The organism is Novosphingobium oxfordense, from assembly GCF_044029435.1.
GTDB lineage: Bacteria > Pseudomonadota > Alphaproteobacteria > Sphingomonadales > Sphingomonadaceae > Novosphingobium.
This window is the reverse complement of sequence record NZ_CP147005.1, coordinates 3,333,280-3,446,579: the sequence shown is the minus strand read 5'-3', so window position 1 is coordinate 3,446,579 and position 113,300 is coordinate 3,333,280. Positions and strand designations below refer to the sequence as shown.

The following is a 113,300-nucleotide window of genomic DNA, read 5'->3' as shown; positions in this document are numbered from 1 at the left end:
CTATTGGCTTGACAGTTCCTGGCACCTGATGCTCGAAGTTGATACGATGCCCGCGCTAGATCCTAGTCCGCAACGTATTCGCTTGTTCAAGAGCGAGAAGCTTGAACAACTTACGTTCATTTCTCCGCGCACATTCGCGGTGGCCTGGGCCATGCTGCTTCCTGCCATCGCCTGGGCGGGTTGGGGAGCGGTTGATCCACTGGCAGGGTGCGCCCGGGTCCTTGTCGGCCTAGCTGTGTGGACGCTTTTCGAATACGTCATGCACCGATACATGTTTCACTTGGAAACCGACGTGCCGATCCTGAAATGGTTCGTCTTCCTCATGCATGGCAACCATCACGACACTCCGAACGATCCCCTTCGCAGCCTCATGCCCCTTTCGGCCAGCGTGCCGATCGCGGCCACCGTCTGGGGCATCTTCGCCCTGCTGGTCGGCCGCGCGGGGACCTGGATTTTTCTGGGGTTCATGATCGGATACGTCATTTACGACGTGGTTCACTATGCCTGCCATCACTGGCCGATGCGGGGCAAGCTGCGCTCCGCTCTGAAGCGCCATCACATGCGCCATCATTATCTCGATGAGGGCGGCAACTATTCGATTTCAGCCATTTTCTGGGATAGTGTTTTCGGCAGCAAGATACGCTCGCTCAAGCGTTAATCCCAAAGCGGCGCCGGCCATCGCCGTCCTTCCCGTGACGGCTCGGAGGCCTTCGCCACCAGCAGGTTGGCAAGTCGCACATGGCTGCCGAAATCGAACCCCGACCGATCCTCCACCGCCGCGCCAACGCACTCCGATGTGCGGCGGAACCGAGCAATCATCACCTGGCGTATCGTGGGAGGCTATTTGGCCTTCTACCTGTTGATTATGGGATGGCCAGCTCCTTTCCTCTTCAGCACCGACATCATACCCGATGTCAAGAAAATGGGGCGGGCACATACCATAATCAACAACGCAGACTGCACGCCGTTGATCATGCAACTTCGGGCGAATGGGCACTCCGCAATTGGTTTGGAGAGCGCAAGCCCCCTCGCCCGTTCGTCAATGCATGTTCAGAATTCCTTTTCCTGGATAGTCCCCCCGACGGAAATGCGGCACCAAACTCAATGCCGGAACAGCAGGACATCAAACCGAAGGCGCCGCCACCAGGAACCACGGCAGGTGCAAAACCCGTGAGCGCAACCACCAGTCGAAGTGCCGAAGGGGCCGGGACGAAGCCCATTTCGAAGCCTCTATCTAGCGACACTCGGCTCTTGGCGATTCTTCGGAGCGCGGTCGAGGCGAGCGCTCGCGACGATGGATGGGCCTCTATGTCGGCAGCTGGCAGCGCAGCCAAACGGCAGCCCCCATCGACCGGGCAACTATGGCGTGAAGAACTTTCCTGCCCTGTTTGACGCCATGGGGCTCTTTGAGATTGTCAAAGCAAAGGGCGGCCGAAGCTATGTCGCCGACAAACGGAACAGGGAAAGGTCCAACCGTCCAAACACACTCTGATCGCCGCCTAAAGTCGATGGCACACCGACCGCGCATGCATCCCCCGGCACGGCAGGCGTTGCGGCGATGACGCCAGCAATCTGGAAGCACGCGTCCTACTTCCCGCCGCCGATTTGCAGAATTCGGAGTGCCGATATGCTCGCGATCGAGAAATTGGAGCGGGTAGCGGGAATCGAACCCGCATAGCCAGCTTGGAAGGCTGGAGCTTTACCACTAAGCTATACCCGCCCGCTCGACATCTGCCGATGGGGCTTGCGCCGCCAGAGGCAGGCGCTTGCCATGAGAAGTGGCGGCTCGTCAACGGTTCTCTTGTTAAAATTCGTGTGGATGCCTCAGTGGCCCTCGAAAGAGAGCAGGCCATCGGCCGCAACACCTGCGGTTCTGAGGCGTTCGGCGCCGCCCAGTTCGAACAGGTCGATCGCGAAGAGGGCGTGGTCCACGCGGGCACCGGCACGGCGCAGGAGCTCCACGGCCGCCAGAGCGGTGCCGCCGGTCGCCAGCAGGTCATCCACCAGCACCACGTGCTGCCCCTCGTGAACGGCGCCAGGATCGACCTCCAGCGTGTCTGTGCCGTATTCCAGCGCGTAATCGATGGCGATGACGGGCACCGGCAGTTTGCCCGGCTTGCGCACCGCCACGAAGCCCAGGCCGAGGTGGGAGGCGATGGCGGCGCCGAAGATGAAGCCGCGGGCCTCGATGCCGGCGATCGCTTCCGCGCCGGTTGCCGCGGCGCGTTCGGCCATCAGGGCGACGGCGGCGGTGAAGCCGGGCCCGTCGCCGATCAGCGTGGTCACGTCGCGGAACAGGATGCCGGGCTTGGGAAAGTCCGGCACGGTGCGGACGATCGCCTTGATCTCATCGAGTGTCATGGCCGAGGGACCTAGCCGCTACAGGTGACAAACGAAAGGCCCCGCCCTCCCTCGGGATGGCGGGGCCTTCGATTCACCGGTAAACCGACCTCAGTGCTTCTTGCCGGCCCAGATGTTCCGATAGGACATATAGCCCAGCACCGTGGCGAAGAGCAGGAAGCCCAGCACGGCCCAGCCGGTCTGCTTGCGCTTTTCCAGCTTCGGTTCAGCGGTCCAGATCAGGAAGGCCGCGACGTCGGTGGCCATCTGTTCCTTGGTCGCCTTGGTGCCGTCCGAATAAGTCACCTGGCCATCCGCGGTGAGCGGCGGCGGCATCGCGATGTTGAGGTTCGCGAAGTAGGGGTTGTAGTGCAGGCCGTCCGGCACCTTGGCATCGGGGAACTTGCGCAGCAGCTCTGCGGGCTGGTCACGATAACCAGTGATCAGCGAGCGGACGTACTGCGGCCCTTCATGACGCGCCTTGGTGATCAGCGAGAGATCCGGCGGCGTGCCCTGGCCGGCATAGACCACCGGCGGGAAATAGTCGGTGGCGACACCGGCGCGGGTTTCCACTTCGCCAGTCGCGGGATTGAAGACCGGAACCTGGAAGCCCTTGGCGATCGCCTTCACTTCTGGCTGGCTGTAGCCCAGCGCGGCCAGATCGCGGAAGGCGACGTGGCGGATCGCGTGGCAGACCGAGCAGACTTCCTTGTAGACCTGGAAACCGCGCTGGAGCTGCTGGCGATCGAACTTGCCGAACGGACCATCGCTGGCGAAGCTGTATTCTTCCGGCCCGATGTGGAATTCATGCTCGGCCGTGGCCGCGGGCGGCTCGGTGAGCTGGGTATAGGCGCCCTTGCCGAAGGACCACGCCAGGGCGACCGTGAAGAACAGCCCGACGAGGATCGAGAGAATGCGTGCCATGTCTTTCGTCTTTCGTTCCAGCTGTTGATCAGGCTTCCAGCGCGGCGGCGGGAGCGAGCTTGGCTTCTTCATCCGCGCCGAGGACAGCCTCGGTGATGGAGAAGGGCAGCGGGTCCGGCTTCTCGATGGCCGAGACGATCGGAATGATGATCAGGAAGTGCGCGAAGTAGTAGAGCGCCGCAAGCTGGCTGAGCATCACGTAGGGTTCCTGAGCCGGGGCGCCGCCGCAGTAGAACAGCACCGCCATTGCCGGGATCAGGCCGAAGAAGAAGAACTTGCGATAGAGCGGGCGATAGGCACCCGAACGCACCGGCGACTTGTCCAGCCAGGGCAGGAAGAACCATACGAGGATCGCGCCGAACATCGCCATCACGCCCATCAGCTTGGCCGGGATGAACAGGAAGTCCTGCGTGAAGGCGCGCAGGATCGCGTAGAACGGCCAGAAGTACCATTCAGGCACGATGTGCGCGGGCGTGCTCATCGGGTTCGCCGGGATGTAGTTGTCCGGGTGACCGAGGTAGTTCGGGAAGAAGAACACCATCGCGCAGAACAGGATGGCGAACACGCCGATCGCCCAGCCGTCCTTGGCGACGTAGTAGGGATAGAACGGAACGGTGTCGCTCTCGCTCTTCACTTCGACACCGGTCGGGTTCGACGAGCCGGGGATGTGCAGCGCCCAGATGTGCAGGATCACCACGCCCAGGATCACGAAGGGCAGCAGGAAGTGGAGCGAGAAGAAGCGGTTGAGCGCGGCATTGTCCGGCGCGAAGCCGCCGAGCAGCCACTGCTGGAGCGGTTCACCCACGAAAGGAATGGCCGAAAACAGGCCGGTGATGACCTTGGCGCCCCAGAAGCTCATCTGGCCCCACGGCAGCACGTAGCCCATGAAGGCGGTGGCCATCATCAGCAGGAAGATCACGACGCCGAGCAGCCACACCATTTCGCGCGGGGCCTTGTACGAGCCGTAGAAGAAACCGCGGAAGATGTGGATGTAGATGACGACGAAGAAGGCCGAGGCGCCGTTGGCATGCGCATAGCGCATCAGCCAGCCCCAGTTCACGTCGCGCACGGTCTGTTCGACGGTGTCGAAGGCGACTTGCGTGTTGGCTGCGTAGTGCATGGCCATGACCACGCCGGTCACGATCTGGAGGATGAGGCAGAGCCCCGCGAGGAAGCCGAAGTTCCAGAAATAGTTCAGGTTGCGCGGCACCTCGTACCCGCCGCCGACGGCGTTGTAGACGAGGCGCGGGATGGGAAGTTTTTCATCCATCCACTGCATGAACGGGTGGCTCGGCTTGTAATCCTTGGCCCAGGGAAAGCTCATTTTCGTTATCCTCTCGCTTCGCCTCAGCCGATCTTTACGACCGTGTCACTGGAGAATTCGTATGCCGGAACCTCAAGGTTCTTGGGCGCGGGGCCCTTACGGATACGGGCGGCGGTATCGTATGTTGAGCCGTGGCAGGGGCAGAAATATCCGCCGAACTCGCCGCGCGGCTCCCCTTCGCCGGCCCCCAGGGGAACGCAGCCCAGATGGGTGCATACGCCCATGGTGATCAGCCAGTTTTCCTTGCCGGCCTTGGTCCGCTCTTCCAGGGTCTGCGGATCGCGCAGCGTGGAGACGTCGACCTTGTTGGCTTCCGCGATCTCATGCGGCGTCAGATTGCGCACGAAGACGGGCTGTTTGCGGAAGATCGCCTTGATCGCCTGGCCGGACTGGATCGAGGAAATGTCGATCTCGGTCGAGGACGCGGCAAGCACGTCTGCCGAAGCGGACATCTGGCTGACGAGTGGGACGACCACCCCGACGCCTGCAATTCCCGCAGCGCTTACTGCGGCGATATTGATGAAATCGCGCCGGCGCACGCCGTCTGCCTCAGCCATGTTTGCCCTTGCCCTACAATTATTGACTTGTTTTTATCGACAACCCGCCCCGGCGCAATCCGGAGGCGAGCCCAGATCCTGACCACTTATATTTTAGCCTGGTATACCCCGTTAAGGGTCGCCCGATCCGAACACATCACTGTGTCTGCCCCGGACCGAATACCGACCTATCGGGCTGATATACACGAAAATCCGGCATGCCAACCGCCTTTTTGGCAGGACGATGGCGCGGGGCATGCCAGCAAATTCAAGCGATAAGGCCACGGGACGCAAGACCGTGCCGCGGCCGGGCGTTGGGGAACGCAGGGGCGATCCGCCCGGCGATCGCCGGGGAAATCGATCCCCCCGGCGATCAGCGATTGGCAATGAGCGAAAACTGGCGTCCGTAGCTGGCCTCTGCACGATGAGTGGCGCGGCGGAACGAGTAGAATCGCTCAGGCTGCGCGTACGTATCGAGGCCCAGGCGCTCCACGCCCCCAATTCCGGCCGCTTCAAGCCGGGCGGCGACATAGGCTTCAAGGTCGAACTGCCAGTGCCTGGGGCGCCCTTCGGCGAAGAATTGGCCGTTATCCGCCGATTGCGCCAGGAAGCGCGTGTGCAAACCCTCGTCCACTTCGTAGGAGACGGCGGCAATACAGGGGCCGACAGCGGCGACGATGCGCGAAGGCTCGGCCCCCAGGGATATCATGGCGGCGATGGTGCGATCGGTCACACCGGCGACCGCGCCCTTCCACCCGGCATGGGCGGCGCCGACGACGCCAGCCGCGCGATCGGCCAGCAAGACCGGCGCGCAGTCCGCCGTCAGCACGCCCAGCACCACGCCAGGACGGTCTGTGACGAGCGCGTCCGCATGCGGGCGCTCGGCATCGCTCCATACGTGCTCGCCCACCGTCACGCAGTCGGCCGAGTGGACCTGATACATGCTGGCCAGCTGGCCGCCAGGCAGCACCGCCTCGACCGCGCGGCGGCGATTCTCGGCAATGGCGGCGGGATCGTCGCCCGACCCGAGCCCGACATTGAGGCCGGAGACTTCCCCCGTGCTCACCCCGCCGCGACGGCCCAGGAAACCGTGGGGCAGGTCATCGAGCAGCCTGGCGCGATTGACCTCGACCGTGCGGGAATCGACCACCTCAGCCAAGGCTCTTGCCCACCTGTTCGCGCACGTCGCGCGAGAGGTCGGGCTGGGCCATGGTCTGCTCCAGCTCGGCGCGCATCATCGCCGCGCGCACCGGCTCGATCCGGCGCCAGCGGCCGAGATGCGGCACGAAACGCGCGGTCGTCTGCGGGTTGATGGGGTCCAGGCGGCGAATCAGGTCGCCGATCAGGCGATAGCCCTCGCCACTGGCGTCGTGGAATCCCTTGGCGTTGAGCGCCAGCGACATGAACAGCGCGCGCACGCGGTTGGGGTTGTGCAAGGTGAAATCGGGATGATCGGCCAGCGCGCGGACATGGTCGAGCACTTGCGGGTGGAAGCAGCTGGCCTGGAGCTGGAACCACTTGTCGATCACCAGCGCATTGCCCTGATAGCGCTTGTGGAAGTCGGCCAAAGCCTCGACCCGCTCGGGGCCGTCGAGATTGCACAGCACGGTGAGCGCGGATTGACGGTCGGTCATGTTGTCGGCCGCACGGTATTGCGCGATGGCCCGGGCCGCGCCTTCGACGGCATCGCCCGAGGCGATCAGGCCCAATGCCTGAGCCTTGGCCTTGCGCGCGCCGCGTGCGGAGGCATCGCGGCCGTAAGGCACGGCGGAAGCGCGGTCGTGCAAGGTCTTGAGTTCGCTTGCCAGTTCGCCGCCCAGCCAGTGCTTGAGCGCCTCGCGCTCCTCGTGGATGGCGTATGGGTCGGCGACCAGAACCTGTTCGGACAAATAGGCGACGGTCGGCAGCATCATCAGTTCGCCGCGCATCAGGTCGTCGAGTGCTTCATCCGCGATCACGGCCGCAAAAGCCTTGCCGATGGCGGCGCGGCCGGCAGCACGGTCGGCGTCGGAAAGCCCGCCGCCCACCGCCGCGACGAGGTGCTGGACGACCAGGCTCTGCATCGCCTCGTACCGGGCAAAGGGATCGTCGTCGCGCGCGGCCAGGAATACCAGATCCTCGGGATCGCGCTCGAACTCGGTGGCGACGGGGGCCGAGAAGCCGCGATTGATCGACAGCACCGGCGGCCGGGCGAAACCGGGGAAGGTGAAACTGTCCTTGGCCTTGGCGAGCACGATCAGCCGCTCGCCTGCATGCGAGCCGGTGTCACGGTCGTAGAGCGCCACGCGCAGCGGGATCGGCATCGGCTGCTTGTCGGGCTGGCCGGGGGTGGCGGGGACGGTCTGCGCCAAGGTCAGCGTCGCGACATCGCCTTCGTGGGTGAGCGAGACCGAGACTTGCGGAGTGCCCGCCTGCGAATACCAGAGGCGGAATTGCTGGAGGTCCAGCCCGGCGCCGTCCTCGATCGCCTTGACGAAGTCCTCGCACGTCGCCGCCTCTCCATCGTGGCGGTCAAAGTACAGGTCGGTGCCGTTACGGAACCGTTCGGTGCCGGCCATGGTCCGCATCATGCGGATCACCTCGGCGCCCTTGTTGTAGACGGTGGCCGTGTAGAAGTTGCTGATTTCCTGATAGGAATCCGGACGGATCGGGTGGGCGAGCGGGCCCGAATCCTCGGGGAACTGGCCGCCGCGCAAGGTGCGCACATCCTCGATCCGCTTGACCGGCTCGCTGCCCATGTCGGCGCTGAACAGCTGGTCGCGCAGGACGGTGAAGCCTTCCTTCAGCGAGAGCTGGAACCAGTCGCGGCAGGTCACGCGGTTGCCCGACCAGTTGTGGAAGTATTCGTGGCCGATCACGCTCTCGATGCCGTCGTAATCGGCGTCGGTCGCGGTTTCGGGCTCGGCCAGGACGTAGCGGGTGTTGAAGACGTTGAGGCCCTTGTTCTCCATCGCGCCCATGTTGAAGTCCGACACGGCGACGACATTGAACAGGTCGAGATCGTACTCGCGCCCGAAGGCATCCTCGTCCCACTTCATCGAGGCGATCAACGAATCCATCGCATGCTGGGTGCGCTGCTCGTCCCCCGCGCGAACCCAGATGTTGAGATCGACCTTGCGGCCCGAACGCGTGGTGAACTGCGCGTGGTTGGCGACCAGATCGCCAGCGACCAGCGCGAAGAGGTAGCTCGGCTTCGGCCAGGGATCGTGCCATTCGGCCCAGTGGCTGCCGTCCGCATTCTCGCCGGTGGCCGTGCAGTTGCCGTTGGAGAGCAGGATCGGGAACTGCGCCTTGTCGCCCGCCATGCGCACCGAATAAGTGGAGAGCACGTCGGGGCGATCCGGGAAGAAGGTGATGCGGCGGAAACCTTCCGCCTCGCACTGGGTGCAGAGCATGCCGTTAGAGGCGTAGAGGCCCATGAGCTGGCTGTTGCCCGCCGGATTGACGGCGGTTTCGACCTCGACCTGATGCGCGCCACCCGAAAGCTCCACCAGCAGGTCCGGGCCATCGAGCCGCCAGTCGTTCACCGCCTCGCCATCAACGCGCACGGCCAGCGGGGCGATCTGGTCGCCATTGAGGCGCAGCGTCGTGCCGCCCTCACCCGCCGGATTGCGCTCCACCGAAAGCTTCGCGGTGACATGCGTGGCGTCGATGCCCAGCCGGAAGTCGAGCGCGATTGCCGGAACCAGCCATTCGGGCGGCTGGTAATCCTCGCGATGGATCACCGGGGGCGTGGCGAGCGCGGGAGCGGCTTCGGGCGAGGCGGCGTTGCTGGCAATGTCCATGCCTTTCGAGTTAGGCCCGCCGCCTTGCGATTGCCAGCCGTGCCGCTACGAATTCGCGGCGATTTTTTGATAGGAAGCGAAAGCGATGGCGCCCCGCCTGTTCATCTTCGGCCTCGGCTATACCGCCAAGGCCATCGCCGCACGGCTGACGCGCAAGGGCTGGGAAGTGATCTCGACCGGGCGCGACGGCACGCTTTCCTTCGAGGATGAGGGCAATGTGCGGCTGGCGCTGGCTGATTCCGACCATGTGCTGTCCTCGGTCCCGCCCGGCAGCGAGGGGCGCGGGGAGCCGCTCGATCCGGTACTGGACCGCTATGGCGACGCACTGAAGGGCAAGGCGCTGTCCTACCTGTCCTCCACCGGCGTCTACGGCGATGCCGGCGGGGCATGGGTGGACGAGAGTGCCCCAGTAGGGATCGGCCGCCGCACAGCGCGGGCGGAGGCGGATCAGGAATGGCTCTTGCTGGGCGCGCGGGTCTATCGGCTTCCCGGCATCTATGGCCCGGGCCGCTCCATGCTCGACCGCGTGCGTGAAGGCCGCGCCCATCGCATCGATCTGCCGGGTCAGGTGTTCAGCCGCGTGCATGTGGAGGACATCGCCTCGGGCGTGATTGCGGGCCTCACGGCTCCCGCCGGCGCTTACAACCTGTCCGACGATCTGCCCTGCGCGCAAAACGCAGTGGTGGAGGAAGCCTGCCGCCTTGCCGGCCTGCCCTTCCCGCCCCTGCAGAGCCTGGAAGACGCGGCGCTCTCACCGACGGCCCGTGCCTTCTATGCGGAGAACCGCCGCGTCGCCAATGGCAAGGCGCGGCGGGTGCTCGGCTGGAAACCGCGCTTTGCGACTTACCGCGAAGGGCTGCGCGACATCAACGCCACCACCAGGCCCACCGTCGCCAGCGCCGCACCCGCGATCGCCAGCGGCGACCAGCGGTAGCCTTCGAACAGCGTGGAGATGAACATGGCGATCACGATCACCGCGACGCCGTTGTAAGCCGCCTTGCCCGCGCCAAGCTGGCGGATCAGCGTGTAATAGAGCGGGAACGTCACCACCGAACCAAGGATCGCCAGATAGGCGGTGCCCAGCCAGTAGCTCGTCTCGTGCGGGATCACCGGCGGGCCCGCAACGGCCAGCGCCAGAATCACGTCGCAGATCGTACCGTAAAGCATGGCCCATGATAGCAGGCTCACCATCGGCAGCGCCTTGCCCGTATCGTTGGCCTGAATCACGTTCGACACCGAGGCGCACATCATCGCGATCAGCGCGAAGACGGTGCCCAGCACCACCTTGCCGCCCAGCGGCGCCTCATGCGCCTCATGAAGCAGCAGCAGCGCCAGACCGCCGATGGCGATCAGGCTGCCGGTCGCGAAGCGCAAGGTTATCGGCTGCTTCAAGAGCACTCGCGCCAGGATCGCATTGGGAACCAGCAGCAAGCCGATCATGACCGCGACGATGCCCGAAGTCAGGTGCATCTCCGCCCGATAGACGAAGTTGTAATTGCCGCAGAACTGGGTGACGCCCACCGCGAAGGCCAGCAGTTGCCCGGCCTTGCCCAGCCTGAGGCTCTTGCCCATGACGATCGCCACAAGGAACATCGCCGGCGTCGCCAGCGCGAACCGCCATGCGACCGACCAACTGGCCGGCACCGCGCCGATCTGGCCGGTGATGACGAACCAGGTCGATCCCCAGATCAGCGCGACCAGCAGGAACGGCAGCGCCACTGCCGGCTTCAGGAAGCTCGGCGCCGTGTCGGTTGAGCCGCTCACAACGCGGCAACCGCGCGGGCGAGAGCCGTCACGTGTTCGCCGCGCGAATCCCATGCGGTAACCAGTCGGGCGGCATCGTCGCCCCAGTCGTAAAACTCGAAGCCCTGCGCACGCAGCGCGGCGCGCTCGGCAGCGGTGGAGGTGAGGAATATCTCGTTCGCTTCGACCGGGTGGAGCAGACGATCCCCCGCCGAGGCTGCGATCTCGGCGGCGGCGGCATTGGAAGCCCGCGCGTTGTCGAGCCAGAGGTCGCCCTCCAGCATCGCCAGAATCTGCGCGGCGAGATAACGCCCCTTCGATTGCAGGTGCCCCGCCCGCTTGCGGCGGAAGCGGACCTTGTCGGCCATGGCTGGATCGAAGAACACGATGGCCTCCGCGCTCATCGCCCCGTTTTTGACCATGCCGAAGCTCAGCGCATCGACGCCTAGCGCCGCATCGGCCGCACTGCCGCCCAGAAACGCCACAGCATTGGCGAAGCGCGCGCCGTCCATATGCAGGCCGAGGCCCTTGCCCTTCACGAAGGCGGACAGCGCGGTCAGTTCATCGGGCCGATAGACGCAGCCATATTCGCTGGCCTGCGTGACCGAGACGGCATGGGGCTGCACCTGATGGACGCCGTCGCGGATCGGATCGATCACGCGGGCAATCGCGTCGGGCGTGATCTTGGCGCTTTCGCCGTCGGCCAGCAGTAGCTTGGCGCCGTGGAGATAGAAACCGGGCGCGCCGCCCTCGTCCATCTCGATATGCGCTTCGCGATGGCAGATCACCGCGCCGTGCGGCTCGACCATGGCCGAAAGTGCAAGGCAATTCGCCGCCGTGCCCGTCGCGACCCACAGCGCGGCACAATCACGCCCGAACAGCGCGGAAAACCGCGCATCCAGCGCTTTGCTGAGACCATCGCCATCATAAGGCGAATCGGGTTCGTCGGCAGCCTTCATGGCATCCCAGACCCTCGGGTGGACCCGTGCGGCGTTGTCGGAAAGGAACTTCATGACCATATGCCCTAGAGCGGACGCCATCCCCGTCAAGCAGACCTTTTCAGGAGAGCCCACATATGCTCGGCGTGACTATCACTGCCCATGAAAACGGAAATTCGGGCGAGTACATCGCCCATGTCGCCGATAGCGACGCCACCGGCCGCCTCACCTGGACCGAGCGGGACGGCGTTCGCTATGCCGAGCATACCCTGGTGCCGCCGGTAATCGGCGGGCGCGGCGTGGCCGGGCGGCTGGTCGAGGCGATGGTGGCGGATGCGCGGGAGAACCATTTCAGGATCGGCCCGCTGTGCAGCTATGTGGACGCGGCCTTCCGGCGGCATCCGGAATGGGCGGACGTGAAGGCCTAAGGCATACCCGCCACCTCCCCCCATTCAATCCTGTCGCCCCCGCGAAGGCAGGGGCCCCGCTTTCCTTGGGTGCCACCGCAAGAAGGAAGCGGGATCCCGGCCTTCGCGGGGATGGCGAGGCTGGGATGAATGCGTGGGTCCGTGCTTTACTGAGGCTTCCCAAAGCCCCCACCACCCGGCGTGTCGATCACGAAGATATCGCCCGGCGCCAACTGCGCCGTAGCGGTCGCGCCCAGTTCCTCGATCAAACCATCGGCCCGCTCGATCCGATTACGCCCCGGCTCGCCATCCGCGCCGCCGCCAAGGCCGAAGGGCGAAGTCCTGCGCCGCTGCGAGAGAATGCCCGCCTGCATCGGTTCCAGGAACCGCACGCGCCGCGTCGCGCCATCGCCGCCCCTGTGCGCGCCTGAGCCGCCCGACCCCCGCCGGATCGAGAACTCTTCCAGCAGCACCGGATAGTTGGTTTCCAGCACTTCGGGATCGGTGAGCCGGCTGTTGGTCATATGCGTCTGCACCACCGGCGTGCCGTCGAAATCCGGCCCCGCACCGGAACCGCCCGAGATCGTCTCGTAATACTGATAGCGGGCATTGCCGAAGGTGAAGTTGTTCATCGTCCCCTGCGAAGCCGCCATCGCGCCCAGTGCGCCGAACAACGCATCGGTGATCGCCTGACTGGTCTCGACATTGCCCGCAACCACCGCCGCCGGCGCCTTGGGATAGAGCATCGAGCCTTCGGGCACGCGCAAGGTGATGGGCCGCAGGCAGCCCTCGTTCATCGGCACCGCATCATCTATCAGCGTGCGCACCACATAGAGCACCGCCGCGCGCACGACCGGCAACGGAGCATTGAAGTTGTCGGGCAGCTGGGCGCTGGTGCCGGCGAAGTCGATGGTCGCGCCGCGCGTCTCGCGGTCGATGGTCACCTTGACCGCGATTTCCGCGCCATTGTCCATCGGCACGCGGAACGCGCCGTCCTGAAGCCGATCGATCAGCGCGCGGACGGCCTGCTCGGCATGGGCCTGCGCGTGGGCCATGTAGGCGTCCACCACCTCGCGCCCCTGCTCGCGCGCCACACGACGCAGTTCGGAGGCGCCGCGTTGGCAGGCGGCAAGCTGCGCGCGTAGGTCGGCAAGGTTCTGCTCGATCGCGCGCGAGGGATACGGGCCGGAAGCGAGCAATTCGCGCAAGGGACCTTCCTGCAGCGCACCGCGATCGACCAGCAGCACATTGTCGATCAACACGCCTTCCTCGTCGAGCGAGCGCGAGCCCGGCGGCATCGATCCGGGGCTGATTCCGCCAATATCGGCATGGTGCCCGCGCGCGGCGACGAACCAGGCCGGCACCGTCTCGCCCTCGATGAAGACCGGCATGACCACGGTAATATCGGGCAGATGCGTGCCGCCATCGTACGGCGCATTGAGGACATAGGCGTCGCCAGACAGGATACCCCGACCATCCTTATCGTCCCCACGCCGCTGGAGGATCGTGCGCACGCTCTCGCCCATCGAGCCCAAGTGGACGGGCATATGCGGGGCATTGGCGACAAGGTTGCCCGCGCGGTCGAACAAGGCGCAAGAGAAGTCCAGTCGCTCGCGGATGTTCACCGAACTGGCCGAGTGCTGAAGCGCGGCGCCCATCTCCTCGGCAATCGCCATGAACAGCGCGCCCATGATTTCGAGGCGCACGGGATCGCATTCGGTCGAGAGATCGGCCGAGACCTGCTGCGCCGCCTCGCGCGTCAGGATCAGGTTGCCAACGTGATCGACCCGCACCTGCCAGCCGGGCTCTACCACGGTGGTGGACACATCATCCACCACCAGCAGCGGACCATCGGCCGTGAAGCCCTCGGCCAGCCCCTCGCGCAAATAGAGTGGCACGCGGTGGCGGGCCCCCTGCGTCCATAGGTCGACGTATTCTGCAGCCGGAACGGACTCGGCGGGCAGCACCAGCGTTGCGCCGCCCCCGGAATGGCCGGCATAGACCGCCTCCACCCGCAGCGTTTCACCGATCAATTGTTCGCCCGCGCCGAAGCCGAAGCGCTGATGCCAGCCTTCACGAAATGCATCGCGCATCGCGTCGAGCGAGCCCACCGGCACTTCGATGGCATTGTCGCTGCCCTTGGGCCGCACCGCCAGCGCGGCCTCGATCGCGATCTCTTGGGGCGCGATGCCCTGCGCGGCGAGAGCCTTGCGCGCTTCATCGCCCAACATGGCAACGGCAGCATCGAGTGACGTCATGGCGTCACCATCCAGCGGCAGGGCCAGCGTGCGCTGGCGCAGCATCCGCCGGTCCGCGAGGCCCATGCCATAAGCCGACAGCACCGAGGCGAGCGGGTGGCACAGCACGCTTGTCACCCCCAGCGCATCGGCCACCTTGCAGGCATGCTGTCCGCCAGCGCCGCCGAACGTCACCAGCGCCGCGCGGGTCATGTCGTGACCGCGCCGCAGCGAGACGGTCTTGATCGCATTGGCCATGTTGGCGACCGCGATTTCCAGGAAGCCCTCCGCCGCCTGCTCGCGCGTCAGTTCGCGGCCGGAGGCGGCGCGGACTTCGGCCAAGACTTCGTTCATCCGCACCTCAGCCGCTGCCAGATCGAGTGGTGCGTTGCCTTCGGGGCCGAAGACATGCGGAAAGTGTTCGGGGCGCAGCTTGCCGAGCAGCAGGTTGCAGTCGGTCACCGCCAGCGGGCCGCCGCGACGGTAGCAGGCCGGGCCGGGCACCGCGCCCGCGCTCTCCGGACCGACCAGGAAGCGTGCGCCATCGAAGCGGCAGATCGAGCCGCCGCCCGCCGCCACCGTCTCGATCCGCATCATCGGCACGCGTACGCGGGCACCGGCCACGCGCGTCTCGCTGTCGCGCTCGTAGGCGCCGGCATAGTGCGACACGTCGGTAGAAGTGCCGCCCATGTCGAAGCCGAGCACGTGATCGAAGCCGGCCTCCTTGGCGATGGCCGCCATGCCGACGATACCGCCGGCTGGGCCGGACAGGATCGCGTCCTTGCCGGCAAAGGCGTCGCCCGTGGTGAGCCCGCCGCTCGACTGCATATAGAGCGCCGAAACCTTGGGCCCGAGCCCCGCTTCCAGCCCTTCAACATAGCGCGCCAGCACCGGCGAGAGATTGGCGTCCACCACCGTGGTATCGCCGCGCGCGATCAGCTTGATCAGCGGCGCGACCTCGTGGCTCACCGAGACCTGGGTAAAGCCGATCTCCCGCGCCAGCTCGGCCAGTGCCGCCTCATGCGCCGGATGGCGATACCCGTGCATCAGCACGACGGCAACGGCACGCAGGCCGGCGTCGAAGTGGCGTTGCAGGCCCGCTCGCGCGGCGTCGAGATCGAGCGTGCTGTGGACGGTACCGTCCGCGCCGACGCGCTCGTCGATCTCCAGCACGGCGGCGTTGAGCGGTTCGGGCAGGACGATGTGGCGGGCGAAGATGTCGGGCCGCTCCTGCGTGCCGATCTTCAGCGCATCACCGAAGCCGCGCGTGATCGCCAGCAGCACCGGCTCTCCCTTGCCTTCAAGCAGGGCGTTGGTGGCAACCGTGGTACCAAGGCGGAGTTCGGCTTCCGGCAATTCGCCCGTGGCAGTGCCGGTCAGCCGCCGCATGGCCTCCACGGCGGCATCGTCATAGCGGCCGGGGTCTTCGGAAAGGAGCTTCAGCCGCTCGAACCGACCATCGGGCGCACGCGCCACCACGTCGGTAAAGGTGCCACCGCGATCGACCCAGAATTGCCATTTGCTCATGGCGCCCTTCATGGCCGGGTGAGCAGGCTGATGGAAGGTAGAATGGGATAAAATATCCGGCGCACGCAGGCGCAATCCGGCTCGCGCATCCGACCGTGGAACCAAAACTTCGTTGCCCCGGCGAAGGCGGGGCCCCGCTTCCTTTTGCCGAGCACGCAAGGAAAGCGGGATCCCCGCCTTCGCGGGGATGACGAAGAGTTTGGAGGTCAGGTTGGGCGCCGGATGAATCCCATCCGGCGCCCCATTCCGGATCGCCTACCAGTCGTAGGCCTTGGGCAGATACGTGCGATCAAGGCTCTTGTAGCGCTGCTTCAAACGGCTCTGGTGGTTGTCGAGCGGCTGCTTGACGCCATCGATGAACACCTCGGTCGGGGCCGAGGACAGCTCCAGCGGATCGCCGTCCCAGATCACCACGTCGCCCACGGCGCCCGGCGCCAGCACGCCGGCTTTTCCGCCCATACCGCTGATCTCGGCGGGAACCGAGGTGATCGCCGCAAAGGCTTCTCCCCAGGTCAGGCCCGCTGCGCCCGGCAGCTTGGCGAGGGCGACGAGATTGCCCGCCTCCTGCGGAGCATAGCGCGGCTGGTTGGAGGTGTTGAACATGCCGATGGCGACCTTCACGCCGGCCTTCTTCATGCGCCCGACGTTGGACTGCGTGGCCGCCAGCGCCTCGAACGCGGAAGGCAGGTCGCGGAGCGGCATCGTGATCACCGGCACCTTGGCAGCGGCGATATCGGCAGCGACCAGCCAACCCTCGGTCGCGCCGACCAGCACCAGATCGAGCTTGGGAAACTCGGTCTTGAGCGCCAGCACGCTGCGAATGTCGGACGCACGCTCGACACCGACGTAGAGCGGCTGGCGGCCGTCGATCACCTGTGCCAGTGCCACGGCATCGGCCCGGGTGAGCAGCGCGTCTGGGCTGCGCGCGGCGGTGGGCGAAGCGGCCACATCGCGCGCTTCACGCAAGGCGTTGCGCAAGGCGACGTGGGCAGCGACACGGCTGCCGCCGGCCAGCTTCGCACCCGCCTCGCCCAGTTCGACGAACTGGAAGGCGCGCGCCTTGGTCACCGCGTTGGGATCGGCGCCAAGATCGATCACCGCACCCTGCCCGGCGAAAATCGAATGCCCGTTGTAGGGCGAGACGCTGGCGCGGGTGACGCCGCCTTCGCGGCTGATGGCGATGTGCTCGCTGTTCGGGTTGATCGCCGGGCTGACGTCCAGCGCCGCGTTGAACGGCGAATCCTCGGCTTCGGTGTCGTTGCTGTTGGCCACGCCCTCGACGTCGAGCAGGCCAAGATCGGTCACGGCGGCGAACAGGCCCGGCGTCACCCATTTGCCGGTGCCGTCGATGCTCTGGACGCCGGCGGGCACGGCAACGCCGGCCCCCGCTGCGACCACCTTGCCGGCGCGCACGACCACGGTGCCGTGCTCGATAGGCGCGCTGCCGTCGCCCGTGGCGACAGTGGCGTTGGTGATCGCAAAGTCCTGGGCGACAGCAGCCGGGGCGAAAGCGGTTGCCGCGAGCGCCGCGGCGATGATGGCGCGGCGGCTCATTTCACGTCTCCTTCACCGGCCTGCCCAAGTTCGAAATCGCTCACCGGGCGGCGCTTTGCGTCCAGCGCGTCGAACATCAGGGCGCCGTCGATCCACACCTTCTCAGGCCGCGAATAGACCGAGAGCGGATTGCCGTTCCACAGCACCACATCGGCCATCTTGCCGGTTTCCAGGCTGCCGGTCTTCTCACCGATGCCCATGGCCTTGGCGGCATTGTAAGTGAACCAGCTCACCACCTTGGCATCGGGAATGTCGATGCCGATGCGGCGGCCGTCGGCCTGCGCCTTGGCCGCTTCTTGGTTCAGGCGCTGGATGCCGTTCTCATCGTCAGAGTGGATCACCACGCAGGTGCCCGCATTGGCGAGCAGCGCGGCGTTCTCTGGAATGGCGTCGTAGGCTTCCATCTTGAAGCCGTACCAATCGGCCCAGACGGCGGCGCAGATGTCGTTTTCGCGCAGCACGTCGGCTATCTTGTAGGCTTCGACCGCGTGGTGGAAAGCGGCGACCTTGTAGCCCATTTCCTTGGCCATATCGATCACCTGCGCCATCTCGTCCGCGCGGTAACAGTGGTTCTGGACCAGGATCTCGCCCTTCAGCACGCCTTCGAGGGTGTCCTTGCCCAGATCGCGTTCCGAATGGTCGCCATCCATATACTGGCGCGCATCGATCCAGGCCTGGCGGTCCACCGAGAAGTTGCCCATGCGGGTGGAGGGCTTCTGGCCCTTGCCGCCGTAGACGCGCTTGGGATTTTCGCCGCAGGCCATTTTCAGCGCATAGGGCGCGCCGGGGAACTTCATGCCCTGCACGGTGATCGAGGGCACGTTCTTCAGCGTGACCGTGCGCCCGCCCATCAGGTTGCCGGAGCCGGGCAGGATTTCCAGCGTCGTCACGCCGCCGTTGGCCAGCGCGCGGGTGAAGCCGGGGTCCTGCGGCCAGACCGAGTGTTCGGCCCAGACGTCGGGCGTGGTCGGGCTGGTCATTTCGTTGCCGTCCGACAGCGCATCGACCGAGGGGGAGGGATATACGCCCAGGTGCGAGTGGATGTCGATCACGCCGGGGGTGACGAACTTTCCAGTGCCGTCGACCCGCGTGTAGCCGTCCGGGATCGCCATGCCGGCAGCGCCGATGGCGACGAGCTTGCCGTCCTTGAACAGCACCACGCCATTGTCGATCCGGCCGCCGCGCCCGTCATAGACGGTGGCGCCGACAAGCGCGGTCGGCGTGCCCGGATAGGCCTTGTACGTGGAAGGGTATGGATCGGCGACGATCGGCGCAGGCTTCTTGTCCTGCTTCTTGGCGTCCGCGCTGTTGGCGCTGAACGCCAGCGCGGTGCCCAGCACGAGCAGCGACGTCCAGCGCCGCAATCCCGGCGTTTTGGTCATGTGGATTCCCCTGTCTTGAAGCGTATTCGTGAAACCGGCCCGGAAACCTGGGTTTCCGGGCCGGCAAATGACGTGTCAGTTCGGCTTGAGCGTTGGGTGGATGCCGGCTTCCTGTGCCTCCAGCCCGAACTCGGAACTGCCCTCCAGCTCGATGTCCTTCAGCGTGTCCATGTGCATCCAGCGCTTCACGAACCGCGCGAGGAGGATGACCACGACGCCGATCCCCACGACCCACCAGCCGATGGTGCCGTAGATCGCGACGGTGCCCTCACGGGTCATTGCGCCGTGTTCGCCGCCGGTCGCCTGGCCGATCATGCCGGCCACGAAGTTGCCGCCGGCAGTGGCGAAGAACCACGCGCCCATGATGAAGCTGGCAAGGTGGCGGGGGGCCAGGCGGTTCATCGCGCTGAGGCCCACCGGCGAGAGGCAAAGCTCACCCAGCGTGTGGAACCAGTAGATCAGGAAGATGAAGAACACGCCGACCTTGGCGCCCTGCCCGGCGACGGCATCGCCCCAGACCAGCGACACGAAGCCGAGGCCGACGAGCACGAGGCCATAGCCGAACTTGGCCGGTGCGGAAGGCTCCACCTGCTTGCGGCCCAGCGAACGCCACAGCCACGCCAGGAGCGGTGCGAAAGTGACGATGAAGATCGGGTTCACCGCCTGGAACAGCGAGGTGGGCACGCCGCCACGCTCCACGAAGCGGTCGGTGAACAGCGACAGCGAGCCGCCCGCCTGTTCGAACAGACCCCAGAAGATCGGCTGGAACGCCAGCAGGAAGATGATCGCGAAAATGCGCTCACGCGGTTCCTTGGGCATGCGGAACGCTTCGACCAGCAGGTAACCGATCAGGCCGACGGCAGAGATCAGCAGCAGCGTGCCGACCACGGCCTGGAACTGGATCAGCGCCCAGAGCACCGCGACCGAGGCGGTGCCCATGGCGTAGAGCGACCATTCGCGCTTCTTCGCCAGCGGCACCGGCGGTTCGCCGCGGCCGTTGAGCGCAGGCTTGCCGACCATGAAGATGATCAGGCCCAGCACCATGCCGATGCCCGCCAGACCGAAGCCGTAGCCCCAGCCGATCGTCTCGCCCAGGTAGCCGACCAGGATCGTGCCCAGCGCCGCGCCCGAGTTGATGCCCATGTAGAACAGCGAATAGGCGCCGTCGCGGCGCTCATCCGTCAGCTTGTAGAGCTGGCCGACGATCACCGAGATGTTCGCCTTCAGGAAGCCGGAGCCGACGATGATGAAGGCCAGGGCCAGCCAGAACACGTTGATCGTGGGATCGCTCTGCCCGCCGGTGCCCTCAAACGCCATCAGCACGTGGCCGAAGGCAAGGAGCACGCCGCCGAACAGCACGGCCTTGCGCTGCCCAAGGTAACGGTCGGCCAGATAGCCGCCAAGGACCGGGGTGATGTAGACGAGGCTGGTGTAGGCGCCGTAGATCAGGTTCGCCTTGCCGTCATCAAACAGCCAATGTTTGGTGAGATAGAGGATGAGCAGGGCGCGCATCCCGTAGTACGAGAAGCGTTCCCACATTTCCGTGTAGAAAAGCACGAAAAGACCGCGCGGGTGGCCGACCACTTCCTGGCTCTTGCGCGAGGCGATGACGCCGCCGATCGCCAAAATGGCGAACAGCAGGATCGCGCCGATCGCGCCGACCCAGTCCCCCTCGTTCCAGGTTCCGATATCCTTCATGCGTCCTCTTGTGCTTCGTTCACGCCGACCCGTGGCGCCAAAGGAGGGGACGTTAACGGGCAATTTCGCGCTGTAAATGGGCGAGAGCCACGCTGAACCGCAGTTGCCGGGCCGCACAGCCCCTGCCGCAGGGGCAAATTCCCCTCATCCGGTAGGAGCATTGCGCGAAAGCCCCGGCAATGGCATTTTCTGGGTTAGAGCGATCCAAGTCACGCGAAATATTGTGATTCGCGCTTGGGCTGAGGATTTTTTCGGCCATCTCTGTTTTCGGCCAGATCTACGGAAAGGTGCGAGATGATCAGATCCGAACTGCTGCAAGAGCTCTCGAAGGAAAATCCGGAACTGCGCGCCGAAGACGTGGAACGGGCAGTGGACACGTTCTTCGACGAAATCGCCCAGCGCTTGGCCGATGGTGGCCGGGTTGAACTGCGCGGCTTCGGCGCGTTCTCCACCCGCCATCGCGACAGCCGCAAGGGCCGCAATCCCCGCACCGGCGAAAGCGTGGAAGTGCCTGAGAAGCGCGTTCCTTATTTCAAGCCCGGCAAGGAAATGCGCGTTCGCCTGAACGTACATTGAGCCTGGATTGAACGTTCAGGGCCCAGCTTTTACCGATCTGCGCCTGCGCTAATCACCGGCCGTATGCGGTTGCCCTGTTGCCCGACCCGCTGCGATCTGCCAAATCGCGCACGGCTTTTAAGGCGTGCTTCCGGCATGTCGTGCGGGCGTGGCGGAATGGTAGACGCCGGGGACTTAAAATCCCCTGATCTGTGATCGTGCGGGTTCGAGTCCCGCCGCCCGCACCAGCCTTCTTCCCCTTTACCCTTCGGTAACCCGCGAATCGGTATTTTCGGGGGCGAACCCGTTTGGCTCTTTGCAGTGCCGATTCTCCGCCCGTCGCAGACCGGCGGCGATCGGTTGTCGCCCGCAAATGCGGGAACGACGGGACCGCTTTCGGTGCAAACCCAAAGCGATCCGCAAGGGTGCACCAGAAATGACCAATCCCGATCGCCTGCCTCCATCAGCGACCGCCGACGATGGCACAATCCGGGGGGACGGATTTTCCGAACTGCGCCAGCAGCCACGCTTCGCCCTGTTGCTGCGTCAGGCCAAGCTAATCGGAAATGGCCGCGAATACTTGTGCATCGTGCGCGACGTTTCGGCCACCGGCGTCAAGCTCCGACTATTTCACCCCCTGCCCGAAGGCGACGACTTCGCGCTGGAAATGACCACGGGCCAGCGCTTTCCCGCGATCCGCGTGTGGGAGCAGGAAGGCGAGGCGGGCTTTCAGTTCGATCCTCCGATCGATCTGGTGCGCTTCATCGCCGAAGCCGGTCCCTTCCCCAAGCGCCCCGTCCGCCTGAGCGTGGATCATCCGGCAATGATCCATTTCGGCGGCCAGGACCATCCCGCGATGATCCGCGACCTTTCGCGCCAGGGCGCGGGGATCGAGACCGAGCAGATGCTGGCGATCGGGCAGAAGCTTCGGCTTTCCGCCAGCCAGTTGCCTTCCTTCGACGCCACGGTCTGCTGGCGCCGGCACCCTGCCTATGGCCTGGTCTTCGACCAGTTGCTGAGTCTGGAGCAGCTGGCCCTTCGGACCTCGCGCATGGAAGTCGCAAAAATGGATGTCGCGCAGGCCGACGAGGGCGACGCGCCGCGCTGACGCGTGGTTAGCCGGCGCGGAAGGTCATCGCCGCGCCATTCATGCAGTATCGCATGCCCGTCGGCGGTGGACCGTCATCGAAAACATGGCCGAGATGGCCGCCGCACCGCGCACAATGGACCTCCGTCCGCGAAACCCCGATCACATAGTCGGTGGAGGTTTCGACTGCGCCGGCCAGCGGCCGGGTGAAGCTGGGCCAACCGGTATGACTGTCGAACTTGGCGGTGGAGGAGAACAGCGGATTGCCATCCGCCGCGCAAAGGAACGTACCCTTGCGATGCTCGTCATTGAGCGGCGAGGAATAGGATCGCTCAGTCCCTGCCTCGCGCAGGATATGGAACTGGGCCGGCGTCAGCAGCTTGCGCCACTCAGCCGCACTGTGATTGACGGGGTAGGTCTTGGCCTGGGCCACCTGGCTGTCGCAGGCGGCCAGCACCGGCAGAGCGGCGCCGGCGCCCAGCCAACCCAGAATTTCGCGGCGAGAGGTCAGGAACGGCATCGAAGGCTTTCTCCCCTTCACATGCCTGTCAGTTCGCTCCAGCCGCATCGACGGTTACACCGCGCGACCAGCGCTTGGCCGAGCGCCGCTTCAGGCCCCGGGCCGGGCCGGACTTCATCACCCGCGAACGGAACAGCCGCGCGCCGATCCGCACCAGCAGCATGACCCAGGCCACCTGCCAGCCGATGGCGATCAGGTGCGGCGTCAGCGCCGGATCCTGGGCCGCGCGCGCCAGCATCGCGAAGGGCGAGCTGAACGGGAAGACCATCGCAGCGGTCTCCACCATGCTGCCCGGCTGCGTCATCGCGAAGCTGGCGAAGAAGAACACCATCAGCTGCAGCATCGTCACCGGCATCGACAGGGTCTGCACTTCTCGCACCGTCGTCGCCATCGATCCGATCGACAGGAATACGGAGCCGAGCAGGAGGTAGGCCATCGCGAAATAGACCACCCCCAGCGCGACCAGCAGCGGCCAGCCCACCGCAGGCTCGGCCAGATGCGGCAACGCCGATCCGCCAAGATAGATCACCGCCAATGCCGCCGCCGCCCAGGTGGCGATGCCCACCAGAGAGACGCCCAGCATCGCGAACAGCTTGCCCAGGAAGACCGCATCCATCGGAATCGCGGCAGCCAGCACTTCGATGATCTTGTTGCCCTTTTCCTCGACAAGGTTGGAAAGCACCATGCCTGCCAGCATCATCGTCAGCAGGAACAGCATCATCTGCGCGCTCTGCGCCGTGGTCAGGCGCCCCCGGCGCTCGCTCGCCGAACTGTTCGTCACCGGCTTCAGCGCGATCTGGGGATAGGCGATGGCCTGTCCGGACCGGGCCTGCGCCGCCAACATGGAAACCGGCCCGCGCCAATTGCCGATCAGCCCGTCCGGCCCTGTCAGCACCGGTTCGGCAAGCGTGCCGGTCAGCACGGCCGCGACATTGCCCTTCCTGGCCACCAGCGCGGCGCGGGCGTCGAATGCCTGGTCGGGCGCAAGCGCCTGGAGGACGATCAGATCCGGCATCGCGTCGCCCAGCGCCGGCGCAAGGCGCGCCCGTGCGGCGGTCAGGGCACCAATATCGGCCGCGCTCATTGCCACGCCCAGTACCGGTTGTTCCGCGCTGGCCTGAACCCGCGCGCCGACGCTGCCGGCCAAAGTGGCGACGACCACCGGGAACAGCGGGCCCAACAGGAAGAAGAAGAAGCTGCGGCTGAACAGGATCGCGGTGAAATCGCGGCGGGCGACTACCCAGGCGGCGGCCAGCACCGAAAGGCGGCCGGTTCGGACATGTTCGCTCATCGGCCCTGCTCCTGTTCGGGGCTCTCTTCCAGTGCCTTGGCCGCCGCTTCTCCGGCGATCGCCACGAAGGCATCGTGCAGCCCAGCCCGCTCGATCGAGAGCGAAAGGATGCCGGCATCACCCTCGATCAGCGCGCGCAGCAGCGGCTCCACACCGGTTTCGGGTAGCGAGAAGTTCCAAAACGCGCCCTCCCGCCGCACATCGGCGGGCAGCGCGGCGCGCCAGGGGCCATCGGACGCGCGGGTTTCCAGCCGGACTTGCGGGCGAATGCGGTCGCGCGCGACGTCGACAGGGCCTGCAAACGGCACTTTTCCGCCGGCGATGATCGCTACATCATCGCACAGACGCTCGGCATGGGCGATGACGTGGGTGGAGAAGATCACCGTCGTCCCCTCCTCCGCCAGCCCGCGCATCATGCGTTCCAGCTTGCCCTGATTCAGCGCATCGAGCCCGGAAAATGGCTCGTCGAAGATCACCAGCCGCGGGCGGTGGACCAGGGTGCCCAGGATCTGCACCTGCTGCGCCATACCCTTGGAAAGCTGGCGAATCTGCCGGTCCGCCGCGTAGCCGAGGCCGTGGCGTTCGAGCAGTTCGTGCGCCCGCTTGCGCCCTTCCCTCAGCGGCAATCCGCGCAGCGATCCCAGAAAAGCAATCGCCTCGGTCGCCTTCATCGCCGGATAGAGGCCGCGCTCTTCGGGCAGGTAGCCGATGGCGTGAGCGACGTCGTGCGGACGGTCCGCGCCCAGAATTCGGCGGGTTCCGGCGTCCGGATCGATGATTCCCAGCAACATCCGCAGCGTCGTGGTCTTGCCGGCGCCATTGGGACCTAGAATGCCGTAGACGGCACCTACCGGCACCTGAAGATCCACACCGTCCACCGCGGTGAACCCGTCGAAACGCTTGACCAGCCCGCGCGCCTCTATCGCAAGAGGACGCACATCGGCATGCGCCGAATCGGCTCCCTCATTGCTGGCCACGGGCCAATCTCCTAGTGCGATGTTCATTGAGCCCACCTACCGTCATGACGTGAACCGGAGCATCCGCAAGCTTGGTTAACAACCCTCTAAGTGATCTGACCGAGTCTCTGGAAGCGCAAGCCCGCGCCTTGGGCTTTTGCGCCTTTGGAATCGCGTCCGCCGAAGAGGATGCCGATCGTGCCGCCCGTCTCGATTCGTGGCTGGCGGAGGGGATGCACGGGTCGATGGAGTGGATGGCCGACCGCGCGCACCATCGCCGCTCCCCCCAGGGTCTCTGGCCCGAGGCGCGGCGGGTGATCGCGCTGGGCATGAGCTATGCCCCCGCCGCCGATCCGCTGCGGCTGGCCGATGTGCCCGAAGTGGGCCGCATCTCGGTCTATTCGCAAGGCGCGGACTATCACGACGTGGTGAAGAAGGCGCTGAAACACCTGGCCCGCTGGCTGGTGGAGGAAGCGCGCAAGCGCGGCTTGGGAGACATCGGCGTCAAGGTCTTCACCGATACCGCCCCGGTCATGGAAAAGCCGCTGGCGGCCGCTGCCGGGCTTGGCTGGCAGGGCAAGCACACCAATGTAGTCAGCCGCGAGCATGGATCGTGGCTGTTCCTGGGCGAAATCTACACCACGCTGGACCTGCCGCTCTCCACGCCGGGGCGCGACCGCTGCGGATCGTGCCGCGCCTGCCAGGACGCCTGCCCCACCGCCGCCTTTCCCGAGCCCTACCGTCTCGATGCGCGGCGCTGCGTCAGCTATCTGACGATCGAGCACAAAGGCGCGATTCCCGAGGAATTCCGCACCGCACTGGGCAACCGCATCTATGGCTGCGACGATTGCCTGGCGGTCTGCCCGTGGAACAAGTTCGCCGACATGGCGCACACCATCAAGGCATTCCTGCCGCGCGCGGAACTGACCGTGCCCGAACTGGCCGATCTGCTGACGCTGGACGATGCGGGCTTTCGCAAGCTGTTTTCCGGCTCCCCGATCAAGCGGATCGGGCGCGACCGGTTCGTGCGCAACTGCCTCTATGCCGCCGGCAACAGCGGCGCATTAGCACTACTCGATACAGTGGAAACCTTGCGCGGCGATCCCGATCCGGCGGTAGCGGATGCGGCCGATTGGGCCGTCGGTCAGTTGCGCAAAGGCTAGGTTAGCCGAACAGCCAGTGGCCCAGCAGACGGCCGAAGGGGAACGTGAAAAACCCGGCCACCAGCAGCGCACCGATGATCAGTCCGCGCGCGGTGCGGCGGTGGCGGGCGACATTGTGGCTCCGCGCGGCCAGCACCAGCACCGGCACCATCACGATCACGAACGCCGAAAGCAGGTGGATCACGCTGAACTGGCCGTTGTGGCCACGGATGAACAGGCTGTCGATCGCGGTCGCCATCATCGATCCGGCCCAGACATAGCCCATCACCCGGTGCCGATAATCGCCGCGCCGCCGCCACAGCAGCATCGGCGTCAGCGCCAGCGTCACCAGCATGGTCGCCAGATGAAACCACACGACCGCCGGAATCCGCGCCCATTCAGCCATGCCGCGCGTGATGGCGACCAGAATCACCGCCATCATCACCAGCGCCAGGAAACCCAGCGCGCGTTCGAGACGGTCCGGCCCCTTCAGATCCTGCGCGGCTACACCCTTAACCTTGTCGTGCATCTCGCCCCCTGTCGCACCCTTCAAAGCCCTTGGAACCCTGCGCCCTCCGGCCAATCCGGCCCGGCAAGCGCCATGACCTTGAACAGACTGCCCATCTGCTCATCGGAGACTAGCCGGTCCAGGGCGGTCCTGATAGCATCGCCATGCTGCGGCGCGGAAGCGGCAAGTCGCTCTGCGCGCGCCTCGATGCCCAGCGTCCGCAGGAACGCGCCCTGCGTGGTGGTGCCAAGCCACTTCGCGCCGCTCGCCCGCGCAACTTCGGCAGCGGTGGCGAAATCGACGAGGCAGGTCAGGTCCGCCTCGCCCGGCATGGCGAAAGGATCGACCTTGGTGTGTTCGCGCAGCGCCTGAAGCGTGGATCCGGCCTGCCTTTCGGCAAAGCCGTAGTCGATCAGCAGCGCCGCGCCGCCCTGCGCGGACAGGCGATGGCCGATTTCCTGCACGACTGCCGCCGCGCCGGGGCAGGTTTCCAGGATCGTGCCTTCGGCCGCGTCCTTCCATTCTTCGGGAACGGCGGCATCCATCGGCTTGTCCCCGGCAACCGGGCGAAAGCGATCCTCCGCCCAATCGACCATGCGCTCGCGCCAGCCTTCGCCCGCCTTGACCAGCTGGCGCACGGGCAGCGCGTCGAGAAATTCGTTGCCGACGATCAGCAGCGGCGCATCTTCGGGCAGCGTCGCCAGATCGTCGTGGAACTGCACTTGCGGCACCGCTTCGCGCTGCAAGGCGCGCAGGGCGGTGGAGCCTTCGACGAAGTGGACCTCCGGCGCCAGCCCGAAGCGCGCCATCGTGCGCAGCGCATCGCGCGCCAAAGTGCCGCGACCGGGCCCGAGTTCGACGTAATGGACTTTGGGGCTGCCCGCGCGGCTCCACAGGTCCGCCAGCCACAGGCCGATCAGTTCGCCGAACATCTGGCTGATTTCAGGCGCGGTGATGAAGTCCCCCGCGCTGCCGAGCGGGTCCTTGCCCGCGTAATAGCGCGCGTTGGACTCGCCCATGTAGTGCAGCAGCGAAATCGGGCCGTAAGTCTGGATCAGCCGCCGGAAGATCTCCTCCAGCGGCTCGGAACGGGGTTCGGTCACGCCGGGATCGGGCGGCCGGTGGCGAGCGCCGGGCGCACCAGCGAACGCGCAATCAGCGCCAGGCCCAGCACGAACAGCGGGATCGTCAGCCACTGGCCCATGGAAAGGCCGGTGCGCATGGCGAATTCCTGAAGCTGGGCGTCCGGCTCGCGGAAGAATTCGACGGTGAAGCGTGCAGCCGCGATTCCAGTGGTGAACACGCCCACCAGCATGCCCGGACGGAAGCGCGCGCGCGTCTTCCAGAACAGCGTGAGCATGATGACGATCATCGCCAGACCTTCCAGACCGGCTTCGTAAAGCTGGCTGGGGTGGCGCGGCAGCGGGCCGGCATCGGGGAATACCATGGCCCAGGGCAGGTTCGGGTTGGTGACCACGCGGCCCCAGAGTTCGCCGTTCACGAAGTTCGCCAGGCGGCCGAACATCATGCCGAACGGCACGCAGACCGCGATGTAGTCGGACACCCGCAGGAAATCGAGCTTGTTGCGCCACGACACCCAGGCCAGCGCCAGCAGCACGCCGATCAGCCCGCCGTGGAAGCTCATGCCGCCGTGCCAGAGCGAAACCAGCGCCTTGGGATCGGTCCAGAGGCTGGGAATCCCGGTGTCGCCGCCCGTGTAGAACGTGGCGTAGCCCAGGCGCCCGCCCAGGATGATGCCCAGCGTGCAGTAGAAGAACAGATCGTCCGCATGGCGCTGCGCCAGCGGGGCGCCGGGCGCCCGGATCATCCGCGTCAGGTGCCAGTAGCCCAGCATGATGCCGGCCAGATAGGCCAGCGAGTACCAGCGCAGTTCGAAGCTGCCGATCCGGAACAGGTAGTTCTTCAGGCCCAGATTGGCCCAGTAGATCGGCTCGTGCGCCTGTGCGACGGCGCTGGCGGCAAGTGCTGTGAGGGACAAGTGGTTCGACCTCGTATCCGTTTGGTCCCCACGCCGGGGCGGCGCGCGGGATGCATTGCCGGCCTTCTGGCATAGGCTTGGGGGCGATGGTAGGCTGCTTTTAGGAACTTGCAGGCAAAATCAACGCAGGCGCAGCATCTGCGTGCCTTTCCCTGCGGCCTGCGAAGGACTAGATACGGCTTTACATGAGCGTGATCCGCATCCCTTCGCCCCGTTCCGTGATCGACCGCCGCGCGCTGGTCGAGGCCATCGAAGCCGTCGTTTCCGCAGAGGGCGCCACCAAGGGCCGCAAGGCCGTGGTGGAACTGCTGCGCGCCGCGCTGGAGGACGGCCGGGCGGAAATCGCTCGCCGGCTGGTCTCCAAGCCTTCCGCCGGGCACGAAGTCGCCGAAGCGCAGGCCTATCTGGTCGATCAGCTGCTGCGGGTGATCCACGATCACGTTTCCACCCACGTCTATCCGGCGATGAACCGGTCCACCGGCGAACGGCTGGCGATCATCGCCGTCGGCGGATACGGACGCGGCGAGATGGCGCCGCATTCGGACGTGGACCTCGCCTTCGTCACCCCGATCAAGCAGACCGCCTGGTGCGAACAGGTGATCGAGGCGATGCTCTATTTCCTCTGGGACCTGAGCCTCAAGATCGGCCATTCCAGCCGTTCGGTGGACGACATGGTCCGCATGAGCCGGTCGGACCTGACGATCCGCACCGCGATGCTGGAAGGCCGCTATGTCTGGGGTGACCAGCATCTTTACGAGGAAGTGCGCGCGCGCTTCTGGAAGGACGTGGTCGCCGGGACCGAACGGCAGTTCGTCGTCGAAAAGCTGGCCGAGCGCGAGGAACGCCACAAGCGCATGGGCGACAGCCGCTATGTGGTCGAACCCAATGTGAAGGAAGGCAAGGGCGGGCTGCGCGACCTGCACACGCTCTACTGGATCGGCAAGTACATCCACAAGGTGCGCGATCCCAGCGAACTGGTGGATGTGGGCCTGCTGACGCCCAAGGAATACCGCGCGTTCCGCCGGGCGGAGAACTTCTTCTGGGCGGTGCGCTGCCATCTCCACACCATCACGCGCCGGGCCGAGGATCGGCTGACGTTCGACCTGCAGCGCGAAGTGGCCATGCGGATGAACTATGCCGACCGCCCCGGAAAGAGCGCGGTCGAGCGGTTCATGCAGATGTTCTTCCTGCAGGCGAAGATGGTCGGCACCTTGACCGGCGTGTTCCTGGCGCAATTGGACGATCAGTTCGCCAAGAAGCAGCCGCGCGGGCTGCTGGCCGGCTTCCGCGCCCGGCCGCGCGCGCTGAAGGGTTACAAGGTATTCGGCGGGCGGATCATGGCCCCGTCGGACAACTGGTTCGAAGCCGATCCGGTGCGCCTGATCGAGATCTTCGTGCTGGCGGACCGTGAGGGACTGGAAATCCACCCCGAAACCATGCGTCTGGTCTCCCGCGATGCCGCGTTGATCCGCGAGGACGTGCGCCGCGATCCACGCGCGAACGAGCTGTTCATGGAACTGCTCACCAGCCGCAACAATCCCGAAGCGGCGCTGCGTTCGTTCAACGAGGCGGGCGTGTTCGGCCGTTTCGTCACCGAATTCGGCCGCGTGAATGCGCAGATGCAGTTCGACATGTACCACCACTACACGGTGGACGAACACACGATCCGCGCCATCGGCCTGCTCGCCCGCATCGAGAAGGGGGAGTTGAAGCAGGACCATCCGCTCAGCCACGAGATCATCCACAAGGTTCGCTCGCGCCGGGCGCTCTATGCCGCGGTGCTGCTGCACGACATCGCCAAGGGGCGCGGCGGGGATCACTCCGAGATCGGCGCGGAGATCGCGCTGAAGCTCTGCCCCCGCTTCGGGTTGGACGAGGAAGAGACGGAACTCGTCTCCTGGCTGGTGCTGCGCCACCTGCTGCTCTCCGCCACGGCGTTCAAGCGCGACCTGTCGGATGCGAAGACGATCAGCGATTTCGTGGCGGTGGTGCAATCGGTGGACCGCCTGCGCCAACTGACGATCCTCACCATCGTCGATATCCGCGCCGTGGGGCCCGGCACCTGGAACTCGTGGAAACGCCAGCTGATCAGCGACCTTTACGGCGCGGCGGAGGAACGCCTGCGCCTGGGCCACGTCGAATATGGGCGCGAGAAGCGCGTGGCGGCGAAGAAGGCGGCGGTGATCGCGCTCGATCCCGCGAACGAGGCGCTGATCGAGGAACTGGGCGGCCAGTTCGCCGATGCCTACTGGATCGCCGAGCCGGACGACGTGATCGCCCGCAACCTCGCCCAGTTCAGCGCATCGCGCGATGAGCCGCTGTCGATCCTCAGCGAATACTACCCGGCGCGCGGGGCGACGCTGGTGACGGTGATCGCATCGGACCATCCCGGCCTGTTCTACCGCATCGCCGGGGGCATCCACCTCGCCGGCGGCAACATCATCGACGCGCGCATCCACACCACTCGCACCGGCCGCGCGGTGGACAACTTCCTGATTCAGGATCCGCTGGGCCGCCCGTTCAGCGAGGAGACGCAGCTGGCCCGCCTCAGCGCCTCGATCGAGAATGCGCTGGCCAACCGCATCAAGATCCTGCCGCAGCTCGTCGCCAAGCCCGACGCTCGCCCGCGCGCAGACGCCTTCGACGTGCGCCCGCGCGTGCTGGTGGACAACAAGGCATCGAACCGCCTCACCGTTGTGGAAGTGAACGCCCGCGACCGCCCTGCGCTGCTCAACCGGCTGGCCCACGCGCTGTTCGAGAGCAAGCTGATGGTCCATTCCGCGCATATCGACACTTATGGCGAGCGCGCGGCGGACACGTTCTATGTGACCGACCTGCTGGGCGAGAAGCTGACCTCCACCACGCGTATCAAGGCGCTGGAGCGCCGTCTGCTGGAAGCAGCGAGCGAAGGAAGCCTGACCGAAGTCGCGGCGTAAGTTTGTTCAAAATGCCCAAATGGGCATTTTGGCGCGGCACCAGCCCTCTCCCCCACCCGACCTCCCACGAGTGTATCCTGATGGGTGGTCGGGTGGGGGAGAGGGCCGGTGCCGCAAAATCCGCCCGCGGCGGATTTCAAACGAAAAATCCCGCTTGAAAGGAACCGCGCAAGGGTCCACGTGTTGCACCGCAACATCCCCATGCGCAGGACCCTGCCCATGAATGCCAGCAAGACCACCGCTTCCGCCGATGATGCCGACTGCCATCAGTCGGTCCTCGTATTGCAGGGAGGCGGGGCGCTGGGGGCCTATCAGGCCGGTGTCTTCGAAGCCCTGAGCGAGGCCGGCCACGCACCGGACTGGGTGGCGGGCATCTCCATCGGCGCGATCAACGCCGCGATCATCGCCGGCAATGCGCCGGGCGAGCGCGTAAAGCACTTGCGCGCCTTCTGGGAGGGCGTGAGCCACGAGCTGCTCTACAAGCTGGACGTCGGCAACGGCTTCGCGCGCCGCGCTTTCAACGAGACGTCCTCCGCCTGGGCTTCCACATTCGGCATTCCCGGCTTCTTCACGCCCCGGCTGCCGACGCCGCTGCCGGAATGGCCGAACGACCTCAGCCGGTTGAGCTATTACGACACCACGCCGCTGCGGCAGACCTTGCTCGATCTGGTCGATTTTGACCGGATCAACCATGGCCCCACTCGCTTCGCGGTCGGCGCGGTTAATGTCATGACCGGCAACTTCGCCTATTTCGACAATGCCAGCGACCGCACGATCGGGCCCGAGCACGTCATGGCCAGCGGCGCCCTGCCCCCCGGCTTCCCGCCGGTGGAGATCGACGGCGAGTGGTACTGGGACGGTGGCCTCGTCTCCAACACTCCCCTGCAATACGTGCTGGACAACCGCAGCCCTTGCGAGATGACCGTGTTCCAGGTGGACCTGTTCCCCTCGCGCGGGGCTGTGCCCAAGACGATGGCGGACATCGCCCAGCGGGAAAAAGACATCCGCTATTCCAGCCGCACGCGCATGAATACGGACTTGTCCAAGCAGCTCCAGAAGATGCGCGCCGCCGCCCAGCGGCTCTACCGCAAACTGCCCGATGAAATGCGCGACGATCCGGACCTTGCCCACTTGCTCGGCTGCCGGCCGGCCGGAGCGGTTGCCATCATGCATCTGATCAACCGGCCGCGCGGCTATGAAACGATGTCGAAAGACTACGAATTTTCACGGATGACGGTTACCGAACACTGGGAAGCCGGCCGGGCCGACGCGCACTGGTCGCTGGAAAATCCGGACTGGACCGGGCGCCATCTGAAGCCGGACGAGATCATGACGTTCGACCTCGCGGCCGACCGTCCCGTCAACGGACACTGAACAAGATGCCGAGGGTGCGGCCCCGGCGAACAAGATCAAGGAGAAGAGGTCAATGAAGCTGAAGGACAAGTCCTGCATCGTCACCGGCGCCGCCAGCGGCATCGGCAATGCCATCGCCCACAAGTACGCATCCGAAGGCGGCAAGGTGGCGATCGCCGACCTCAATCTGGATGCCGCGCAGAAGGCGGCGGACGATATCAAGGCCAAGTACGGCACGGATGCCATCGCCGTCGCCATGGATGTGACCAGCGAGGATCAGGTCAACGCCGGCGTCGCCAAAGTGGTGGACGCCTGGGGCACGGTGGACGTGCTGGTTTCGAACGCCGGCATCCAGATCGTGAACCCGGTCGAGCAGTTCGCCTTTTCCGACTGGAAGAAGATGCTGGCGATCCACCTCGACGGCGCCTTCCTCACATCCAAGGCGGTGCTGCCGCACATGTATGCGCAGAATTCGGGATCGATCATCTTCATGGGATCGGTCCATTCGAAGGAAGCCAGCCCGCTGAAGTCGGCCTACGTCACTGCGAAGCACGGCCTGCTCGGCCTTGCCCGCGTGATAGCCAAGGAAGGCGGCAAGAAGGGTGTGCGCAGCAATGTGATCTGCCCCGGCTTCGTGCGCACCCCGCTGGTGGACAAGCAGATCCCCGAACAGGCCAAGGAACTGGGCATTTCCGAGGATGAAGTCGTCAGCAAGGTCATGCTGGGCCAGACGGTCGACGGCGAATTCACCACCGTGGACGACATTGCCGAAGTGGCGCTGTTCTTCGCCGGGTTCCAGACCAATGCGCTGACCGGCCAGTCGCTGGTCGCCTCGCACGGCTGGTTCATGGAGTGATTGCGGGCGGGGCGGAGGCTTTTCGGCCAACGCCCCGTCACTTGCCTACTTCGCCTTGCGGAACAGCAGGCTGATGATGAACAGGATCGTCCTGGCATCCAGCAGCTTCAGCGCCGCGCGCGCTTCTTCCGGCGTGACTTTCGCGACCATCGGCATGGCACCGAAGATCTTGCCGCGAATGACCAGGTTCTCGCCATCGCGCTCGATCCGGCGCACGGCCATCAGTTCCTTGTCCTGCGCGTCGAGGATGCGCATGACCGGCGCTTTCTTCTTGGCATCCGCCATCACACGCGCTCCCCGCAGACCTTGTCGAATTCGATGTCGAGGTCATCCATCATCTGGATCGCCGTCGCCCGGCCCGCGCCGAACACGCCGCCGCCCGGGTGCATGAACGGCCCGACGAGGTAGAGCCCGTCGATCTGCGGCACCCGGAACGATCCCAGGTCCGGCGTCGGACGGTGGCCGACCGACTGATAGAAGAACGGCGCGCAGCCGTGGATATCGCCCTTCAGGAAGCTGGCCGGGCTGTCGCGCTCATGATCGACGGGGGAGCGGATCAGGCGCCCGGTGATGTTGTCGTCATCAAGGTTCGCGTAGAACTTGCGGTACTGCGCCAGCGCCTTGTCCGCGATCTCTTCCTTGCGTTCGTCCCACGAGGCCGGTCCGCCGGGCCAGAGATCGTAGGGCGCGAAGTTCACGCCGTAGAACACGCCCGCGCCTTCGGGGGCGCGGCTGGGATCGAAGATCGTGTTGTCCCCGCCCGCGATCAGCCGTTCGGACACTTCGCCGCGCCGCAGCTTGTCGTACTCCAGCAGCATGTCGCGCATGGTGTAGAAGTCCATCAGCTCGGTCATCATGGCATTGGTTTCGTTGCCGACCTTGAGCCTGAGACGCTCCTTCAGCGTCAGGTGCGTGAGGTTGATAGAGAAGGTGGACTGGGTGACCCGCTCCGCGCGTTCAAGCACCGGTTCGGGCGTTTCGGCCACGAACTTGCGCAAGACGTGCGGGTGAATCGCGCCGATCACCCCGTCTTTCGCCATGAAGGTCTCGCCATCCACCAGCTCCAGCCCGGCCGCCTTCCCACCTGATACGATCACCCGGCGCACTTCGGCATTGCAGCGCACTTCGCCGCCGAAATGCTCGATCGCGCGGACGAGCGCGTGGCTCAGTTGGCCGGAACCGCCCTTGGGCATCGAACAGCCATAGGCGTGGATGATCCCCGGCATCAGGAAGGCGCCCATGCCGGTGCCCAGTTCGTCCGGCATCTGCAGGTTCTCGGTGACCATGCGCACGATGTGGAGGCGCAGCAGGTCGCTTTCGAAATACTGGTTCACCACATCGAGCGCGGAGCGCTGCATGACGTCGAGCAGGAAGCGCCCTTCGTCCGACTGGTCCATCATCGCCACGAAAGCGCCCATCGGGAACGGCGGCGCATAGAGGCCGGACATGAACATCGGCAGCGCCGCCATCGAGGCTGTGGCGAACTTGCGATAGGCCTCTGCATCCCGGGGCGAGAAGGCGGCGATTTCCTCGCATGTGCGGTCCAGATCGCGCCAGGATCGCACCATCGTCCCGTCTTCCCAGATCGAGGCGTGGGGCAGTTCGGGGTAGATGTATTCCAGGCCGAACTTGCCGAACAGGCCCAGCTCGTCCTCGCGCAGCATCGGGTTGCCCTGGATCATGATGTGCACATTGGAGTGCTCGTCATGCCAGAAGCCGGGCTGGATCAGCTCACGCGTGGAAACGCCGCCGCCGTAGTGGGGCTTTCGTTCCAGCACGATCACCTTCTTGCCCGCCTTGGCCATGTAGGCGGCGGCGACAAGGCCGTTGTGGCCCCCGCCCATGACGACGATGTCGTACTGGCTCATTGCCCAAGTCCCTTCATGAAACGTCTCCCGAAAAGAAGGCCCGGAACTGTGCGATTCCGGGAACGTGGCTGGCGCAGCCGCCATCGGCGACGAGCACTTGCCCGGTAATGTTGCGTGCCGCGTCGGAGGCGAGGAAGGCCACTGCCTCGGCAATGTCCTCCGGCTCACCCAGACGGTCGCGCAGGGTTTCGTCCTCCACCGCCTGGCGCAGCACCGGCGGGAAAGCCTCGCGCAGCGCCGGGGTCATGGTCATGCCGGGGGCGACGGCGTTGCAGCGCACGCCGTGGAGGCCGTGGCTGGCGGCGATGGCGCGGGTCATCTGGATTACCGCCGCCTTGGACGAGGAATAGGCGGCCTGAATCATGTGGCCCTGTAGCGCCAGGTTGCTGACGGTGTTGACGATATTTCCGCGCGTCTCGCGCAAGTACGGCAGGGCGGCGCGGCAGGCGATCATCGTACCGCGCACGTTGACGGCATAAGTCCGGTCCCAGAGCGCGGTGGCCATGTGCTCCACATCGCCGTCGGCCTGCGCGATGTCGGGGCCTAGCAGCGCGGCATTGTTGTGCAGCACATCCAGCCGGCCGAAGTGGGCCACGGTGCCGAAGATCAGCGCCTCGATCGAGGCTTCCTGCTCCAGATCGAGATGCAGGGCGATGGCATCGGGGAGTGTGGCGGCCAGTTCCTCGGCGGCGGAAAGGGCAATATCGGCGATCACCACCTTCGCCCCGCGTGAGGTCAACAGCCGGGCCGTAGCCCCGCCGATCCCACCCGCGCCGCCGGTGACGACCACGACTTTGCCGTCCATTCTCGTCGCGTCGTTCGCCGCATGTGCGACCATTGCTCTCTCCCGGAATTGACCTTGTTTGATCCCGGCATAAAGTGGGCGCGGATGGATGGAAGACGGCACTTTTTTGTGCCCATTGCGGGGTAAATCGTGGATCCGCTGGAACTGCCCGGGCTACGTGCGCTGGGCGCGGAAATGGCCCGCTACGGCCATGAGCGAGAGGCGCCGGCGCGTGCCGTGATGGGCATGCTGGGTGACCGCTGGACCACACTGATCCTGCTGGTTCTGGGTGAATGCGAATTGCGCCACGCCGACCTCAAGCGCGTAATCGCGCAGCTATCGCACGAACAGGCGATCTCGCAGCGGGTGCTGACCCTGAAACTGCGCGCGCTGGAGCGGGACGGTTTCGTGCTGCGCAGCGTCAGCGCGGATGTGCCGCCGAAAGTGGCCTATCGGCTATCAGCGCTGGGCGAGGACCTGTTCGCGCGGGCCAGAGGGATGATCGACTGGATCAACGCGCGGTCGGATGCGATTCACGAGGCGCGCGACCGGTATGATCGGGAGAATGGGGCGGACTGAGCCGCCCGGCCACACCAAACTCGCGGTCACACCGAACTCCTCCTCACCAAGCACTCCGTCATCCCCGCGAAGGCGGGGGCCCCGCTTTTCTTTGCTAGGTTGCGCGCTGGCGCAAGGAAGCGGGATCCCCGCCTACGCGGGGATGACGGGGTTGAGGTGTGCGGATGTGGAAGGGGAAGGGAGCCAGCCCACCGCTTACAGATTCTTGTTGTTCATCCGGAACGCGTATTCGATCCGCTCGCGCTCGTTGTCCTCGCGCTGGCCTTCCCCGATGGGCACGACGTTACCCGCCACCGCCCCGGTGCGCTGGGCAACCGCGTCCAGCTTCTCCACCACCCAGCGCAGCCCGGCGTCGTTGTTGTTGGAGATGTGCCACTGGATCGCTTCGCGGATCGGCGGGAAGCTGAAGGGCATCTCGCGCATCACCAGCGGCAGGTTGCGCATGAAAATCTCGGCCATGCGGCGGTGGACGGTGGCAATGCGATTACTGTTCATCACCAGCCCGACGATCGAAAGGAAGCTGGGCGCCACCACCTCAACCCGGCGCTGCTGTTTCTGGCGGCGCATGAACCAGTCGTCGAACGCCGCCACGCGGGCCTTGCCGAAGCGCGCGGTGACGTGGCCGAGTTCGAAATAAAGCTCACGCGTCATCGGCCCCTGCATGGCGGGATTGCCGTCCCAGCCGAGCACTACGTAGTCATCCTCGAACAGGATCTGGCTGGGGTGATCTGTGGAGATGGCGTAGTCGATGGTCAGCAGCAGGTCGATATAGCCGCGCTCCAGCGCATCGACCGGGGTTTCGTGCATCGGCTGAATCTCGAAGCGGATGCCCGGCGCCTCGCGCGAAATCTCGGAAATCGCATCGGCCAGCAGCACCTGTGTCGAATAGTCGGACGCCATGATGCGGATCTGCCGCTCCGCCGTGGCGGGATCGAAGGGCGGGGCCACGGTGATGGTGGCGCGGATCTGCTCCAGCACCGCGCGCACCGGCTCGATCAGTTCCTCCGCCCGTGCGGTGAGGATCATGTTGCGCCCCTTCACCACCAGCAGTTCGTCGCCGAAGTATTCGCGCAGCCGCCCCAGCGCGCTGGACGTGGCCGATTGCGAGAGGCACAGCTTGTCCGCCGCCAGCGAGACGCTGCGTTCCGTCAGCAGCGCATCCAGCGCCACCAGCAGGTTGAGATCGAGCCGACCGAAGCGCATTGCCATCTCCCGCGCGCTCCTTACGAAAGGGTTCGCAGGGCGCTTGCGACCAGCATAGCAAGATCGCCGTCATGCGCAAAACCCGCCTTTTCCGCGGCGGGCGTGGCCAGCGGCGGCTGGGCGGCAAAGGCGGTCTCCAGCGCGGCATCGGCTTCGTAGCCGACGAGATCGGCGGAAACGCCGCACTGCCGCGCGATTTCGGCGGCAAGATCGCCCATCGTCACGCGCAGCGCCGGCAAGGTCACCGCGCGCGTCGGCGGCAGCAGCGCGGAATCCAGAGTCAGCGCATGGATGAAGTTCCGGCCTACGCATTCCAGCGATTCCGCCCAGATCGTCCCCTCGGCAGAGACCGGGCAGGTGAACGCCTCGCCCGCCTTCAGCGCGTGGAACAGGTTGGACATGAAGGCGGACTTCATGCCCGAGGGCCCCTTGGGCCGCGCCAGGATGCCGGGCAGGCGCACGGTCACCCCATCGATCAGCCCGCGATTGGAAAACATGGCCACGGCATGTTCCATCATCGCCTTGTGCCCGCCGTAGATCATCTTGGGCGAAAGCGGCGTCTGATCGTCGACATGCGCGGGCAGCGGATCGCCATAGACCGCGATCGAGCTGGCATAGGCAACGCGCAGGCCGGGCTTCAGGGCACCGGCTTCCAGCAGCAGGTCGTACATCGCATCGATGTTGATCCGGCGGGAGGCCACCGGATCGGCCTCCGCCGCGCCGCCGGGCACGGTGGCGAGGTGGACGAGTGCATCGCACCCATCCGCCAATGCCTGCGCCCGGATCGCGGCATCGCCCAGGTCGCCCTCTACGGCGCGCGCACCGGCCGGAATGCCGCCGACGTGGCTGTCGATTCCGACCACTTCATGTCCGGCATCCAGCAGGCTATGGACCAGTTGCCGGCCGACGAAGCCGCCGGCGCCGGTGACGAGCACTTTCACATCGATCTCCCTAATATCTGTCGGAATAGGCCTTGCGCACGTCCTCGGAATATCCGTCGACGCGGTAGGGCAGCATCTGGGCGTTCCAGCCGTCCCACAGGCCTTTCAGTTCGGCCAGCTTGGCAGGTTCGGCACCGGCGCGCTCGGCGCGTTCATGCTCATCCTCGGCAAGGTTGTAGAGGTGTTCCTTCCCGCCGATCTTCACGTATTTCCAGTCGCCCTGGCGAACCGCGGCCTGCTCGTTCGCCTTGAAACGCCAGAACAGCGTGCGCGGCACCGATGCGGCCTTGCCGGTCAGCTGGGCTGAGAGATCGACGCCATCGAACGTGCCCGCCTTGGCGACATTGCCGCCCGCCATCGTCAAAAACGTCGGCAGGAAATCCATCGATGCCATGACCTGATCGGACAGCGTGCCGGGCGCGATTTGCCCCGGCCAGCGCATCAGGATCGGCACGCGGATGCCGCCTTCCAGCACTTCGCCCTTGTGGCCGATGAAGGGCCAGGTCTCCGAAAACCGCTCGCCACCGTTGTCGCTGGTGAAGACGACAATGGTGTTGTCCGCCTTGCCGGTGCGTTCCAGCGCGGCCAGCACCTTGGCGACGTTCTGATCCATCGCCTCCACCATTTCCTTGTACTTGGCGAGGTTGCCGCCTTCGTAGTGGAAGGAATTGGGGAGAGTCTTGGCCGCCGCCGCATCCTCGCGCCCTTCCCAGGGCCAGTGCGGCGCGTTGAAGTGGAGCGAGAGGAACAGCGGCTTGTCGCCTGCCCCCTCGATGGTCTTGACCGCCTCGTCCCCGAACAGGTCGGTGAGGTAGCCCTCGCGCTGTTCGGGCACATTGTTCTGGGCAAGGCCGATGCCGACATCCTTGCCGCCCATCACCATGTGATGCCGGAAATAGTCCGCCGCGCCTTCGACCACGCCCAGGAACTCGTCGTAACCGTGCTGGAGCGGGCCATGTTCGGGCGGCTCACCCAGATGCCACTTGCCGATCAGCTTGGTGTGATAGCCCCGATCACGCAGGACGGAGGCGATGGTCGGCCGGTTCAGCGGCACGCCGATATGCGGCGGCGCGCCGGGGCCCAGCGGCTCCTCGATGCCGATGGCGAAGCGCTGGGCATAGCACCCGGTCAGCAGCGCCGTGCGCGTGGGCGAGCAGATCGGCGTACTGGCATAGCCCTGCGTCAGCCGAATGCCGTCGCGGCCGAGGCTGTCGATCGCGGGGGTACGGATCGCATGCGACCCGGTGGCGGAAAGGTCCGCATAGCCGAGGTCATCGGCCATGATGTAGATGATATTGGGCTGGCGTCCCGAGGGCGGGGCCGGGCGGGCAAGCGCCCTTCCCGGCCCCGCGAGCGCGACGAGTGCGGTCGTCGCGCCCAGCCACCCCAGCACTCGGCGACGGTCTGTTGGCAAGCCCATTCCCTCAGGCATACCCTCAGAACTCCGCCGAGAGACGCAGGCCATAAGTGCGCGGCGCGGTGTAGCGCGCCACCGCGAAGCCGATCGGCGAGGATTGCGGCGTGGCGATCCGGCGCTTGTTCTCGATATTCTGGATGAAGGCGCCGATCGACAGGCCGCCATCGGACAGGCGCACCGCCAGGTTGGCGTCGGTCAGCCAGTACGAGCGGATCTTCTCGAAATCGAGGTATTCGAACGCGCCGTACTGCGATGAACGCCACGAGGTATTCACCCCGCCCACCAGTTCGTACTTGTCGCTGAGCGGCACGATCTGCTCCACGCCCAGATTCACCGTCCACTTCGGCGAATAGAGCAGCGGGCGGCCCGAACAGTCGAACGCCAGAATCGGGGTGACGCCGTCGCTGAGGTAGCTGCCGGTCTGGCTGGACGGGCAGTTGATGTTGTTGCGCGGCGACGCGGTGGTGAGCGTCAGCTCCTTGTACTTGGTATCGAGGTACTGGACCTTGGCCGACAGCGTGGTGTTGTGCATCGGCTTGGCCATGAAATCGACATCGAAGCCCTTGATGTCCGCCTTGCCCGCATTGTCGATCGTGTTGATCAGCACCGAGTCCGGAGAGACGGTGAAGTAGTTGATCTGCTGATCCTTGTACTTCCAGTAGAATGCCTCGACGTTGAGCTGGATCTTGTTGTTCCAGAAGCGGTTCTTCGACCCGATCGTGTAGGCGGTGATGAATTCCGGCTTGTAGCTGGGGTTGCCTTCGGAAAGCTGGAAGCCACCGGCGCGGTAGCCGCTTTCGGCCGTGGCATAGAGCAGCGAATCCGGCGCGACATCGTATTCGGCGCCAACCTTCCAGGTGGCGCGGCTGAAATTGCCCGATTCGACCACCGGATAATAGGTCTTCTGGATGATCCCCACGCCGTTGGTCAGGTTGTAGAACTGGGCATTGGGCTCGTCAGTGCTGCTGGCATCGATGAAGCCGTTCGAAATCAGCCAGTTCACCGTATCGCCGGTGGATGTGAAGTTGGGGAAGTGCGGCAGCGCGCCGGGGGCGGCGCAGCCCGCCGCGAACGAGGCGGGCGGCGTCGTCGGCGGCAGGCCGCCGCAGTAGACGATGAAGTTGTTGATGATGCCGTCGATCGACTTGTGGTCATGCGTGTAGCGCAGGCCGCCGATCAGGCGGAACTGGTCGGTCAGGTGCGCGGTCAGCTGGCCGAAGGCGGCCCAGGATTCGGTCTTGTGAGTATAGTGCTGAATCGGCAGCACGAATTCCTGATTGTATTCGCCGGTGTTCTCGATCTTCTCGTTGAAATAGAAGCCGCCCACCACGTAATCGAACATGCTGACCTTGCCGGCCAGGCGGGTTTCCAGGCTGGCCTGGCGATCATGCTCATCGGTGAAGGCAGTGTTGAACGCCGGGCCGTAGAAATAGCTGGTCGCATCCGCCTTGCGATAGGCGGGCAGCACCGTCAGCGTGCCGATGCCGGTGTCCAGCGTGACTTCCGCATTGACGCCCCAATAGGTGTTGTCGGTCCGCTGCTGCTGGTTCATCGCGTTCAGGAAGCCGAAGCCCGGCGCGCCCAGCGAGGTCTGGCGGAAGGCATTGGCGGCGTCCGTATTGAAGCCTTCCGACTTGCCCAGGCCCGATTCAGTGAAAGTGAAGCCCGTGGGCCCCGGCGTGAACGACCCGATGTAGCTGCCGCCCGCGCCGACGCCGCCGACGTGGGTGTAGTCGCCGCCCACGCGCACGCTCAGCGTGTCCGTCGGTTCCCACAGCACTTGCGCGCGCAGGCCGGCGCGGTCGAGATCGTCGCTGTCGTCCTTGTTGTAGCCATCGTGGTACTGGCGGGTGCCGGCCACGCGCAGCGCGGCCTTGTCGCCGATGGCAAGGTTGGCGAAGCCTTCGACGTTCACCGCGTCATAATTGCCGACCGAAAGCGTGAAGCCGCCCCGATTCTGGCCCAGCTCCGGCCGGTTGGGGATGATATTGACCGCGCCGCCCGTGGCGTTGCGGCCGTAGAGAATGCCTTGCGGGCCCTTCAGCACTTCGACGCGGGCCAGATCGTAGAAGGCGGCGCCGAACGCGCCCGCCGCGCGGCCCAGCACCACGCCGTCGTAGCTGGGCGTCACGGCCGGGTCGTTGTAGCTGGAATTGGTGACGTTGCCGACGCCGCGCAGGAAGATCGAGGTGTTGGAACCGCCCCCGTTCGTGACGGTCAGCGCCGGAACCACCTTGTTCAGCGCATCGGCCTGGTTGACGCCCTGCTGGATCAATCGGTCGGAGCCTACCGCATCGATGGCGATACCGGCGCGCTGCGCGGATTCGGAGCGGCGCTGCGCGGTCACGATGATGTCGCCGATGCCGCTATTGTCCGAACTGGTCTGCGGGGCCTGCGAATTGTCCTGCGCATAGGCCGGTGCGGCGCCGGCCGCTGCCAGTACTATGGCCGGAATGCAGGCGGATTCCAGAAGCCCTTTGCGCACGATATTCCTCCCAAATGTGCTGTGTTCTTGCCTCTGGGCTACTCAAGCCGGTGCCCCGCGTCACACCGATTGTATCGATAGGCACACATCCACAGTTCGGATTTGTCTGCCGCCGCCGCGTCGTTAGTCCTTCGTCACATGACACGGGAGAGCATCAGCAGCATCGCCACGGCACTTGTCGTGGGCGGAGGGATCGGCGGCATGGCGACGGCCATCAGCCTTGCGGAACGCGGCGTCAGGGTGGACCTGATCGACCTCGATCCGGAATGGCGGGTCTACGGCGCCGGCATAACCATCACCGGGCCGACCTTGCGCGCCTATCGGCGGCTGGGCCTGCTCGACGAAATCAAGCAGGCGGGCGCGATCACGAACAAGACGCGGCTCTATCGTTATGACGGCACGCTGATGCATGTGCTGGACGAGCCGGTGATCGAGGAAGGCCTGCCCGCCACCGGCGGAATCATGCGCCCGGTGCTGCACAAGATCATGCAGACGCGGGTGAAGGCGCTGGAGATTCCGGTGCGCCTTGGCCTCACCGTCACCGCGCTGGATGGCGATGCGGACGGCGTGGACGCCACTTTCTCCGACGGTTCGACCGGCCGCTACGATCTGGTGGTGGGCGCGGACAGCGTATTTTCCAGCGTCCGCGAACTCGCCTTCCCGCACATGGGCCCCGCGCAGCCGACCGGACAGGGCTGCTGGCGCATCTCCATCCGCAAGCCGCCCGGCCTGACCGAGAGCGAATTCTTCCTGGGCCTGGACACGCCCTGCGGGATCACCGCATGCGCGCCGGACAACGTCTACATGTGGATGCTGACCCGCCATGAGGAGCGCGAGAGCTTCATGGACGAGGAGGAACTCTACACCACATTGAAGGGCCTGCTCGCGCCGTTCGGCGGCAATGCCGGCTGGATTCGCGACAACATGACGCGCGAGGACTGGATCAACTATCGCCCGCTTGCCGCCGCGCTCCAGCCGCGTCCATGGTCGAACGGGCGCGTCGTACTGGTGGGCGACGCGGTTCATGCGACGACGCCGCACCTCGCCTCCGGCGCGGGGATGGCGGTGGAAAGCGCGATCGTGCTGGCGGAGGAGCTGGCCAAGGCCGATACCGTCGACGCAGCGCTGGCCGCTTACGAGGATCGCCGCTTCGACCGCTGCCGCGACGTCATCGAAAGCAGCATCGGCATCGGCCGCCTTCAGATGGAGCATCGCCCGCCCGAAGAACACGCCGCGCTGCTGGAAGGCGCGCTCGCCCGCCTGAACGAACCGTTCTGATGGCGCCGGGATGAGGCGGGCAAATCCCGCCTCGTCCCACGCGATCAGGCCTGCGCGGTCGCTTCCACCGCACTCATTGCCAGCTCCAGCGAGCGGACTTGGGCATCGGGATCGAAGATTGCGCCAGACACAATCAGCTCGTCCGCCTGGGTGCGCTGCTGGAAGGCGAGAATCTCGTCCCGCACGCGCGCCGGGGTGCCGATCGCGCTGACCGAGCGGACTTCCTCCAGCATCGCCCGCGCCGCGCCGGGCAGAGAGTCGCGATAATCGCGGATCGGCGGCGGCAGGCGGCCGGGCGTACCGGTGCGCAGGGCGACGAAGCTCTGGTCGATCGAGGAGCCGAGATAGCGTGCCTCCTCGTCCGTATCGGCGGTCACCACGTTGATCGCCGCCATGAAATGCGGCTTGTCGAGGAACTTTCCAGGCTGGAAGCGCTCGCGATAGATCTGCGCCGCCTGATTCAGCATGGCCGGCGCGAAGTGCGAGGCGAAGGCATAGGGCATGCCCAAGGTCGCGGCGAGGTGCGCGCCGAACAGGCTGGAGCCCAGGACCCACATTTCCACATCCGCGCCTTCGGCCTGCGGCGCGGAAACCCCGCCCACTGCATGGCCGGCAAAGCGCGCCTGCAATTCGACCACGTCCTGCGGGAAATGCTCGGCCGCGCCGACGATGTCCTTGCGCAGCGCATTGGCCAGCCGCCCGTCGGCACCCGCCGCCCGGCCCAGGCCAAGGTCCACGCGGCCGGGAAACAGCGCGGCCAGCGTGCCGAACTGCTCCGCGATCACGTAAGGGTTATGGTTGGGCAGCATGATGCCGCCCGCGCCGATGCGAATGGTGGAAGTGGCCGCGCCGATATGGGCCAGCACGACCGAAGTGGCCCCGCCCGCGATCCCATCCATGCCGTGGTGTTCGGCCACCCAGAAGCGTTTGTAACCGGCCTTTTCGGCGGCCTGCGCGGTGCGGGCGGTGATCGCCAGCGCTTCGGAAACGGTGCCGCCCTGACGGACGGGGACGAGATCGAGAACGGAGAGTGGGAACATCATTTTGCCTTCGTGGGGGGAACTTTCGCGGCGGGTCCGGCGGACCCGAGCTGGGCGATATAGCCCTTGGCGGTGGCAGCCTGCGGACTGTCCGGACTGGTGGCCAGCACCGAATTCCAGCTGCGCCGTGCCGCCTCGTCACGGCCCGAAAGCACGGCGATCACGCCCGCCTCCAGCCCGACGTCGGGATCCTGCGGTGCCAGCTCGGCGGCCTTTTCGATCTGGGTCTGCGCCTCTGCCAGCTTGTTCTGGCGGCGCGAGAGCGTGGCCGAAAGCAGCCAGGCCTGCGGATTGGCAGCATCGGCGGTGCGTGCCTCGCTCAGGGCCATCGCCGCCTCGTCCGTCTGGCCCAGCGAGACCAGCGCGCGCGCACGGTCCAGCGCGATCGAACCGAGCAGGGCATTGTCTTCCGCCTGCCTGGCATCGGCGGCGGCGGGGGCGAGGATCGACAGCGCCTCACCCGCCTTGCCGCCCGCCAGCGCGGCATTGCCGGCCATCGCGCCAAGCCGCGCGCGGCTGGGGTGATCCTCGCCATCGGCGGCATCGCGGGCCTGCAGGAAGGCGGTCCGCGCCTCGTCCCAGCGGTCCAGCTCCGACAGCGCCACGCCCAGGCACAGCCCGGCGCGCACGCGGGCGCGGCCCTGCGCCTCGCCCATCGCCTTGCGGGCGATATCGGCCGAGCGTTCGGGATCGGATTCGACTGCCAGCATGCAACCGGTGTTCGATTGCGGAATGGCCGGCCCGGCCGCCTCTGCCGCCTGCTCGGCCCGGCGCTTGCGCTCCTCATCCGCCTTCTTCTCGACGATTTCGCGCGGCAGGGCAGAAACATAGGGGCTGCTGATGCCGGCCGGATCGAGGTTGGCTTGCATCAGCATCAGGGAAAGGAGGACGGGCATGTGGGGAGGGTCTCCGGGTCAGGCCGCCGGCGCGCGGGAGAGGACCAGTTCGGCCACGCTGCGCAGCAGCAGGTGGATGTCGGACTCGCGCGAAAGGCGGTGATCGCCGTCCTTGATCAGAGTCACCTGCACCTCGGATGAACGCAGTTTCTCTGCCAGTCGCACGGAGATTTCCCATGGCACATCGTCGTCGCGCTGGCCGTGCAGCAGGCGCACCGGACCGTCGAAGGCGATTTCCTTTTCCAGCATGAGGTTGGCCTGACCGTCTGCCCAGAAACCGGGGTGGGTGGGGGTGGGTTCGGGGCCGTAGGGATTGTCTTCCCAGATCGTTTCGCCATCGGCCAGGACGTTCTTGTCCATCTGGGCGATGCCCCATTCGGTGAAGTCCGGCGCGGCGGCCACGCCCACCATGCCTTTCACGCGGTCGCCCAAGGTGCTCGCCACCATCAGCATCAGCCAGCCGCCCATCGACGATCCGACCAGCACCACGTCGCGCAAGTTCGCCGCCTCCACCAGCGCCACCACTTCGTCGCGCCAGCGGCTGAGCGTGCCATCGGCAAAGTCGCCCGGGCTTTCGCCGCAGCCCGAATAGTCCAGCAGCATGCAGGCGCGGCCGCTGGCCACGGCCATGTCGAACAACGCGGTGGCCTTGCTGCCCATCATGTCGGACATGTAGCCGGGCAGGAAGACGATGGTGGGGCCGACGCCGGGGGTGAAGCGATGGGCGATGCGGCGCCCGTCGGGCATTTCGTGGAAACGGATTTCGGTCATGCGCGCGATTGTGGGGGCGCGGCGGGGGCACGGCAAGGGGTGGGGCTGGAAAGATGGGAGAATTGGCGGTTCGGCCGACAGGCTTTTTCGTCTCCCAATTGCTGGCTCGATCAAGCTTTTGGCCGGATAGCTTGGCCGGAACCTCACGCAAAAGTACCTCGTCGCCCCCGCGCAGGCGGGGGGCCCGCTTTCCTTCGAATTCAAGCGGACATCTCGCGCCGGGACCGCCAACCCCAGGGCTTTAGGAACAAACGGGGTCCCCGCCTGCGCGGGGACGCCGCGGTTTTAGATGGGAAGGTCATTCCAATCCGTTGTGACGTGGCTTCCGCCCGCCTCCCCAATTCCCACCCCCAACGGTTGCCCCGCATGCGGTTAACCGCGTAAGGCTATGTTAAAGCGCCCGCTTCAGGATCCCGTCGCTCTATGTCCGCGCAGATTCTCGATTTTCCGACCCGCCCCAGCCGGCTGGCCCTGCGGCTGGAATGGTTCGCCACCGAACGGTCGGTGCTGCTGGCCATCTGGGCGCTCTATTTCGCGCTGCGCGTGGCCGTGCTGTTCATCGACGTGACGCCCGGTTCCGATGCCGAATGGTATTACGTGCGCGCGGCGAGCATTGCCGCCGGCAAGGGTTATCTGGACGGCGCGGGCGCGCCCACCGCGCTCTCGCCGCCGGGCTGGCCGATCGCACTGGGTTTCGCCTTCGCGCAATTCGGCACCTCGCCCGTGACGCTGGGCATCTTCAACCTGATCTCCTCGCTGCTGATCGGGCTGCTGACGCTGATGCTGGGCCGCCGGCTGTTCGGCAGCGAGGGCGCCGCGCGGCTGGGGCTGCTGCTGCTGGCGGTCTATCCCAATGCCATCGGCTACGTGCCGCTGGCGCTGACCGCAGTGTTCTACACCATGCTGCTGATGGCCGGCTGCTGGGCCGTGGTCGCACGTGAGAATCGCTGGCAGATGGTCGGCGCCGGCCTGATCTTCGGCTTTGCGTCGCTAGTGAAGGCGCAGACATTGTTGGTGCTGCCGTTGCTGTTCGCGATCGACTGGTTGCGGATGAAGCCGATGGGGAAACGCCTGCCCCGGCTGTTGGTAGACGGGCTGGTGGTCGTAGCCGTGGCCATGCTGGTCGTGCTGCCATGGTCGGTGCGCAACCGGGTGGAGCTGGGCCACTGGATTCCCGTTTCCGCCATCGGTGACTCTTCACCCGGCGTGCCCGCAGCCGACGCACCGATGGCGCGCAACGATCTGGGCACGGGATGGATCGCCGCCCATCCGGACAAGCTCCTGACCCTTGCCCCGACGAAGCTCATGGGACTGTGGCTGCCCGAGGGCGAGGCAGAGCAGGCCTATCAAGCCGGCGCCCCCAGCTATGCGCGCTTCGAGGGCCTCTACCGCGCAGTGCACTGGGGTAACCAGATCTACTACGGCCTGCTGATGGCCGCCTTTGCGCTGGCCTTCGTGGTCATGACCGTGCGGCGCCTGCATGACCGGATCCGCTGGGCGGGCTGGTGGCTGCTGCCCTATGGCCTTGCGCTCTATGCGACCGCGATCTGCCTGGTCTTCTCCGGCCAGTCGCGGCTCCACTACCCGTTCATGCCCTTCATCTGCATGGCGGCGGGCTGGGTGGCGGTGGTGACGCTGGAGCGGCTGGCCTGGCGCCGTCGCCGGGTGACGCTGCACTAGAGCAGTTTCCGAGTCATCAGGTGATCCCACCTGATTAGAAAACGCTCCAGGCCGCATCAGTCCTTCTGGAAAATCTCCTCGATCGCCTTTTCGAACACTTCGGCAATACGGAATGCCAGCGGCAGCGAGGGATCGTAGCGCCCCGTTTCGATGGCGTTGACGCTCTGGCGGCTGACCTCCAGCCGCTCGGCCAGGTCCTGCTGGCTCCAGCCGCGTTCGGCGCGCAGGACCTTGAGGCGGTTCTTCATCGCTTGCCCGTCCCCATCCACAGCTGGCCGATCCCCATGCCGATCGCCCAGACCGGCACCGCCGCCCAGCCGGGCACGTGCGGCACCAGTTGGAAGGTCTCCAGAAAGCCCCAGAGCGAGCCAAGCGCCAGCACCGCACCCAGCCCCCACAGCATGGCGTTGACGGCGCGATGGCGCAGGTATTCGTCGGTCTCCTCAACGATGTAGCGCGCCACCGCGGCGATCATCCCGAAGACCGGCAGCACGACCGCCAGCGCGAGCAGGACAATCACCATCGTACCGGGACGGAAATGCTGCCAGCACCACAGCGTCACCGGCAACAGGATCATGTAGGCGGCCGAACTCACGCCCATCCGCATGGTATAGCGCCGCCCTGCCGGGCTGCCGCAGCCCTTCTCGCGCGCCAACCGATTGGCGGAGCGCATCATCGGCACGATCATCGCCGGGCCGACGACCAGCATCAGGGCCAGGCTGGCAAGGGCATCGATCAGGCCCACGATGCGAAGCGCCGCGATCACGCCCATGGCGACGAACATTGCCAATCCCCAGAAGACCGGGCCGGCGGTGAAGCTGCGGCGCATGGCCGGTTCGATGTTCACGATCATTCCCCCCGATTGCGGAAGCGTTGGACAAGGCCCCAGGTGCTTTGCGTCACCACCCAGACCACCGGGATCCAGTAATTGGCGATCGGCTTCATGCCGCCCAGTTCGCTGAGAAAACCCCAGACCACCGCGCAGCTCATCGCCGCGGTCGTCGCCACAAGAATCTGGCGCATGACCATCAGGCGCACATATTCGTCGCTCTCATCGGACAGGTAGCGCGCGAAATTGAGGAACAGCGCGATCAGCGGCAGTGCCGGCACCAGCGAGAGCAGCGCTATCCACGGCTGGTGAAGCGGATAGGCATCGGCATGCGCGCGCACCCAGACGATCGGCGGCAGCACCAGTGCATAGACGCCCAGCGCGATCAGCGTGCGCCGGTTGTGGACGCGCTGGGCGGGCGTGAAGCTGGCCGAATGCGGCGGTGCGGGCCTTGTCATGAAACGACTCCGTTCGAATCGCCATCTGCGCGATGACAAGCACGCTTTACTTCGATCATCTAGTAATGACAAGTTTGCTTTACAAAAAGACGCGCTCACTTTCCAAACGTGCGGCGCCGGTGCGGGGTGACATTTGCCGCCGGGATCGCTACATGCACGGGCGATGACGCAGCTGCGCACCACGACCACCACCACTACTACCACCCGGCGCTCCCGGGGACGGTGGGTCGCGGCCTGAACAGGCAGCCACCGTCGCCCGGATTTCGGGTGAGCGGCGTCCTCTCCCGAAATTAGAGCCATTTCAGCCGACGCCGCACCTTCACCCGGAGGCGCGCCTGTGCCATGGCCCGCCAAAGCTTTTCCGCCCACATGCCCTGGTATGGCATGGGGCAAACGAGAGATGAGTTCGTCCATGTCCGAGATGTTCAAGATCAGCCTGCCCGACGGTTCGGTCCGTGAGATGCCCGAAGGCTCCACGCCCGCCGACGTCGCCGCCGCCATCGGCCCCGGCCTTGCCAAGGCCGCGCTTGCCGCGAAGATCGATGGCGAGCTGGTCGACCTGACCCGCCCCTTCACGGGCGACGCGAATCTCGCACTCGTCACCAGTCGTGATGAGGAAGAGGCACTGGACCTGGCCCGGCATGACTTCGCGCACGTTCTGGCTGAAGCGGTGCAGGCGCTGTTCCCCGGCACGCAGATCACCTTCGGCCCCTCGACGGACGACGGCTTCTACTACGACTTCGCCCCCAATCCGGAGCGCGGACCGTTCACCGACGACGACCTGCCGGCGATCGAAGCGGAGATGCGCAAGATCATCGCCGCCGACAAGCCGCTGCGCCGCGAAGTGTGGGACCGCGAACAGCTGATCAGCCGCTGGAAGCAGCAGGGTGAAAACTTCAAGGCCGAATGGGCCGCCGAACTTCCGGGCGATGAGCCGCTGACGGTCTACTGGTCGGGCGAAGACTGGCTGGACATGTGCCGTGGCCCCCACCTGCCCTCCACCGGCAAGCTGGACCCCGCTGCCTTCAAGCTGACGCGCGTTTCGGGCGCCTACTGGCGCGGCGACCAGAAGAACGCGATGCTCTCGCGCATCTACGGCACCGGCTGGCTGAACAAGAAGCAGCTTGCCGCCCACCTCACGCGTCTTGAGGAAGCCGCCAAGCGCGACCACCGCAAGCTGGGCAACGAGATGGACCTGTTCCACCTCCAGGCCGAAGCGCACGGTTCGGTGTTCTGGCATCCCAAGGGCTACGTGATCTATCGCGCCCTTGAAGATTACATGCGCCGCGCGATCAGCCAGGCGGACTGCAAGGAAGTGAAGACGCCGCAGGTCATGGACGCGCGGCAGTGGGAAGCTTCTGGCCACTGGGGCAAGTACCGCGAGAACATGTTCGTCATCCCCGACGAGGTGCCCAACACCGAGGACGACGGCCCGATCATCTCCAACGACGCGCAGTGGATGGCCTTGAAGCCGATGAACTGCCCGGCGCACGTGCTGATCTTCAAGCAGGGCATCAAGTCCTACCGCGACCTGCCGCTGCGCATCGTCGAAAACGGCTGCTGCCACCGCAACGAGCCGCACGGCGCGCTGCACGGGCTGATGCGCGTGCGCCAGTTCACGCAGGACGACGGTCACATCTTCTGCCGCGAAGACCAGATCGTGGGCGAAGTCCAGGCGTTCTGCGAAATGGCGGACCGGGTCTACAAGGACTTCGGCTTCACCTATTCGATCAAGCTGGCGCTGCGCCCCGACAACCGCATCGGCACCGACGAACAGTGGGACAAGGCCGAGGCTGAACTGCGCGACGCCGTGGTGCGTGCAGGCCTGGCCACCGAGGAATACGGCTGGGAAGAACTGCCGGGCGAAGGCGCGTTCTATGCGCCCAAGCTGGAATGGCACCTGACCGACGCGATCGGCCGTACCTGGCAGGTCGGCACGATCCAGTCCGACCGCATGCTGCCCGAGCGTCTCGACGCCAGCTACATCGGCGAAGATGGCGCGCGCCATCGCCCGGTCATGCTGCACCGCGCGATCTTCGGTTCGTACGAGCGCTTCATCGGCATCCTGATCGAACACTTCGCCGGCAAGCTGCCGGTCTGGCTTGCCCCGGTTCAGGCCGTGGTCGCCACGATCGTCTCCGACGCCGACGACTATGCGCAGGAAGTGACGCGTAAGCTCAAGGCCGCGGGCGTGCGCGTCGAGACCGACGTGCGCAACGAGAAGATCAACTACAAGGTGCGCGAACACTCGCTGAAGAAGGTTCCGCACCTGCTGGTGGTCGGCAAGCGCGAGGCGGAGGAACAGACCGTCGCCCTGCGTACGCTGGGCGCCGAGCACCAGAAGGTCATGACCCTCGACGAGGCGATCGCCCTGCTCAAGACCGAAGCGACCGCACCCGATCTTCTCGGGAACGAGCCGTCATGATCAAGCGCGAGCTGATCGACACCGCGTGGATTCCCGATGGGGAGAAGCTTGAGCTGTTCAAGCACGATCAGGATTACATGATCGTGCTGGGCCACAACGAGCTGATGTCCACGCGCAAGTGGGGCAGCGAGGAAGCCCTTGCCACCATGGCCTGGGATCGCATCAAGGGCATTACCAAGCGCCCGCACATGCTGATCGGCGGCTACGGCATGGGCTTCACCCTGCGCGCGGCGCTGCGTACTCTGCCCGAGGATTCGAAGCTCACCGTCGTCGAACTCGTGCCCGAGATCATCGAGTGGGCGCGCGGACCGATGGCCGAAGTGGCGCAGGGCTGCCTGGACAATCCGCGCGTGAATCTGGTGATGGGCGATGTCGCCCATGTGATCGACGGATCGCGTGCGGCTTACGACGCCATCCTGCTCGACGTGGACAATGGCCCTGACGGCCTCGTTCGCGAAGACAACAACCAGATCTACTCGAAAACCGGCCTGCGTGCGGCCCGCAATGCGCTGACGCCCGACGGGGTGCTGGCAATCTGGTCCGCCGGGGCCGATCCCGCCTTCACCCGCCGCCTGGAACGCGCCGGGTTCAAGGTGGATGAAGTGAAGGTCTCCTCGCGCAGCAACGGCAAGGGACCCAAGCACGTGATCTGGTTCGCTACGCCGGAGTGAATCTGGGGGCTGCAAAGCTGCGCACGTTCCCCCCTCACCTCTCGCCAAAAATCTGCGTCGCCCCCGCGAAGGCGGGGGCCCCGCTTCCTTGCGCCAGTGCGCGAGTGTTGAAGAACAAGCGGGATCCCCGCCTTCGCGGGGATGACGAGGTTTGTAGATGCAGCGGTTAAGCGCGACTGGTGGCCGCCAGCTAAAGCGCGAGCTTGGCCGGCCAAGGCCCGTTCACAGCAAAATCAAGGCAGCAGCTTGCGATCGTCGCGAGCAGCCAGGCGCCGCGCCTTGGCACGGCCTGCCGCCGCCACCAAGACGCTGGTGCTGAGCAGGATGCCGGAAACCAGCACTCCCACCGCGATCAGGCCGGTCGGGCTGAAATCGGTGCGCGCGTCGAGCTTGACCCAATTGCCCAGTTGCACGCTGGCATTGGCGGTCTGGCGATCCTTGGAGAGACGCTTGAACGATCGCATGAACCGATGATTCCCTTCGCTGAAACGCCGCCAGCCTTAGCACGGCGGCGCAAAGGCGGTCAGTCCTCGCCCGCCAGACGATCGAGCCAGGCCTGCGCCTGCTTCGGCTCCCCCACCGCGTGGGACTGCACCGGCCCGCGCGCGGCCAGGAATTCGCGGTGGAGCGCGAAAGGCTCCATGTCCAGCTGATCGCGCAGATCGTCGATCTCTTCGGCCATCTCGGTAAGCGCACTGAGCGTCGGCGCCGCCTTGGCCTTGTGCTGCTTGTCCTGCGTGTGCCCGAACAGGCCCCACTGCCCGGCAGCCGTGGCCTTCAAGGCCTCCACCAGCGCGGCGCGATAATCGGTTTCAAGGTCGGCACGGCGATTGTCCATGCGTTCGAGGCGGTCTGCTCTGGCCATGGTTCGCTCCTAGCCTTCCGTCGCCGCCCGTCAATGCATCACCACAGCACACCGTGCGGATCGGGCGTGATCGGCGTGGGGGCCGGTTCGCCGATGGACTGGAGCAGGTCGATCTCGATCGTGCGGCACATGGCGTTCAGCGGCAAATCGTGAACGGTATTGGCAAAAGGATCCACCAGATCGTCGCCGATGGCCAGCACCGCCAGGAACATGAGGCCGGCCAGCGTGGAGCCCAGCGGCGTGGCGAAGCCCAGCGTCTGCACCAGCGCGATCGGCAGCAGCACGCAGAAGATGTGCGTGAACAACGTCGGGAAATAGCGGTACTGGTTGGGGAGCGGCGTGTTCTTCAGACGCTCCATGCCGCCCTGCGCATTGGCGATGTCGACCAGGATGCGCTCCATCTGCACTTGCTGGATGGTGTCGATCCAGCCCTTCTGCCGCGCCTCGTCGATGCGGCGGCCGGTCTCGTCCAGAATGCCATTGGCGACATTGGCGCGATCCAGCGATTCGTCCGCATCCCCGCGAGAGAGCATGCGCAGCACTTCCTCATCCGGCTTGATGCGGCGAAGCTGGCAGCGCAGCGCGTTTACGTAGGCGATCTGGCGCAAGACGATCCGGCGCTTCAGCACGGTCGCCTCCGGATCGGGCATGAAATTGCGCGCCGCACGCGACAGGTTGCGGCTGGCGTTGATCATCAGCCCCCACAGCCCGCGCCCTTCCCACCAGCGCTGGTATGCCGAATTGCTGCGGAAGCCGAGGAACAGCGCCAGGGCGGAGCCGAACAGCGTGATCGGCAGCTCCGGCGCGCGGAAAGGCAGAAGGAACCACACCACCGTCACGATCACGTCCCACACGAACAGGATCGCCAGCGGCTTCCATATCTCGCGGACGAGTTGAACGGGGTGGAGCTTGGGCGTGACGATCATCGTGCGGCGGACGCCTCCGGGGTCTGGCCCGGGTGGCCGGTCGCAGCGTGATGCATCGAGACCGAGGTGCCCGTGGCGGGCTTCAAGGAAAACCATTCCGCCCGATCAATGGCAACCAGGAATCCCAGCACGCCAAGCCCGAAAAGGAACAGCAGGAGGTTGGATCGCAAGGCTTGTCGCAGTCGTTCGCGATCGGCTTCGGTGGGGTGGCGCATGGGGAAATCTCCAATGAGGGATGGTTTCCCTCAAACTGGGCCTTCCGGATTACAGGCGCATCGTCGCTCTGTGACATAGCATTGCTGCAACGCAGCATTACACTTACGCAGTGCAACAAACACGACGAGCCGCGCTGAGCGGCCGTTCAAAACATGGGAAAATCTGCGTGTGATTCGATCGAAAGGGCGCGAATCAGAAGGGCAGCGCCGCTTTCGCAAGGATCAGCGCCAGGGCGCAGCCGCTTACCACCAACGTGCGCAGCCATTCGGTCTGCGCGGCGGAAGGGGCGCTTTGCGCAAGGGCGATCACACGGGCCATGGATCGACCTTGCGCAGAACCGGGTTGAGGCTTCGTTAAGATGCGTAGCTTTAGCGCGACGGCATCTGCTGGCTGGAACAGTGGAAAGAGCCGCCGCCCGCCAGCACCGCATCGGCCATGACGCCAACGGTATCGCGATCCGGGAACAGTTCGGCGATGGCGGCAATGCCGTCCGCATCGTGCTCGGTGCCATAGATCGGCACGACCACCAGCTTGGAGGTGATCGCGAAGTTCATGTAGCTGGCCGGCTCGATGCGGCCATCGCTCTCCACCCGGCCCGGTGAGGGCACTTCGCGCACGATGACACCCATTGCCTCGGCCCGGGCCTTGGCATCGGCATAGATCGCGGCGTTGGGATCGTTCGGCCCGGTCGCGCGCGGCAGGGCCAGCACGTTGGGCGCCACGAAGCGGGCCAGGTTGTCCACGTGGCCATCGGTGTGGTCGTTGATCAGGCCATCGCCCAGCCACAGCACGCGGTCGTAGCCCAGATCGCGCTTCAGGCGCATTTCCAGATCGCCGCGCGTAAGGTGCGGGTTGCGGTTGGGGTTGAGCAGGCACTGTTCGGTGGTGGCGACCAACCCGGTGCCGTCACCGTCCAGCGCGCCGCCTTCCAGGATCCAGTCCGAGGTTTCCACCTCAAGCCCGGCATCGCGCGCCAGTTCGGCGCCGATTTCCTGATCGCCGTCCATCAGGTACTTGCCGCCCCAGCCGTTGAAGCCGAAGCGCATGGCCTTGAGCGCGCCGGAACCCCCAACGCCGCTATCCACGCAGACCAACGGCCCGGTATCGCGCAGCCAGACGTCGCCATAGCGGCGCACTTCCAGCTTTACCTTGGAGGAGACGAGCGAGGCCGCGCGCGCACGGTTGGCCTCGTCCCGCACGATCAGGCGCACTTCCTGCCCCGATTCGGCCACGGCCGAGGCGAACTCGGCCATCTGCACTTGCGCGGCTTCCAGAAAGCCCGGCCATTCCACCGGGTCATGCGGGAAGCCGATCCAGATCCAGTCCTGCGGATGCCATTCGGGGGGAAGGGCGAAAGTCACTTGTGGCAGCCTCCTTGCGCCGCCGCGCAAGCCTTGTCGCGGATCGCGCGGAATTCGTCGGTTTCATGCCAGTTCGGCCAGAAGTCCGAATCGGCAAGCGTGCGGCCGAGCCGATAGTAGAGCCCCGCCGTCTGGGCAATGCCGTCCCAGTTCCAGCTTTCCGAGTACTCATCCTTGGGCCCGTGGTAGCGGTTGGAATTGTAATCCTCGCTGGCCGCGTCGCCCGCAGCCTTGCCGCCCTCAACCCAGTCGGTGCTGGCGGCCAGATCGAACATCGGCACGCCGCGCTTGGCCATCGAGAAGTGATCGGAACGGTAGTAGTAGCCGCGCTCGGTATGTTCCTCGGGCACTTCGGCCAGCCCCTCGTCCGCCAGCTCGTCGCGGAAGATCGAGGTGAGGTCGGACTTGTCGCCGCCCGTCATCGCGTAGGAACGCGTGCGGCTGCCGGGCAGCAGCGCGTCCATGTTGACGCCGCCGACGGTGTGGTCGAGCGGGTAGATCGGGTTGGCGGCATAGTATTCCGAACCGAGCAGGCCCGATTCCTCCAAGGTCACTGCCACGAAGACCTGGCTGCGCGCGGCCGGGCCAGCCTTGTTGTTGGCTTCGGCAATGGCTGCCAGCGCGGCGACGCCGGTGGCATTGTCCACCGCGCCGTTGCAGATGCCGTCGCCGGTCTTGTTCGGCGTGCAGTGGCCCAGGTGGTCCCAGTGCGCCGAATAGAGCACGTATTCATCCGGGCGCACCTTGCCCGGCAGCACGCCGACGACATTGTGCGAGGTGGAGCGACGGATCGCATTGTCGAAGCCCAGGTTGACCTTCAGGCCCAGCGGTACCGGCTTGAAGCCCTTGTTCTTGGCGGCGGCGGACAGCGTGGCAAGGTCCTTGCCCGAAGCCTTCAGGATCGCTTCGGCGACGGACTTCTGAATCCAGCCGTTGGCGGCGGTCTGGTCCATGTCGTCGTTCGGCGTCGCCACGCGGTACTGCGCGCCGGTCCAGCTGGAATTCACGACGTTCCAGCCGTAGGCGGCGGGGAAGGTGTCATGCACGATCAGCGCGGCCGTCGCGCCCTGGCGCGCGGCTTCCTCGAACTTGTAGGTCCAGCGGCCGTAATAGGTCATGCGGCGGCCCTTGAACGGGCCTTCCTCGGTGGCGGCGTCATAGTCGGCATCGTTGACGAGAATGACCGCGGTCTTCCCGTGCATGTCGATCCCGGCATAGTCGTTCCAGCCCAGTTCCGGCGCGTTGATGCCATAGCCGACGAAGACCAGTTCGCTGTCCTTCACCTGCGTCTTGGGCGTAACGCGGTAGCTGGCGGCCACGTAATCGTCGCCGAACTTGAACGAGAGCGGAGTCTTGCTGCCCGTCACCGTCAGCGCGGAATGGTTGCTGCCGGTGATCTCCACCGTCGGCACATCCTGCAGCCACTGGCCCTTGTTGCCCGGCTGGAGCCCGGCCTTCTTGAACGAGGCGATGATGGTGTCGAGCACCTTGGGCTCTGCACTGGTGCTGGGCGCGCGGCCTTCGAAATCGTCGGACGAGAGCGTCTTCACCAGCCCCTTCATCGTATCGACGGAAAGCTGCGGCGCCGGCTCCGCCGTCATCGGCGGGGGCGGCAGCGCGGTGCCCTTGGGCAGCTTGGGCGCAGCGATGGTTGCGGTGCCGACGCACAGGGCAGCAGTGGCAAGCAAGGAGGCAATGCGTTTCATCTTGTGGGCGATCCTGGCTGTCAGGCCCTGATTGCAGCGGGCCCGTTGTACTTTCGGATGACCCGCCTCGTGCCAGAGCCGGCCGGAGCGCACAAGGCGAAGTGGTGCGGATTGAGCGGCATGGATAGGGCAGTGCGGACAAGCACTCCGTTCACCCCAAACACTCCGTCATCCCCGCGAAGGCGGGGGTCCCGCTTTTCTTTCAACGTCGGCGCCAAGGAACAAGGAAGCGGGCCCCCCGCCTGCGCGGGGGCGACGAAGAGTTTTGATGAGACGGAGGCTCCACGAATAAGTTCACATGCTTTCCCTTCCGCCCCGCCTGTGCAGGGAGGACGGAATGTTTTGATAAAGCCGCCTCACCCGTAACAATCATTCCGTCGCGCCCTTGCCCTCCCGCCCCCGCTTGGGCAGGAACGCCCGCATGGATGCCCAAAAGCCAGCCGACTGGACCGGCGCGATCGAACGCGCGCGCGCCTATGCGCCCCATCTTGCCTCGCTGCTGGACCGGCATGCCGACCTTGCCGACCTGCTCGCGCAGGGCAGGGGAGAGGACGCACTGACGTTCGCCCGCAATGCCGGCGCGGGGATCGAGGATGTCGGCATCGCCCTCCGGCGCGAGAAGCAGGCCATGGCACTGGCACTCGCCATCGGCGATCTGGCCGGTGCCTTCCCGCTGCTGCGCGTCACCGGTGAACTGTCCTCCCTGGCCGACCGCGCGCTGGATGGCGCCATCGCCGAGGGTATCCGCCGCCGCGTGCCCGATGCCGAACCGGCCGGTTTCCTGGCCCTGGCCCTGGGCAAGCATGGCGCCTGCGAACTCAACTACAGTTCGGACATCGATCCGATCCTGCTGTTCGACCCCGAACTGCTCCCCCGCCGCGAGCGGGACGAGCCGGGCGAAGCCGCGCAGCGCGTGGCCCGTGCGGTGGTGGAAACGCTCGGCAAAGTCACCGACCATGGCTACGTCTTCCGCATCGACTTGCGCCTGCGCCCGGCTTCCGAAGTCAGTCCGCTGGCGATCTCCATCAACGGCGCGCTGACTCATTATGAATCGTCCGCGCTGGCGTGGGAACGCGCCGCCTTCATCCGCGCCCGCGCCTGTTCGGGCGACGTGGCGGCAGGCGAAAGCTTCCTGGCGGCGATCCGCTCCTTCGTCTGGCGCAAGAGCCTGGACTTCGGCGCCATTGCCGAGATCGGCCGCCTCACTGCGCAGATCCGCGCCAACACGCGCGGCAGTGCCACCGTCGGCCCCGGTTTCGACCTGAAGAAAGGACGCGGCGGCATTCGTGAGGTGGAGTTCTATGCCCAGACCCACCAGCTGATCCACGGCGGCCGCAACCCGGCGCTGCGCCTGCGCGGCACCCGCGCCACGCTGGACGCACTGGCCGATGCCGGGCTGGTTCCGGCCGACGATGCGCGCCTCCTTGGCGAAAGCTACGACCGCCTGCGCACGATCGAACACCGCCTGCAGATGATGCAGGACCAGCAGACCCACGCGCTGCCGATGCGCGAAGAAGCACTGGAAGCGGTCGCCCGGCTGGACGGCCTGCCCGATGGCGACGCGCTGATGAACGAGATCCGCGCGATCACCGATGCGGTGGGCGAGCGCTATGACGCGCTGGTCATGGCCAACACGCCGTTGGGTGACACCACCCAGGTCGCCATGCCCGCGCAGGACGACTTGCGTGACGAACTGGCCGGACTGGGCATTGCCGAGGCCGATACCATGGCGCGGCAGGTGGAAGGCTGGCTTTCCGGCGGCATGCGCGCGCTGCGCTCGGACGCCGCCCGCGCCGCTTTCGCGGCCGTGCGCGCGGACCTGTTCGCCGCGCTGGCCGCCGCGCCGGAACCGTCACGCGCTTTCGCCCGCTTCGAAAAGCTGCTCAACAACCTGCCTTCGGCCATCAACTTGTTCCGCCTGCTGGAAGCGCGCCCCGCGCTGCTGGAACGATTGGCGCGCATCCTAAGCCTCGCGCCGACGCTGGCCGATGCGCTGGCCCGCCGTGCCGACCTGCTCGATCCGCTGATCGACGCCAGCGCTTTCGACTTGCCGGGATCGGTGGACGACCTCGTTGCCGAATTCGCGCAGTTCGAACCGGGCGACGATTACGAACAGAAGCTGGGCACCGTGCGCCGCAAAGTGGGCGACCGCCGCTTTGCGCTGGGCGTGCAACTGATCGAAGGCGCCAACGATCCGCTCGACATCGGCCACGCTCTCGCCCGCATCGCCGAAGCCGCGCTGGTGGTGCTGACCGATGCCGCATTGGAGGAATTCCGCGCGGTCCACGGCGTCGTACCGGGCAGCGAACTGGTGGTGCTGGGGCTTGGCCGCATGGGCGGCGGCGTGCTCACCCATGCCTCCGACCTTGACCTGATCTACCTGTTCACTGGCGACTTCGGCGGGGAATCGGACGGGCGCCGGCCTTTGGGGGCGACGCTCTATTACAACCGCGTCTCGCAGCGGGTGACGGCAGCGCTTTCCGTGCCCACGGCGGAAGGTGCCCTCTACGAAGTCGATACCCGTCTGCGCCCCTCAGGCGAGCAGGGACCGCCCGCCGCCAGCCTGGAAAGCTTCGCGCGCTATCAGCAGGAACAGGCCTGGACCTGGGAGCACATGGCGCTCTGCCGTGCCCGTCCGCTCTACGGATCGGCCACGGCGCGCGCGGAATTGTGCGAAGTGATCCGCACCGTCCTCTCCGCCCCGCGTAAGGTCGACAAGTTGCGCGCGGACGTGCTGGAAATGCGCGCCAAGATGGCCGGGCACAAACCTGCCAAGGGCCCGCTGGACGTCAAGCTGATGCGTGGCGGGCTGGTCGATCTGGAATTCCTGGTCCACTTTACCCAGCTTCGTTCCGGCCTCGGCCTCGATCCCGATCTGGGCGGAGCGCTGCAACTGCTGGTGGCGGACGGATTGCTGCCCGCTACGCTGGTGGAGGCGCATGACGTCATGACGCGCCTCTTGGTGGCGGGCCGACTCTTTGCCCCCGATACCCAGGTGCCCGATGCCGCCGCCTGCATGGCGCTGGAGCGCGCCTGCGGCTATGGCGCGTGGCAAGACCTTGAAACCGCCCTCGGCCGGGCCCGCGCGCATGTCGCCGCGAGCTGGCACGAGATTTTCGGCGAAACACTGGAGACTGACCGATGACCACCCCCATTTCTGGTCGCCCCGCCGCCGGCGACCAGTTCCCCGACATCGCGCTGGAAACGCCCGAAGGCGGCAGCGTGAAGGCGTCCGATTTTGCCGGCAAGAAGCTGGTCGTGTTCTTCTACCCGAAGGACAACACCCCCGGCTGCACCACCGAAAACATCGATTTCTCGGCCTTGAAGGGCGAATTCGACGCGGCCGGCGTGGCGCTGCTGGGCGTCAGCAAGGATTCGGCGAAGAAGCACCAGAACTTCATCGCCAAGCATGACCTGAAGGCCCCGCTCGCCAGCGATGCCGAAGAGAACGGGCTTTCCGATGCGCTGGGCATCTGGACCGAGAAGCAGAACTACGGCCGCACCTACATGGGCATGGTCCGCACCACCTACCTGATCGGCCCCGATCGCAAGATCGCCCGCGTGTGGGACAAGGTGAAGGTCAAGGACCACGCCGCCCAGGTGCTGGAGGCCGCGAAAGCGCTCTGACCATGCAATCCGTTGCTGCGGCGATCCGCGAAGTTCTGCTCGAATCCGATCCGCGCGCCAAGGCCATGGCCGCCCGCAAGGTGGCGCGGGACTGGCGAATGGGCCGGCTTGCCTATGCCTTCGATGTCGAAATGCCGGAGGAGCCGGGCCGCCCGGCTGCCCCCGAACTGCTGCCGCCCATCCGCATGCCCAAACGCGGCAAAGGTGGGACCGAGCGCGGGCGGCAGGCGCTGTGGCATGCCATCGCCCATATCGAATTCGTCGCCATCGACCTTGCGCTGGACATGGCGGGGCGATTCGGGGCGGAAATGAACCGTCAGTTCGTCAGCGACTTTCTGTGGGTCGCCGCGGATGAGGCGATGCACTTCGCGCTGATCGACCGGCACATGCGCAAGCTGGGCTGCCATTACGGCGCCCTGCCCGCCCACAGCGGCCTCTGGGACGCGGCGCATGAAACCCGGCACGACGTTGCCGCGCGTCTTGCCGTGGTGCCGATGGTGCTGGAAGCGCGCGGGCTGGACGTGACGCCGGCCATGCTGGAGCGCGTGCGCGGCAGCGGAGACGAGGCCGGCGCGCGCATTCTCGAAAGAATCCTTGACGATGAAATTCGCCACGTCCGTTTCGGCTCAACGCATTTCGCCGCATGCGCCGAAGCGATGAACGGTGAACCGTCGGAGCTTTGGAAAACCCTGGTTTCCCGCCATTTTCGCGGGGTCGTTAAGCCACCGTTCAACGACTCGGCGCGCCTCGCTGCCGGTTTATCGCGGGATTTCTACCTTGGGGTTGTCTGTTAGGAACTGATCGGCATAACTCCACATCGCGAGACGGCGGGGGGTTCCGACCATCTCAAAAAATTAGGGTTCGCGGCGCGTCGAAGGCGTGCCCGCCGATAAATACAAGCGTCGTGTCCTTGCGGATCGCGGCGGATAACAAGGTATTGCGAGTGGTCGTAACGAAACTCATTGCCAAGTTCCGCACGGCGTCGGCTACGGTCGCGATCGCGGGTCTTTCACTGGCAGCTCACCCCGCCATGGCCAACAGCGCCGCAGCCGCCGCCGACATTTCGGCTCCGCTGCGTGCCGCTCAGGCCGCCAACCAGTCGGCCAGCGGTGGCGAGGACGAACAGTTCCGCACCCTGTTCAGCTCCTGGCAGAATTTCGAGGAAACCGGTCTCGCCGCGGCCAAGGCCAAGCCCGCCATCCCCGGCACGGCCCGTCTTTCCGGCGTCAACATCCCCTCGCGCACTCCGCTTGAAGGCCTGAAGCTCACCAGCAGCTTCGGCATGCGCGAACACCCCATTTTCGGCGGCCGCCGCGCCCACAAGGGCATCGACCTCGCCGCGCCCGTCGGCACCCCGATCTACGCAACCGCTGACGGCGTCGTCGGCAAGGCTTCGTGGTTCGGCGGCTACGGCCTGTTCGTCGAGCTGGAGCACGGCGGCGATCTGGAAACCCGTTACGGCCACATGTCGCGCCTGAACGTTGCCGAAGGCCAGATGGTCCACAAGGGCGACGTGATCGGCTACGTCGGCACCACCGGCAATTCGACCGGTCCCCACCTCCACTATGAAGTCCGCGTCGATGGCGAGGCCGTGAACCCGATCCCCTACATGCAGGGCGATCGCATGGCTGCCGCCGACAAGGACGGCATCGGCGGCTGATAGAGTTTCAAACCGGTCAGGAACCGCGAAAAGACGGTCCGGCCACCACGGTTTGGAGAGGAGGGAAGAGGCGGCCTCAGGGCCGCCTTTTCTTATATGGAGCATCGGCGCGCGATCCGGCTTCAAACTCCAGAGCGTAGTCCCTAGGCTATCGCCATGACGTCGCCCTATCATCCCCCGGTCAAACGCTCGGTCGAAATCGCTGGCCACAAGACCTCGATCAGCCTTGAGCCGGTTTTCTGGGACATGCTGCGCGCCGCCGCTGCCGAAGCCGGCGTGCCGCTCAACGCCCTGGTTGCGCGAATCGATGCCGAACGGCTGGAGGCCGAAGTTCCGCCCGGTCTTGCCGGTGCCGTCCGCGTCTGGCTGGCGTCCGTCTGGCTGGCCACCGCGCGAAAGGTGTGAGCACCATTCTTTTTCCCGGCTTGCCAGTGCCGCAAGCGTCGCTAGGCTGGGGCAAACAATCCTGAATAGGCGCGCTTCAGGCCCGGTTCAGCGCGAGAGGTTCCAACAGCCGTCATGTCCTTCGCGCGTTTCGCCGCCCTGGTCCTGAGCATCCTCGCCCTGTTCGGCTGGTCTGCCACCCCCGCTGCCGCCCAATCGATCCTGCGCGATGCGGAGACCGAGGCCTTGCTGAAGGACATGGCCCGCCCGTTGATCGTCGCCGCCGGTTTGGACCCGTCGCATGTCGATATCGTTCTGGTGAACGACCCGTCGGTCAACGCCTTCGTCGCCGGCGGGCAGGCGGTCTACGTCAATTCGGGCCTGATCAACGAAGCGGACAAGGCGGCGCAAGTTCAGGGCGTGATCGCCCACGAACTGGGCCACGTGACCGGCGGCCACGCCGTGCTGAATCAGGGCGCGCAGAGCGCCACCAGCATTTCGCTGCTCTCGCTGCTGCTTGGCGCGGCGGCGGCGGCGGCAGGCGGCGGAGAGGCGGCCATGGGCGTGATCATGGCCGGCCAGCAAGCCGCCATGGGCAAGTATCTGGCCTATACCCGCACGCAGGAAGCCTCCGCCGATGCCGCCGGCGCGCAGTATCTTTCGGCAGCGGGCATCAGCGGACGCGGATCGCTGGAATTCTTCCAGAAGCTGCAAAACCTTGAATTCCGCTACGGCTATCGCCCGCAGGACGGCGACCAGTTCTATTCCACCCACCCGCTGACCGGCGACCGCATCCAGACCTTGCAGGATACTTACGAAAAGGATCCGGCCTGGCTGAAGCCCGACGATCCCAAGATCCAGGCACGCTATGTGCGGATGAAGGCCAAGCTGTTCGGCTATCTGGCAGAGCCGCGCGACGTGTTCCGCGTCTATCCGGAAACGGACAATTCGGTTCCGGCACACTATGCCCGCGCCTACGCCTGGCACCGCCAGTCGGAGATGGACCGCGCCACGGCAGAGGCCGACGCGCTGCTGATGGTCGATCCCGACGATCCCTATTTCCTGGAGCTGAAGGGCCAGATCCTGCTCGAATCGGGTCAGCCTGCCGAGGCCCTGGTGCCGCTGCGCAAGGCGACCGAACTGACCGGATATCAGCCGCTGATCGCCACTCTGTTCGGCCACGCCCTGATCGCCACCGAAGATCCCCAGCACTTCAAGGAAGCCGAAACGGTGCTGAAAAACGCCGCCGCGCGCGATCGGGAGAATCCCTTCACCTGGTACCAGCTGGGCACGATCTATGCAGCCAATGGCGACATGCCGCGCGCCCGCCTTGCCAGCGCGGAGCAGCAATCGCTGTCCGGCCAGATGGACGCCGCGCTGATGAACGCGCAGGCGGCCGAGGCGGGGCTGAAACAGGGCACGCCCGACTGGCTGCGCGCGCAGGACATCGAGATGGAAGCGCGCGCCACGCTGGAACGGAACAAGAAGCGGCGCTAGAGCGCACACGAATTTGCACGGGAACGATGAGAATATGGGAATTGGCAGCAAGATCGCGGCAACCGGCATCGGCCTCGCCCTGGTGGGCGCAGGCGTCTGGTTCGGCGGTCCGATCATCGCCGGGCGCGTGATCCACGACTATCTCGTCACCAATCCCGAAGTCCTGAACGAAGCGATGGACGCGCTGCAGCGCAAGCAGGCCAAGGCCCAGCTTGCAGGCGTGAAACAGAGCGTGGAAACGCCCTTCCCCGGCGCGGTGCTCGGCAACCCCAACGGCTCGGTAACGCTGGTGGAATTCACCGACTATGCCTGCGGTTACTGCCGCCGCAGCCTGCCCGATGTGGCGCAGCTTCTGGCCAAGAACCCGAACTTGCGCATCGTCGTACGCGAACTGCCGATCATCAGCCTGCACAGCCCGGATGCCGCGCGCATGGCGCTGGCCGCCGCTGAACAGGGCAAGTACGCGAAATTCCATGATGCCATGTTCGCCGCAGGGCAGGTCGACCCGCAAGCGATTGAAGCTGCCGGCAAGCAGGCCGGACTGGACATGGACCGCGCCCGCAAGGTCGCCGCCAGCCAGGTGGTGGCGCAGGAACTGTCGCGCAATCTCGACGTCGCCGGTCGACTCGGGTTCAGTGGCACGCCCAGCTGGGTTGTCGGTGATCGCCTGATTTCGGGCGCGGTCGGTTTCGACCAGCTTGCGCAGGCGATCGCCGAAGCCAGCGGCGGCTGATCGGTTTCGGAAGGGCGCCGGTGCCACAATCCAAGATCTTGCCGCCATTCGAAAAGTCCGATGGCGCCGTGCCGAAACCCGGCGATCGGCGCCCCGGATTTGCCGCTTCCGGCGATTTTCGTCTAGATAGCCCCATGCGCGTTCTGCCGATCCAACCGATCCCCTTCTTCGCCGACAAGGACAAGGCTTTCTGGCGCCTGCAGTTTGCGGGTTGGGGCGGCGCGATGCTGCTGCGCACGATGTCGGCGCTGGCCAACGACCAGCCGCTGTCCAACCTGGTGCTGGTGCTGATCGCCACGATCACCGGCTTTTCGATCTCGCTGGTGCTTTCGGTGGTCTATCGGCTGCTGATCACCAAGCGCCCGATCGTCACCTGGGGCATGACCGCGCTGATCCTGCCGATCGCGGTGGCGCTGCACGCCTTCATCGATGCCTGGGTGATCTCGCTCTACCGCGCGGACAGCGACACCAGCTTCACCCAGCTGTTCATCGGCGTGTTCTACTATGACGCGACGCTGCTGGGCGCGTGGTCGGCACTCTATTACGCGATCAATTTCTATCTGCAGGTGGAAGAGCAGAACGACCAGCTGATCCGGCTGGAGAACCAGGCGACGCAGGCCCAGCTGGCCATGCTGCGCTATCAGTTGAACCCGCACTTCCTGTTCAACACGCTGAACTCGATTTCCACCTTGGTACTGCTGAAGCAGACCGAGCCGGCCAATGCGATGCTCAGCCGCCTGTCCTCGTTCCTGCGCTACACCTTGATCAACAAGCCTTCCGCGCGTGTGACGGTGGCGACCGAGGTGGATACGCTGAAGCTCTACCTCGACATCGAACTGATGCGATTCGAGGAGCGGCTGCGCACCACGTTCCACGTCGATCCGGCTACCGAAACCTGCCTGCTGCCATCGTTGCTACTGCAGCCGCTGGTCGAAAACGCGATCAAATATGCCGTGGCCCCGCAAGAATCGGGGGCCGAGATCACCGTTGCCACGCAACTCGTCGGGCCGATGCTTCGCATCACCGTCTCGGACACCGGACCGGGCTTGCAAACTCCGACTACCGACAACAGGTTGTCGGGCATGACCTATGATGGAGGGGAGCCGGTGTCCACCGGCGTCGGCCTTTCGAACATCCGCGACCGCCTCAGCCAGGCCTACGGCGAGCATCACCGCTTCGAAACGGTGGAGCCGGTCGAGGGTGGCTTCGCTGTGCTGATCGAGCTTCCCGCGGAGCGCCAACCCTCCCCCGAGGACATCGAAGACCACCAGCGGCAACCCGTTCTTGTCGGGCGATGAAACAATTTTGGCCCCCGCGCGTTGCGAGGCCGGAGACAAGTGACACATGACCATTCGCACCATCCTCGTCGATGACGAGAAACTCGCGATCCAGGGCCTTCAGATTCGTCTGGAGAAGTATCCGGACGTGGAGATTATCGACACCTGCTCGAACGGCCGCGAGGCGATCCGCAAGATCAAGACCGAGAAGCCCGATCTGGTCTTCCTGGACATCCAGATGCCCGGTTTCGACGGCTTCTCGGTGGTGAAGGGCGTGATGGAAATCGAGCCACCGCTGTTCGTCTTCGTCACTGCCTATCAGGAACACGCGGTCCGCGCGTTCGAGGCGAACGCCGTCAACTACCTGATGAAGCCGGTAGACGAGGCGAAGCTGGACGACACGCTGGCCCGCGTACGCCAGCGCATCGCCGAAAAGCGTTCGTCCGACGAAGCGGAAAAGCTGAAAACCGTGCTTGCCGAAGTCGCGCCCGACGCGGTGGATTCCATGCCGGAGGACGCCGACCCCAACGCCGATCGCTACGAAAAGCTCATCAACATCAAGGATCGCGGCCAGATCTTCCGGATCGACGTCGATTCGATCGAGCATATCGAAGCTGCCGGCGACTACATGTGCATCCGCACCGCCGACAATTCGCTGATCCTGCGCGAAACGATGAAGGATCTGGAGCGCCGCCTGGATCCGCGCGTGTTCCAGCGCGTGCACCGCTCCACCATCGTCAACCTCAACCAGGTGCGCCAGGTGAAGCCGCATACCAACGGCGAATGCTTCCTGGTGCTCGATTCGGGCGCGCAGGTGAAGGTTAGCCGCTCGTACCGCGACGTGATCGCCCGCTTCGTTCACTGAGGCTGCGCGCGGACACGATTCCTTACAATACGCTTCGTCGCCCCCGCGCAGGCGGGGGCCCCCGCTGCTTTTCTGCGATGTTGGCCAGGAAAAGCGGGATCCCCGCCTGCGCGGGGATGACGAAGTAGAATAGGCGCAGTCCTAGGTATCCATCGGCGCGCGATGCGCCGCTCAGTCGTTCGAGCCGACCGAGAATCGCGCGGCTCGATCCGCCAACCGCTCCACCGCCGCGCCATGAATCGCCTGCGATGTGCAGAGCACGCCGAAAGCGCGGGGATCGTGCTTGTTGTAATTGAGCGGCTTGCCGAAGGCGTCAGTCACTTCCGCCCCCGCCTCACGCGCGATCAGACCGGCGGCAGCGATATCCCACTCATAACCCCACCGCAGGGTGGCAACGATATCCGCCTCGTCCGCCCCGACCATCGCCATACGCAGCGCGATCGAATTGGGCTGATCGACCAGCACCAGGTCCGAATCCTCCACGGCCAGCTTTTTCGCCGGCACGCGCGCGCCTGACAGTGCCTCGCGGTGGCTGGCGTTGAGGCGCGAACCGTTGCGCCACGCGCCCTTCCCTGCCTCGGCATGCCAGAACTCGCCGCCTGCCTCGCGCGCGCGCGCCGGGGCGTAGAGATAGCCCAGCAGCGGCCGCCGCGTGTTCACCAGCGCGACCGAGATCGCCCAGCCCGGCCTTCCGGCGATGAAATCGCGCGTTCCGTCGATCGGATCGACCAGCCAGACCAGTTCGTGCGCAGTGCGATGGTGCGAATCGGCGGTTTCCTCGGAAAGCCAGCCTGCCGACGGCAGCAGCGCGGAAAGCTCGCGCCGCAGGAATTCGTCCACGGCAAGGTCCAGCGTGCAGACCGGACTGCCCGGCACTTTTTCCCAGTGTTCAAGCACATGGCCGTCCCCCGGCCACCCGGCCAGGGCAATACGTCCTGCCTCGCGGACGATAGCTTCAAGTCTGTCGCGGTCGATCATGTGCAAGCCTGGGGCTTTGGGGCGGATGGTTCGATAGGGGCCGCGTGCGGGTTTGCACGCGCCACGTGCGCGTCCTTGCGCGAGGGAACGGGACTTTTCAAGCGCGCAGGGATGTGCTTATGCGGCCGGGATCAAGTTCGGGGTCCCCCCGCGCTTTTGGACAACTCCTTTCCTCGGACACTCCAGCAGAAAGCGATTTCAGCGATGAACATTCACGAATACCAGGCGAAGGAACTGCTTGCGAAGTTCGGCGTCGGCATTCCCGCCGGCATTCCCGCCCTCACCGTCGAGGAAGCGGTCGCCGCCGCGAAGCAGCTCCCCGGGCCGCTCTACGTCGTGAAGGCCCAGATCCACGCCGGTGGGCGCGGCAAGGGCAAGTTCAAGGAACTCGGCCCCGACGCCAAGGGCGGCGTGCGCCTCGCCAAGTCGGTTGAGGAAGTCGAGGAATTCGCCAAGGAAATGCTCGGCAACACGCTCGTCACCATCCAGACGGGTGAAGCCGGCAAGCAGGTGAACCGCCTCTACGTGACCGACGGCGTCGACATCGCTGCCGAATACTACCTGTCGATGGTCGTCGACCGCGCTTCGAGCCGCGTCGCCATGATCGTGTCGACCGAAGGCGGCATGGACATCGAGGATGTTGCCCACAACACCCCCGAGAAGATCACCACCGTCACCATCGACACCGCTGCCGGCTTCCAGCCGCACCACGGCCGTGCCGTTGCCTTCGCCCTGAAGCTCTCGGGCGATCTCAACAAGCAGGCGCAGAAGATCTCCAAGCAGCTTTACGAAGCTTTCGTCGCGCTTGACTGCGACATGCTGGAAATCAACCCGCTCGTCGAAACCAAGGACGGCAACCTGCTCGTCCTCGACACCAAGATGAGCTTCGATTCGAACGCGCTCTACCGTCACCCCGACGTGCAGGCCCTGCGCGACGAGACCGAGGAAGATCCGGCGGAAGTCGAAGCCTCGAAGCATGACCTCGCCTACATCAAGCTCGATGGCGACATCGGCTGCATGGTCAACGGCGCCGGCCTCGCCATGGCGACGATGGACATCATCAAGCTCAACGGCAGCTTCCCGGCCAACTTCCTCGACGTTGGCGGCGGCGCCAACAAGGAGAAGGTGACTGCGGCGTTCAAGATCATTCTGCGCGATCCGAACGTGAAGGGCATCCTCGTCAACATCTTCGGCGGCATCATGAAGTGCGACATCATTGCCGAGGGCATCGTTGCCGCGGCGAAGGAAGTGAACCTTCAGGTTCCGCTCGTCGTCCGCCTCGAAGGCACCAACGTCCAGCAGGGCAAGGACATCCTGGCCAATTCCGGCCTGCCGATCGTCCCCGCCAACGACCTGGGCGATGCCGCCAAGAAGATCGTGGCCGAGGTCAAGAACGTCGCCTGATAAGGGCCCGTATCTTGGATCGTACACGATCCCGTAACGGATAATGCAGCGGCGGGGGCTTTCGGGCCTCCGCCGTTCGCATTTGACACCGGGACGCGAAGCGCGCCTTTCCGGCGTCATAGTAATTCTGGCCCGCCGGTTTCTGCCGGGGCGATGCGCATTTTCGCAGATTTGCGATATGGCACTCGCTGTGACCCCACCACGGGCTCATCTCGCCGCCAGCGGGGCTTGACGTATACGTCAATTGCCTATTAGGCGGGCCTTGAGTGGATTTAATCGAGCGGCTAAACGTGCCGCGCCTGAAACTGAGAGGACCCGATCAGATGAAGATCCTCGTGCCCGTAAAGCGGGTGATCGACTACAACGTAAAGCCGCGCGTGAAGGCGGATGGCACGGGTGTTGACCTTGCCAACGTGAAGATGAGCATGAACCCGTTCGACGAGATTGCGGTGGAAGAAGCCATCCGCATCAAGGAAGCGGGCAAGGCGGAAGAGATCGTCGCCGTCTCGGTCGGCCCGGCCAAGGCGCAGGACACGCTGCGCACCGCGCTCGCGATGGGCGCCGACCGTGCGATCCTGATCGAAACCGATGCCGAGGTTGAGCCGCTGGCCGTCGCCAAGATCCTCAAGGCGATCGTCGCCGAAGAGAATCCCGGCCTCGTGATCCTGGGCAAGCAGGCGATCGACGACGATTCGAACCAGACCGGCCAGATGCTCGCTGCCCTCACCGGCCGCCCGCAGGGCACCTTTGCCAGCAAGGTCGAGATTGACGGCGATCACGTTGCCGTGACCCGCGAAGTCGATGGCGGTCTGGAGACCGTGAAGCTGTCGCTGCCCGCGATCGTCACCACCGACCTGCGCCTCAACGAGCCGCGCTACGCTTCGCTGCCCAACATCATGAAGGCAAAGAAGAAGCAGCTCGATGTGAAGACCGCCGCCGACTACGGCGTCGACATCGCCCCGCGCCTCAAGACCCTGAAGGTCTCGGAGCCGCCCGTTCGCGTCGCAGGCGTCAAGGTTGCCGACGTCGATGCGCTTGTCGCCAAGCTCAAGGAACTGGGAGTAGCCTGATGAAGACGCTCGTTTGGGTCGAACACGACAACGCGTCGGTCAAGGACGCAACGCTCCACACCGTCACTGCCGCTGCCAAGCTGGGTGAAGTTCACCTGCTAGTCGCCGGCTCGGGCTGCCGTGCCGCCGCCGAAGCCGCCGCCAAGATCGCCGGTGTCGCCAAGGTGCACGTGGCCGACAACGCCGCCTACGAACACGCGCTGGCCGAGAACGTCGCCCCGCTGATCGTGGAACTGATGGGCCACCATGACGCGTTCCTGGCGCCCGCCACCACCACCGGCAAGAACGTCGCCCCGCGCGTCGCCGCGCTGCTCGACGTGATGCAGTTGTCGGACATCCTCTCGGTCGAGGGTGAGAAGACCTTCACGCGTCCGATCTACGCCGGCAACGCCATCGCCACCGTGGAATCGAGCGATGCCAAGCTGGTAATCACCGTGCGCGGCACCGCCTTCGAGAAGGCCGCTGCCGAGGGCGGTTCGGCTGCGATCGAAGACGTCGCCGGCGCCGGTGACGCAGGCCTCTCCAGCTTCGTGGGTGCCGAACTCGCCAAGTCCGAGCGTCCGGAACTGACCAGCGCCAAGGTGATCGTCTCGGGCGGCCGTGCGCTGAAGGATTCGGAAACCTTCGAACAGGTGATCATGCCGCTGGCCGACAAGCTGGGCGCCGCCGTTGGCGCATCGCGCGCTGCGGTCGACGCAGGCTATGTGCCGAACGACTACCAGGTCGGCCAGACCGGCAAGATCGTGGCCCCCGAAGTCTACATCGCCGTCGGCATCTCGGGCGCGATCCAGCACCTTGCGGGCATGAAGGACTCCAAGACCATCATCGCCATCAACAAGGACGAGGACGCCCCGATCTTCCAGGTCGCCGACGTCGGCCTCGTGGCGGATCTGTTCACTGCCGTGCCGGAACTCACCGGCAAGCTTTGAGCAGCGTTAAACAATTGAAATCGCGGAACCCCGGTCGAAAACGGCCGGGGTTTTGTCTTTTCGGTTTCACACCGTGAAGCTAGATATCTTCCATGTCGGCAGGACCTTCGCTCGACAGGGGGTATTTGATGAAGCGCTGTGCATTTGCCGTTTCCGTCTCGGCGGCAATGCTGGTCCACACCTTCGACATCGGCATTCTGGAAGCAAAAGCCCGCCAGCCCGTGGCACTAGCTCCAGCCACTCCATGGCATCTCGATCGGGACCAGCACCGATGCTCGCTCACACGCAGCTTCGGCGATCCTGCCAACCCGTTCTTGCTGCGGTTCGAACGATTTGCGCCGGGTGACAGCTTCGAACTTCTGCTAAGCGGTCAGGAACTCAAGGGCATCATCCGCACTGGGGGCCTGCACATCGCCTATGGCGAAGGCCGTTTTGTCCGCATTCCCGAAAACGCCATCACCGGGCGCAACAGCAAGAACCTGCTGTCGCTGCTGATGACCTCAAGCCTGGCGCCGAAAGCATTCACACCCGGTGTCCAACCGGACGATATGCCTGCGGTGACGCCCGACCAGGAGCAATCGGTGGCCTCGGTATCCTTGAAATGGGGCGCCCAAACCCTCCGGCTTGAGACAGGATCGCTGGGCAAGCCGTTCGCCGCCTTGCGGACCTGCACGGACAATCTCGTGCGTTCCTGGGGTTTCGATCCCGCCCAACAGTCCCATCTTCGCACCAGGCCGATACTGTCGCGCGGGATGATCCGCAATTTTCAAAGCTCCTATCCAACCAAACTCATGTGGCCCGGCGGACAGGCCTGGGCCCGGCTACGTGTGCTGGTCGATGCCGATGGACGGCCGCACGATTGCCTGATCCAGCGTGTTTCCAACGGGCAAGACCTGGGCGATTTCGCCTGCGACCTGATGCTGGACCAGGTCAGCTTCACACCTGCCACGGACGAGCAGGGCAACAAGGTCGCCTCCTATTTCACCACCAGGGTGGCCTGGCAGACGAACTGAGCCACGGCCCGCCGGTTATCTTCCGAACGAGACGCATCGAGAGCCAAGCCCGTCGGAATCACCGGCATGCCGAGGATCCGATAATGAAGACCATCACTTCGCTGACCGTATCCTGGCACAATAACGCCGTCCAACTGGGTACCGGCCCGCTCTGCAAGGCTCTGGCGGCCATGCGGGACTGTACTGCGGGTCAGGTGAAGTCATGGGGATTGGCCCCCGCGCGGCAGGAGCAAGGCCCAAGGCGCTGCGCCCCACCCAGAGATGGTTCAAGGATGCAACCCCGCCCCATGTCTCCCAGCTACCCCTTCACGCCGTTATCGACGTAAGGCTGCTGATCGACGCCTCCGGCCAGGTGACCGATTGCAAGGTGGTTGGGGATCGACGCTCGCCCGGCTTCGCGGATGCAACTTGCCAGCGCATCCGTTCCCACATTCGCTTCGATCCCGCGCGTGATGAGGCGGGCCTCCCCGTCGCCACCTACTACGCACCCGCAACTGGATGTTGGCCTGAGCGGGCGACGCCCAGCGATCAGGCCGTAGCGGGAAGTCGCTCGAACAAGTTGATGGCGCTGGTCCGCCCGTCCTCGGGCTCATGCCGGCCATAGCGCACGAAGCCCAGCGCCTTGGCGACGCGCTCGGAGGCTGCGTTGCCTTCGTCGATCATGCAGGCGACGCGGCGCGGGCCGTGTGTCTCGTCGAACCAAGCAAGCACCGTGCGCATGACTTCCTGTGCCAGCCCCTGCCCCCAGCAATCCTTGCGGACGATCCAGCCGGCTTCAGGCGTATCGTCCATTCCCTTGCCGAAGCCGCGCCAGCTATGAAACACGCCGCAGTTGCCCAGGAGGTCGGGCTCGCCGGGGCGACGCACGTAGAGGCTGCCATAGCCGTAGAGCGACCAGCTGCCTGCATTGCGCCCCAGCCGGTTGAACTGCTCCATCGGGTCGACCGAGGCGGAGCCCAGGTACCGGCGCGTCTCCTCATCCGCGATCAGGCGGCAGAGGCCTTCCAGATCGCTGGCAACGGGCTTCCAGAGTTCGAAGCGCTCCGTCTTCAGGAACGGACCTTCCACAGCCGCGGTCACAGCAGTTGGTCCACGCCGTGGATGCACAGGCCGAACAGGCCGCCCACCAGCGTGCCGTTGATACGGATGAACTGCAGGTCACGGCCCACGGCGCCTTCGATGCGATCCGTCACGGTGCGGGCATCCCAGCGTTTCACGGTTTCCGACACCAGCCGCACGATCTCACTCCCATAGCGCGATGCCACACCCACCAGAGTGCGGCGGGCGAAGCGATTGACCATGTACTGCAATCGCCGATCTTCGCCAAGCGATTGACCCAGCTGGGAAAGACTCTCCCCCAAGGCTCCCGAAAGTGCCTTGTCCGGGTTGCGCACCGCCTTGAGCAGCCCGGCGCGCGCGCGTTCCCACATGCCGTCGATCCAGGCCCCCATCGCCGGATTGGCAAGCAGGTCGGCCTTGATCCGCTCCACCCGCGCCTGCATTTTCGGGCTGTGGCGCAGATCCTGCGCCAGCTTGGCCAACGCCTCGTCGATCTTGCCGCGCAAAGGGTGATCGGGCTGGACGATCACTTCGGCCAGCAACCGATAGGCGCCATCCAGAACGCCATTGGCCAGCCGTTCGTCCAGCCCCGTCCAGCGCATTATCGTGTTGGCGCGCTGGTGAATCATCTCGCGGATCATCGGTTCGTTGGCTTCGATAGCGTCGCCGATCTTGCGCAGCACGCTTTCCAGCACAGGAAGGTGCCGCCCCTCGGCAATCGCGCTTTCCAGCATCTGGCCAAGCAGGGGCGCTGCATCGATCTTCTCGATCTGACGCCGCAGCCCCAACTTCACCATGCCGCCCATCTCTTCGGGATCGAGCGATTCAAGGATGTCGCCCACCAACTGGGCAGCGCCGGCGCGAATCCGCGATTGCTCATCACGCCGCGGATCGGCCAGAAATCCGCCGAGGCTGGCAGCGATATTGAAACCGTTGAGCCGCCGGGCGACAACCTGCGGCGTCAGGAAATTGTCGCGCAGGAAGGCCGCCATCGAATCGGCAATGCGATCCTTGTTTTCCGGAATGATCGCCGTGTGCGGGATCGGCAGGCCCAATGGATGGCGGAACAGCGCAGTCACCGCGAACCAGTCCGCCAGCCCGCCCACCATCGCCGCTTCTGTGAAGGAGATAGCGTAGCCGAGCGGCAGGCTCCATTCGGGATGGAACACCAGCAGGCGCTTCAGCACGACGAAGGCTGCCGCCATGAACAGCAGCAGCCCAGTCGCGAACATGCGCATCTGCCGTGCCTTGTCAGGCTTCAGCCCGGCCGGCCTGAGCAGATCTTGCCTTACCACTCTGATGCTACGCACGGGCGGCGGCAAGGTTCCTTCCGCATCTCATTCCGCCGCGATCGGCTGCGGCAGCGGCTCCGGGCCGTGGCCATGGCCGAAGCCTGTGTCGTGCGCATGGTGCGGCTCATACGTGAGCAGCTTGCGGCGCAGCCAGGGACCAAGGCGCTTTTCGAGGCCATCGGCAAGACTGAAGGCGGCCGGCACGATCACCAGCGTCAGCATCGTCGAAAGCAGCAGGCCGCCGATCACGGTGATGCCCATCGGCGCACGCCACGCGGCGTCACCCGAGAGCGAAAGCGCGGTCGGCACCATGCCCGCGGTCATCGCGACCGTGGTCATGACGATCGGCTGGGCGCGCTTGTGCCCGGCGTCCATGATCGCGCTCAGCTTGTCGACGCCCTTCTCCATCTCCTCGATCGCGAAGTCGATCAGCAGGATCGAGTTCTTGGCGACGATGCCCAGCAGCATCAGGATGCCGATGTAGACTGGCATCGAGACCGGCTGACCAACCACCACCAGTGCCAGCAAGCCGCCCAAGGGCGCCAGCAGCAGCGAGGCCATGTTGACCAGCGGCGAGACGAAGCGGCGATAAAGCAGCACCAACACCGCGAAGACCAGGAAGATGCCGCTGATGACGGCGACGATGAAGCTGTTCACCATCTCAGCCTGCCACTTGTCCTCGCCCACCGCCTCGTTCGAGACGCCGGTGGGCAGGTTCTTCATGATCGGCAGCTTCTGGATCTGCTCCATGATCGGGCCCTTGACCTGACCGGCGCCAAGATCGGCACCGACGAAGATACGGCGCGACTGGTTGTAGCGCTGGATCTGCGTGGGGCCGGCGCCGAAGCGGATTTCGGCAACGCGCTTCAGCGGGACCGAACCGCCGCTGGCGGTGGTGACGGGCAGATTCTCGATCGTCGAGAAATCGCGCCGCGACGTGCGGGCAAGGATCACGCGGATCGGCACCTGACGGTCCGACAGCGAGAACTTGGCCGCGTTCTGGTCGATCTCACCCAACGTGGCGATGCGGATGGTCTGGCTGAGCGCCGCCGTGGTGACACCCAGCTGCGCGGCGAGATCGACACGCGGCACGATAACCAGTTCGGGGCGCTGCAGGTCGGCCGCGATGCGCGGGGCGACGACACCCGGAATCGTGCGCATCTGGTCTGCCAGCGTCTGCGCGGTCTTCTTCAGCAGTTCGGAATCGCTGCCCGAAAGCATGACCGAGATGTCGCGGCCGCTGCCAGTGCCGCCCGACTGGGTGGCAAAAGTCACGCGTGCATCGGGAATGTCCTGAAGCTGCGGAGCCAGCCGGCGTTCGAACTCGATGCTGGTGGCCTTGCGTTCCTTCGCAGGCTTGAGCGCGAGGTAGAGCGAACCCTTGCCTTCGCGCGAGGCGACGAGCACGCGTTCCACTTCCGGCTGCGCCTCGATCAGCGCCGCCACTTTGGCCGCAACTTGCTCGGTCTGCTCAATCGTGGTGCCGGGCACCATCTCGATATTGACCTGGCTCGTATCGTTGTTGGTGTTGGGTTGGAACTGCGCAGGCAAGCCCGCCAACAACGCGAACGTGACGACCAACGCGTAGATGCCCGCGCAGAACGCGTAGAAGCGGTGGTCGTGCATGCGGGCGATGATGCGGTCGGTGAAGTACCGATACCAGACGCCGAAGCTGCCGAGGACACGCGCGAAGAAACGCAGGATCCAGCCCAGCACGAAGACCGCGACGGGAACCCCCAAAGGCGCGACCACGGCGGCCAACACCAGTGCAGCCTTGTCGAGCCCGATCTTCTCGAAGCCCATCTTGGCGCCCATGAAGATCGCGATCGCCAGGCCGATTCCCGCAGCGAACAGTGCCACCAGGGCAATCGCGGCCAGCGGATAGAACCACCAGCTCCCCTGCGCCTTGACCAGCGCGGCCTTGCGGCGATGCGCCTCGGTACTGTCGAGCGTCCAGGCGAGGACTCTCATGTAGAGGTCCATCGCCTTGCCGCCACCATGTTCCGCATGGCCATGAGCCTTGAGGAAGTAGGCCGCGACCATCGGCGTGATCAGACGCGCGACGGCAAGGCTCATCAGCACCGCCGCGACGACGGTGAGGCCGAATGCCTTGAAGAACTGGCCCGGGATGCCCGGCATCATGCCCACCGGCAGGAACACCGCGACGATCGAGAAAGTGGTGGCGACGACCGCCAGGCCGATTTCGTCCGCCGCGTCGATCGAGGCCTGATAGGCCGATTTGCCCATGCGCATGTGGCGCACGATATTCTCGATCTCGACGATGGCGTCATCGACCAGCACACCCGCCACCAGACTGAGCGCCAGCAGCGAGAGGAAGTTCAGCGTGAAGCCCAGCAGATCCATGAACCAAAAGGTCGGGATTGCCGAAAGCGGAATCGCGATCGCGGAAATCAGCGTTGCGCGCCAGTCGCGTAGGAACAGATAGACGATGACGATGGCCAGCACCGCGCCTTCGACCAGCGCCTCCATCGAGCTGGTGTACTGCCCCTTGGTGTAGTCCACGTCCGAGAACAGGCGGGTGATGTGGACGTGGGGGTTGTCCTTGCGGATCTTGTCCAGCGCCTTCATCGCCGCATCGTAGACGGCGACGTCCGATGCGCCGAGCGCGCGCTGGAAGCCGAAAGTCACGACTTCGCGGCCGTGCAACTTGGCGATGCGCGTGCGTTCCGAATAACCGTCGTAGACATGGGCGATGTCGGACAGCTTGACCTGGCGGCCGCTGCCCAGGTTGATGCGCGTCTGCGAAAGATCGTAGGCCGTTTCCGCATTGCCCAGCACGCGGACCGACTGGCGCGAACCGGCGATTTCCGCCTGGCCGCCCGCCGCGTCGGTATTGACCTGCCGCAGCACGTTGTTGACCGCGGAGGCGCTGACGCCCAGCGCGATCATCCGCTCAGGGTCGACCACCACGCGGATTTCACGGTCGACACCGCCGTTACGCTCGACCGAGGCCATGCCGTCGATCGCCAGAAGCTGCTTGGAAATGGTATCGTCGACGAACCAGCTGAGCTGCTCGATCGTCATATCATCGGCGCTGACCGCGAAGTAGCCCAGCGAATCGCCGCCGGCCTCCACCTTGATCACCTGCGGTTCCAGGATGCCGTCGGGCAGATCGCTGCGGATCTGGTCGACCGCGTTCTTCACCTGGTTGGTGGCGACGTCCGGATTGGTGCCGATGGAGAACAGCACGAAGGTGGACGAATTGCCTTCCGACGCGGTGGACTGGATTTCCTCGACGCCGGGCACCGAACGCGCGGCCGCCTCTACCTTCTGGGTGATCTGCGTCTCGATTTCCGTAGGCGCCGCGCCCGGTTGGGAAACCGACACGTGAACGCCCGGAAATTCGATATCCGGCATGTTGTTCACGTCCATGCGCATGAACGAAACCACGCCGGCGACCATCACGCCGATGAAGAAGACGATCGGAATGATCGGATTGCGGATCGACCAGGCCGAGATGTTGCGAAGGCTCATCGGTTGGGTGTCCGTCTCAATCGGGCTTCGTGACGGTGACGACGCGAGGCTTGACCGTGTCGCCATCGTTAAGGAAGCCGCCGGCGCGCAGGACGACCTTTTCGTTGCCCTGCAGGCCCGACTTCACGACGATGCCCTGCGCGGTGACGAGCCCGGTCTGGACGGGCCGGCGATGAACCTTGTTCTTGCCATCGACGACATAGACGAACGGGCCCTTGTCATCGTTCTGGATCGCCGATTCCGGAAGCACCGGCGCGTCGACCACGCCGCTGCCGATCGTCGTGCTGGCAAAGCCGCCCGGGCGCAGCGCCGGATTGTAGGCCAGCAGGATACGCGCGACGCCCTGACGGTTGGTGGCGTCGATCATCGGCGAAACCTGCCAGACGTGACCGATGAAGGTCTGGTTCGAACCGACCGGCACCACCTTGGCCTCGGCACCTACGCCGACGCGGGCGAGATCGTCCTCGCTCAGCTGGGCGAGCAGTTCCATCTCGCCATCCTTGGCAAGGCGGAACAGTACTGCACTGCCGCCACCGACAACCTGACCCATCTCGACATTGCGCTGGAGTACCAGGCCCGAGGCCGGGGCAAGGATATTGAGGCGCGCCGCCTGTGCCTGAAGCTGGCCAAGCTGTGCGCGCGCCACCTTCACTTGCGCCACGGCGGCATCGCGCGTGGCGGTCAGGCGATCGATGTCGGCCGCCGAGATGAAGCCGCGATCCACCAGTTTCAGCGCACGGTCCAGATTGGCCTGCGCCAATCGGGCATCCGCCTGCGCGACCGAGATCTGCGCGGATTGGCTGGCCTGCTGCTGGTTCTGCACCGAGCGGTCCACCACCGCGAGGACCTGGCCCTGGGAAACCCAGTCGCCCGGTTCAACCATCACGGCGCGGACCTGGCCGCCCTCACCCACCGAACCGACCGGCATGTCACGGCGCGCGGCCAGCGAACCGGTAGCGGAAATCTCGCCCTGCACCGAAGTGCGGCCCGGCACCACGACGGTGACCGCCGGGGTCTGGACATCGGCATCCTTGGCCTTGTCATCGGCATTGCCGCGATGGACGAGGAACCAGATGACCACCACCGCAACGGCGGCGGCAACGATCATCCATAGCCATTTGCGCGATCGGCGATCCTGATCAACGTCACCCTCCAGCGGGCTGCCGGACATGGCCACGTGATCGTTCTCCCTGGTGTCGATTCTGCTGTCGTAGTTCATTTTCACCGCAAATCCTGCGATCAGCCCCCTTGCCATGACCCCGCCCGCCCCCATGGCAGGCCGCGGTCATGCCGCCGTTGCAGCGCGCGCACAAAGCCACGCGCCGCCATTACGACGGTAAAAAACACGAGAAACGACATATACCTGCGGTAGATCGGTGGCAATCTACTGTCGGCCTGCGACAATCCGTGATCGACCAGCGTCGAGCGCGCCGTAGCGGCGAGTGCTGGCGGATGAATTTATTGAAACCCGGGAATAAAACGCAAAACGGCGGCGAACCCATGGGTCGCCGCCGTCTGGATGGGCTCTTGCGGGCCCTCCGGATTTGCCGGTCAGTACTTCTGCTGACGCTCGTAAAGATCGCGGTAGTGCTGGATGCGGGTGACCCGCAGCCCCTGCATTCCCGAACGATCCACCGCGCGCTGCCAAGAGGCGAATTCTTCCAACGTCAGCTTGTAGCGTTCGCACACTTCGTCGATCGTCAGCAGCCCGCCGTTGACGGCAGCCACGACTTCAGCCTTGCGGCGCACCACCCAGCGCGTGGTGGACGGCGGCGGCAGGCTATCCAGCGTCAGGGGCTCGCCAAGCGGCCCGATCACCTGCGCGGGACGAATCTTCTGGTTCTCGATCATCATCACCCTCGTGCGCCGGTGTTGCGTCCGCCGGCGACGGAAGCGAAATTGACTGTCGTAGACTTGCGAATGGCTAAATCATTTGGGTTAACACTTCGTGCCTCACCGTCATACGCGTGAAGCACATCGGCCGCAGGGCCAGCGAAACTGCCGCGTTTATGCAGGCGCACAGGTGGTGAATTCTCCGCAAGGGTCACACCAAGGTCATGCGCGGCAAAAAAACGCGAGCGCAAGGCAAACCAGTCGATCGGTGCGAACTCCGGGATGAACTCCTCGCCGTCGCGACCTGACGCATGCCCCGCTTTGCAGGTTTCATGTTCAAAAGCGATGTTCATGCCCCATCCTTACGACAGGGTTGGTCAAAGGAGGGTAAAGGCCGCGTTTACCGATCCTTCACCTTAATTAACCGTTCGCAGGAATGGGGATGCCCCCGCCATTGTCCGCGCGCGGTGCAAGAAAGGTAGGATTCGCGCGCATCTCGCTGTATGGGCGCCCGATGACCGCCCTTTCCGACCTATCCGGACTGGTGGCCGGCCTCGACCCTGCCGACCTGTTCCAGCTCCCCGCGCCCATTAACGCCCGGCGCATCGTCGTCGCCATGTCCGGCGGCGTCGACAGTTCCGTCGTGGCTGCCCTCGCCGCCGCCTCGGGCGCCGAGACCATCGGCGTGACACTTCAGCTTTACGACTATGGCGCTGCCACCGGTCGCAAGGGCGCATGCTGCGCCGGCGACGACATCCGCGACGCGCGCGCCGTGGCCGACAGCCTGGGCATTGCCCACTACGTATTCGACCACGAGAGCCAATTCCGCGAGGAAGTGGTGGACCGCTTCGCGGACGATTACATGGCCGGGCGCACGCCGATCCCCTGCATCCGCTGCAACATGGGGCCCAAGTTCACGGACCTGCTGACGATGGCGCGCGATCTGGGGGCGGATTGCCTTGCCACCGGCCACTACGTGCGCCGAGTCATGGGTCCGGCCGGTGCCGAACTGCACCGCGCCGCCGATCCGGCGCGCGATCAGAGCTATTTCCTTTACGGCACCACCGAGGCCCAGCTCGATTTCCTGCGCTTCCCGCTGGGCGGACTGCCGAAGACGGAAACGCGCCGCCTGGCCGAAGCCGCCGGCCTGCGCAACGCGGCCAAGCCGGACAGCCAGGACATCTGCTTCGTGCCCGATGGCGACTATGCCAAAGTGGTCACCAAGGTTCGCCCGGAGGGCAACGCCCCGGGCCCTATCGTCCATGCCCTGACCGGCGCGGAACTGGGCACGCATCGCGGCATCATCCACTATACCGTCGGCCAGCGCCGGGGGATCGAGATCGGCGGCCAGCCGGAACCGCTCTATGTCACGCGAATCGAAGCGGAAGGCCGCCGCGTGATGGTCGGCCCGCGCCGCCTGCTGGGCGTTTCGGCCGCACGCGTAATCGAGACCAACCGTATCGGCCCACTGCCGGCGGGTCCGCTGACCGCGAAGGTTCGCTCGCTGGCCAAGCCGGTGCCGATCGTGCTGGACGGGCCGCTTGGCGAAGGTGCGGCAACCACGATCCGCTTTGCCGAGCCCGAATATGGCGTTGCGCCGGGGCAGGCAGCGGTGATCTATGCGGGTGACCGCGTGGTCGGTGGTGGCTGGATCGACGGAACGACGCCGGCGATCGAGGGCGACGCGTAAAAAGCGCACTGCCGAGGTCGAATAAACCTCAAATCAGACAATAGCCGTCGCCCCCCGCGAAGGCGGGGGCCCCGCTTTTCTTGGAAGCACACCGCAAGGCTGCAGGAAGAAGCGGGATCCCCGCCTTCGCGGGGATGACGGGGTTTTGACAATGAGGGGATGAGGTCGAGGGAGGAATATCTCCGCCCCGATTCAAACGCCCAGCTTGCCCCGCACGTCGCGGCCGTCCTTCCAGCCTTCCAGCCGCTTCAACAAGTCCGCATCGTTTTCCGGCAGCGTGATTTCCAGGCTGATCAGCAGATCGCCGCGGGTCGCGTCCTTGCGGGTCATGCCACGGCCCTTCAGCCGCATGACCTTGCCAGAGCTGGCGCCGGCCGGAATCGAGAGCATCACCGCACCCGAAGGCGTGGGCGTCTTCACCTTGGCGCCGTGCAGCGCCTCATCCAGAGTCACCGGCAGGTCCAGCCGCAGATCGTCGCCATCGCGGCGGAAATAGGCGTGGGGCTGGATCTGGATGGTGATGATGGCATCGCCGGAGCCGCCCGGCCCCTGCTCTCCCTTACCCGAAAGCCGCATCTGCGTGCCGTCTTCCAGCCCGGTGGGGAGCTTGAGGTCGATCGTCTTGCCGTCCGACAGGGTGATGCGCTGCGGATTGAGTTCCGCCGCGTCGAGCAGCGGCACCGAAAGCCGATAGGAAACGTTGGCGCCGCGCGGCGCCGCCCGGGAATGACCACCCATGCCGCCCATCCCGCCGAAGCCACCGGCACGCTGGCCGCCGCCACCGAAGATGCCGCCGAACAGGTCTTCCAGATCGATCCCGTCGTTGCCGCCGAAACCGCCCGAAAAGCCGCGCTGGCCGGCCCCGCCGAAACCACCGCCGCCAAACCCGCCCGTACCGCCGCCGCCGCCGAAACCACCGAAGCCCATCGGGTTGCCTTCGGCATCGATCTCACCGCGATCGAACTTGGCGCGCTTGTCCTTGTCGGAAAGCAGGTCGTAAGCGGTGGTCACTTCGGAGAAGCGATCGGCCGCCTTGGGATTGTCCTTGTTGGTATCGGGATGAAGTTCCTTCGCCAGCTTGCGATACGCGGATTTGATTTCCTTCTCGCTGGCCGTGCGCGATACACCAAGGGTGGAATAAGGGTCTGCTGCCATGTGCCCTAGCTAGGATCGCGCGCGCCGCTCGGCAAGCGAAGCTTTCCTAGTTCATTCGCCGGAGGTATGGCGGCCCGCATGTCCTTCCCTCCGAACAGGATTTGTCGAACTCTATACGGCATGGGACAGGACATCGCGGCCCGGGATTTCTTCGGGGCGAGCGTGTAGACTGTGCCGGCCGCCATCTTCACAGGCGCGGCCCGCATCAATTCAGGAAGCGAATATGGAAGCTGAACAGGCGCGCGAGGTCATTCCCCACGGCGATCCCATCGCACTGTTTCAGGCCTGGTACGACGAGGCGCGTGAGACCGAGCCCAGCGATTCGAACGCCATGGCACTCGCCACCGCCACGCCCGATGGCGTCCCCTCGGTCCGTATGGTGCTGCTGAAGGGCTACGGCCCCGACGGCTTCGTGTTCTATACCAATGGACGCAGCCGCAAGGGGCAGGAGATCGCGGCCAATCCGCATGTGGCGCTGCTGTTCCACTGGAAGAGCCTGCGCCGACAGATCCGCATCGAAGGCGTGCTGTCGCCTGTCACCGATGCCGAGGCGGATGCCTATTTCCATTCGCGCGCCCGCGATTCGCAGCTGGGCGCGGTCGCTTCGGACCAGTCGGCCCCGCTGGAAAACCGCGAACGGTTCCTGGCCCGTTACGAAGAGGCGAAGGCCCGCTTCGAAGGTGGCGAGGTCGATCGGCCGGAGCACTGGACCGGCTATCGCGTCGTCCCTTCCGCCATCGAGTTCTGGCACGACCGGCCCTATCGCCTGCACGAACGCCGCCGCTTCGTGCGCGACGAGTCCTCGGCTGGTGGTTGGACCAGCTCGCTGCTCTATCCGTGACGGCCAGAGCATGAGCGATCACGCCTCCCTCACACGCAGCGCCGCCATGGCCAGCATCGGCACCGCCGTGTTCCTGCTGGCGCTGAAGGGCTGGGCGGCCTGGACCACCGGCTCCACCGCGATGCTGGGCAGTCTGGCAGACACCACGCTGGACCTCGTGGCCAGTCTGGCGACACTGCTGGGCGTATGGATCGCCGCGCAGCCGGCGGATGACAAGCACCGCTTCGGCCACGGCAAGGCTGAGGCGATCGCCGCGCTGTTCCAGATCGTGCTGATCTCGATCTCCGCGATCGGCATCGCCAGCCGCGCGATCGAGCGGATGTTCACCGGCCATCAGGTGGAGGAGGTGCAGGGCGGCATCGTCGTTTCGGCGATCGCCATCGTCGTCACTCTGGCGCTGGTCGCCTGGCAGCGCCATGTGATCCGCCGCACCGGCAGCCTGGCCATCCATACCGACAGCGTCCACTACCAGTCCGACCTGCTGCTGAACGTGGCGGTGATCATCGCGCTGGTACTTGAATATTACGCAGGCTTCGGCGGGGCGGACGCGCTGTTCGGCCTGCTGATCGCCGGCTGGCTGGCCTGGGGTGCATGGGGCGCGTCGCAAGCGGTGCTGGACCAGTTGATGGACCATGAGTGGCCCGCTGAAAAGAAGCAGCGCTTCCTGGAAGTGCTGGCGCAGAACCCGGACATCACCGGCGTCCACGACTTGCGCACGCGTACTTCGGGCAACAAGGACTTCGTGCAGTTCCACGTCTGGGTCGATGCGAAGATGACGGTGCGGGAAGCGCACAAGGTGATGGACGCGATCGAGGATCGCCTTCACGCGGTGTTCCCGGATCTGGAAATCCTGATCCATCCCGATCCGGAAGGTCTGGTCGACGAAAGAGGCCCGGCCGGCAAGGACATCCTGCCGCCGATTCGCGTCACGCAGGATTGAAATCAAACCCCGCCGGGGAACAGCGCCAGCAGCTTGCCCATCCGGTCGTGCAATTCGCCTTCCTGCGCATGGCTGGTCTCGCCCAGGCGGACGACGGTGAGCAGCTGGTCGGGCGATCCGACCACGTATTGGCCATTTTCGCCCAGGCAGGCGAAAGCGTTGGACGGCGCCTGCCCCGGAAACAGCATCGCCTGATCGCTCGCCTTGGCGCGGTTGAGCCAGACCCCGGCGCCATAGGCGACATTGCGCGGCGACGGTTCCAGCATGAACTGCACCCAGCGGCGCGGCAGCACCTGCGCGCCGCCCACGGATCCGGTGTGGCGCAGGAATTCGCCCAGCTGTGCCCAGTCCCGCGCGGTGGCATGGACCATGGCCGAGCCGATCATCGTCCCCCGGCCGTCATAACCGACCAGCGTGGATCCCATGCCCAGCGGCAGCAGCACGCGATTCTTCAGATATTCAGCCACCGCCACGCGGCGACGGTCCGGACTCAGATCGGGCGAGAGGACACGGGCGGCGAGATCGGCCAGAATCACCGGCGTCGCCGCGCTATTCTCGAACACCGCACCGGCGGGAGCCTCCAGCGGCTGCGCCTCGGCATAGGCGGCCATGTCGTCACGCCCGTCGAGGAACAGCATCCGCATGCGGTCCGATTGCTGCGCAACGCCATCCTTGGGCGATCCGCCCGATTCGGCGTGGCGCAGGCCGGACCGCATCTGGAGCAACTGGCGCAGCGTGATTTCCCCGCGCGGATCGCCGGGGCGCTGCCATTCTGGAACCGGCGCCGATTCGTCCAGCCGCAGCCGCCCGTCGCTGACCAGCTGGCCGATCATCAGCGCGGTCACGCACTGGCCCATGCCCCACCCTTGCAACCGGGTATCCGGCTTGATGCCATCGCCATAGCGGGCGGCGATGACCGAACCGCGCTTCATGACGATCAGGGCATCGGTGCGGCCTACCTCGCCCTCCTCGAACAGCCCGTCGATCGCACGGCCGAACGCATCGTGCGCGGCGCCGCCGTTGTCCTTGATCGCCGCCTGCGCCTCCGCACTCGGCGGCGGGGGACCGTCCGGCGCCGATTTTCCACAGCCCCAAAGCGGCAGCACCAGGGCTGGCACCGCGAGGAGGGCAAGGATATGGGGAGGACGGCGCACCGGCATGACGCGGGTGTGATGTGCGAGGCGCGAACGGATGGCAACAGCCGGAACTGAAAGGATGGGGGACAGCATGCCGCGGGAGCGGCAACCGTCTCCCTGGCTGCGAAACATCCTGCTGCTGGCGGCATTGGCCCTGCTGATCGCGCTGGCCTTCGCGTGGCCGGGACTGCGCGAGCAGGCACGGATCAGCACCTCCTATGCCGCCCAGTCGGGCTGTGCCTGCCGGTTCATTTCCGGCCGCGAACTGGGATCGTGCAAGGCGGACCTCAAGGTGGCGGAACTGGGCCGCACCACCGGCCTGGTGATGCTGTCGGAAGATACGCAATCCCATGCGGTGAAGGCCAGCGTGCCGCTGCTCGCTAGCCAGACCGCCACTTTCGCGCCCGATCGCGGTTGCCAGCTGGAGGCATGGCCGCGTTAACGCTGCGCACACTTCCAACCGCCGCGCATTTGTTCTAGTGCGCAGCGCATATGACCGAACAGCGCGATTATAGAGCGACCGTCTTCCTCCCGAAGACCGATTTCCCCATGAAGGCCGGGCTCCCCCAGAAGGAGCCGGGTATTCTTGCGCGCTGGCAGGAACAGGACATTTACGCGAAGACGCGCGAAGCCCGCGACGGCCGCGAGAAGTTCGTGCTGCATGACGGCCCACCCTACGCGAATGGCGACATGCACATCGGCCACGCGCTGAACCACATCCTGAAGGACATGGTCGTCCGCACCCAGACCCTGCTGGGCAAGAACGCACCCTACGTCCCCGGCTGGGACTGCCACGGCCTGCCCATCGAGTGGAAGGTCGAGGAAGAGTACCGCAAGAAGAAGAAGAACAAGGACGAGGTTCCGGCGGAGGAATTCCGCGCCGAATGCCGCGCCTATGCCCAGAACTGGGTGAACGTGCAGCGTGAGCAGCTGAAGCGCCTTGGCGTCAACGGCGATTGGGACAAGCCCTACCTCACCATGGACTTCCAGGCGGAAGCGACCATCGTCACCGAACTGCTGAAGTTCGCCGAGCACGACATGCTCTACCGCGGCGCCAAGCCGGTGATGTGGAGCCCGGTGGAAAAGACCGCGCTGGCCGAAGCCGAAGTCGAGTACGAGGACATCGTCTCGACCCAGATCGATGTGGCGTTCGAAATCACCGAATCGCCGATCGAGGAACTGGTCGGCGCCCATGCCGTGATCTGGACGACCACGCCGTGGACGATCCCGACCAACCAGGCGCTCGCCTATGGGCCGGAGGTGGAATACCACCACTACCGCGCGCATGACGGCCGCCGTTTCCTGATCGCCGTGCCGCTGCTGGAAGCCTTCTTCACGCGCAGCGGGCTGGGCCCGGTTGCCGAGAGCGTGACCGGCGAGGCCGATCTTTCCGAATACGCGCTGGGCACCTATCGCGGCGCCGACCTTGCCGGCACCAAGGCCCGCCACCCGATGCACGGATTGGGCGGCTTCTTCGCCGAACCGCGCCCGCTGCTCGCGGGCGATTTCGTCACCACCGAGAGCGGCACCGGCCTCGTCCACATGGCGCCCGACCATGGCGAGGACGACTTCCTGCTCTGCAAGGCGAACGGCATCGGCCCCAAGTTCGTGGTCGAAGCCGACGGCAAGTACCGCGAGGACTGGGGCTGGCTGGGCGGCCAAGGCTCGGTCATCAATCCCAAGTTCAACGCGCCGGACGGCCCGATCTGTTCGGACCTTCGCGAAGTGGGCGCGCTGCTGGCGGCTTCGGCCGACTACAAGCACTCCTACCCGCATTCGTGGCGTTCCAAGGCCAAGGTGATCTTCCGCTGCACCCCGCAGTGGTTCGTGCCGATGGACAAGGTTCTGGGCCACCTGCCCTCCAAGACCCGCGCCGAGCGCCGCTGGGAAGGCGAAGGCGGCGCCATCGATCCGATGGACGAGACCGCCGAAGCCTCGCCGACGCTGCGAGAAGCCGCGCTGGACGCTATCGCCGAAACGCGCTTCGTGCCCGAAAAGGGCCGCAACCGCATCGGCGCCATGGTCGAAGGCCGCCCGGACTGGGTGCTTTCGCGCCAGCGCGCCTGGGGCGTGCCGATCACGCTGTTCGTCGACCGCAAGAGCGGCGAATACCTGGTCGATGCCGAAGTGAACGCCCGCATCATCCACGCCATCCGCGAGATCGGCGTCGATGCCCTGGTCGGACGCCCGCGCGCAGGAATACCTGGGCGCGAAGTACGATGCCGAGAACTACGAGCGCGTCGTCGACATTCTCGACGTCTGGTTCGATTCCGGCTCGACCCACGCCTTCGTGCTCGAATCCGGTCGCTGGCCCGAACTGGTGCCGGCAGAGGATCACACCGGCCCGACTGCCGACCTCTATCTGGAAGGCAGCGACCAGCATCGCGGCTGGTTCCAGTCCTCGCTGCTCGAATCCTGCGCCACGCGCGGCCATGCGCCGTACAAGGCGGTGCTGACCCACGGCTTCACCATGGATGCCAAGGGCTTCAAGATGTCGAAGTCGCTGGGCAACACCATCAGCCCGATCAAGGTGATGGAGACCAACGGCGCCGACATCATCCGCCTTTGGGCGCTCTCGGTCGACTATACCGAAGATCACCGCATCGGTGACGAGATCCTGAAGGGCGTGGCCGACCAGTACCGCAAGCTGCGCAACACCTTGCGCTACCTGCTGGGCGCGCTGGACGGATTTTCCGACGAAGAGAAGCTGCCGGTTGCCGAGATGCCGGAGCTGGAACGCTACGTGCTCTCCCTGCTCGCCGGCGTCGACGCCACACTGCGCAAGGCCGTCGCGGACTTCGACTTCAACACTTACGTTCGCACCCTGCTGGATTTCTGCAACGAAGACCTTTCGGCCTTCTTCTTCGATATCCGCAAGGACTGCCTCTACTGCGACGGCCCCGCCGATCCGAAGCGCCGCGCCTATCGCACCGTGCTGGACACACTGTTCCACGCGCTGGTGCGCTATGCCGCACCGGTCACCGTCTTCACCGCAGAGGAAGTCTGGCAGAGCCGCTTCCCCGGCAGCGACAGCGTGCACTTGCTCGAATGGCCGGAAGTCCCCGCCGTGGAAGCGGACGCCGCCCGCTGGGCCGAACTGCGCGCGCTACGCGTGAAGGTGACCGAAGCGATCGAGCCGCTGCGCCGCGAGAAGATCGTCGGCTCCAGCCTTGCCGCTGAAGTAACGGTTCCCGCCTCCGCGCCGGCCAGTGCCTCCGACGCCGACCTGGCCGAACTGTTCATCACCGCGAAAGTCACGCGCGGGCAGGGCGATGAGGTGACTGTCACGCCCTCCACCGACCACAAGTGCGGCCGCTGCTGGCGCCACCTTCCCGAAGTTTCGGAAGACGGCGACCTGTGCGACCGTTGCGACGATGTCGTGGGCGCGCTGGAGACCCCTGCATGAGCGCTTGGCGCAACCGTTTGATCGGGCTGCTGATCGCGGCTGCGGTCTTCGTGGTCGATCAGGCGGTGAAGCTGTGGATGGTCGCCAACCTGAAGACCATTCCCACGGGCGAGCGGGTGATCGAGATCCTGCCGATCTTCAATTTCCGCTGGACCGAGAACTACGGCGTTTCGCTGGGCCTGTTCACCGCGGGATCGCCCGAAGGGCGCTGGGCACTTGTCGCCATGACCGGCGCCATCGCGCTGTTCGTGCTGGTCTGGCTGCTGCGTGAGCGCAAGCTGCCGGAAATCGCCGCGCTGTCGCTGGTACTGGGCGGCGCGCTGGGCAATATCCGCGATCGCTATGGCAATGGCTATGTCATCGACTATGCCGACCTGCACTTTGGCGAGTTCCGCCCTTTCCTCGTTTTCAACATCGCCGATGCCGCCATCACCATCGGCGTCCTGATTATCCTTGCCCGTTCACTGCTTTCGCGCGACAAGCCCGACACGAACGGCGGACACGACACGGCTGATGCCGCCCCGGAGATTTGAGTTGATGCCCATGAAGAAGACCGGAGCCCTGATCCTCGTCGCCGCCGGTGCGGCGCTCGTCTCCGGCTGCGGAAGCACTGGCCTGTTCAATCACGCCCGTCCCGATGAATTCGCCGTCCAGCGCCAGACGCCGCTGGTGGTGCCGCCAGACTTCGCGCTGACCCCGCCGAAGCAGGGCCAGCCGCGCCCCAGCGACGATACCCTGCAGCAGCAGACGCTGGACGCGCTGTTCGGCGGCCCGCAGGCCCGCAGCGATATCGAGAAGTCGACGCTGAATCTGGCAGGTCCCGCCGATCCCGCCATCCGTTCGACGGTGGGCGATCCGGGCACCTACACGGTCGCCAAGGGCCAGGTGACCCGCGCAATCCTCGCCGCCCCTGAAGGCGACGGTCAGAGCGCGCAGACCGCCATCGGCGGCTGAGGCTTTTCACAGCACACGAAAAGAGCCGGGGCGGGCAGACCGCTTCCGGCTCTTTTTTTTGTTTTGGGGCTAAGGCGGTGCACCCAAGCTTGGCCTGTTCCGCTCCGTCGCCCCGCGCAGGCGGGGCTCCCGCTTGTTCTTAGCGACCTCGCGCGCCGCCTCGAAGAAGGAAGCGGGATTCCCGCCTGCACGGGGATGACGAGGTATTGTATTGCTGGGGAGGTTCCTGTGATCTCGGGCAGAAGGGAGCCGAAGGCGACGGCTCACCCCTCGCCGGCCACTCCATCGTCACCGGCATCGTCGGCGATCCGCGAGACGAGGATCTTGTCGATCTTCAGCCCATCCATGTCGACGACCTCGAAACGCCAGCCCTGATCGGCAAAGTATTCGCCTTCGCGCGGCACTTTCTTCATCACCGCCAGCACATAGCCGGCGACCGTAGCGAATTCGCGATCATCGTTGAGCGTCAGCCCCAGCTTGTCCGCCAGCGCATCGGCCGGCATCGAGCCAGAGACCAGCAGCGAGCCGTCCTCTCGTTCGGTAACGAGCGGGGCGTCGCCTTCATCCAGATGGCTGACGAACGATCCCGCCAGCGCCGCCAGCATGTCCGACGTGGTCACCACGCCTTCCAGGTGCCCATATTCGTCATGCACCACCGCCATCGGCACTTCGGCCTGCTGCAGCTTGCGCAATGCGTCCATGGAATCGAGCTGGTCGGGAATGACCTCCGCCTTCTTCATCAGCGCGGCGATTTCAACCGGGCGCCCGGCAACGAATGCAGCCAGCACTTCGCGCAGCTTCAGGATGCCCAGCACGGTATCGGGAGAGCTTTCGCGCGCCACCGGCAACAGCGAGTGGGGCGAAGCCTCGATCTTCGCACGCAGCGTTTCGACATCGGCGTCGATATCGATCCAGTCGATCTGGTTGCGCGGCGTCATCAGTTCGCGCACCGGGCGGTCTGCAAGACGCATGACGCCCGCCATGATCGCGCGTTCCTCTTCCTCGATCACGCCCGAACGCGTGGCCTCTGCGAAGATCATCTGCAGTTCTTCAGCCGTGATCTGCTCCTCTCCGCCGCGCCGTACGCCGATCAGGCGCAAGATCAGACCCGAGGACCGATCGAGCAGCCAGACGATCGGCGCCATCGCCTTCGACATCCAGACCATCGGCTGCGCCATGACCAGCGCCACCGATTCGGCAGCGCGCAAGGCCAGCTGCTTGGGCACCAGTTCGCCCACCACCAGGCTGGCATAGGTCGTCACGATGATCACCAGCGTGAACGCGCTTTCGTGCGAAAAGCGGGGCGAGATGCCCCATGCCTCAAGGCGTTCCGATACCGGCTGCTCAAGGCTGGCACCCGAATAGGCGCCGGCGACGATGCCGATCAGGGTAATGCCGATCTGCACGGTGGAGAGGAACTTGCCGGGGTCTGCTGCCAGGTCCAGCGCGGTCTGCGCGGCCTTGCTGCCCTTGTCGGCGGAGATCTTCAACCGCGCGGCACGCGCCGACACGATGGCCAGCTCGGACATGGAGAACAGGCCGTTGATCAGGATCAGGCCGGCGATGATGAGGAGGTCGGTCCAGGGAAAGGGCGTCACAATGAACCCGCGCTAGCAGAAATCATGGATGGTGCGAAGCGGATGTTGCACATGCAGCATTCAATCACACCCGCGAAACGGACGCGCCAAGTTCGCCCGGATTGTTCCAAGCCATTGTTTGCGAGGGAACACCGGACTTTCGCATTCGTTCCTCCCCCAGCGTCCATATGCTATTCATGGTCACGACTGCACACAGTCGCCGGTAGTAATTCGCAGAGGAAGGGCAAACTCATGATGAAATCACGCCTGCTGGTATCCGTTGCCGCCGCCGTTTCACTCATTGCGGTTTCGGGGTGCGTTACCGATCCCAACACTGGGCAGAGGAAGGCCTCCCGCACTGCGATCGGCGCAGCGGGCGGCGCGGGCCTCGGCTATCTGCTGGGCAGCGTGATCGGCGGCAGCACCGCGCGCATCGTCGGCGCCGGCATCGGCGGCGTGGCAGGCACCGTGGTCGGCAGCCAGATGGACAAGCAGATCCGCGAGCTGAAGGAAACCACCGCCGGTTCGGGCATCGACGTGAAGCAGGAAGGCGACGGTATCCTCGTCAACCTGCCCGACGTGACTTTCGCCTTCAACTCCACCGAGATCAGCCCGTCGTTCCAGCAGTCGCTGAACAAGGTGGCCGATTCGATGAAGCAGTATCCGAACAGCCTGATCGACGTTTACGGCCACACCGATTCGGTCGGCTCCGACGCGTTCAACCTCGATCTTTCGAAGCGCCGCGCCGATTCGGTCGCCCGCTACCTGATGATGCAGGGCGTCTCCTCCGCCCGCATCCAGACGCAGGGCATGGGCAAGAACTATCCGGTGGCGGACAACGCGACCGAGGAAGGCCGTGCCCAGAACCGCCGCGTGGAAATCAAGATCACGCCGGTCACCACCGAGCAGGTCCAGGCCGCGCACTGATCGCGCAAATATGCGAATGTGAAGGGGCCGGCGGTGCGTCCGGCCCCTTTTTCATGCCCACAAGGAATGCCTGCCCATGCGAATCGCGATCCTGTGCATGCCGGTGATGCTGGCCGCCTGTGTTTCCGCACCATCGACGACGACGCCGAATCCACATCCGATCGGCATGGCCAACCCGGCTTCCAAATACTGCGTCGAACAAGGCGGCCGCAGCGAGATTCGCCGCCAACCGCAGGGAGAGACCGGCTACTGCCACTTGCCCGATGGCCGCGTGGTCGAAGAATGGCTGTTCTATCGCGCCGCACATCCCGCCAGCGATTGAACGCGCGGAGCAACCTCGACATTCCGCCGCGAACACGCGAAAGACACGGGCCATGACCATATTCGCGATCCCCGGTTTCGACCTTTCCGCCTTTGTCGACGCAACCTTGGCCGAAGACCTCGGCGTGGGGCTCCCGGGGGGAGGGCATGACGTCACGTCCGAAAGCGTGATCGACGCCGATGCCCGCTTTTCCGGCGTGATGGATTCGCGCGACGCGATCACCGTCGCCGGCCTGCCGATCGCCGCCGCCTTCTTCCGCAGCCTCGATCCGGCAATGGAAATCGAGATCCTGGTGGAGGAGGGCGCCCGCGTCGCCCCAGGCACCAAGCTGATGCGGCTGACCGGCAATGCCCGCGCCATGCTCACCGGCGAACGCGCTGCACTCAATACGGTGCAGCACTTGTCTGGAATAGCCACGATGACGCGCGACTATGTCGATGCCATGCAGGGTCACGCCACCCTGCTGGACACGCGCAAGACGATTCCCGGCCTGCGCCATCTGGAAAAGTACGCCACCCGCATGGGCGGGGCGCAGAACCACCGCATGGGGCTGTGGGATGCGGCAATGATCAAGGACAACCACGTCCTCGTCGCCGGAGGAGTCGGCCCTGCCGTAGCCCGGGCCAAGGCAGCGGGCGTCGCCCAGATCATCTGCGAGGTCGACCGCATCGATCAGATCGAACCGGCCATCGCGGCAGGCGCGCACCATCTGCTGCTCGACAACATGGCGCCGGATACGCTGCGCGAGGCCGTAGCCATCGTCGACGGGCGTGTGCCGACCGAGGCCTCGGGCGGCGTGAATCTCTCCACCATCGGCGCCATCGCGGCCTCCGGCGTGACCTACGTTTCCGTCGGCCGCCTGACTCAGAGCGCGCCGGCTGCGGATATCGGGCTGGATTTCACGCCACTTTGACAGGGAAACGGGATTCAGTTCCCGGGTTAGCCGCCCGCCTGCCCCTCCGAATCCCAACCTCAGTTCCCCGTCATCCCCGCGAAGGCGGGGATCCCGCTTATTCTTGAGACTTGGAAACAAAAAGCGGGGCCCCCGTCTTCACGGGGGCGACGGAGTGCAGGCTGCGAGGTTTCCCTGTCGCCGCGCCTAGCGCCGTTCCCGGAAGAAGCTGCGCAGCATCTCGGCCGCCTCGCTTTCCCCGATGCCCGAATAGACCTCCGGCCGATGGAGGCACTGATCGTGCTCGAACACGCGGGCACCATGTTCCACCGCACCGCCCTTGGGATCGGCCGCGCCGTAATAGAGCCGGGCGATCCGCGCGTGCGAGATGGCGCCCGCGCACATCGCGCAGGGCTCCAGCGTCACCCAAAGCTCGCAGCCCTCGAGTCGCTCGTTGCCCAGAATCGACGCAGCGGCGCGAATCGCCTCGATCTCGGCATGGCTGGTGGGATCGTGACGCTCGCGCGGACCGTTGCGCCCCGTCGCAATTACAGCGCCATCCTTCACTACCACCGCACCGATCGGCACTTCGCCCGACTCGGCGGCTTCCCGCGCTTGCGCGAGGGCGAGTTGCATGTATTGGGGGAGGGGCCAGCGGGTCATGTTCCAGCGCTAGCGGCTGAAAAAGCTGTGTGCAACTTGACCATCGCGGGGGGAATCGCTAAGGGCGCGCCTTCCCGTATTAACGGCAACAGATTTTTTCGAGCGAGAGTTAGACATGTCCCGCATCTGCGAACTGACCGGCAAGGGCCGCCAGGTCGGCTGCAACGTCAGCCACGCCAACAACAAGACCAAGCGCGTCTTCCTTCCCAACCTGCAGAACGTTACGCTTCTGTCGGACGGCCTGGAGCGTAGCTTCAAGTTCCGCGTTTCGACCCACGGTCTGCGTTCGGTTGAGCACAACGGTGGCCTCGACAACTGGCTGCTGAAGTCCTCGGACACGGCACTCTCCACGCGCGCGCTCAAGGTGAAGCGCGAGCTGAAGAAGAAGCTGGCCGCCTGATTTTCGCACGCTTCCTTCGGGAAGCGTGATTTTTCAGGACATGCGACAAGGGCGTGCAGGCATTCTGCCTTGCGCGCCTTTTCGCATGTCCTGAATCCTTGGGACGGCCGCACGATCGGTGCCGGGCTAGCTACAGTGCCTGTCAGGGAAGTTCGGCGGGATCCACGCTCATCTTCCAGAGCAACGTGCGCTGGAGCGGCGAATAGTTGTCGTCGGAGATCAGCCAGACGGTCAGCCGCCCATCTGCGCGCGGGACGATGGCCAGCCCCTCGAAATTGTCGATCGGCAGGTCCGAAGACAATCGCGCGACTTCGGTGACACGCCAGGGCTGGCCGGGCCGAATCGTTCGCGGATCGCCGATGGCGATACGTCCCGCGAAGCGCTGGGGCATCGGCCAAATCAGGCTGCGCATCAGGATCAGCAAGCGTCCATCGGGCATCTGCGCCATGTCGGTGGGGCTGAATCCGGTCGGACCGTCGAAGAGAAAACGCTGACCGGTCGGATTCTCGGTGGGATCCCCGGCGAAAGTGACGGCTGGATGCAGGCGATCGCTCCAGCCTTCGAACCCTTCGCGCAACAGCACGAAACGGCCATCGGCAAGGCGGGCCATCGCCTCCGGCCCGGTGTTCACGCCCCAGTCGCGCATCGATTCGGGCCGCACGCGGCGTTCCACGTGAAACGCCGGGCTCAGCCGGTAGATCGCGTTCAGCCCTTCCAGCCCCAACCAGATCGTGCCGCTGCCGTCCTCGGTCGCCGATTCGACGTCGCGATCCTCCTTGGAGTCGCCATCGGAAAGCGGCAGGCGGCCGATCTTGCTGTGCTGCTGCGATTCACCCGGCGCGCGGAAACGCAGGAAGTTACCCGAATCGCTCAGCGCCAGCATCTCGCCATCCGGCCGCATCAGCAGCGCGGAAAAGCTACCGAAGCGATGCGTGCGGCTGCGCAAGTGCCATGCCTGCTCCAGATGAAAGACGCCCAGTTGCGCCGCCATTCGGTCCTGCGAAGGCAATGGCAGCGCTTCGAACGTGAGTTCAAAGCGCTTCATCTTCACTGGAGGGGCGGAACGCGCCCAAGTCAGCGGCAACAGCGCCAGCAGCGCAAAAAGAGCTATGGTGCGGCGCACCCGGAGCGGGATAGGCATTATCCCGTAAGCCGCAAGCCGGTTTCGCGCCCTTTCCCCTAAAGGGGCAGTTCGCGCTTTAGTTCATCGGGCCGGTAAACAGGATCGGATCGAGCCGGGCATCGTTCCACTTGATCGACCAGTGCAGATGCGGGCCGGTGGCGCGCCCGGTCATGCCGATGCGGCCGATCACCTGCCCCTGCTTCACATGATCGCCTTCCTTCACCAGCAGTTGCGAGCAGTGCAGGAAGGCGCTGTTCAGGCCCATGCCGTGATCGATCATCAGCAGATTGCCCTCCAGCGAGAAGGGCTTTTCCGCCGCCAGAATCACCACGCCGTCAGCCGGTGCGACGAAGGGCGTGCCACTGGTGCCGGTGGCGATGTCCAGACCCGAATGATAGGCCGCCGGCTCGCCCTGATAGACGCGCTGCGATCCGAACCGACCCGAAATGCGCCCCTTGGCCGGCCACACGAAGTGCTGGCGCCAGCCTTGCGCATCGGTCTGCAACGTGCGGGCGGCGTTGATCCGGTCCAGCTCCGGCTGACGGATCTTCATGAATTCTGCCGTCGGCCCACCGGGCTTGCGCGGAATATTGATGTTCTCGATCTGCCAGGCGCGCGGTGCGATGCTGACCGTCTGCGAAACCTTGCGGCCATCGGCCAGCGTGGCGATCAGCGTTTCACCCGGCTTGGCGTCGCGATCGAAGGCGGCGAACCAGGCGCCGTCCGCCGCGATCTTCACCGGCTCTCCATCGAGGGTCAGCGAGCGGGTGCCTTGGGGAACCTTGCCGCGAACCCAGCCGCCCTGCGTCACTTCGCCGGCATAGGTAATGCCGGAAGGACTGGCGGTCATCGTCGTGGCAGCGGGGGATGCCCCCACCAGAGCGACCAAGCCGGCAACCGCAAGCGCGCCGCCGGCGATGAGCGATACTTTCAGGCGGGTCATGCCTTCCCGAGCAGGCGCCGGGTGGCGATTTCTGCGGAGGCGTAGGGCTCTTGAAGCTCCACGCTCCAGTAGCGCAGTTCCTCAAGCGGTATCTTCTCGCCCGAAACGGCGCAGAGCACGAAGTGGCCACCGCTCAGGACGCGGAATCCATTGGGGCCATATTGAAGCTTGGCGGGACGATCGGCGGAAGACATCAGCATGGGCAAATCCTAGCAGGTCGCGCTGGTCAAAACAAATCACCCTGTCGCGGTTCTACCGGCTTCGATGCTTCCGCCTTGGCGCGCGCCGGGCGCTTGGGGGCGGAAGGCTCGATCGGGGCCGGAGCGGCAGCCGGCGGGGTCGGCTCAATAGAACCCGCGCCGCCTGAACCGGGGGTGACCGCACCGGGAACGACCGAAAGCGCGCCGTCACGGAAGCGCAGCGTGAGCACCGCCTCTGCCGCTGCCACATCGCGGCTGGTCAGCGTGCGTCCGTCCTGTGCGGTGACGCGGGCGAAGCCGCGCTCCAGCGGCTTGTCGGGATTGAGCTGAGGCAACACGCGCGCGGTCGGTGCCAGCGCATCGCGCGCCATCGCCCACCGGCGCTGGAGCAGACGCGGGTGCAGCCCGGCACGCTCCACGCGCTCGCCGGAAACCTGAACGCGGTGGCGCAGTAGGGGCAGCGAGAGTTTGCCGGCGACACGATTCAACTGCTCTCGCTTGGCGCCGGCTTCGTCGCGCAGGCCACGGCGCAGGCGTTCCGACAGTTCGTCCAGCTTCTGCGCCTTGGCCGCCAGAATCGCCTCGGGCTTGGGCAGGCGCTGCACGCGCGCCTCCAGCCGCTCGCGCCCCAGCGTGACCGGGCGCAGCGCGCAGCGGCGCTTGCGATAGGCCAGCTCGTCCAGCGTCGCGGCCAGTTCGGCGCGGACCGGCACGGCCATTTCAGCGGCGGCGGTTGGCGTCGGCGCGCGGCGGTCGGCGGCATAGTCGCAAAGCGTGGTGTCGGTCTCATGCCCCACGGCCGAGATCACCGGGATCGACGATTCGGCAACGGCGCGAACGACGACTTCCTCGTTGAACGACCACAAGTCCTCGATCGAGCCACCACCGCGCGCGACGATCACCAGATCGGGGCGCGGCACCGGACCACCCGGCTGTATCGCCGAGAAGCCACGCACCGCGTTGGCCACCTGCTGTGCGGAACCTTCGCCCTGAACCAGCACCGGCCACACCAGCACGCGGCTGGGAAAACGGTCCGCCAGCCGGTGCAGAATGTCGCGAATCACCGCGCCGGTGGGTGACGTCACGACGCCGATCACTTGCGGCAGGAAGGGCAGGGCACGCTTGCGCTCCGGCGCAAACAGCCCTTCGGCGGCCAGGCGCGCGCGCAGCTTTTCCAGCAGCGCCAACAGCGCGCCTTCGCCGGCGATCTCCATCGTCTCGATGACGATCTGGTACTTCGATCGGCCCGGATAAGTCGTCAGCTTGCCGGTGACGATCACTTCCACGCCGTCTTCCGGGCGGAACGCCAGACGCTGGGCACCGCCGCGCCACATGACGCCGTCGATCACCGCCTTGTCGTCCTTCAGCGCGCAATAGAGATGGCCGGATGCCGCCCGCTTCACGCCCGAAAGCTCGCCCCGCAGGCGCACGAAGCCGAAGCGATCTTCCACCATGCGCTTCAGCAGGTTCGAAATCTCGCTGATCGAGAGCGGCGCGGCGTTGTCCCCGGGCGCTTGCTTCGCTACCAGCCCACCGGAACGACCATCATCGAATTCGTCGTCATCGAAAGGCACGGGCAATGAATATCCTTCTTCTGGGCTCTGGCGGCCGCGAACATGCGCTGGCCTGGAAGCTGGCGCAATCCCCGCTCTGCGAGACCCTTTGGGCTGCCCCCGGTAATCCCGGGATCGCCGAAGTGGCAAGCTGCATCGACCTGGATGTCACCGATCATGCCGCCGTCATCGCCTTCTGCGAGACCAACGTGATCGGCCTGATCGTGATCGGGCCTGAGGCCCCGCTGGTCGACGGCCTGGGCGATTCGCTGCGTGCTGAAGGCTTTTCGGTATTCGGCCCGAACCAGAAGCCGGCCCAGCTCGAAGGTTCCAAGGGCTTCACCAAGGATCTGTGCGAGCGCGCGGGCATTCCCACCGCCGGGTACGAGCGCGTTTCGACCGAGGCTGACGCCATGGCCGCCCTCGCCAAGTTCGGCGCGCCGGTAGTCATCAAGGCCGATGGCCTTGCCGCCGGCAAGGGCGTGACCGTGGCGATGACCATGGACGAAGCCGAGGAAGCCGTGCGCGAGATCTTCTCGGGTCGCTTTGGCGAAGCCGGCGCGGAAGCCGTGATCGAGGAATTCATGGAGGGTGAGGAAGCCAGCTTCTTCGCGCTGACCGACGGTTCCACCATCGTCCCCTTCGCATCTGCGCAGGACCACAAGCGCGTGGGTGACGGCGATACTGGCCCCAACACCGGCGGCATGGGCGCCTACAGCCCCGCTCCGGTGCTGACGCCGGCACTGGAAGCCGAAGTCCTTGAGCGTATCATCGCGCCGACCGTGCGCACGCTGGAGAACGAAGGCATTCCTTATTCGGGCGTGCTGTTCCTGGGCGTGATGCTCACCGCACAGGGGCCGAAGCTCATCGAATACAACTGCCGCTTCGGGGATCCGGAGTGCCAGGTGATGATGATGCGCCTGGAATCGGACCTCGTCGAACTGCTCCATGCCTGTGCCGACAACCGCCTTGCCGCGATCCAGCCGCCGAAGTTCAGCGACGATACCGCGCTGACCGTGGTGATGGCGGCGGATGGCTATCCGGGCACGCCCGCCAAGGGCGGTGCGATCGACGGGATCGACAAGGCCGATGCGCTGGGTGCCAAGGTCTTCCACGCCGGCACCACGCTGAAGGACGGTGCCCTCGTGTCCAGCGGCGGCCGCGTGCTCAACGTGACCGCGCGCGGCGCTTCGGTGACGGAAGCGCAGGCGAAGGCTTATGCCGCCGTCGACGCCATCGACTTCCCCACCGGCTTCTGCCGCCGCGATATCGGCTGGCGCGAAGTGGCACGCGAGAAGGCTTCGGGCGAGTAAGCGCATGGCCAGCCGGGTCGATACCGCTCTTAAGCTTTCGCTGGCCGCCGCCGCCCTGATCGCGGGATCGGGCATTGGCTGGTATTACGGCGTGGTCCTGCCCCGGCAGGCCGCGCGCGAGGAGGCCCGCCAAGCCGTGGAGCGCGATGCCGAGCAGTCGCGCCAGAAGGCGGCCGAGCGGGCCGAAGCCGAAGCGAAGAAGCGGCAGGAATCGGCCCAGCTGGAATATCAGGACTGCCTGAATTTCGCCGAACTCTCCTACAAGGAGCGCTGGACCGCGAGTTGCCACGCGCAGCACGATGCCGACGTTGCCGCGTTCGAGGATTGTGCCGACGACCTCTTCGCCACCGAGGAAGGGTGCCGCGCCAAGCACCCGATCCGCCCGGAGCGGGATTGCGCACTGCCGGCGCAGACCGCGCAGAGCTATTCCGACGCGCGCGAGCAGCGCAAGAACGAGTGTCTGGCGCGATTGCAGTCAGCGCAGGGTGGCGGGATGTCCGTGCCGCAGCAGCCGATTCAGCAGCAGCAGATGCAGGCGGTCCAGCCGATGACTCCCTTGGCGCAGCCCACCTATCAGTGATGGGTCTTTGGAGGCGGGCGCGATCAGCCCACTTCCCCCAGCCAGCCTCTCCACACCTAACTCCGTCATCCCGCGAAGGCGGGGATCCCGCTTATCTTTGAGTATGCCGCAACGAAGCGGGGCCCTCGCCTTCGCTGGGGCGACGAAGTGCGGTTTAAAAAGGTTTGGACGGAAACTGCCGTTAGCGGTGAATACCGCACTGCCAGCCGCACCGATGAAATCTCCACTACCGGCACCTCCCAAGGATGGATCGCCATGATCCGCTCCAATGCGGCCACGAACGCCGGATCTTTCGGTGGGCACGGTGCATGGACCGAGACAATCACCGTCGGCGAAAGCGTGGCATCCCCGGGCTTGCCCAGCGTGGGCTGGGCATCCGGCCCCGGACGGAAGCCCTCCCAACCCGGACTCAGTTCGAACACGCCCTTGTAGAGTCCAAAGTCCCCCAGCGGATTGTCCTCGCGGATGACGGCGAGAATCTGCGCCAGCACCGGATCGCGTTCGGCCGCCGCGCCAATGCCATTCAGCATCGTCGCCAAAGTCTCGGCCGTAACCGGCACGTGAATCCGCACCAAAGTCGCATCGCGCAGCGTCACGCCGCTTCGCTTTCCATCAGCAGCCGCACGACCATGGCGAGCCGTTTGGCGTCTTCGCGTGCGAGGTGTTCCTTGGGCAGCAGGGTCTTCGCTTCTTCCAGCGCGGCGACGACTTGCGGGCGCGTATAGCCGCGCGACATCATCCATTCGCCCAGATAGCGGATCGGGAAGGGCAGCGATGCGCTGAGACCCTGGCACAGCACTTCCAGCCAATATTCGTCCAACTCGGCATCGGAATAGACCGCGCAGCCGCCGACGAATTCGGTCATTTCGGCAAGCACTTGCGCGGCGGGCAGGCCATCGCATTCCAGCATGGCGCGGGAAATGCCGTGAAGCGCTTCGGCTTCTTCCGACCAGTCCCAATGCTCCCAGGCCGCCAAGGGGCGGATCATCCAGGCGCGGCTTTCGCCATCGGTGCGGGCGATCGCGACTTCGATGGGATAGGACTGGCCGTGCTCTGGCAGGCAGCTTGCCTCGAAGTCGATCAGGGCAGGTATCGTGATTGCCATGCAGCCTCGCGGGAGAGGGGGACGAAATCCCAGCCTCTCCCGGAGCAGGTCCCGCGTCAAGAACGCGGGCGATGTCGTGACGTCAGCCGACGACTTCGGCGGTCAGCGCCTTGAGGTCCGCCTCGGGGCGGGCGCCGTAGTGCGAGATCACTTCGCAGGCGCAGATCGCGCCCATCTTCAGGCACTGCTCAAGGCTCATGCCGCGCACGTGGCCGAACAGGAAGCCGGCGGCGAACAGGTCGCCCGCGCCGGTGGTGTCCACCACACGGTCGATCGGCTCCGCACCGATTTCCACGCGCTGGCCTTCCGACAGCGCAACGGCGCCGGCGGAACCACGGGTAACGACCAGCACCGGAATCTTCGGCGCGAGTTCGGCAACGCCCTTTTCGAAATCGTCATGGCCGATCAGCGCGGCCATCTCGTGCTCGTTGCAGAACAGCACGTCGATCATGCCGTTGTCGATCAGGTCGCGGAAATCGGCACCGTGGCGGTCGATCACGAAGCATTCCGACGGCGTGAAGGCGATCTTGCGGCCGGCTGCGCGGGCTGCCTCGATCGCCTTGCGCATCGCGGCGCGCGGTTCCTCGGGATCCCAGAGGTAACCTTCGAGGTAGAGCACGGCGGCGCTGGCGATGGCGCTTTCGTCCAGCGCTTCGGCGGGCAGGTGCTGCGAGGCGCCCAGGAAAGTGTTCATCGTGCGCTGGCCGTCCGGCGTCACGAAGATCAGGCAGCGCGCGGTGGGCACGCCGGTGCGGGCGGGCACGTCGAAATCGATGCCGCCGGCGCGGATGTCATGGGTGAAGACTTCGCCCAGCTGGTCGTCGGCCACCTGGCCGATGAACGCGCACTTGGCGCCCAGCGCGGCCAGGCCGGCCAGCGTATTGGCGGCCGAACCGCCGGAGATTTCGCGCGCGGGGCCCATCGCTTCGTAAAGGCTCGTGGCCTGATCCGCGTCGATCAGCATCATGCCGCCGCGCGAGAGACCGAGTTCGTCGATCAGCGAATCCGGGCAGTTGGCAATGACGTCGATGATGGCGTTGCCGATGGCAATCACATCGAGAGTAGGCGGCACGGTGGGCTGGGCCATGCGGTCGTGTTCCTTGATGGTCTGAAAATGTTTGGGAGTTGATATCGCGCCTAGCGCGCGGCCGGCCGCTTCGCAAGCGCCACGGCAGTTGACAGGGCGAACCGTGCGGGCAATGCCGGGCGCAATCATGATCCAGACGCGTCCGACCCCGACCGCCCTTCGTCCCCTTTCCCTACGAAGCCTGAAAGGCCCGCTGGCGGCTTCCGCGCTGGCGTTGCTGCTGGCGGCGTGCGGCGCGGGGGGTGGTGCGGTCAACAGTACGCCCGCACCCAATCGGACGCCGCACCGCCCGGGCAAGCTTTCCGACGTGCGCCAGCCCAGCCATGTCTCCCGCGCGCCCACCCTGCAGGCGATCCCGGGCGTGGCCGGCGTGATCGGGGCCGACCGTTCGCAACTGGTGCGCGCCTTCGGCGAACCGCGCCTGGACGTGTGGGAAGGCGACGCCCGCAAGCTGCAGTTCACCGGCACCGCCTGCCTGCTGGACATCTACCTCTACCCCACGAACGGATCGAAGGAACCAGTGGCAACTTACGTCGACGCTCGCCGCGCGTCCGACGGGCAGGATGTGGACCGCGCCGCCTGCATCGCGGCGCTGCGCAAACCCTGAATCAAGCCCTGATCGACCCGGGGCGCTCTACCGGCGCATAACTTTCGACGAAGGTCGATTCCGATCCGATTTGCGAACTGGCGCAAAAGGCAATTTTCGCGCTATCCCGGCAGACCATGTCGGATGTCGCCACTCAGCCGCGCGTGCCTGCGCGGGTCGTTCTGCTTTCGCTAGCCGCTCTCTGGGCCTGTTATTTCCTCGTCGCCACGCTGCGCGGCGCGGTGATGGGCTATGACTTCGTCTGGCCGATCTTCTCTCGCCGCCTGACGATCTGCATCCTTTCCATGCTGGTCATGGCCGCCGTCTGGCCGTTGCTGCAGATGCTGGAGCGCAAGTCCGGCGGCGTGCGGCTGGCGATCGTGCTGGTCGGCGCGCTACCGCTGGCGCTGCTGCTCAGCGTGATCAACGAGGCAGTGTTCTCCGATATGGAGATGACCCAGGCCTACGGCAGCGAGCAGGAAGCCGAAGCGGTTAAATCGGGCAAAGTGAAGATCAGCCGTGACGAAGCCGGCAACATTCTTGTCGACTTGCCCACCATCGTTACACAGCCGGTGCCGGCGCCACCGGGAACGCCTTCGGAGGATGCCTCCGCGCCGACACCGCCGCCGGCCCCGGAGCCAACCACGACCAGCGACCCCAATGCCCATTCGATCACGATCCACACCAACAAGACGCTGGGCGACAGCTACGCGCGATGGGGATCTGTGGCCGACTATGCGTTCACCCGCTACTTCCTGGTCCTGGCCTGGGCCGCGCTCTATTTCGCGCTCGCCAAGGCGGAAGAAGCCCGCGTGGCCGAACGGCGCGAAGGCGAACATCGCCGCGCCGCCGCCGCTGCCGAGCTGCGGTCGCTGCGCTATCAGGTCAATCCGCACTTCCTGTTCAACACGCTCAACTCGCTTTCGGCGCTGGTGATGACGGGCAAGCAGGACGATGCCGAAACGATGATTCAAACGCTGTCGACATTCTATCGCCGCACGCTCTCCGGGGATCCCACAAGTGACCTGAAGCTTGTCGATGAGATCGAACTTCAGAAACTCTATTTCGAGATCGAGGCCGTTCGTTTCCCAAATCGCCTCGTTTCGACGATTGATATTGACGATGCCGTTTCGAATGCGATGGTGCCCGGCATGATCTTGCAGCCGCTCGTCGAGAATTCGGTGAAGTACGCCGTCGCCGCTACCCAGCGGCCGGTGACGATCGCCATCCGCGCGCACCGGGTGGACGACATGCTGGAATTGTCCGTTACCGATGATGGGCCGGGCGAGAAGGTGAAAGGCGTTCAGGGCTTCGGCATCGGCCTTGGCAACGTGCGCGATCGCCTGCGCGCCCGCTATGGCGATGCGGCGACGATCTCGTTCGGACGGCGCGAGGAGGGCGGTTTTGCTACCGTCCTGCGCCTCCCCTTGCAGTTTGGGCCGTCGGATGCCGGGCCGCTGGAGCTTGCCCGTGCTTGAACCCGTACAGACTTTGGATAACGCGCCGCTGCGCGCGCTGATCGTCGATGACGAGCCGCTTGCGGTGGAGCGCATGCAGGTGATCTGCGCCCGGATCGATTCGATCTCGGTGATCGGTACCGCCAGCGATGGTGAGGCCGCGCTGCGCCTGATCGAGGCTTTGACTCCCGATCTGGTGCTGCTGGACCTGACGATGCCGGAAACCGACGGATTGACCGTCGCCCGCCGGCTGGGCGGGTTGCCGGAAGCGCCGGCGGTGATCTTCGTCACCGCGCATGACGAATTCGCGGTGGAGGCCTTCGACCTTGACGCCGTGGACTACGTGCTGAAGCCGGTCGCGCCGGAGCGGCTGGAACGCGCGATCTCGCGCGTCGGCGCGCGGCGCGGCGAACGCACGGTGCCCACCGGCAAGTGGCTTGAGGAATTCTGGGTGCCGCACCGTTCCGAGCTGGTGCGCGTGCCGGCTGCCGACGTGGAGCGGATCGATGCAGAGCGCGACTATGTGCGGCTGCACGTCCGCGGGGCGAGCTATCTGCTGCTGCAGACCATCACCAGCCTGGAACAGCGCCTGGATCCGGAGAACTTCATCCGCATTCATCGCAGCTGCATCCTGCGCCGCGATCACGTTGCCGGGCTTCGGCACGAAGGGCTGGGCGTCTGGTCGGTGGAAACGGCGGACGGTGAAGCGCTGCGGATCGGGCGCACTTACCTGCCATCAGTCAAAAAAATGGCGGGCCGCTAGGGGACCCGCCAGTCTTTTATCCGATTATTTTTTAGGGACTTCGTGGGCGCCACGGTCAGTTGGTGGCAACGCGGGCGCGGGCATTGGCGCGTTCGACCGCGGCGGCGACGTGGGCGCTGAACTGGGCACGGGCCTTGTCGTAGCATTCGACGGCTTCAGGGCTGCGCAGGCGCGAACCGGTGGTCACATCGTCATAGCCGCAGACGTCGCGGGCGGCGGTGTCGAGACGGCGGTCGAGCTGCTTCTGGCCTTCAGCGGTGGTCAGGTCGAGGTCGGCATAGCGAACCGTGACGTCCTTGGCGAAAGCCGGCGTGGCAGCGCCGAAGCTCAAACCGGTGAATACGAGCGCGGCGGCGGCGGCTGCAATCGAAGTGGTCTTGATCATCGTACTTCCTCCTCAGGTGGGCCGGCGGCGGGGGGTCCTGCTCGGCCCGGTGATTGTCTTGTGCACCGCACCCGGGGACGATTCACGCAGACCTCGACCGCAGCGCCCCGCATGTCGACGAAGGGGCAGAAGCGGGGACGAACGACATTCCCGCTCGACGAATGACTTCGCCCGGGATGATCGAAAACGAATCGAACAAGGCCTTGATTCGGCAGGAGGCTGGCAAGTTGGCGACGGCCCATGTACAATCGATCCCGGTATGGGACTCGTCTTCGTCTTCCTGCTCGGCATCCTTAACTTTGCCGCTCACAAGGCGGTGCTGGAATCCGGCCATCCCATGCTTGGAAGCATCCCCTGGTTGGTCCAGCCTTTGGGCGGAAAGCTCAGCCTGGTGGTCGAATTCGCGATGTTGCTGGGCGCAATGATCATGGCGGCAGCGGGATCGAGCGGCTGGGCCTGGATCTATGCCTGCTATTCCGCGCTCAACGCGCTGGCGGCCTGGCTGATCTTTCGGGACGGGCCTGATGGGCCGGCCCAGGGAACCCCGGCGAAGCTTGCCGGTTTTGGGGGCATGACTGGAAAACATGTTTCTTCCCGCCATCGCTGCTGGCTTGTCTGCAATGCAGCCAGCGGCAGCAACGACGATGCCGCCGTCGCCGAAGTGCTCTCCGCCCTTACGGCGGTGGGCTTCGAACCCGAACGGACGATCCGCTTTCCCGACGAACAACCACCGGATTCGGAGACTCTGGCCGCAGCGGATATTTCGCTGCTGGCGGTGTTCGGCGGCGATGGCACCGTTCATTCGGTGATCGAAAACGTCAGCGGCTGGAACGGGCCCGTGCTGGTGCTGCCCGGCGGGACGATGAACATGCTGGCCAAGCGGCTGCACGGCGACATTCCCGCCCCCGAAGTGGTCGCCCGCCTCGCGCCCGACCGTCTGCCCACCACCCGGCCCGAAGTGATTGCCACCCGCCATGGGATCGCCCTGACCGGCGTGCTGGCCGGCCCCGGCACGATCTGGAACGAAGTGCGCGAGGCGATGCGCGCCGCCAACGTGCTGGAATTCGTAGCCTCCGCCAAGGAGGCGATTGCCTGGTCGGTCAAAGGCCCGAAAGTCGTCTGCGCCGAGGTCGACTGCGGGCGCGAGGACGGCTATGCCGCGATCACCGTGACCCCGAACGCAACCGGACTCGAAGCGAACGGCTATTATGCTGAAACGCTGGGCGATTTCGCCGGACAGGGCATTGCCCTGATCAACCGCGATTTTCGCGATGGGCCGCACGATCCGCTGGGCAGCCATTCGCGCCTGCGGCTGGTCTGCCCGGATGGCGAACCGATGGGCCTGCTGATCGATGGCGAGCCGTTCGAAGGGGGCACGGAAGAGCACTTCCATCCCGCGATCCTTGAGGTCGATCTGGTGACGACATCGCATGAACCTTGAGACTTCCGCCCCGAATCCACGCAGCCTGAAGCTGTTTCATCTGAGCGATATTCATTTCGGTCTCGAAGATCCGGAGGCGATCGCCTGGGCCAAGGACTGCATCGCGCGTGAAAAGCCCGATGCCGTTGCCATTACCGGCGACCTGACGATGCGCGCGCGCCACCCCGAATTCGCCGCTGCCTGCGGCTGGATCAAGGGGCTGAACGTGCCGGTTACGGTGGAAGTCGGCAATCACGACATTCCCTATTTCAACCTCTACCAGCGATTCTTCGATCCCTATCGCCGGTTCAAGGCGATCGAGCGGCAAGTGGAAGCGCAGCTCGATCTGCCCGGCCTTGCCATCGTGCCCCTGCGCACGACGACGCGCGCGCAGTGGCAGCGTTTTCCCTGGTCCAACGGCTGGGTGACCGACCATGCCCTGCGCGAGACTCTTGCCGCGATCGATGCGCTTCCGGCCGGCACGCGCGTGCTGGTGGCCGCACATCATCCGCTGATCGAACGCCGTGCGCGCGACAACAAGCTGCTGACCATCAACGGCACACGGACGATGGAAATTCTGGCCGGCCGCAAGGTGATGGGCATCTTGTCCGGCCACATTCACGATGCTTTCGACCTGACCAGCGAGACTCCCGCCGGTCCGCTGCGGATGATCGGGGCCGGCACCCTGTCGAAGCGGATCCGCTCCACGCCGCCCAGCTTCAACGAGATCACCATCACCGGCGATGAGATTCGCGTAGTCGCGCGCAATCTGGAGCATGTGCCGACGGCGGCGATGCAGATCGACGAAGTGCCCGAAAACGCCCTGCCGCCGCGCGAACCGGGCGAGCCCGTGGCGCCGGTCGGCGCGGTGCCGCCGGTCGATCCGCCGGTGCATTGATCGCGCTTCAAAACTACCGATCTGAAAGCCCACTTGCCCCTTTCATCATCTCCGCGAAGGCGGGGGCGACGGGTGCTATAAGCGTTGTGGGCTGCGAAGACGGTATCGCACCTGAGCGGTACCTAACCACACATGAAAGGGCCGCAGCATCCGGGGGGAGATGCTGCGGCCCTTTTCGTATCGACCGCTTCCTGACGGGGGGATTCGGAAGCGGCTTTTCCTGAACCTTGAGGGCGTTTTGCCCCTTACTGGTAATCGTGGTCGATCTTGCCCAGGCCGTTGATCTCCTGGGTGAGGTGGGCCGGCTTGCGCACCAGCTTCACCGAACCGATGCCGTCGATGCTGACCGAAACGTTGCCGGTGGCGCCGATCGTCACGCTGCCCACGCCTTCGACGCTGACCTTGGCGTCCTGCGCTTCCAGCTTGCCGAGGTTGAGGTTGCTGGCGCCTTCGGTGCGCACGTCCAGCTTGCGGACCTTGCCCGAAGCGTCGAGGTTGATGGCGCCGTCCGCCTTCAGCGTCAGGCTGTCCTGGTCGAGTCCGGTCAGCGTCACATCGCCCGGCGCGTCGAAGTCGAAGCTTTCGATCTGCGGCGCGGTGATGTTCACCTTCAGCCCCTTGTGCATCTTCAGGTCACCGTCGACGCTGAGGCGGCCATTTTCCCAGGTCAGCCGGTCGATCACCTTCTGCGGGCCGGAGACCACCATCTCGGACTTGTCGCCCTTGGTGAAGACCAGTTGCACCGGGATATCCATCGCCAGGCGGGTGCCGGGTTCGATGGCGAAAGTGCGGGTCTTGGCCGGGCCGTGGTCCTGATCGTCATCGTCGAAGGAGAAGCTCCAGCCATCGTGCGCTTCCACGTCCTGGCGGAACTTGTCCCCGCCGACGACCCAGGCCGCACCGAAAGCGACGATCGACAGGATCACGCCGCTGGCGAATACGATGAGCAGTTTCCTGAACATCACTTGGTTCCTTTCTCTCGTGCTTTCAGTCTTCGGGATGGATGGCGGGTTCGATCACGCGGTAGTGCAGGCGGCCGAACCACATGAGGGCATTGATGATCCAGATGCTCACCAGCGTCAGCAATGCGCCGATGGCGACCGAGGCGCTCATCAGTCCAAGCCCGCCCAGGATCGCAACCAGCCAGCCGCCGGGAAAGCCGCTGAACGGTCCGGCGATCATCACGAAGCCGCCGACGAAGAACATCACGATGGTGGCGACGAACAGGCCGAACATCACGCCCAGAACCGGCAGCACGATCGGCAGCAGGATCAGGATGTCGATGGTGGCAAGGCCCATGAAGGCCAGGATCGCGCCCCATGCGGAAGAGGGCGAACGACCGCTCTCCCAGTTCTTGAAGCCGGCCTCGAAGCGCAGTTCGCGCGCCAGCCTTGCGGGGTTTCCGAGGGCCGCGGCGACCTCCTCTTCGCTGCGGCCTTCGGCGGCACCGGCATCGAAGTGCTCTTCGTAGTCGGCGACGATCTCGGCGATCACGTCCTGCGGCACGCCGTTCAGGCCCGCCTTCAGGCGCCGGATGAATTCGTTACGCTTCATGGCTCGGCTCCCCTTCTTCCTGCGGCGCCGCAGCGGGCGCTTCTGCCTCCACGTGGCCCACGATCAGGCCATCGACAGCGGCGGTGAAGCCGCGCCATTCGGCAACCTGTTCGGCCAGCCGCGAGCGGCCGGTTTCGGTAATGCGGTAATACTTGCGCGGCGGACCGGAGGGCGATTCCTCGAGGTAGGTCACTACCAGGCCATCGCTCTGCATCCGGCGCATCAGCGGGTAGATCGTGCCTTCGCCCATATCGACCGCGTCGGCCATGCGGCTGGCGATCTCGTAAGCGTAGCTGTCACCCCGCGAAAGCAGCGCCAGGACGCAAAGCCCCAGCACCCCTTTCTTCAACTGGATTTCGATTTCGGACATCGAATCATCTCCTGCGGATGAGGAGTGTATATAACCAGCTACTGTGTAACGCAAGATACCTTGCATGAGAAAATACATGTCACGGCAAGATACCTTGCTATGACGAGGTATCTGGTATCGGCCTGCAGTCCGGAATCGTCGGCTTCGAGGGGAAAATTCGCGCAGTTCCCGCGATTTGCGCCATTTGGAGGAAACCATGCGGCGGGCGGTGAATTGTCGTGGGTGGCAAAGGAGAAACACTTTGACACTTTCCTCCCCCCATTTCGGCGCCCGCCGTCGCCGCCCCTGGTTCACCGGTGTTGCCCTGCTGGTGGTCGGCGCGGTCTTTACGGTCGGCGGTGCCTGGCTCGCGCTGCTGGCCGGTTCGCTCTACTACCTCGTCGCGGGCGTGCTGCTGATCGTGACCGGCGTGCTGGCCCTGCGACGAAGACCGGAAGCGCTGTGGCTCTACGCCGCCGTGCTGACCGGCACGGTGATCTGGGCAATCTACGAAGTGGGACTGAACGGCTGGGGCCTGGAACCCCGGCTGGTGGCACCGACGGTGCTGGGGCTCTGGCTACTGCTGCCCTGGGTGCGACGCGGGATCGTTCCGGAGGGCGACCGCCGCCCGCTGGCGCGTCACGCCGCTTGGGGCCCGGCGCTGGCCTGCGCGCTTTCGGTCGTGGTCCTGATCGTCGGCTTCGCGCGCCCGGTGGGCGTTTCGGGCGATGCCGGCAACCGCATCTTTGCCGGGCAGGTCGACAACTCGGTCCCGGCAGAGGACTGGTGGTACTACGGCCGCACCGCCAAGGGCGATCGCTTCTCCCCGCTCACGCAGATCAACGCGGGCAACGTGAAGAACCTGAAGGTCGCCTGGACCGCCGAGACCGGCGATCACATGCGCCCGGGCGAGGATGTGGGCGGCACTGACGCCGGGCATGAATTCAACTTCGAAGTCACGCCGATCAAAGTGGGCGACACGCTCTACGTCTGCACCGGCCACTCGTGGGTAGAGGCGCTGGACGCGCGCACCGGCAAGGTGAAGTGGAAGTTCGACCCCAAGGCCAATACCGATGCCGATGTCTACCTGGCCTGTCGCGGCGTCGCCTTCTACAAGGCGCCCGAGGGCAAGAGCAGCGTCTGCCCCACGCGCATCCTGGCCCCCGTGCTGGACGCACGGATCGTCGCGGTGAATGCCGAAACCGGCAAGCCTTGCGAGGATTTCGGCGATCATGGCTTCATCAGCCTGAGCAAGTACCTCGGCCACGTGCCGGCCGGCTTCCACTTCATGACGTCACCCCCGCTGGTGATTCACGATCGCATGATTCTGGGCGGCTGGGTCTATGACAATCAGGCCCGCAACGAACCTTCCGGCGCCATCCGCGCTTTCGATCCGGTCAGCGGCCAGATCGTCTGGGCCTGGGACGTCGGCCATCCCGATCAGGTGGTCCATCCCGACGACAAGACCGAACTGACGCGCGGCACCCCCAATGCCTGGGGCGTCTATACCGCCGATCCGGACCTCAACATGGTCTATCTGCCGCTGGGCAATGCCACGCCGGACTATTTCGGTGGCGGGCGCCGTCCGTTCGACGATGCCTATTCCAGCTCCGTCGTCGCGCTGGACATCACCACCGGCCAGCCGCGCTGGCACTTCCAGACCGTGCATCATGACGTGTGGGACATGGACCTGCCGGTCGGCCCGTCGATGGTGGACCTGCCGGTGAACGGCAAACTGGTGCCCGCACTGGTGCAATCGACCAAGCGCGGCGAGTTCTTCGTGCTGGACCGCCGGACCGGCCAGCCGATCGTGAAGACGATCGAGAAGGCCGTGCCGCAGGACGGCGTGCCGGGTGAAACGCTGGCCAGGACCCAGCCCTATCCTTTAGGCATGCCCTCGCTCACCCCGGCCGATCTGGTGGAGAACCACCTCTGGGGCGCCACCCCGATCGACCAGATGATGTGCCG

At 65.4% G+C, this 113,300-nt stretch carries 106 protein-coding genes, 2 tRNA genes and 1 pseudogene (2 of these 109 only partly in view); 48 read left to right on the top strand and 61 right to left on the bottom strand.

Features of this window, described 5'->3' with window-relative positions; genetic code table 11:
• Positions 1–658 carry the 3' portion of a sterol desaturase family protein gene (locus tag WBP07_RS16470; RefSeq protein WP_395392675.1) on the top strand. 116 nt of this gene lie to the left of the window's left edge, so 658 of the gene's 774 nt are visible here — the last part of the coding sequence; its start codon lies off the left edge, out of view; its stop codon occupies positions 656–658.
• A gap of 988 nt (positions 659–1,646) precedes the next feature.
• Here the strand turns inward: WBP07_RS16470 and WBP07_RS16465 are convergent.
• From WBP07_RS16465 to pepN, 7 genes are all read right to left on the bottom strand, one after another.
• Positions 1,647–1,720 (bottom strand) — tRNA-Gly (locus tag WBP07_RS16465).
• Between the two features lie 104 nt (positions 1,721–1,824).
• Positions 1,825–2,361 (bottom strand): adenine phosphoribosyltransferase, encoded by a 537-nt coding sequence (locus WBP07_RS16460; RefSeq protein WP_395392673.1) that lies wholly within the window; start codon positions 2,359–2,361, stop codon positions 1,825–1,827.
• Positions 2,362–2,451: 90 nt separating this feature from the next.
• On the bottom strand, positions 2,452–3,264 hold the full coding sequence (locus WBP07_RS16455) for a cytochrome c1 (RefSeq protein ID WP_395392672.1): 813 nt from the start codon (positions 3,262–3,264) through the stop codon (positions 2,452–2,454).
• Between the two features lie 28 nt (positions 3,265–3,292).
• Positions 3,293–4,588 carry a cytochrome bc complex cytochrome b subunit gene (locus tag WBP07_RS16450; protein ID WP_395392670.1) on the bottom strand — a complete coding sequence of 432 codons (1,296 nt, stop codon included), beginning with the start codon at positions 4,586–4,588 and terminating at the stop codon, positions 3,293–3,295.
• Between the two features lie 23 nt (positions 4,589–4,611).
• Positions 4,612–5,145: a ubiquinol-cytochrome c reductase iron-sulfur subunit gene (gene petA, locus WBP07_RS16445; protein ID WP_395392668.1), complete on the bottom strand. Its 534-nt coding sequence runs from the start codon at positions 5,143–5,145 to the stop codon at positions 4,612–4,614.
• Between the two features lie 352 nt (positions 5,146–5,497).
• Positions 5,498–6,283, bottom strand: coding sequence for a peptidoglycan editing factor PgeF (pgeF, locus tag WBP07_RS16440; RefSeq protein ID WP_395392667.1), 786 nt, complete (start codon positions 6,281–6,283; stop codon positions 5,498–5,500).
• Positions 6,276–8,909 carry an aminopeptidase N gene (pepN, locus tag WBP07_RS16435; protein ID WP_395392666.1) on the bottom strand — a complete coding sequence of 878 codons (2,634 nt, stop codon included), beginning with the start codon at positions 8,907–8,909 and terminating at the stop codon, positions 6,276–6,278. Before pepN ends, pgeF begins: the two co-directional genes overlap by 8 nt.
• An 85-nt stretch (positions 8,910–8,994) precedes the next feature.
• On the opposite strand from pepN, the gene WBP07_RS16430 reads away from it, so the two are divergent.
• On the top strand, positions 8,995–9,843 hold the full coding sequence (locus tag WBP07_RS16430; protein ID WP_395392665.1) for an SDR family NAD(P)-dependent oxidoreductase: 849 nt from the start codon (positions 8,995–8,997) through the stop codon (positions 9,841–9,843).
• Here WBP07_RS16430 and WBP07_RS16425 read toward each other — a convergent pair.
• Together WBP07_RS16425 and WBP07_RS16420 are read right to left on the bottom strand one after the other, a co-directional pair.
• Positions 9,753–10,673 (bottom strand): DMT family transporter, encoded by a 921-nt coding sequence (locus WBP07_RS16425; RefSeq protein ID WP_395392664.1) that lies wholly within the window; start codon positions 10,671–10,673, stop codon positions 9,753–9,755. The genes WBP07_RS16430 and WBP07_RS16425 overlap by 91 nt on opposite strands.
• Entirely contained in the window at positions 10,670–11,665 is a 996-nt protein-coding gene (locus WBP07_RS16420; RefSeq protein WP_395392663.1) for a threonine aldolase family protein, read from the bottom strand. The genes WBP07_RS16425 and WBP07_RS16420 overlap by 4 nt, the downstream gene beginning before the upstream one ends.
• 62 nt (positions 11,666–11,727) lie before the next feature.
• On the opposite strand from WBP07_RS16420, the gene WBP07_RS16415 reads away from it, so the two are divergent.
• Positions 11,728–12,018, top strand: coding sequence for a GNAT family N-acetyltransferase (locus tag WBP07_RS16415; RefSeq protein ID WP_395392661.1), 291 nt, complete (start codon positions 11,728–11,730; stop codon positions 12,016–12,018).
• A gap of 146 nt (positions 12,019–12,164) precedes the next feature.
• On the opposite strand, the gene WBP07_RS16410 is transcribed toward WBP07_RS16415, so the two are convergent.
• The 4 genes from WBP07_RS16410 to WBP07_RS16395 form a co-directional block, all read right to left on the bottom strand.
• Positions 12,165–15,761: a hydantoinase B/oxoprolinase family protein gene (locus WBP07_RS16410; protein ID WP_395392660.1), complete on the bottom strand. Its 3,597-nt coding sequence runs from the start codon at positions 15,759–15,761 to the stop codon at positions 12,165–12,167.
• Positions 15,762–16,016: 255 nt separating this feature from the next.
• Complete coding sequence (locus WBP07_RS16405; RefSeq protein WP_395392659.1) at positions 16,017–17,315, bottom strand: amidohydrolase family protein; 1,299 nt, start codon at positions 17,313–17,315, stop codon at positions 16,017–16,019.
• Entirely contained in the window at positions 17,312–18,697 is a 1,386-nt protein-coding gene (locus WBP07_RS16400) for an amidohydrolase (protein WP_395392658.1), read from the bottom strand. The genes WBP07_RS16405 and WBP07_RS16400 overlap by 4 nt, the downstream gene beginning before the upstream one ends.
• Before the next feature lie 75 nt (positions 18,698–18,772).
• Positions 18,773–20,395 carry a peptide MFS transporter gene (locus WBP07_RS16395; protein WP_395392657.1) on the bottom strand — a complete coding sequence of 541 codons (1,623 nt, stop codon included), beginning with the start codon at positions 20,393–20,395 and terminating at the stop codon, positions 18,773–18,775.
• A gap of 261 nt (positions 20,396–20,656) precedes the next feature.
• Here WBP07_RS16395 and WBP07_RS16390 point away from each other — a divergent pair, with 261 nt between their 5' ends.
• The 3 genes from WBP07_RS16390 (at position 20,657) to WBP07_RS16380 (ending at position 22,058) form a co-directional block, all read left to right on the top strand.
• On the top strand, positions 20,657–20,971 hold the full coding sequence (locus WBP07_RS16390) for an integration host factor subunit beta (protein ID WP_395395818.1): 315 nt from the start codon (positions 20,657–20,659) through the stop codon (positions 20,969–20,971).
• A 142-nt stretch (positions 20,972–21,113) separates the two neighbouring features.
• Positions 21,114–21,198: transfer RNA gene (locus WBP07_RS16385), tRNA-Leu, on the top strand.
• Between the two features lie 188 nt (positions 21,199–21,386).
• Positions 21,387–22,058, top strand: coding sequence for a PilZ domain-containing protein (locus WBP07_RS16380; RefSeq protein WP_395392656.1), 672 nt, complete (start codon positions 21,387–21,389; stop codon positions 22,056–22,058).
• A gap of 7 nt (positions 22,059–22,065) precedes the next feature.
• Here WBP07_RS16380 and msrB read toward each other — a convergent pair whose 3' ends face one another.
• The 3 genes from msrB to WBP07_RS16365 are packed head-to-tail and all read right to left on the bottom strand — an operon-like array spanning position 22,066 to position 24,852.
• The gene (gene msrB / locus WBP07_RS16375; RefSeq protein WP_395392655.1) at positions 22,066–22,557 is read right to left on the bottom strand and encodes a peptide-methionine (R)-S-oxide reductase MsrB; all 492 of its coding nucleotides are present in this window, start codon (positions 22,555–22,557) and stop codon (positions 22,066–22,068) included.
• A 28-nt stretch (positions 22,558–22,585) separates the two neighbouring features.
• Complete coding sequence (locus tag WBP07_RS16370) at positions 22,586–23,848, bottom strand: ABC transporter permease (protein ID WP_395392654.1); 1,263 nt, start codon at positions 23,846–23,848, stop codon at positions 22,586–22,588.
• The gene (locus WBP07_RS16365; RefSeq protein WP_395392653.1) at positions 23,845–24,852 is read right to left on the bottom strand and encodes an ABC transporter ATP-binding protein; all 1,008 of its coding nucleotides are present in this window, start codon (positions 24,850–24,852) and stop codon (positions 23,845–23,847) included. The genes WBP07_RS16370 and WBP07_RS16365 overlap by 4 nt, the downstream gene beginning before the upstream one ends.
• Positions 24,853–24,896: 44 nt before the next feature.
• Here WBP07_RS16365 and queG point away from each other — a divergent pair, with 44 nt between their 5' ends.
• Entirely contained in the window at positions 24,897–25,967 is a 1,071-nt protein-coding gene (gene queG, locus WBP07_RS16360; protein ID WP_395392652.1) for a tRNA epoxyqueuosine(34) reductase QueG, read from the top strand.
• 1 nt (position 25,968) lies between these two features.
• On the opposite strand, the gene WBP07_RS16355 is transcribed toward queG, so the two are convergent.
• The 3 genes from WBP07_RS16355 to lgt are packed head-to-tail and all read right to left on the bottom strand — an operon-like array spanning position 25,969 to position 28,453.
• Entirely contained in the window at positions 25,969–26,475 is a 507-nt protein-coding gene (locus WBP07_RS16355; protein WP_395392651.1) for a DUF2306 domain-containing protein, read from the bottom strand.
• Positions 26,476–26,495: 20 nt separating this feature from the next.
• Positions 26,496–27,557, bottom strand: coding sequence for a class I SAM-dependent methyltransferase (locus WBP07_RS16350; RefSeq protein ID WP_395392649.1), 1,062 nt, complete (start codon positions 27,555–27,557; stop codon positions 26,496–26,498).
• Entirely contained in the window at positions 27,554–28,453 is a 900-nt protein-coding gene (gene lgt, locus WBP07_RS16345; RefSeq protein ID WP_395392648.1) for a prolipoprotein diacylglyceryl transferase, read from the bottom strand. Before lgt ends, WBP07_RS16350 begins: the two co-directional genes overlap by 4 nt.
• A gap of 185 nt (positions 28,454–28,638) precedes the next feature.
• Here lgt and WBP07_RS16340 point away from each other — a divergent pair, with 185 nt between their 5' ends.
• The 3 genes from WBP07_RS16340 to WBP07_RS16330 all read left to right on the top strand — a co-directional run bounded on the left by WBP07_RS16340 (position 28,639) and on the right by WBP07_RS16330 (position 33,598).
• The gene (locus tag WBP07_RS16340; RefSeq protein WP_395392646.1) at positions 28,639–31,389 is read left to right on the top strand and encodes a [protein-PII] uridylyltransferase; all 2,751 of its coding nucleotides are present in this window, start codon (positions 28,639–28,641) and stop codon (positions 31,387–31,389) included.
• A 219-nt stretch (positions 31,390–31,608) separates the two neighbouring features.
• The gene (locus tag WBP07_RS16335) at positions 31,609–32,763 is read left to right on the top strand and encodes a patatin-like phospholipase family protein (RefSeq protein ID WP_395392645.1); all 1,155 of its coding nucleotides are present in this window, start codon (positions 31,609–31,611) and stop codon (positions 32,761–32,763) included.
• 52 nt (positions 32,764–32,815) lie between these two features.
• Positions 32,816–33,598, top strand: a complete 783-nt coding sequence (locus WBP07_RS16330; RefSeq protein WP_395392644.1) for a 3-hydroxybutyrate dehydrogenase — start codon at positions 32,816–32,818, stop codon at positions 33,596–33,598.
• Positions 33,599–33,643: 45 nt separating this feature from the next.
• Here the strand turns inward: WBP07_RS16330 and WBP07_RS16325 are convergent, their stop codons facing one another.
• Genes WBP07_RS16325 through WBP07_RS16315 form a run of 3 tightly spaced genes read right to left on the bottom strand, consistent with a single transcriptional unit; the run spans position 33,644 to position 36,304 of the window.
• Positions 33,644–33,883 (bottom strand): hypothetical protein, encoded by a 240-nt coding sequence (locus WBP07_RS16325; protein ID WP_395392643.1) that lies wholly within the window; start codon positions 33,881–33,883, stop codon positions 33,644–33,646.
• Complete coding sequence (locus WBP07_RS16320; protein ID WP_395392641.1) at positions 33,883–35,466, bottom strand: phytoene desaturase family protein; 1,584 nt, start codon at positions 35,464–35,466, stop codon at positions 33,883–33,885. The genes WBP07_RS16325 and WBP07_RS16320 overlap by 1 nt, the downstream gene beginning before the upstream one ends.
• A gap of 13 nt (positions 35,467–35,479) precedes the next feature.
• Complete coding sequence (locus WBP07_RS16315; RefSeq protein WP_395392639.1) at positions 35,480–36,304, bottom strand: SDR family NAD(P)-dependent oxidoreductase; 825 nt, start codon at positions 36,302–36,304, stop codon at positions 35,480–35,482.
• A gap of 96 nt (positions 36,305–36,400) precedes the next feature.
• On the opposite strand from WBP07_RS16315, the gene WBP07_RS16310 reads away from it, so the two are divergent.
• Positions 36,401–36,829, top strand: a complete 429-nt coding sequence (locus WBP07_RS16310) for a winged helix-turn-helix transcriptional regulator (RefSeq protein ID WP_395392638.1) — start codon at positions 36,401–36,403, stop codon at positions 36,827–36,829.
• Positions 36,830–37,024: 195 nt separating this feature from the next.
• Here WBP07_RS16310 and WBP07_RS16305 read toward each other — a convergent pair whose 3' ends face one another.
• The 4 genes from WBP07_RS16305 to WBP07_RS16290 are packed head-to-tail and all read right to left on the bottom strand — an operon-like array spanning position 37,025 to position 42,875.
• The gene (locus tag WBP07_RS16305; protein WP_395392637.1) at positions 37,025–38,038 is read right to left on the bottom strand and encodes a LysR family transcriptional regulator; all 1,014 of its coding nucleotides are present in this window, start codon (positions 38,036–38,038) and stop codon (positions 37,025–37,027) included.
• Between the two features lie 14 nt (positions 38,039–38,052).
• The gene (locus WBP07_RS16300) at positions 38,053–38,973 is read right to left on the bottom strand and encodes an NAD-dependent epimerase/dehydratase family protein (RefSeq protein WP_395392635.1); all 921 of its coding nucleotides are present in this window, start codon (positions 38,971–38,973) and stop codon (positions 38,053–38,055) included.
• Between the two features lie 10 nt (positions 38,974–38,983).
• A complete protein-coding gene (locus tag WBP07_RS16295; protein WP_395392634.1) occupies positions 38,984–40,387 on the bottom strand; it encodes a sulfatase in 1,404 nt (467 codons plus the stop codon).
• Between the two features lie 22 nt (positions 40,388–40,409).
• Entirely contained in the window at positions 40,410–42,875 is a 2,466-nt protein-coding gene (locus WBP07_RS16290) for a TonB-dependent receptor (RefSeq protein WP_395392633.1), read from the bottom strand.
• A gap of 138 nt (positions 42,876–43,013) precedes the next feature.
• Between WBP07_RS16290 and WBP07_RS16285 the strand changes: the two genes are divergently transcribed.
• Positions 43,014–44,153 (top strand): FAD-dependent monooxygenase, encoded by a 1,140-nt coding sequence (locus WBP07_RS16285; RefSeq protein WP_395392631.1) that lies wholly within the window; start codon positions 43,014–43,016, stop codon positions 44,151–44,153.
• A gap of 44 nt (positions 44,154–44,197) precedes the next feature.
• On the opposite strand, the gene WBP07_RS16280 is transcribed toward WBP07_RS16285, so the two are convergent.
• Genes WBP07_RS16280 through WBP07_RS16270 form a run of 3 tightly spaced genes read right to left on the bottom strand, consistent with a single transcriptional unit; the run spans position 44,198 to position 46,860 of the window.
• On the bottom strand, positions 44,198–45,193 hold the full coding sequence (locus WBP07_RS16280; RefSeq protein ID WP_395395817.1) for an LLM class flavin-dependent oxidoreductase: 996 nt from the start codon (positions 45,191–45,193) through the stop codon (positions 44,198–44,200).
• Positions 45,193–46,089 (bottom strand): tetratricopeptide repeat protein, encoded by an 897-nt coding sequence (locus WBP07_RS16275; protein ID WP_395392630.1) that lies wholly within the window; start codon positions 46,087–46,089, stop codon positions 45,193–45,195. The genes WBP07_RS16280 and WBP07_RS16275 overlap by 1 nt, the downstream gene beginning before the upstream one ends.
• An 18-nt stretch (positions 46,090–46,107) precedes the next feature.
• Positions 46,108–46,860, bottom strand: a complete 753-nt coding sequence (locus WBP07_RS16270) for an alpha/beta fold hydrolase (RefSeq protein ID WP_395392629.1) — start codon at positions 46,858–46,860, stop codon at positions 46,108–46,110.
• 423 nt (positions 46,861–47,283) lie between these two features.
• Between WBP07_RS16270 and WBP07_RS16265 the strand changes: the two genes are divergently transcribed.
• On the top strand, positions 47,284–48,540 hold the full coding sequence (locus WBP07_RS16265) for a glycosyl transferase (RefSeq protein ID WP_395392628.1): 1,257 nt from the start codon (positions 47,284–47,286) through the stop codon (positions 48,538–48,540).
• A 56-nt stretch (positions 48,541–48,596) separates the two neighbouring features.
• Here WBP07_RS16265 and WBP07_RS16260 read toward each other — a convergent pair whose 3' ends face one another.
• Genes WBP07_RS16260 through WBP07_RS16250 form a run of 3 tightly spaced genes read right to left on the bottom strand, consistent with a single transcriptional unit; the run spans position 48,597 to position 49,827 of the window.
• Positions 48,597–48,788: a helix-turn-helix transcriptional regulator gene (locus tag WBP07_RS16260; RefSeq protein ID WP_395392627.1), complete on the bottom strand. Its 192-nt coding sequence runs from the start codon at positions 48,786–48,788 to the stop codon at positions 48,597–48,599.
• Positions 48,785–49,387, bottom strand: coding sequence for a hypothetical protein (locus WBP07_RS16255; RefSeq protein WP_395392625.1), 603 nt, complete (start codon positions 49,385–49,387; stop codon positions 48,785–48,787). The genes WBP07_RS16260 and WBP07_RS16255 overlap by 4 nt, the downstream gene beginning before the upstream one ends.
• Before the next feature lie 2 nt (positions 49,388–49,389).
• Positions 49,390–49,827 (bottom strand): hypothetical protein, encoded by a 438-nt coding sequence (locus WBP07_RS16250; RefSeq protein WP_395392624.1) that lies wholly within the window; start codon positions 49,825–49,827, stop codon positions 49,390–49,392.
• A 412-nt stretch (positions 49,828–50,239) separates the two neighbouring features.
• Here WBP07_RS16250 and thrS point away from each other — a divergent pair, with 412 nt between their 5' ends.
• Together thrS and WBP07_RS16240 are read left to right on the top strand one after the other, a co-directional pair.
• The gene (gene thrS, locus WBP07_RS16245; RefSeq protein WP_395392623.1) at positions 50,240–52,252 is read left to right on the top strand and encodes a threonine--tRNA ligase; all 2,013 of its coding nucleotides are present in this window, start codon (positions 50,240–50,242) and stop codon (positions 52,250–52,252) included.
• Entirely contained in the window at positions 52,249–52,923 is a 675-nt protein-coding gene (locus tag WBP07_RS16240) for a spermidine synthase (RefSeq protein WP_395392622.1), read from the top strand. The genes thrS and WBP07_RS16240 overlap by 4 nt, the downstream gene beginning before the upstream one ends.
• A gap of 233 nt (positions 52,924–53,156) precedes the next feature.
• Here WBP07_RS16240 and WBP07_RS16235 read toward each other — a convergent pair whose 3' ends face one another.
• The 7 genes from WBP07_RS16235 to WBP07_RS16205 all read right to left on the bottom strand — a co-directional run bounded on the left by WBP07_RS16235 (position 53,157) and on the right by WBP07_RS16205 (position 57,997).
• Positions 53,157–53,387, bottom strand: coding sequence for a hypothetical protein (locus WBP07_RS16235; RefSeq protein ID WP_395392621.1), 231 nt, complete (start codon positions 53,385–53,387; stop codon positions 53,157–53,159).
• A gap of 59 nt (positions 53,388–53,446) precedes the next feature.
• A complete protein-coding gene (locus WBP07_RS16230) occupies positions 53,447–53,788 on the bottom strand; it encodes a hypothetical protein (RefSeq protein WP_395392620.1) in 342 nt (113 codons plus the stop codon).
• Between the two features lie 38 nt (positions 53,789–53,826).
• A complete protein-coding gene (locus WBP07_RS16225; RefSeq protein ID WP_395392618.1) occupies positions 53,827–54,714 on the bottom strand; it encodes a bestrophin family protein in 888 nt (295 codons plus the stop codon).
• Positions 54,711–54,929, bottom strand: coding sequence for a hypothetical protein (locus tag WBP07_RS16220; RefSeq protein ID WP_395392617.1), 219 nt, complete (start codon positions 54,927–54,929; stop codon positions 54,711–54,713). The genes WBP07_RS16225 and WBP07_RS16220 overlap by 4 nt, the downstream gene beginning before the upstream one ends.
• 193 nt (positions 54,930–55,122) lie before the next feature.
• Positions 55,123–55,248 (bottom strand): hypothetical protein, encoded by a 126-nt coding sequence (locus tag WBP07_RS16215; protein WP_395392616.1) that lies wholly within the window; start codon positions 55,246–55,248, stop codon positions 55,123–55,125.
• 50 nt (positions 55,249–55,298) lie between these two features.
• Entirely contained in the window at positions 55,299–56,291 is a 993-nt protein-coding gene (locus WBP07_RS16210) for an agmatine deiminase family protein (protein ID WP_395392615.1), read from the bottom strand.
• A complete protein-coding gene (locus tag WBP07_RS16205; protein WP_395392614.1) occupies positions 56,288–57,997 on the bottom strand; it encodes a M28 family metallopeptidase in 1,710 nt (569 codons plus the stop codon). The genes WBP07_RS16210 and WBP07_RS16205 overlap by 4 nt, the downstream gene beginning before the upstream one ends.
• A 421-nt stretch (positions 57,998–58,418) precedes the next feature.
• Here WBP07_RS16205 and glnE point away from each other — a divergent pair, with 421 nt between their 5' ends.
• The 9 genes from glnE (at position 58,419) to WBP07_RS16160 (ending at position 68,040) form a co-directional block, all read left to right on the top strand.
• On the top strand, positions 58,419–61,142 hold the full coding sequence (glnE, locus tag WBP07_RS16200) for a bifunctional [glutamate--ammonia ligase]-adenylyl-L-tyrosine phosphorylase/[glutamate--ammonia-ligase] adenylyltransferase (RefSeq protein ID WP_395392613.1): 2,724 nt from the start codon (positions 58,419–58,421) through the stop codon (positions 61,140–61,142).
• On the top strand, positions 61,139–61,624 hold the full coding sequence (locus tag WBP07_RS16195) for a peroxiredoxin (protein WP_395392612.1): 486 nt from the start codon (positions 61,139–61,141) through the stop codon (positions 61,622–61,624). Before glnE ends, WBP07_RS16195 begins: the two co-directional genes overlap by 4 nt.
• Before the next feature lie 2 nt (positions 61,625–61,626).
• On the top strand, positions 61,627–62,418 hold the full coding sequence (locus WBP07_RS16190) for a ferritin-like domain-containing protein (protein WP_395392611.1): 792 nt from the start codon (positions 61,627–61,629) through the stop codon (positions 62,416–62,418).
• A 149-nt stretch (positions 62,419–62,567) separates the two neighbouring features.
• On the top strand, positions 62,568–63,284 hold the full coding sequence (locus WBP07_RS16185) for a M23 family metallopeptidase (protein WP_395392609.1): 717 nt from the start codon (positions 62,568–62,570) through the stop codon (positions 63,282–63,284).
• Positions 63,285–63,440: 156 nt separating this feature from the next.
• Positions 63,441–63,689, top strand: a complete 249-nt coding sequence (locus tag WBP07_RS16180; protein WP_395392608.1) for a ribbon-helix-helix domain-containing protein — start codon at positions 63,441–63,443, stop codon at positions 63,687–63,689.
• Between the two features lie 114 nt (positions 63,690–63,803).
• Entirely contained in the window at positions 63,804–65,165 is a 1,362-nt protein-coding gene (locus WBP07_RS16175; RefSeq protein ID WP_395392607.1) for a M48 family metalloprotease, read from the top strand.
• A 34-nt stretch (positions 65,166–65,199) separates the two neighbouring features.
• Positions 65,200–65,898, top strand: coding sequence for a DsbA family protein (locus WBP07_RS16170; RefSeq protein ID WP_395392606.1), 699 nt, complete (start codon positions 65,200–65,202; stop codon positions 65,896–65,898).
• 134 nt (positions 65,899–66,032) lie between these two features.
• Positions 66,033–67,196, top strand: a complete 1,164-nt coding sequence (locus WBP07_RS16165; RefSeq protein WP_395392604.1) for a sensor histidine kinase — start codon at positions 66,033–66,035, stop codon at positions 67,194–67,196.
• Positions 67,197–67,242: 46 nt separating this feature from the next.
• Complete coding sequence (locus WBP07_RS16160; RefSeq protein ID WP_395392602.1) at positions 67,243–68,040, top strand: LytR/AlgR family response regulator transcription factor; 798 nt, start codon at positions 67,243–67,245, stop codon at positions 68,038–68,040.
• Positions 68,041–68,211: 171 nt separating this feature from the next.
• On the opposite strand, the gene WBP07_RS16155 is transcribed toward WBP07_RS16160, so the two are convergent.
• Positions 68,212–69,018 carry a 3'(2'),5'-bisphosphate nucleotidase CysQ gene (locus tag WBP07_RS16155; RefSeq protein ID WP_395392600.1) on the bottom strand — a complete coding sequence of 269 codons (807 nt, stop codon included), beginning with the start codon at positions 69,016–69,018 and terminating at the stop codon, positions 68,212–68,214.
• A 204-nt stretch (positions 69,019–69,222) separates the two neighbouring features.
• On the opposite strand from WBP07_RS16155, the gene sucC reads away from it, so the two are divergent.
• From sucC to WBP07_RS16130, 5 genes are all read left to right on the top strand, one after another.
• Complete coding sequence (sucC, locus tag WBP07_RS16150; protein ID WP_395392599.1) at positions 69,223–70,422, top strand: ADP-forming succinate--CoA ligase subunit beta; 1,200 nt, start codon at positions 69,223–69,225, stop codon at positions 70,420–70,422.
• Positions 70,423–70,745: 323 nt separating this feature from the next.
• Entirely contained in the window at positions 70,746–71,492 is a 747-nt protein-coding gene (locus tag WBP07_RS16145; RefSeq protein WP_395392597.1) for an electron transfer flavoprotein subunit beta/FixA family protein, read from the top strand.
• Positions 71,492–72,421, top strand: coding sequence for an electron transfer flavoprotein subunit alpha/FixB family protein (locus WBP07_RS16140; RefSeq protein WP_395392595.1), 930 nt, complete (start codon positions 71,492–71,494; stop codon positions 72,419–72,421). The genes WBP07_RS16145 and WBP07_RS16140 overlap by 1 nt, the downstream gene beginning before the upstream one ends.
• A 128-nt stretch (positions 72,422–72,549) precedes the next feature.
• Positions 72,550–73,434, top strand: a complete 885-nt coding sequence (locus tag WBP07_RS16135) for a hypothetical protein (protein WP_395392593.1) — start codon at positions 72,550–72,552, stop codon at positions 73,432–73,434.
• 202 nt (positions 73,435–73,636) lie between these two features.
• Positions 73,637–74,038 (top strand): energy transducer TonB, encoded by a 402-nt coding sequence (locus WBP07_RS16130; RefSeq protein ID WP_395392591.1) that lies wholly within the window; start codon positions 73,637–73,639, stop codon positions 74,036–74,038.
• On the opposite strand, the gene WBP07_RS16125 is transcribed toward WBP07_RS16130, so the two are convergent.
• The 6 genes from WBP07_RS16125 to WBP07_RS16100 all read right to left on the bottom strand — a co-directional run bounded on the left by WBP07_RS16125 (position 73,963) and on the right by WBP07_RS16100 (position 81,466).
• Entirely contained in the window at positions 73,963–74,514 is a 552-nt protein-coding gene (locus WBP07_RS16125) for a GNAT family N-acetyltransferase (RefSeq protein WP_395392589.1), read from the bottom strand. The genes WBP07_RS16130 and WBP07_RS16125 overlap by 76 nt on opposite strands.
• Positions 74,511–75,731, bottom strand: coding sequence for a DUF445 domain-containing protein (locus WBP07_RS16120; RefSeq protein ID WP_395395816.1), 1,221 nt, complete (start codon positions 75,729–75,731; stop codon positions 74,511–74,513). Before WBP07_RS16120 ends, WBP07_RS16125 begins: the two co-directional genes overlap by 4 nt.
• A 99-nt stretch (positions 75,732–75,830) precedes the next feature.
• A complete protein-coding gene (locus WBP07_RS16115; RefSeq protein WP_395392587.1) occupies positions 75,831–79,280 on the bottom strand; it encodes an efflux RND transporter permease subunit in 3,450 nt (1,149 codons plus the stop codon).
• 16 nt (positions 79,281–79,296) lie between these two features.
• On the bottom strand, positions 79,297–80,499 hold the full coding sequence (locus tag WBP07_RS16110; RefSeq protein WP_395392585.1) for an efflux RND transporter periplasmic adaptor subunit: 1,203 nt from the start codon (positions 80,497–80,499) through the stop codon (positions 79,297–79,299).
• Positions 80,500–80,831: 332 nt separating this feature from the next.
• A complete protein-coding gene (locus tag WBP07_RS16105; RefSeq protein ID WP_132387726.1) occupies positions 80,832–81,131 on the bottom strand; it encodes a DUF1153 domain-containing protein in 300 nt (99 codons plus the stop codon).
• Between the two features lie 2 nt (positions 81,132–81,133).
• On the bottom strand, positions 81,134–81,466 hold the full coding sequence (locus WBP07_RS16100) for a hypothetical protein (RefSeq protein WP_395392583.1): 333 nt from the start codon (positions 81,464–81,466) through the stop codon (positions 81,134–81,136).
• 161 nt (positions 81,467–81,627) lie between these two features.
• On the opposite strand from WBP07_RS16100, the gene mnmA reads away from it, so the two are divergent.
• Positions 81,628–82,803 (top strand): tRNA 2-thiouridine(34) synthase MnmA, encoded by a 1,176-nt coding sequence (mnmA, locus tag WBP07_RS16095; protein WP_395392581.1) that lies wholly within the window; start codon positions 81,628–81,630, stop codon positions 82,801–82,803.
• A 192-nt stretch (positions 82,804–82,995) separates the two neighbouring features.
• Here the strand turns inward: mnmA and WBP07_RS16090 are convergent, their stop codons facing one another.
• Positions 82,996–83,958: a DnaJ C-terminal domain-containing protein gene (locus WBP07_RS16090; protein WP_395392579.1), complete on the bottom strand. Its 963-nt coding sequence runs from the start codon at positions 83,956–83,958 to the stop codon at positions 82,996–82,998.
• A gap of 223 nt (positions 83,959–84,181) precedes the next feature.
• Here WBP07_RS16090 and pdxH point away from each other — a divergent pair, with 223 nt between their 5' ends.
• Positions 84,182–84,799, top strand: coding sequence for a pyridoxamine 5'-phosphate oxidase (gene pdxH / locus WBP07_RS16085; protein WP_395392578.1), 618 nt, complete (start codon positions 84,182–84,184; stop codon positions 84,797–84,799).
• Between the two features lie 10 nt (positions 84,800–84,809).
• On the top strand, positions 84,810–85,739 hold the full coding sequence (locus WBP07_RS16080) for a cation diffusion facilitator family transporter (RefSeq protein WP_395392576.1): 930 nt from the start codon (positions 84,810–84,812) through the stop codon (positions 85,737–85,739).
• Between the two features lie 2 nt (positions 85,740–85,741).
• On the opposite strand, the gene WBP07_RS16075 is transcribed toward WBP07_RS16080, so the two are convergent.
• The gene (locus tag WBP07_RS16075; RefSeq protein WP_395395815.1) at positions 85,742–86,899 is read right to left on the bottom strand and encodes a serine hydrolase domain-containing protein; all 1,158 of its coding nucleotides are present in this window, start codon (positions 86,897–86,899) and stop codon (positions 85,742–85,744) included.
• 67 nt (positions 86,900–86,966) lie between these two features.
• Here WBP07_RS16075 and WBP07_RS16070 point away from each other — a divergent pair, with 67 nt between their 5' ends.
• The 4 genes and pseudogenes from WBP07_RS16070 to WBP07_RS16055 all read left to right on the top strand — a co-directional run bounded on the left by WBP07_RS16070 (position 86,967) and on the right by WBP07_RS16055 (position 91,235).
• The gene (locus tag WBP07_RS16070; RefSeq protein WP_395392574.1) at positions 86,967–87,317 is read left to right on the top strand and encodes a hypothetical protein; all 351 of its coding nucleotides are present in this window, start codon (positions 86,967–86,969) and stop codon (positions 87,315–87,317) included.
• 50 nt (positions 87,318–87,367) lie between these two features.
• Positions 87,368–90,281 (top strand): annotated as a pseudogene (ileS, locus tag WBP07_RS16065) (isoleucine--tRNA ligase).
• Complete coding sequence (lspA, locus tag WBP07_RS16060; RefSeq protein WP_395392572.1) at positions 90,278–90,814, top strand: signal peptidase II; 537 nt, start codon at positions 90,278–90,280, stop codon at positions 90,812–90,814. The pseudogene ileS and the gene lspA overlap by 4 nt, the downstream one beginning before the upstream one ends.
• Positions 90,815–90,818: 4 nt before the next feature.
• Positions 90,819–91,235: a DUF3035 domain-containing protein gene (locus tag WBP07_RS16055; RefSeq protein WP_395392571.1), complete on the top strand. Its 417-nt coding sequence runs from the start codon at positions 90,819–90,821 to the stop codon at positions 91,233–91,235.
• Between the two features lie 263 nt (positions 91,236–91,498).
• On the opposite strand, the gene WBP07_RS16050 is transcribed toward WBP07_RS16055, so the two are convergent.
• Positions 91,499–92,833, bottom strand: a complete 1,335-nt coding sequence (locus WBP07_RS16050) for a hemolysin family protein (protein WP_395392569.1) — start codon at positions 92,831–92,833, stop codon at positions 91,499–91,501.
• Between the two features lie 231 nt (positions 92,834–93,064).
• On the opposite strand from WBP07_RS16050, the gene WBP07_RS16045 reads away from it, so the two are divergent.
• The 3 genes from WBP07_RS16045 (at position 93,065) to nadC (ending at position 94,974) form a co-directional block, all read left to right on the top strand.
• Positions 93,065–93,739, top strand: a complete 675-nt coding sequence (locus tag WBP07_RS16045; RefSeq protein WP_395392567.1) for an OmpA family protein — start codon at positions 93,065–93,067, stop codon at positions 93,737–93,739.
• A 76-nt stretch (positions 93,740–93,815) separates the two neighbouring features.
• Positions 93,816–94,061 (top strand): DUF333 domain-containing protein, encoded by a 246-nt coding sequence (locus WBP07_RS16040; protein WP_395392565.1) that lies wholly within the window; start codon positions 93,816–93,818, stop codon positions 94,059–94,061.
• Between the two features lie 52 nt (positions 94,062–94,113).
• Positions 94,114–94,974, top strand: coding sequence for a carboxylating nicotinate-nucleotide diphosphorylase (gene nadC, locus WBP07_RS16035; RefSeq protein WP_395392563.1), 861 nt, complete (start codon positions 94,114–94,116; stop codon positions 94,972–94,974).
• Positions 94,975–95,160: 186 nt separating this feature from the next.
• On the opposite strand, the gene WBP07_RS16030 is transcribed toward nadC, so the two are convergent.
• A complete protein-coding gene (locus WBP07_RS16030) occupies positions 95,161–95,616 on the bottom strand; it encodes a nucleoside deaminase (RefSeq protein WP_395392562.1) in 456 nt (151 codons plus the stop codon).
• Between the two features lie 115 nt (positions 95,617–95,731).
• Here WBP07_RS16030 and rpmB point away from each other — a divergent pair, with 115 nt between their 5' ends.
• Positions 95,732–96,016: a 50S ribosomal protein L28 gene (rpmB, locus tag WBP07_RS16025; RefSeq protein ID WP_395329586.1), complete on the top strand. Its 285-nt coding sequence runs from the start codon at positions 95,732–95,734 to the stop codon at positions 96,014–96,016.
• Positions 96,017–96,158: 142 nt separating this feature from the next.
• On the opposite strand, the gene WBP07_RS16020 is transcribed toward rpmB, so the two are convergent.
• Genes WBP07_RS16020 through xseA form a run of 4 tightly spaced genes read right to left on the bottom strand, consistent with a single transcriptional unit; the run spans position 96,159 to position 99,862 of the window.
• Entirely contained in the window at positions 96,159–97,157 is a 999-nt protein-coding gene (locus WBP07_RS16020) for an esterase-like activity of phytase family protein (protein WP_395392560.1), read from the bottom strand.
• A 58-nt stretch (positions 97,158–97,215) separates the two neighbouring features.
• The gene (locus WBP07_RS16015) at positions 97,216–98,082 is read right to left on the bottom strand and encodes a M23 family metallopeptidase (RefSeq protein ID WP_395392558.1); all 867 of its coding nucleotides are present in this window, start codon (positions 98,080–98,082) and stop codon (positions 97,216–97,218) included.
• On the bottom strand, positions 98,079–98,282 hold the full coding sequence (locus WBP07_RS16010; protein WP_132387764.1) for a DUF2093 domain-containing protein: 204 nt from the start codon (positions 98,280–98,282) through the stop codon (positions 98,079–98,081). Before WBP07_RS16010 ends, WBP07_RS16015 begins: the two co-directional genes overlap by 4 nt.
• Before the next feature lie 26 nt (positions 98,283–98,308).
• Positions 98,309–99,862 (bottom strand): exodeoxyribonuclease VII large subunit, encoded by a 1,554-nt coding sequence (xseA, locus tag WBP07_RS16005; protein WP_395392556.1) that lies wholly within the window; start codon positions 99,860–99,862, stop codon positions 98,309–98,311.
• On the opposite strand from xseA, the gene purD reads away from it, so the two are divergent.
• A complete protein-coding gene (gene purD, locus WBP07_RS16000; protein WP_395392555.1) occupies positions 99,862–101,148 on the top strand; it encodes a phosphoribosylamine--glycine ligase in 1,287 nt (428 codons plus the stop codon). The two genes, xseA and purD, sit on opposite strands and share 1 nt — an antisense overlap.
• Before the next feature lie 4 nt (positions 101,149–101,152).
• A complete protein-coding gene (locus tag WBP07_RS15995) occupies positions 101,153–101,728 on the top strand; it encodes a hypothetical protein (RefSeq protein WP_395392553.1) in 576 nt (191 codons plus the stop codon).
• A 65-nt stretch (positions 101,729–101,793) separates the two neighbouring features.
• Here WBP07_RS15995 and WBP07_RS15990 read toward each other — a convergent pair whose 3' ends face one another.
• The 3 genes from WBP07_RS15990 to WBP07_RS15980 form a co-directional block, all read right to left on the bottom strand.
• Complete coding sequence (locus WBP07_RS15990) at positions 101,794–102,324, bottom strand: hypothetical protein (protein ID WP_395392551.1); 531 nt, start codon at positions 102,322–102,324, stop codon at positions 101,794–101,796.
• Positions 102,321–102,833: a hypothetical protein gene (locus WBP07_RS15985; protein ID WP_395392550.1), complete on the bottom strand. Its 513-nt coding sequence runs from the start codon at positions 102,831–102,833 to the stop codon at positions 102,321–102,323. Before WBP07_RS15985 ends, WBP07_RS15990 begins: the two co-directional genes overlap by 4 nt.
• An 82-nt stretch (positions 102,834–102,915) precedes the next feature.
• Positions 102,916–103,920, bottom strand: coding sequence for an adenosine kinase (locus WBP07_RS15980; RefSeq protein ID WP_395392549.1), 1,005 nt, complete (start codon positions 103,918–103,920; stop codon positions 102,916–102,918).
• Positions 103,921–104,047: 127 nt separating this feature from the next.
• On the opposite strand from WBP07_RS15980, the gene WBP07_RS15975 reads away from it, so the two are divergent.
• The 3 genes from WBP07_RS15975 to WBP07_RS15965 all read left to right on the top strand — a co-directional run bounded on the left by WBP07_RS15975 (position 104,048) and on the right by WBP07_RS15965 (position 106,726).
• Entirely contained in the window at positions 104,048–104,527 is a 480-nt protein-coding gene (locus WBP07_RS15975) for a hypothetical protein (protein ID WP_395392547.1), read from the top strand.
• Between the two features lie 116 nt (positions 104,528–104,643).
• Positions 104,644–105,984: a sensor histidine kinase gene (locus WBP07_RS15970; protein WP_395392546.1), complete on the top strand. Its 1,341-nt coding sequence runs from the start codon at positions 104,644–104,646 to the stop codon at positions 105,982–105,984.
• Complete coding sequence (locus WBP07_RS15965; protein WP_395392544.1) at positions 105,977–106,726, top strand: LytR/AlgR family response regulator transcription factor; 750 nt, start codon at positions 105,977–105,979, stop codon at positions 106,724–106,726. Before WBP07_RS15970 ends, WBP07_RS15965 begins: the two co-directional genes overlap by 8 nt.
• A gap of 55 nt (positions 106,727–106,781) precedes the next feature.
• Here WBP07_RS15965 and WBP07_RS15960 read toward each other — a convergent pair whose 3' ends face one another.
• Positions 106,782–107,111 carry a UrcA family protein gene (locus tag WBP07_RS15960; RefSeq protein ID WP_395392542.1) on the bottom strand — a complete coding sequence of 110 codons (330 nt, stop codon included), beginning with the start codon at positions 107,109–107,111 and terminating at the stop codon, positions 106,782–106,784.
• Between the two features lie 259 nt (positions 107,112–107,370).
• On the opposite strand from WBP07_RS15960, the gene WBP07_RS15955 reads away from it, so the two are divergent.
• Positions 107,371–108,552, top strand: a complete 1,182-nt coding sequence (locus tag WBP07_RS15955) for a diacylglycerol kinase family protein (RefSeq protein WP_395392540.1) — start codon at positions 107,371–107,373, stop codon at positions 108,550–108,552.
• Positions 108,542–109,429: a metallophosphoesterase family protein gene (locus tag WBP07_RS15950; RefSeq protein ID WP_395392538.1), complete on the top strand. Its 888-nt coding sequence runs from the start codon at positions 108,542–108,544 to the stop codon at positions 109,427–109,429. Before WBP07_RS15955 ends, WBP07_RS15950 begins: the two co-directional genes overlap by 11 nt.
• A gap of 245 nt (positions 109,430–109,674) precedes the next feature.
• Here the strand turns inward: WBP07_RS15950 and WBP07_RS15945 are convergent, their stop codons facing one another.
• The 3 genes from WBP07_RS15945 to WBP07_RS15935 are packed head-to-tail and all read right to left on the bottom strand — an operon-like array spanning position 109,675 to position 111,353.
• Positions 109,675–110,391 carry a GIN domain-containing protein gene (locus WBP07_RS15945; RefSeq protein WP_395392536.1) on the bottom strand — a complete coding sequence of 239 codons (717 nt, stop codon included), beginning with the start codon at positions 110,389–110,391 and terminating at the stop codon, positions 109,675–109,677.
• A gap of 25 nt (positions 110,392–110,416) precedes the next feature.
• On the bottom strand, positions 110,417–110,983 hold the full coding sequence (locus WBP07_RS15940) for a DUF1700 domain-containing protein (RefSeq protein ID WP_395392534.1): 567 nt from the start codon (positions 110,981–110,983) through the stop codon (positions 110,417–110,419).
• Positions 110,973–111,353 (bottom strand): PadR family transcriptional regulator, encoded by a 381-nt coding sequence (locus WBP07_RS15935; RefSeq protein WP_395392532.1) that lies wholly within the window; start codon positions 111,351–111,353, stop codon positions 110,973–110,975. The genes WBP07_RS15940 and WBP07_RS15935 overlap by 11 nt, the downstream gene beginning before the upstream one ends.
• A gap of 241 nt (positions 111,354–111,594) precedes the next feature.
• On the opposite strand from WBP07_RS15935, the gene WBP07_RS15930 reads away from it, so the two are divergent.
• A protein-coding gene (locus tag WBP07_RS15930) for a membrane-bound PQQ-dependent dehydrogenase, glucose/quinate/shikimate family (protein WP_395392530.1) crosses the window boundary here: on the top strand, positions 111,595–113,300 show its 5' portion. Its footprint extends 718 nt past the window's final position; the window shows 1,706 of its 2,424 coding nt (coding positions 1–1,706); it begins with the start codon at positions 111,595–111,597; the stop codon falls past the right edge of the window.

Bases quoted from the DNA above. Each gene is read 5' to 3' on its own strand.
- WBP07_RS16180 (WP_395392608.1), top strand. From the start codon at position 63,441: ATGACGTCGCCCTATCATCCCCCGGTCAAACGCTCGGTCGAAATCGCT.
- WBP07_RS16225 (WP_395392618.1), bottom strand. From the start codon at position 54,714: ATGATCGTCACGCCCAAGCTCCACCCCGTTCAACTCGTCCGCGAGATA.
- WBP07_RS16190 (WP_395392611.1), top strand. From the start codon at position 61,627: ATGCAATCCGTTGCTGCGGCGATCCGCGAAGTTCTGCTCGAATCCGAT.
- WBP07_RS16455 (WP_395392672.1), bottom strand. From the start codon at position 3,264: ATGGCACGCATTCTCTCGATCCTCGTCGGGCTGTTCTTCACGGTCGCC.
- WBP07_RS15975 (WP_395392547.1), top strand. From the start codon at position 104,048: ATGATCCAGACGCGTCCGACCCCGACCGCCCTTCGTCCCCTTTCCCTA.
- WBP07_RS16145 (WP_395392597.1), top strand. From the start codon at position 70,746: ATGAAGATCCTCGTGCCCGTAAAGCGGGTGATCGACTACAACGTAAAG.
- WBP07_RS16420 (WP_395392663.1), bottom strand. From the start codon at position 11,665: ATGAAGTTCCTTTCCGACAACGCCGCACGGGTCCACCCGAGGGTCTGG.
- WBP07_RS16370 (WP_395392654.1), bottom strand. From the start codon at position 23,848: ATGAGCGAACATGTCCGAACCGGCCGCCTTTCGGTGCTGGCCGCCGCC.
- WBP07_RS16020 (WP_395392560.1), bottom strand. From the start codon at position 97,157: ATGCCTATCCCGCTCCGGGTGCGCCGCACCATAGCTCTTTTTGCGCTG.
- WBP07_RS16250 (WP_395392624.1), bottom strand. From the start codon at position 49,827: ATGACAAGGCCCGCACCGCCGCATTCGGCCAGCTTCACGCCCGCCCAG.
- WBP07_RS15935 (WP_395392532.1), bottom strand. From the start codon at position 111,353: ATGTCCGAAATCGAAATCCAGTTGAAGAAAGGGGTGCTGGGGCTTTGC.
- WBP07_RS16230 (WP_395392620.1), bottom strand. From the start codon at position 53,788: ATGGCCAGAGCAGACCGCCTCGAACGCATGGACAATCGCCGTGCCGAC.
- WBP07_RS16365 (WP_395392653.1), bottom strand. From the start codon at position 24,852: ATGAACATCGCACTAGGAGATTGGCCCGTGGCCAGCAATGAGGGAGCC.
- WBP07_RS16330 (WP_395392644.1), top strand. From the start codon at position 32,816: ATGAAGCTGAAGGACAAGTCCTGCATCGTCACCGGCGCCGCCAGCGGC.
- WBP07_RS16205 (WP_395392614.1), bottom strand. From the start codon at position 57,997: ATGAAACGCATTGCCTCCTTGCTTGCCACTGCTGCCCTGTGCGTCGGC.
- WBP07_RS16335 (WP_395392645.1), top strand. From the start codon at position 31,609: ATGAATGCCAGCAAGACCACCGCTTCCGCCGATGATGCCGACTGCCAT.
- WBP07_RS16430 (WP_395392665.1), top strand. From the start codon at position 8,995: ATGGCGCCCCGCCTGTTCATCTTCGGCCTCGGCTATACCGCCAAGGCC.
- lspA (WP_395392572.1), top strand. From the start codon at position 90,278: ATGAGCGCTTGGCGCAACCGTTTGATCGGGCTGCTGATCGCGGCTGCG.
- WBP07_RS16100 (WP_395392583.1), bottom strand. From the start codon at position 81,466: ATGAACATCGCTTTTGAACATGAAACCTGCAAAGCGGGGCATGCGTCA.
- pdxH (WP_395392578.1), top strand. From the start codon at position 84,182: ATGGAAGCTGAACAGGCGCGCGAGGTCATTCCCCACGGCGATCCCATC.
- WBP07_RS16120 (WP_395395816.1), bottom strand. From the start codon at position 75,731: ATGCGCATGTTCGCGACTGGGCTGCTGCTGTTCATGGCGGCAGCCTTC.
- WBP07_RS16070 (WP_395392574.1), top strand. From the start codon at position 86,967: ATGCCGCGGGAGCGGCAACCGTCTCCCTGGCTGCGAAACATCCTGCTG.
- WBP07_RS16140 (WP_395392595.1), top strand. From the start codon at position 71,492: ATGAAGACGCTCGTTTGGGTCGAACACGACAACGCGTCGGTCAAGGAC.
- WBP07_RS15995 (WP_395392553.1), top strand. From the start codon at position 101,153: ATGGCCAGCCGGGTCGATACCGCTCTTAAGCTTTCGCTGGCCGCCGCC.
- WBP07_RS16285 (WP_395392631.1), top strand. From the start codon at position 43,014: ATGACACGGGAGAGCATCAGCAGCATCGCCACGGCACTTGTCGTGGGC.
- WBP07_RS16015 (WP_395392558.1), bottom strand. From the start codon at position 98,082: ATGACCCGCCTGAAAGTATCGCTCATCGCCGGCGGCGCGCTTGCGGTT.
- WBP07_RS16165 (WP_395392604.1), top strand. From the start codon at position 66,033: ATGCGCGTTCTGCCGATCCAACCGATCCCCTTCTTCGCCGACAAGGAC.
- WBP07_RS15950 (WP_395392538.1), top strand. From the start codon at position 108,542: ATGAACCTTGAGACTTCCGCCCCGAATCCACGCAGCCTGAAGCTGTTT.
- WBP07_RS15985 (WP_395392550.1), bottom strand. From the start codon at position 102,833: ATGGCAATCACGATACCTGCCCTGATCGACTTCGAGGCAAGCTGCCTG.
- WBP07_RS16090 (WP_395392579.1), bottom strand. From the start codon at position 83,958: ATGGCAGCAGACCCTTATTCCACCCTTGGTGTATCGCGCACGGCCAGC.
- WBP07_RS16405 (WP_395392659.1), bottom strand. From the start codon at position 17,315: ATGAGCCGCCGCGCCATCATCGCCGCGGCGCTCGCGGCAACCGCTTTC.
- WBP07_RS16395 (WP_395392657.1), bottom strand. From the start codon at position 20,395: ATGAAGGATATCGGAACCTGGAACGAGGGGGACTGGGTCGGCGCGATC.
- WBP07_RS16315 (WP_395392639.1), bottom strand. From the start codon at position 36,304: ATGGTCGCACATGCGGCGAACGACGCGACGAGAATGGACGGCAAAGTC.
- WBP07_RS16160 (WP_395392602.1), top strand. From the start codon at position 67,243: ATGACCATTCGCACCATCCTCGTCGATGACGAGAAACTCGCGATCCAG.
- WBP07_RS16170 (WP_395392606.1), top strand. From the start codon at position 65,200: ATGGGAATTGGCAGCAAGATCGCGGCAACCGGCATCGGCCTCGCCCTG.
- WBP07_RS15960 (WP_395392542.1), bottom strand. From the start codon at position 107,111: ATGATCAAGACCACTTCGATTGCAGCCGCCGCCGCCGCGCTCGTATTC.
- WBP07_RS16355 (WP_395392651.1), bottom strand. From the start codon at position 26,475: ATGCACGACAAGGTTAAGGGTGTAGCCGCGCAGGATCTGAAGGGGCCG.
- thrS (WP_395392623.1), top strand. From the start codon at position 50,240: ATGTCCGAGATGTTCAAGATCAGCCTGCCCGACGGTTCGGTCCGTGAG.
- WBP07_RS16265 (WP_395392628.1), top strand. From the start codon at position 47,284: ATGTCCGCGCAGATTCTCGATTTTCCGACCCGCCCCAGCCGGCTGGCC.
- WBP07_RS16235 (WP_395392621.1), bottom strand. From the start codon at position 53,387: ATGCGATCGTTCAAGCGTCTCTCCAAGGATCGCCAGACCGCCAATGCC.
- WBP07_RS15955 (WP_395392540.1), top strand. From the start codon at position 107,371: ATGGGACTCGTCTTCGTCTTCCTGCTCGGCATCCTTAACTTTGCCGCT.
- WBP07_RS15945 (WP_395392536.1), bottom strand. From the start codon at position 110,391: ATGTTCAGGAAACTGCTCATCGTATTCGCCAGCGGCGTGATCCTGTCG.
- WBP07_RS16260 (WP_395392627.1), bottom strand. From the start codon at position 48,788: ATGAAGAACCGCCTCAAGGTCCTGCGCGCCGAACGCGGCTGGAGCCAG.
- WBP07_RS16215 (WP_395392616.1), bottom strand. From the start codon at position 55,248: ATGGCCCGTGTGATCGCCCTTGCGCAAAGCGCCCCTTCCGCCGCGCAG.
- WBP07_RS16010 (WP_132387764.1), bottom strand. From the start codon at position 98,282: ATGCTGATGTCTTCCGCCGATCGTCCCGCCAAGCTTCAATATGGCCCC.
- WBP07_RS16105 (WP_132387726.1), bottom strand. From the start codon at position 81,131: ATGATCGAGAACCAGAAGATTCGTCCCGCGCAGGTGATCGGGCCGCTT.
- WBP07_RS16270 (WP_395392629.1), bottom strand. From the start codon at position 46,860: ATGACCGAAATCCGTTTCCACGAAATGCCCGACGGGCGCCGCATCGCC.
- WBP07_RS16080 (WP_395392576.1), top strand. From the start codon at position 84,810: ATGAGCGATCACGCCTCCCTCACACGCAGCGCCGCCATGGCCAGCATC.
- WBP07_RS16240 (WP_395392622.1), top strand. From the start codon at position 52,249: ATGATCAAGCGCGAGCTGATCGACACCGCGTGGATTCCCGATGGGGAG.
- WBP07_RS16400 (WP_395392658.1), bottom strand. From the start codon at position 18,697: ATGACCAAAACGCCGGGATTGCGGCGCTGGACGTCGCTGCTCGTGCTG.
- WBP07_RS16340 (WP_395392646.1), top strand. From the start codon at position 28,639: ATGAGCGTGATCCGCATCCCTTCGCCCCGTTCCGTGATCGACCGCCGC.
- nadC (WP_395392563.1), top strand. From the start codon at position 94,114: ATGACCATATTCGCGATCCCCGGTTTCGACCTTTCCGCCTTTGTCGAC.
- WBP07_RS16415 (WP_395392661.1), top strand. From the start codon at position 11,728: ATGCTCGGCGTGACTATCACTGCCCATGAAAACGGAAATTCGGGCGAG.
- WBP07_RS16110 (WP_395392585.1), bottom strand. From the start codon at position 80,499: ATGAACTACGACAGCAGAATCGACACCAGGGAGAACGATCACGTGGCC.
- WBP07_RS16115 (WP_395392587.1), bottom strand. From the start codon at position 79,280: ATGAGCCTTCGCAACATCTCGGCCTGGTCGATCCGCAATCCGATCATT.
- WBP07_RS15970 (WP_395392546.1), top strand. From the start codon at position 104,644: ATGTCGGATGTCGCCACTCAGCCGCGCGTGCCTGCGCGGGTCGTTCTG.
- WBP07_RS16275 (WP_395392630.1), bottom strand. From the start codon at position 46,089: ATGCCCGTCCTCCTTTCCCTGATGCTGATGCAAGCCAACCTCGATCCG.
- WBP07_RS15940 (WP_395392534.1), bottom strand. From the start codon at position 110,983: ATGAAGCGTAACGAATTCATCCGGCGCCTGAAGGCGGGCCTGAACGGC.
- msrB (WP_395392655.1), bottom strand. From the start codon at position 22,557: ATGCCGTTCCTGACCTCTCGCCGCGAAATTCTGGGTTGGCTGGGCGCC.
- WBP07_RS16320 (WP_395392641.1), bottom strand. From the start codon at position 35,466: ATGAGCCAGTACGACATCGTCGTCATGGGCGGGGGCCACAACGGCCTT.
- WBP07_RS16155 (WP_395392600.1), bottom strand. From the start codon at position 69,018: ATGATCGACCGCGACAGACTTGAAGCTATCGTCCGCGAGGCAGGACGT.
- WBP07_RS16040 (WP_395392565.1), top strand. From the start codon at position 93,816: ATGCGAATCGCGATCCTGTGCATGCCGGTGATGCTGGCCGCCTGTGTT.
- WBP07_RS16175 (WP_395392607.1), top strand. From the start codon at position 63,804: ATGTCCTTCGCGCGTTTCGCCGCCCTGGTCCTGAGCATCCTCGCCCTG.
- WBP07_RS16055 (WP_395392571.1), top strand. From the start codon at position 90,819: ATGCCCATGAAGAAGACCGGAGCCCTGATCCTCGTCGCCGCCGGTGCG.
- WBP07_RS16380 (WP_395392656.1), top strand. From the start codon at position 21,387: ATGACCAATCCCGATCGCCTGCCTCCATCAGCGACCGCCGACGATGGC.
- WBP07_RS16460 (WP_395392673.1), bottom strand. From the start codon at position 2,361: ATGACACTCGATGAGATCAAGGCGATCGTCCGCACCGTGCCGGACTTT.
- WBP07_RS16075 (WP_395395815.1), bottom strand. From the start codon at position 86,899: ATGCCGGTGCGCCGTCCTCCCCATATCCTTGCCCTCCTCGCGGTGCCA.
- WBP07_RS16450 (WP_395392670.1), bottom strand. From the start codon at position 4,588: ATGAGCTTTCCCTGGGCCAAGGATTACAAGCCGAGCCACCCGTTCATG.
- sucC (WP_395392599.1), top strand. From the start codon at position 69,223: ATGAACATTCACGAATACCAGGCGAAGGAACTGCTTGCGAAGTTCGGC.
- pepN (WP_395392666.1), bottom strand. From the start codon at position 8,909: ATGGACATTGCCAGCAACGCCGCCTCGCCCGAAGCCGCTCCCGCGCTC.
- WBP07_RS16410 (WP_395392660.1), bottom strand. From the start codon at position 15,761: ATGAGCAAATGGCAATTCTGGGTCGATCGCGGTGGCACCTTTACCGAC.
- WBP07_RS15980 (WP_395392549.1), bottom strand. From the start codon at position 103,920: ATGGCCCAGCCCACCGTGCCGCCTACTCTCGATGTGATTGCCATCGGC.
- glnE (WP_395392613.1), top strand. From the start codon at position 58,419: ATGGATGCCCAAAAGCCAGCCGACTGGACCGGCGCGATCGAACGCGCG.
- WBP07_RS16305 (WP_395392637.1), bottom strand. From the start codon at position 38,038: ATGGCAATGCGCTTCGGTCGGCTCGATCTCAACCTGCTGGTGGCGCTG.
- WBP07_RS16135 (WP_395392593.1), top strand. From the start codon at position 72,550: ATGAAGCGCTGTGCATTTGCCGTTTCCGTCTCGGCGGCAATGCTGGTC.
- WBP07_RS16220 (WP_395392617.1), bottom strand. From the start codon at position 54,929: ATGCGCCACCCCACCGAAGCCGATCGCGAACGACTGCGACAAGCCTTG.
- rpmB (WP_395329586.1), top strand. From the start codon at position 95,732: ATGTCCCGCATCTGCGAACTGACCGGCAAGGGCCGCCAGGTCGGCTGC.
- WBP07_RS16195 (WP_395392612.1), top strand. From the start codon at position 61,139: ATGACCACCCCCATTTCTGGTCGCCCCGCCGCCGGCGACCAGTTCCCC.
- petA (WP_395392668.1), bottom strand. From the start codon at position 5,145: ATGGCTGAGGCAGACGGCGTGCGCCGGCGCGATTTCATCAATATCGCC.
- WBP07_RS16130 (WP_395392591.1), top strand. From the start codon at position 73,637: ATGGGGATTGGCCCCCGCGCGGCAGGAGCAAGGCCCAAGGCGCTGCGC.
- WBP07_RS16045 (WP_395392567.1), top strand. From the start codon at position 93,065: ATGATGAAATCACGCCTGCTGGTATCCGTTGCCGCCGCCGTTTCACTC.
- purD (WP_395392555.1), top strand. From the start codon at position 99,862: ATGAATATCCTTCTTCTGGGCTCTGGCGGCCGCGAACATGCGCTGGCC.
- WBP07_RS16325 (WP_395392643.1), bottom strand. From the start codon at position 33,883: ATGGCGGATGCCAAGAAGAAAGCGCCGGTCATGCGCATCCTCGACGCG.
- WBP07_RS16030 (WP_395392562.1), bottom strand. From the start codon at position 95,616: ATGACCCGCTGGCCCCTCCCCCAATACATGCAACTCGCCCTCGCGCAA.
- WBP07_RS16280 (WP_395395817.1), bottom strand. From the start codon at position 45,193: ATGTTCCCACTCTCCGTTCTCGATCTCGTCCCCGTCCGTCAGGGCGGC.
- mnmA (WP_395392581.1), top strand. From the start codon at position 81,628: ATGACCGCCCTTTCCGACCTATCCGGACTGGTGGCCGGCCTCGACCCT.